The 111,747-nt window shown below is 72.2% G+C and carries 110 protein-coding genes, 2 pseudogenes and 1 riboswitch (1 of these 113 only partly in view); of the genes and pseudogenes, 44 read left to right on the forward strand and 68 right to left on the reverse strand.

What is annotated here, in order from left to right; all coding sequences use genetic code 11:
• Positions 1-333 precede the first annotated feature (333 nt).
• The 3 genes from ACLHRZ_RS41645 to ACLHRZ_RS41655 form a co-directional block, all read right to left on the reverse strand.
• On the reverse strand, positions 334-1,008 hold the full coding sequence (locus tag ACLHRZ_RS41645; RefSeq protein WP_490423840.1) for a DNA-3-methyladenine glycosylase: 675 nt from the start codon (positions 1,006-1,008) through the stop codon (positions 334-336).
• A gap of 95 nt (positions 1,009-1,103) precedes the next feature.
• On the reverse strand, positions 1,104-1,535 hold the full coding sequence (locus tag ACLHRZ_RS41650) for a barstar family protein (protein WP_490423841.1): 432 nt from the start codon (positions 1,533-1,535) through the stop codon (positions 1,104-1,106).
• Entirely contained in the window at positions 1,532-1,969 is a 438-nt protein-coding gene (locus ACLHRZ_RS41655) for a guanyl-specific ribonuclease (RefSeq protein WP_490423842.1), read from the reverse strand. Before ACLHRZ_RS41655 ends, ACLHRZ_RS41650 begins: the two co-directional genes overlap by 4 nt.
• 111 nt (positions 1,970-2,080) lie before the next feature.
• On the opposite strand from ACLHRZ_RS41655, the gene ACLHRZ_RS41660 reads away from it, so the two are divergent.
• Together ACLHRZ_RS41660 and ACLHRZ_RS41665 are read left to right on the forward strand one after the other, a co-directional pair.
• Complete coding sequence (locus tag ACLHRZ_RS41660) at positions 2,081-2,629, forward strand: YbhB/YbcL family Raf kinase inhibitor-like protein (protein ID WP_490423843.1); 549 nt, start codon at positions 2,081-2,083, stop codon at positions 2,627-2,629.
• A 400-nt stretch (positions 2,630-3,029) separates the two neighbouring features.
• On the forward strand, positions 3,030-3,521 hold the full coding sequence (locus ACLHRZ_RS41665) for an HNH endonuclease (protein ID WP_490423844.1): 492 nt from the start codon (positions 3,030-3,032) through the stop codon (positions 3,519-3,521).
• A 76-nt stretch (positions 3,522-3,597) separates the two neighbouring features.
• Here the strand turns inward: ACLHRZ_RS41665 and ACLHRZ_RS41670 are convergent, their stop codons facing one another.
• From ACLHRZ_RS41670 to ACLHRZ_RS41685, 4 genes are all read right to left on the reverse strand, one after another.
• Entirely contained in the window at positions 3,598-4,365 is a 768-nt protein-coding gene (locus tag ACLHRZ_RS41670; RefSeq protein WP_490423845.1) for a sulfite exporter TauE/SafE family protein, read from the reverse strand.
• Between the two features lie 103 nt (positions 4,366-4,468).
• Positions 4,469-5,404: an SPFH domain-containing protein gene (locus tag ACLHRZ_RS41675; protein WP_490423846.1), complete on the reverse strand. Its 936-nt coding sequence runs from the start codon at positions 5,402-5,404 to the stop codon at positions 4,469-4,471.
• A 100-nt stretch (positions 5,405-5,504) separates the two neighbouring features.
• Complete coding sequence (locus ACLHRZ_RS41680) at positions 5,505-5,927, reverse strand: NfeD family protein (protein ID WP_490423847.1); 423 nt, start codon at positions 5,925-5,927, stop codon at positions 5,505-5,507.
• Between the two features lie 67 nt (positions 5,928-5,994).
• Entirely contained in the window at positions 5,995-6,804 is an 810-nt protein-coding gene (locus ACLHRZ_RS41685; RefSeq protein WP_171085808.1) for an ABC transporter ATP-binding protein, read from the reverse strand.
• A gap of 91 nt (positions 6,805-6,895) precedes the next feature.
• On the opposite strand from ACLHRZ_RS41685, the gene ACLHRZ_RS41690 reads away from it, so the two are divergent.
• Entirely contained in the window at positions 6,896-7,702 is an 807-nt protein-coding gene (locus ACLHRZ_RS41690; protein ID WP_490423848.1) for an Rv1486c family protein, read from the forward strand.
• 78 nt (positions 7,703-7,780) lie between these two features.
• Here the strand turns inward: ACLHRZ_RS41690 and ACLHRZ_RS41695 are convergent, their stop codons facing one another.
• The 4 genes from ACLHRZ_RS41695 to ACLHRZ_RS41710 form a co-directional block, all read right to left on the reverse strand.
• Positions 7,781-8,149, reverse strand: coding sequence for a chaplin (locus ACLHRZ_RS41695; RefSeq protein ID WP_490423849.1), 369 nt, complete (start codon positions 8,147-8,149; stop codon positions 7,781-7,783).
• Between the two features lie 196 nt (positions 8,150-8,345).
• A complete protein-coding gene (locus ACLHRZ_RS41700) occupies positions 8,346-8,603 on the reverse strand; it encodes a chaplin (RefSeq protein ID WP_490423850.1) in 258 nt (85 codons plus the stop codon).
• Positions 8,604-8,758: 155 nt separating this feature from the next.
• Positions 8,759-9,448 (reverse strand): response regulator, encoded by a 690-nt coding sequence (locus ACLHRZ_RS41705; protein ID WP_490423851.1) that lies wholly within the window; start codon positions 9,446-9,448, stop codon positions 8,759-8,761.
• Entirely contained in the window at positions 9,441-10,586 is a 1,146-nt protein-coding gene (locus tag ACLHRZ_RS41710; protein ID WP_490423852.1) for a GAF domain-containing sensor histidine kinase, read from the reverse strand. Before ACLHRZ_RS41710 ends, ACLHRZ_RS41705 begins: the two co-directional genes overlap by 8 nt.
• 106 nt (positions 10,587-10,692) lie before the next feature.
• On the opposite strand from ACLHRZ_RS41710, the gene ACLHRZ_RS41715 reads away from it, so the two are divergent.
• Together ACLHRZ_RS41715 and ACLHRZ_RS41720 are read left to right on the forward strand one after the other, a co-directional pair.
• Positions 10,693-11,391, forward strand: a complete 699-nt coding sequence (locus tag ACLHRZ_RS41715; RefSeq protein ID WP_490423853.1) for a nitroreductase family protein — start codon at positions 10,693-10,695, stop codon at positions 11,389-11,391.
• A 341-nt stretch (positions 11,392-11,732) separates the two neighbouring features.
• A complete protein-coding gene (locus ACLHRZ_RS41720; protein WP_490423854.1) occupies positions 11,733-12,434 on the forward strand; it encodes a transglycosylase SLT domain-containing protein in 702 nt (233 codons plus the stop codon).
• 87 nt (positions 12,435-12,521) lie between these two features.
• Here ACLHRZ_RS41720 and ACLHRZ_RS41725 read toward each other — a convergent pair whose 3' ends face one another.
• Entirely contained in the window at positions 12,522-15,077 is a 2,556-nt protein-coding gene (locus ACLHRZ_RS41725) for an ABC transporter ATP-binding protein/permease (protein ID WP_490423855.1), read from the reverse strand.
• A gap of 231 nt (positions 15,078-15,308) precedes the next feature.
• Here ACLHRZ_RS41725 and ACLHRZ_RS41730 point away from each other — a divergent pair, with 231 nt between their 5' ends.
• Positions 15,309-16,865: a streptophobe family protein gene (locus ACLHRZ_RS41730; protein ID WP_490423856.1), complete on the forward strand. Its 1,557-nt coding sequence runs from the start codon at positions 15,309-15,311 to the stop codon at positions 16,863-16,865.
• A 142-nt stretch (positions 16,866-17,007) separates the two neighbouring features.
• Complete coding sequence (serB, locus tag ACLHRZ_RS41735; protein ID WP_490423857.1) at positions 17,008-18,228, forward strand: phosphoserine phosphatase SerB; 1,221 nt, start codon at positions 17,008-17,010, stop codon at positions 18,226-18,228.
• An 18-nt stretch (positions 18,229-18,246) separates the two neighbouring features.
• Here the strand turns inward: serB and ACLHRZ_RS41740 are convergent, their stop codons facing one another.
• The 6 genes from ACLHRZ_RS41740 to fabG all read right to left on the reverse strand — a co-directional run bounded on the left by ACLHRZ_RS41740 (position 18,247) and on the right by fabG (position 21,357).
• Positions 18,247-18,768: a SixA phosphatase family protein gene (locus ACLHRZ_RS41740; protein ID WP_490423858.1), complete on the reverse strand. Its 522-nt coding sequence runs from the start codon at positions 18,766-18,768 to the stop codon at positions 18,247-18,249.
• Between the two features lie 87 nt (positions 18,769-18,855).
• Positions 18,856-19,074, reverse strand: a complete 219-nt coding sequence (locus ACLHRZ_RS41745) for a hypothetical protein (RefSeq protein ID WP_490423859.1) — start codon at positions 19,072-19,074, stop codon at positions 18,856-18,858.
• A 170-nt stretch (positions 19,075-19,244) separates the two neighbouring features.
• Entirely contained in the window at positions 19,245-19,361 is a 117-nt protein-coding gene (locus ACLHRZ_RS41750) for an SGM_5486 family transporter-associated protein (protein WP_490423860.1), read from the reverse strand.
• A gap of 33 nt (positions 19,362-19,394) precedes the next feature.
• Positions 19,395-19,742 carry a hypothetical protein gene (locus ACLHRZ_RS41755; RefSeq protein WP_490423861.1) on the reverse strand — a complete coding sequence of 116 codons (348 nt, stop codon included), beginning with the start codon at positions 19,740-19,742 and terminating at the stop codon, positions 19,395-19,397.
• Positions 19,743-19,861: 119 nt separating this feature from the next.
• Positions 19,862-20,632 (reverse strand): enoyl-ACP reductase FabI, encoded by a 771-nt coding sequence (fabI, locus tag ACLHRZ_RS41760; protein WP_490423862.1) that lies wholly within the window; start codon positions 20,630-20,632, stop codon positions 19,862-19,864.
• 5 nt (positions 20,633-20,637) lie between these two features.
• A complete protein-coding gene (gene fabG / locus ACLHRZ_RS41765; RefSeq protein WP_490423863.1) occupies positions 20,638-21,357 on the reverse strand; it encodes a 3-oxoacyl-[acyl-carrier-protein] reductase in 720 nt (239 codons plus the stop codon).
• A 218-nt stretch (positions 21,358-21,575) separates the two neighbouring features.
• Between fabG and ACLHRZ_RS41770 the strand changes: the two genes are divergently transcribed.
• From ACLHRZ_RS41770 to ACLHRZ_RS41790, 5 genes are all read left to right on the forward strand, one after another.
• Positions 21,576-23,099, forward strand: coding sequence for a TldD/PmbA family protein (locus ACLHRZ_RS41770; RefSeq protein WP_490423864.1), 1,524 nt, complete (start codon positions 21,576-21,578; stop codon positions 23,097-23,099).
• Positions 23,096-24,499, forward strand: a complete 1,404-nt coding sequence (locus ACLHRZ_RS41775) for a metallopeptidase TldD-related protein (RefSeq protein ID WP_490423865.1) — start codon at positions 23,096-23,098, stop codon at positions 24,497-24,499. Before ACLHRZ_RS41770 ends, ACLHRZ_RS41775 begins: the two co-directional genes overlap by 4 nt.
• Before the next feature lie 102 nt (positions 24,500-24,601).
• Positions 24,602-26,002, forward strand: a complete 1,401-nt coding sequence (gene tyrS, locus ACLHRZ_RS41780; RefSeq protein WP_490423866.1) for a tyrosine--tRNA ligase — start codon at positions 24,602-24,604, stop codon at positions 26,000-26,002.
• A gap of 183 nt (positions 26,003-26,185) precedes the next feature.
• A complete protein-coding gene (locus ACLHRZ_RS41785) occupies positions 26,186-26,569 on the forward strand; it encodes a DUF3099 domain-containing protein (protein WP_490423867.1) in 384 nt (127 codons plus the stop codon).
• 216 nt (positions 26,570-26,785) lie between these two features.
• Entirely contained in the window at positions 26,786-27,004 is a 219-nt protein-coding gene (locus ACLHRZ_RS41790) for a hypothetical protein (protein WP_490423868.1), read from the forward strand.
• Positions 27,005-27,034: 30 nt separating this feature from the next.
• Here ACLHRZ_RS41790 and moaA read toward each other — a convergent pair whose 3' ends face one another.
• The 3 genes from moaA to ACLHRZ_RS41805 form a co-directional block, all read right to left on the reverse strand.
• Positions 27,035-28,024, reverse strand: a complete 990-nt coding sequence (gene moaA / locus ACLHRZ_RS41795; RefSeq protein WP_490423869.1) for a GTP 3',8-cyclase MoaA — start codon at positions 28,022-28,024, stop codon at positions 27,035-27,037.
• A gap of 105 nt (positions 28,025-28,129) precedes the next feature.
• The gene (locus tag ACLHRZ_RS41800) at positions 28,130-29,758 is read right to left on the reverse strand and encodes a monocarboxylic acid transporter (RefSeq protein WP_490423870.1); all 1,629 of its coding nucleotides are present in this window, start codon (positions 29,756-29,758) and stop codon (positions 28,130-28,132) included.
• On the reverse strand, positions 29,755-30,111 hold the full coding sequence (locus tag ACLHRZ_RS41805) for a DUF485 domain-containing protein (protein ID WP_490423941.1): 357 nt from the start codon (positions 30,109-30,111) through the stop codon (positions 29,755-29,757). Before ACLHRZ_RS41805 ends, ACLHRZ_RS41800 begins: the two co-directional genes overlap by 4 nt.
• A gap of 253 nt (positions 30,112-30,364) precedes the next feature.
• Here ACLHRZ_RS41805 and ACLHRZ_RS41810 point away from each other — a divergent pair, with 253 nt between their 5' ends.
• The gene (locus tag ACLHRZ_RS41810) at positions 30,365-30,562 is read left to right on the forward strand and encodes a hypothetical protein (RefSeq protein ID WP_490423871.1); all 198 of its coding nucleotides are present in this window, start codon (positions 30,365-30,367) and stop codon (positions 30,560-30,562) included.
• 89 nt (positions 30,563-30,651) lie between these two features.
• The gene (locus ACLHRZ_RS41815; protein ID WP_490423872.1) at positions 30,652-32,187 is read left to right on the forward strand and encodes a S8 family serine peptidase; all 1,536 of its coding nucleotides are present in this window, start codon (positions 30,652-30,654) and stop codon (positions 32,185-32,187) included.
• Between the two features lie 54 nt (positions 32,188-32,241).
• Here ACLHRZ_RS41815 and ACLHRZ_RS41820 read toward each other — a convergent pair whose 3' ends face one another.
• The 5 genes from ACLHRZ_RS41820 to ACLHRZ_RS41840 form a co-directional block, all read right to left on the reverse strand.
• Positions 32,242-32,826: a lysoplasmalogenase gene (locus ACLHRZ_RS41820; RefSeq protein WP_490423873.1), complete on the reverse strand. Its 585-nt coding sequence runs from the start codon at positions 32,824-32,826 to the stop codon at positions 32,242-32,244.
• Positions 32,823-33,689 (reverse strand): sterol desaturase family protein, encoded by an 867-nt coding sequence (locus tag ACLHRZ_RS41825; RefSeq protein ID WP_490423874.1) that lies wholly within the window; start codon positions 33,687-33,689, stop codon positions 32,823-32,825. The genes ACLHRZ_RS41820 and ACLHRZ_RS41825 overlap by 4 nt, the downstream gene beginning before the upstream one ends.
• Before the next feature lie 95 nt (positions 33,690-33,784).
• Entirely contained in the window at positions 33,785-35,011 is a 1,227-nt protein-coding gene (locus ACLHRZ_RS41830; protein WP_490423875.1) for an amidohydrolase family protein, read from the reverse strand.
• Complete coding sequence (locus tag ACLHRZ_RS41835; protein WP_490423876.1) at positions 35,004-36,287, reverse strand: amidohydrolase family protein; 1,284 nt, start codon at positions 36,285-36,287, stop codon at positions 35,004-35,006. The genes ACLHRZ_RS41830 and ACLHRZ_RS41835 overlap by 8 nt, the downstream gene beginning before the upstream one ends.
• A complete protein-coding gene (locus tag ACLHRZ_RS41840) occupies positions 36,284-37,084 on the reverse strand; it encodes an acetoacetate decarboxylase family protein (protein ID WP_490423877.1) in 801 nt (266 codons plus the stop codon). Before ACLHRZ_RS41840 ends, ACLHRZ_RS41835 begins: the two co-directional genes overlap by 4 nt.
• Positions 37,085-37,193: 109 nt before the next feature.
• Between ACLHRZ_RS41840 and ACLHRZ_RS41845 the strand changes: the two genes are divergently transcribed.
• The 4 genes from ACLHRZ_RS41845 (at position 37,194) to ACLHRZ_RS41860 (ending at position 40,584) form a co-directional block, all read left to right on the forward strand.
• Positions 37,194-37,796 carry a TetR/AcrR family transcriptional regulator gene (locus ACLHRZ_RS41845; RefSeq protein ID WP_490423878.1) on the forward strand — a complete coding sequence of 201 codons (603 nt, stop codon included), beginning with the start codon at positions 37,194-37,196 and terminating at the stop codon, positions 37,794-37,796.
• A gap of 184 nt (positions 37,797-37,980) precedes the next feature.
• Positions 37,981-38,988, forward strand: a complete 1,008-nt coding sequence (locus ACLHRZ_RS41850) for a DEDDh family exonuclease (RefSeq protein WP_490423879.1) — start codon at positions 37,981-37,983, stop codon at positions 38,986-38,988.
• A 21-nt stretch (positions 38,989-39,009) separates the two neighbouring features.
• Entirely contained in the window at positions 39,010-39,795 is a 786-nt protein-coding gene (locus tag ACLHRZ_RS41855; protein ID WP_490423880.1) for an SURF1 family cytochrome oxidase biogenesis protein, read from the forward strand.
• 33 nt (positions 39,796-39,828) lie between these two features.
• Positions 39,829-40,584 carry an SDR family oxidoreductase gene (locus ACLHRZ_RS41860; protein WP_490423881.1) on the forward strand — a complete coding sequence of 252 codons (756 nt, stop codon included), beginning with the start codon at positions 39,829-39,831 and terminating at the stop codon, positions 40,582-40,584.
• Positions 40,585-40,667: 83 nt separating this feature from the next.
• Here ACLHRZ_RS41860 and amaP read toward each other — a convergent pair whose 3' ends face one another.
• The 7 genes from amaP to abc-f all read right to left on the reverse strand — a co-directional run bounded on the left by amaP (position 40,668) and on the right by abc-f (position 45,974).
• On the reverse strand, positions 40,668-41,207 hold the full coding sequence (amaP, locus tag ACLHRZ_RS41865; protein WP_490423882.1) for an alkaline shock response membrane anchor protein AmaP: 540 nt from the start codon (positions 41,205-41,207) through the stop codon (positions 40,668-40,670).
• A complete protein-coding gene (locus ACLHRZ_RS41870) occupies positions 41,201-41,875 on the reverse strand; it encodes a DUF6286 domain-containing protein (protein ID WP_490423942.1) in 675 nt (224 codons plus the stop codon). Before ACLHRZ_RS41870 ends, amaP begins: the two co-directional genes overlap by 7 nt.
• Before the next feature lie 202 nt (positions 41,876-42,077).
• Positions 42,078-42,269 (reverse strand): hypothetical protein, encoded by a 192-nt coding sequence (locus ACLHRZ_RS41875; protein ID WP_490423883.1) that lies wholly within the window; start codon positions 42,267-42,269, stop codon positions 42,078-42,080.
• A 10-nt stretch (positions 42,270-42,279) separates the two neighbouring features.
• Positions 42,280-42,717 carry an Asp23/Gls24 family envelope stress response protein gene (locus ACLHRZ_RS41880; RefSeq protein WP_490423884.1) on the reverse strand — a complete coding sequence of 146 codons (438 nt, stop codon included), beginning with the start codon at positions 42,715-42,717 and terminating at the stop codon, positions 42,280-42,282.
• A 161-nt stretch (positions 42,718-42,878) separates the two neighbouring features.
• Entirely contained in the window at positions 42,879-43,676 is a 798-nt protein-coding gene (locus ACLHRZ_RS41885; protein WP_490423885.1) for an enoyl-CoA hydratase/isomerase family protein, read from the reverse strand.
• A gap of 108 nt (positions 43,677-43,784) precedes the next feature.
• A complete protein-coding gene (locus ACLHRZ_RS41890) occupies positions 43,785-44,006 on the reverse strand; it encodes a helix-turn-helix domain-containing protein (protein WP_043263790.1) in 222 nt (73 codons plus the stop codon).
• Positions 44,007-44,375: 369 nt separating this feature from the next.
• Complete coding sequence (abc-f, locus tag ACLHRZ_RS41895) at positions 44,376-45,974, reverse strand: ribosomal protection-like ABC-F family protein (RefSeq protein WP_490423886.1); 1,599 nt, start codon at positions 45,972-45,974, stop codon at positions 44,376-44,378.
• A 186-nt stretch (positions 45,975-46,160) separates the two neighbouring features.
• On the opposite strand from abc-f, the pseudogene ypfJ reads away from it, so the two are divergent.
• A pseudogene (ypfJ, locus tag ACLHRZ_RS41900) lies at positions 46,161-47,057 on the forward strand (KPN_02809 family neutral zinc metallopeptidase).
• 159 nt (positions 47,058-47,216) lie between these two features.
• Here ypfJ and ACLHRZ_RS41905 read toward each other — a convergent pair.
• The 3 genes from ACLHRZ_RS41905 to ACLHRZ_RS41915 form a co-directional block, all read right to left on the reverse strand.
• The gene (locus tag ACLHRZ_RS41905) at positions 47,217-48,599 is read right to left on the reverse strand and encodes a hypothetical protein (RefSeq protein ID WP_490423887.1); all 1,383 of its coding nucleotides are present in this window, start codon (positions 48,597-48,599) and stop codon (positions 47,217-47,219) included.
• Positions 48,600-48,709: 110 nt separating this feature from the next.
• On the reverse strand, positions 48,710-49,831 hold the full coding sequence (locus ACLHRZ_RS41910) for an alpha/beta hydrolase (RefSeq protein WP_490423888.1): 1,122 nt from the start codon (positions 49,829-49,831) through the stop codon (positions 48,710-48,712).
• Positions 49,832-49,889: 58 nt separating this feature from the next.
• Positions 49,890-50,573, reverse strand: a complete 684-nt coding sequence (locus ACLHRZ_RS41915) for a class II aldolase/adducin family protein (protein ID WP_490423889.1) — start codon at positions 50,571-50,573, stop codon at positions 49,890-49,892.
• Positions 50,574-50,686: 113 nt separating this feature from the next.
• Here ACLHRZ_RS41915 and ACLHRZ_RS41920 point away from each other — a divergent pair, with 113 nt between their 5' ends.
• The 8 genes from ACLHRZ_RS41920 to cobC all read left to right on the forward strand — a co-directional run bounded on the left by ACLHRZ_RS41920 (position 50,687) and on the right by cobC (position 60,741).
• The gene (locus tag ACLHRZ_RS41920) at positions 50,687-51,961 is read left to right on the forward strand and encodes an inorganic phosphate transporter (RefSeq protein ID WP_490423890.1); all 1,275 of its coding nucleotides are present in this window, start codon (positions 50,687-50,689) and stop codon (positions 51,959-51,961) included.
• Between the two features lie 14 nt (positions 51,962-51,975).
• On the forward strand, positions 51,976-52,173 hold the full coding sequence (locus ACLHRZ_RS41925) for a hypothetical protein (RefSeq protein WP_490423891.1): 198 nt from the start codon (positions 51,976-51,978) through the stop codon (positions 52,171-52,173).
• 116 nt (positions 52,174-52,289) lie between these two features.
• A riboswitch (cobalamin riboswitch) is annotated at positions 52,290-52,371 on the forward strand.
• Between the two features lie 118 nt (positions 52,372-52,489).
• Positions 52,490-53,461, forward strand: coding sequence for a cobalamin biosynthesis protein (locus ACLHRZ_RS41930; protein WP_490423892.1), 972 nt, complete (start codon positions 52,490-52,492; stop codon positions 53,459-53,461).
• Positions 53,454-54,998 (forward strand): cobyric acid synthase, encoded by a 1,545-nt coding sequence (locus ACLHRZ_RS41935; protein WP_490423893.1) that lies wholly within the window; start codon positions 53,454-53,456, stop codon positions 54,996-54,998. Before ACLHRZ_RS41930 ends, ACLHRZ_RS41935 begins: the two co-directional genes overlap by 8 nt.
• A 121-nt stretch (positions 54,999-55,119) precedes the next feature.
• Entirely contained in the window at positions 55,120-57,207 is a 2,088-nt protein-coding gene (locus ACLHRZ_RS41940) for a putative cobaltochelatase (protein WP_490423894.1), read from the forward strand.
• Complete coding sequence (gene cobO, locus ACLHRZ_RS41945) at positions 57,207-57,803, forward strand: cob(I)yrinic acid a,c-diamide adenosyltransferase (RefSeq protein ID WP_490423895.1); 597 nt, start codon at positions 57,207-57,209, stop codon at positions 57,801-57,803. Before ACLHRZ_RS41940 ends, cobO begins: the two co-directional genes overlap by 1 nt.
• On the forward strand, positions 57,800-59,299 hold the full coding sequence (locus ACLHRZ_RS41950; RefSeq protein WP_490423896.1) for a cobyrinic acid a,c-diamide synthase CobB: 1,500 nt from the start codon (positions 57,800-57,802) through the stop codon (positions 59,297-59,299). The genes cobO and ACLHRZ_RS41950 overlap by 4 nt, the downstream gene beginning before the upstream one ends.
• The gene (gene cobC / locus ACLHRZ_RS41955) at positions 59,296-60,741 is read left to right on the forward strand and encodes an Rv2231c family histidinol phosphate aminotransferase CobC (RefSeq protein ID WP_490423897.1); all 1,446 of its coding nucleotides are present in this window, start codon (positions 59,296-59,298) and stop codon (positions 60,739-60,741) included. Before ACLHRZ_RS41950 ends, cobC begins: the two co-directional genes overlap by 4 nt.
• A gap of 130 nt (positions 60,742-60,871) precedes the next feature.
• Here cobC and ACLHRZ_RS41960 read toward each other — a convergent pair whose 3' ends face one another.
• Together ACLHRZ_RS41960 and ACLHRZ_RS41965 are read right to left on the reverse strand one after the other, a co-directional pair.
• Entirely contained in the window at positions 60,872-61,972 is a 1,101-nt protein-coding gene (locus tag ACLHRZ_RS41960) for an amidohydrolase family protein (protein WP_490423898.1), read from the reverse strand.
• 23 nt (positions 61,973-61,995) lie between these two features.
• On the reverse strand, positions 61,996-63,024 hold the full coding sequence (locus tag ACLHRZ_RS41965) for a methyltransferase (RefSeq protein WP_490423899.1): 1,029 nt from the start codon (positions 63,022-63,024) through the stop codon (positions 61,996-61,998).
• 308 nt (positions 63,025-63,332) lie between these two features.
• Between ACLHRZ_RS41965 and ACLHRZ_RS41970 the strand changes: the two genes are divergently transcribed.
• The 3 genes and pseudogenes from ACLHRZ_RS41970 (at position 63,333) to ACLHRZ_RS41980 (ending at position 66,573) form a co-directional block, all read left to right on the forward strand.
• Positions 63,333-64,559, forward strand: a complete 1,227-nt coding sequence (locus ACLHRZ_RS41970) for a sensor histidine kinase (protein WP_490423900.1) — start codon at positions 63,333-63,335, stop codon at positions 64,557-64,559.
• A gap of 40 nt (positions 64,560-64,599) precedes the next feature.
• Positions 64,600-65,264 (forward strand): annotated as a pseudogene (locus tag ACLHRZ_RS41975) (response regulator transcription factor).
• A 112-nt stretch (positions 65,265-65,376) separates the two neighbouring features.
• Positions 65,377-66,573 (forward strand): TerD family protein, encoded by a 1,197-nt coding sequence (locus tag ACLHRZ_RS41980; protein WP_490423943.1) that lies wholly within the window; start codon positions 65,377-65,379, stop codon positions 66,571-66,573.
• A gap of 84 nt (positions 66,574-66,657) precedes the next feature.
• Here ACLHRZ_RS41980 and ACLHRZ_RS41985 read toward each other — a convergent pair whose 3' ends face one another.
• Positions 66,658-68,145, reverse strand: a complete 1,488-nt coding sequence (locus ACLHRZ_RS41985) for a hypothetical protein (protein ID WP_490423901.1) — start codon at positions 68,143-68,145, stop codon at positions 66,658-66,660.
• Between the two features lie 212 nt (positions 68,146-68,357).
• Between ACLHRZ_RS41985 and dapA the strand changes: the two genes are divergently transcribed.
• The gene (gene dapA / locus ACLHRZ_RS41990) at positions 68,358-69,302 is read left to right on the forward strand and encodes a 4-hydroxy-tetrahydrodipicolinate synthase (RefSeq protein ID WP_490423902.1); all 945 of its coding nucleotides are present in this window, start codon (positions 68,358-68,360) and stop codon (positions 69,300-69,302) included.
• Here dapA and ACLHRZ_RS41995 read toward each other — a convergent pair.
• From ACLHRZ_RS41995 to dapD, 3 genes are all read right to left on the reverse strand, one after another.
• Positions 69,263-69,919, reverse strand: coding sequence for a hypothetical protein (locus ACLHRZ_RS41995; RefSeq protein WP_490423903.1), 657 nt, complete (start codon positions 69,917-69,919; stop codon positions 69,263-69,265). The two genes, dapA and ACLHRZ_RS41995, sit on opposite strands and share 40 nt — an antisense overlap.
• Positions 69,916-70,059 (reverse strand): hypothetical protein, encoded by a 144-nt coding sequence (locus ACLHRZ_RS42000; RefSeq protein WP_490423904.1) that lies wholly within the window; start codon positions 70,057-70,059, stop codon positions 69,916-69,918. Before ACLHRZ_RS42000 ends, ACLHRZ_RS41995 begins: the two co-directional genes overlap by 4 nt.
• A 136-nt stretch (positions 70,060-70,195) precedes the next feature.
• Positions 70,196-71,185 carry a 2,3,4,5-tetrahydropyridine-2,6-dicarboxylate N-succinyltransferase gene (gene dapD / locus ACLHRZ_RS42005; RefSeq protein WP_490423905.1) on the reverse strand — a complete coding sequence of 330 codons (990 nt, stop codon included), beginning with the start codon at positions 71,183-71,185 and terminating at the stop codon, positions 70,196-70,198.
• A gap of 142 nt (positions 71,186-71,327) precedes the next feature.
• Here dapD and ACLHRZ_RS42010 point away from each other — a divergent pair, with 142 nt between their 5' ends.
• Positions 71,328-71,990, forward strand: coding sequence for a DUF6445 family protein (locus ACLHRZ_RS42010; RefSeq protein ID WP_490423906.1), 663 nt, complete (start codon positions 71,328-71,330; stop codon positions 71,988-71,990).
• A 148-nt stretch (positions 71,991-72,138) separates the two neighbouring features.
• On the opposite strand, the gene ACLHRZ_RS42015 is transcribed toward ACLHRZ_RS42010, so the two are convergent.
• The 8 genes from ACLHRZ_RS42015 to ACLHRZ_RS42050 all read right to left on the reverse strand — a co-directional run bounded on the left by ACLHRZ_RS42015 (position 72,139) and on the right by ACLHRZ_RS42050 (position 78,801).
• On the reverse strand, positions 72,139-72,501 hold the full coding sequence (locus tag ACLHRZ_RS42015; RefSeq protein WP_490423907.1) for a metal-sulfur cluster assembly factor: 363 nt from the start codon (positions 72,499-72,501) through the stop codon (positions 72,139-72,141).
• Positions 72,498-72,953, reverse strand: a complete 456-nt coding sequence (sufU, locus tag ACLHRZ_RS42020; RefSeq protein ID WP_490423908.1) for a Fe-S cluster assembly sulfur transfer protein SufU — start codon at positions 72,951-72,953, stop codon at positions 72,498-72,500. Before sufU ends, ACLHRZ_RS42015 begins: the two co-directional genes overlap by 4 nt.
• A 16-nt stretch (positions 72,954-72,969) precedes the next feature.
• A complete protein-coding gene (locus ACLHRZ_RS42025) occupies positions 72,970-74,223 on the reverse strand; it encodes a cysteine desulfurase (RefSeq protein ID WP_490423944.1) in 1,254 nt (417 codons plus the stop codon).
• A gap of 2 nt (positions 74,224-74,225) precedes the next feature.
• A complete protein-coding gene (gene sufC, locus ACLHRZ_RS42030) occupies positions 74,226-74,990 on the reverse strand; it encodes a Fe-S cluster assembly ATPase SufC (RefSeq protein WP_490423909.1) in 765 nt (254 codons plus the stop codon).
• A 7-nt stretch (positions 74,991-74,997) separates the two neighbouring features.
• Positions 74,998-75,318: a non-heme iron oxygenase ferredoxin subunit gene (locus tag ACLHRZ_RS42035; RefSeq protein ID WP_490423910.1), complete on the reverse strand. Its 321-nt coding sequence runs from the start codon at positions 75,316-75,318 to the stop codon at positions 74,998-75,000.
• A complete protein-coding gene (sufD, locus tag ACLHRZ_RS42040; RefSeq protein ID WP_490423911.1) occupies positions 75,315-76,493 on the reverse strand; it encodes a Fe-S cluster assembly protein SufD in 1,179 nt (392 codons plus the stop codon). The genes ACLHRZ_RS42035 and sufD overlap by 4 nt, the downstream gene beginning before the upstream one ends.
• An 86-nt stretch (positions 76,494-76,579) precedes the next feature.
• A complete protein-coding gene (sufB, locus tag ACLHRZ_RS42045; RefSeq protein WP_490423912.1) occupies positions 76,580-78,001 on the reverse strand; it encodes a Fe-S cluster assembly protein SufB in 1,422 nt (473 codons plus the stop codon).
• A complete protein-coding gene (locus ACLHRZ_RS42050) occupies positions 77,998-78,801 on the reverse strand; it encodes a helix-turn-helix transcriptional regulator (protein WP_490423913.1) in 804 nt (267 codons plus the stop codon). Before ACLHRZ_RS42050 ends, sufB begins: the two co-directional genes overlap by 4 nt.
• A gap of 171 nt (positions 78,802-78,972) precedes the next feature.
• On the opposite strand from ACLHRZ_RS42050, the gene ACLHRZ_RS42055 reads away from it, so the two are divergent.
• Genes ACLHRZ_RS42055 through ACLHRZ_RS42065 form a run of 3 tightly spaced genes read left to right on the forward strand, consistent with a single transcriptional unit; the run spans position 78,973 to position 81,727 of the window.
• On the forward strand, positions 78,973-79,908 hold the full coding sequence (locus tag ACLHRZ_RS42055) for an ABC transporter ATP-binding protein (RefSeq protein WP_490423914.1): 936 nt from the start codon (positions 78,973-78,975) through the stop codon (positions 79,906-79,908).
• A 50-nt stretch (positions 79,909-79,958) separates the two neighbouring features.
• Positions 79,959-80,672 carry an ABC transporter permease gene (locus ACLHRZ_RS42060; protein WP_490423945.1) on the forward strand — a complete coding sequence of 238 codons (714 nt, stop codon included), beginning with the start codon at positions 79,959-79,961 and terminating at the stop codon, positions 80,670-80,672.
• Between the two features lie 56 nt (positions 80,673-80,728).
• Positions 80,729-81,727 (forward strand): COX15/CtaA family protein, encoded by a 999-nt coding sequence (locus ACLHRZ_RS42065; protein ID WP_490423915.1) that lies wholly within the window; start codon positions 80,729-80,731, stop codon positions 81,725-81,727.
• Here the strand turns inward: ACLHRZ_RS42065 and ACLHRZ_RS42070 are convergent.
• The 3 genes from ACLHRZ_RS42070 to ACLHRZ_RS42080 form a co-directional block, all read right to left on the reverse strand.
• A complete protein-coding gene (locus ACLHRZ_RS42070) occupies positions 81,700-82,746 on the reverse strand; it encodes an amidohydrolase (protein WP_490423916.1) in 1,047 nt (348 codons plus the stop codon). The two genes, ACLHRZ_RS42065 and ACLHRZ_RS42070, sit on opposite strands and share 28 nt — an antisense overlap.
• 44 nt (positions 82,747-82,790) lie before the next feature.
• Positions 82,791-83,114 (reverse strand): hypothetical protein, encoded by a 324-nt coding sequence (locus tag ACLHRZ_RS42075; RefSeq protein WP_490423917.1) that lies wholly within the window; start codon positions 83,112-83,114, stop codon positions 82,791-82,793.
• A gap of 111 nt (positions 83,115-83,225) precedes the next feature.
• Positions 83,226-84,206, reverse strand: a complete 981-nt coding sequence (locus tag ACLHRZ_RS42080; RefSeq protein ID WP_490423918.1) for a heme o synthase — start codon at positions 84,204-84,206, stop codon at positions 83,226-83,228.
• Positions 84,207-84,585: 379 nt separating this feature from the next.
• Between ACLHRZ_RS42080 and tkt the strand changes: the two genes are divergently transcribed.
• Genes tkt through pgl form a run of 5 tightly spaced genes read left to right on the forward strand, consistent with a single transcriptional unit; the run spans position 84,586 to position 91,147 of the window.
• Complete coding sequence (tkt, locus tag ACLHRZ_RS42085; RefSeq protein WP_490423919.1) at positions 84,586-86,667, forward strand: transketolase; 2,082 nt, start codon at positions 84,586-84,588, stop codon at positions 86,665-86,667.
• Positions 86,668-86,702: 35 nt separating this feature from the next.
• Complete coding sequence (gene tal / locus ACLHRZ_RS42090) at positions 86,703-87,818, forward strand: transaldolase (RefSeq protein WP_490423920.1); 1,116 nt, start codon at positions 86,703-86,705, stop codon at positions 87,816-87,818.
• A gap of 1 nt (position 87,819) precedes the next feature.
• A complete protein-coding gene (gene zwf, locus ACLHRZ_RS42095) occupies positions 87,820-89,346 on the forward strand; it encodes a glucose-6-phosphate dehydrogenase (protein WP_490423921.1) in 1,527 nt (508 codons plus the stop codon).
• Positions 89,343-90,368 carry a glucose-6-phosphate dehydrogenase assembly protein OpcA gene (opcA, locus tag ACLHRZ_RS42100; protein WP_490423922.1) on the forward strand — a complete coding sequence of 342 codons (1,026 nt, stop codon included), beginning with the start codon at positions 89,343-89,345 and terminating at the stop codon, positions 90,366-90,368. The genes zwf and opcA overlap by 4 nt, the downstream gene beginning before the upstream one ends.
• Positions 90,365-91,147, forward strand: coding sequence for a 6-phosphogluconolactonase (pgl, locus tag ACLHRZ_RS42105; RefSeq protein WP_490423923.1), 783 nt, complete (start codon positions 90,365-90,367; stop codon positions 91,145-91,147). Before opcA ends, pgl begins: the two co-directional genes overlap by 4 nt.
• A 61-nt stretch (positions 91,148-91,208) precedes the next feature.
• Here the strand turns inward: pgl and pgi are convergent, their stop codons facing one another.
• The 12 genes from pgi to ACLHRZ_RS42165 form a co-directional block, all read right to left on the reverse strand.
• Entirely contained in the window at positions 91,209-92,843 is a 1,635-nt protein-coding gene (gene pgi, locus ACLHRZ_RS42110) for a glucose-6-phosphate isomerase (protein ID WP_490423924.1), read from the reverse strand.
• Positions 92,844-92,959: 116 nt separating this feature from the next.
• The gene (locus ACLHRZ_RS42115) at positions 92,960-93,295 is read right to left on the reverse strand and encodes an RNA polymerase-binding protein RbpA (protein WP_003957010.1); all 336 of its coding nucleotides are present in this window, start codon (positions 93,293-93,295) and stop codon (positions 92,960-92,962) included.
• A 159-nt stretch (positions 93,296-93,454) separates the two neighbouring features.
• A complete protein-coding gene (gene secG, locus ACLHRZ_RS42120) occupies positions 93,455-93,691 on the reverse strand; it encodes a preprotein translocase subunit SecG (protein ID WP_336412438.1) in 237 nt (78 codons plus the stop codon).
• Between the two features lie 105 nt (positions 93,692-93,796).
• Positions 93,797-94,573, reverse strand: coding sequence for a triose-phosphate isomerase (gene tpiA / locus ACLHRZ_RS42125; protein ID WP_490423925.1), 777 nt, complete (start codon positions 94,571-94,573; stop codon positions 93,797-93,799).
• A gap of 6 nt (positions 94,574-94,579) precedes the next feature.
• Positions 94,580-95,791, reverse strand: coding sequence for a phosphoglycerate kinase (locus ACLHRZ_RS42130; protein ID WP_490423926.1), 1,212 nt, complete (start codon positions 95,789-95,791; stop codon positions 94,580-94,582).
• Positions 95,792-95,889: 98 nt separating this feature from the next.
• Positions 95,890-96,894, reverse strand: a complete 1,005-nt coding sequence (gene gap, locus ACLHRZ_RS42135; RefSeq protein WP_336412441.1) for a type I glyceraldehyde-3-phosphate dehydrogenase — start codon at positions 96,892-96,894, stop codon at positions 95,890-95,892.
• A gap of 346 nt (positions 96,895-97,240) precedes the next feature.
• Positions 97,241-98,239 (reverse strand): DNA-binding protein WhiA, encoded by a 999-nt coding sequence (gene whiA, locus ACLHRZ_RS42140; protein WP_171080226.1) that lies wholly within the window; start codon positions 98,237-98,239, stop codon positions 97,241-97,243.
• On the reverse strand, positions 98,230-99,258 hold the full coding sequence (locus tag ACLHRZ_RS42145) for a gluconeogenesis factor YvcK family protein (RefSeq protein WP_490423927.1): 1,029 nt from the start codon (positions 99,256-99,258) through the stop codon (positions 98,230-98,232). The genes whiA and ACLHRZ_RS42145 overlap by 10 nt, the downstream gene beginning before the upstream one ends.
• Positions 99,255-100,187: an RNase adapter RapZ gene (rapZ, locus tag ACLHRZ_RS42150; RefSeq protein ID WP_490423928.1), complete on the reverse strand. Its 933-nt coding sequence runs from the start codon at positions 100,185-100,187 to the stop codon at positions 99,255-99,257. Before rapZ ends, ACLHRZ_RS42145 begins: the two co-directional genes overlap by 4 nt.
• 102 nt (positions 100,188-100,289) lie before the next feature.
• Positions 100,290-102,296 carry an excinuclease ABC subunit UvrC gene (gene uvrC / locus ACLHRZ_RS42155; RefSeq protein WP_490423929.1) on the reverse strand — a complete coding sequence of 669 codons (2,007 nt, stop codon included), beginning with the start codon at positions 102,294-102,296 and terminating at the stop codon, positions 100,290-100,292.
• A 103-nt stretch (positions 102,297-102,399) separates the two neighbouring features.
• Positions 102,400-103,233: a hypothetical protein gene (locus ACLHRZ_RS42160; protein ID WP_490423930.1), complete on the reverse strand. Its 834-nt coding sequence runs from the start codon at positions 103,231-103,233 to the stop codon at positions 102,400-102,402.
• Positions 103,234-103,238: 5 nt separating this feature from the next.
• Positions 103,239-103,871 (reverse strand): papain-like cysteine protease family protein, encoded by a 633-nt coding sequence (locus ACLHRZ_RS42165; RefSeq protein WP_490423931.1) that lies wholly within the window; start codon positions 103,869-103,871, stop codon positions 103,239-103,241.
• A 227-nt stretch (positions 103,872-104,098) separates the two neighbouring features.
• Here ACLHRZ_RS42165 and ACLHRZ_RS42170 point away from each other — a divergent pair, with 227 nt between their 5' ends.
• Positions 104,099-105,043, forward strand: a complete 945-nt coding sequence (locus ACLHRZ_RS42170; protein WP_490423932.1) for a hypothetical protein — start codon at positions 104,099-104,101, stop codon at positions 105,041-105,043.
• 3 nt (positions 105,044-105,046) lie between these two features.
• Here ACLHRZ_RS42170 and ACLHRZ_RS42175 read toward each other — a convergent pair whose 3' ends face one another.
• A complete protein-coding gene (locus tag ACLHRZ_RS42175; RefSeq protein WP_490423933.1) occupies positions 105,047-105,475 on the reverse strand; it encodes a Rieske (2Fe-2S) protein in 429 nt (142 codons plus the stop codon).
• Between the two features lie 92 nt (positions 105,476-105,567).
• Positions 105,568-108,582, reverse strand: a complete 3,015-nt coding sequence (gene uvrA, locus ACLHRZ_RS42180) for an excinuclease ABC subunit UvrA (RefSeq protein WP_490423934.1) — start codon at positions 108,580-108,582, stop codon at positions 105,568-105,570.
• Positions 108,583-108,782: 200 nt separating this feature from the next.
• Between uvrA and ACLHRZ_RS42185 the strand changes: the two genes are divergently transcribed.
• The 3 genes from ACLHRZ_RS42185 (at position 108,783) to ACLHRZ_RS42195 (ending at position 111,572) form a co-directional block, all read left to right on the forward strand.
• A complete protein-coding gene (locus tag ACLHRZ_RS42185) occupies positions 108,783-109,469 on the forward strand; it encodes a maleylpyruvate isomerase family mycothiol-dependent enzyme (protein ID WP_490423935.1) in 687 nt (228 codons plus the stop codon).
• Positions 109,470-109,479: 10 nt separating this feature from the next.
• Positions 109,480-110,136 carry an MBL fold metallo-hydrolase gene (locus ACLHRZ_RS42190; RefSeq protein WP_490423936.1) on the forward strand — a complete coding sequence of 219 codons (657 nt, stop codon included), beginning with the start codon at positions 109,480-109,482 and terminating at the stop codon, positions 110,134-110,136.
• A gap of 149 nt (positions 110,137-110,285) precedes the next feature.
• Positions 110,286-111,572 (forward strand): MFS transporter, encoded by a 1,287-nt coding sequence (locus ACLHRZ_RS42195; protein ID WP_490423946.1) that lies wholly within the window; start codon positions 110,286-110,288, stop codon positions 111,570-111,572.
• A gap of 29 nt (positions 111,573-111,601) precedes the next feature.
• Here the strand turns inward: ACLHRZ_RS42195 and ACLHRZ_RS42200 are convergent, their stop codons facing one another.
• On the reverse strand, positions 111,602-111,747 hold the end of the coding sequence (locus tag ACLHRZ_RS42200; RefSeq protein ID WP_490423937.1) for a TerC family protein. 856 nt of this gene lie beyond the right edge of the window; 146 of the gene's 1,002 nt are visible here — the last part of the coding sequence; its start codon lies beyond the right edge, outside the window — the gene reads right to left on this strand; its stop codon occupies positions 111,602-111,604.

Genomic DNA, 111,747 nt, shown 5'->3' on the forward strand with positions numbered 1-111,747 from the left:
ACGCTTCCTTCGTACTCACCCTCTCGGGCTTTCCTCCGGGCGCTTCCCTTCGGTGTTTCCGACTCTATCAGATCCTTTTCCGTGCCGTTCCCGGCTCGAATTCGTTTCCGATATCCCCGTCGGAGGGGGTGCTCACTACGTTAGCGGATTTCCCGTCCCGCTCATAATCGAGCCGATCGGATTCGTATTTCGGCACAGCGAAACACGGCCCCGGTCCGGGGAGTTCCTCGTGAGTAGTGATTGTGCCGCTCATCGGACGCGCACGACGGCGCAGCCCGCCTCAAGCGGCTCGGGCTACGTTAGGCCCTCGCAGCCGCCGGAGTCAAGCACCGCTCAAGCGCGGCTCGTCCGCGGCGTCTTCTCCGGCTTCCGGGCGCGGTCGCGCGGCACATGGGCCCGGTAGGGGCTGACCGTCGGGTCGCCGTCGGCCCAGAAGCGCCAGGGGTGTGCCGCTCCCTCGCCGCCGACCCCGGTGCGGGGGCCGTTGCGGATGCGGGAGCGGGCGACCGGGCGGCCGGCGAGGATGCCGAGCGGGGCCCCCGGGCCTGCGCAGACGTCGGTGCCGTTGAGGGAGCGGTCGATGTCGAGTGCCGTGGCGAGGCGGGCCGGGCCCTGGGCGAGTTCGCGGTCGGCCCGGGCCTTGGCGCGGCGCGTGCGGGCGAGGTCGACGCCCCGGATCACCTCGCCCCCGCGCAGCAGGACGCCGCTCGCGGTGCCCTCGGGGCCGCAGACGAGGTTGAGGCTGAACCACATGCCGTAGATGAAGTAGACATACGCATGGCCCGGGGGTCCGAACATCGACGCGTTCCGCTCGGTACGTCCGCGGTAGGCGTGCGACCCCGGGTCGGCCTCCCCCGCGTAGGCCTCGACCTCCGTGATGCGGAGCTCGATCGGCCCCTCGGGGGTCGTACGGACCAGGGTGCGGCCGAGCAGTTCCGGGGCGACCTCCAGGACGGGGCGGTCGAAGAAGTCCCGGTCGAGCGGCGTGCGGTCAGGCGCGGGGATCATGCCGCTCGAGCGTAGTGGACCCGGACGGCCCGGCGGGACGTGCCCGGCACCTGTACGCCTCGGAGGGCCCGCCCCGCCCGGCCGTCCCCGGGCCGTCACGACAGGAGGACGGTGAGGGGCGCCTCCCGGTCCGCCCAGAAGTCCACCGCGTCCGCCAGGATCGACTCCGCCGTGCGTGCGGCCCCGGGGGCGGCCTTGGTGAAGGCGTCCCAGTCCTCGGCGATCAGCAGGTAGCCGCGGAACTTGCCGGTCTCGCGCCACCAGGACAGGTCCGTCAGGCAGTCGGAGAGGGCGTCCCAGTTGCGGCCGAACCACTCGGGGAGGTCGAGTTCGGCTGCGCACCGCTCCAGGAAGGACGTCTTGTCCTGGACGCCTTCGAGGCGCAGGCGGGCCACCCGCCAGTCGGCCTCGGCGGCGGCCGCGGCGACGTGGGCGGGGGAATCGGCGGGCGGGAGCCGGTAGACGCCCGGCCGGGTGGGGCCGTTGAGGAGTGCGGGGAGCCCTGGAGCGGGCAGGGGGCCGGTCATTGCACCACCGCCTCGAAGGTCTTGTAGTGGTCGTCGGTGTAGTAGCGCTCTTCGTGGCTGCCGGTGATGATGCGGCGGGCACCGCGGTTGCCGGCGCCGGGGGTCGGGACCGTGTACTCGTGGTAGTAGCCGCGGTTCTGCTTGGGCAGCCGGTTCTCGTGGTTGCCGAAGACGATGCCGTCCCTGTCGTACGGGTAGGGTCCGCCCTTCTTGATGAGTTCGAGGGTACGGCGTGCCTCGGGGGGCAGCTTGTCCTCGGTGACGGTCTTCATGCCCTTGGCCCACGACGGCGTACCACCGGACGGCTGCTGAGGGGCCGTCGACCGGGAGTGGGACGTGGACGGGGACTTGTCGGTCTTGTGACCGCTGTGGGACGAACAGGCGGGCAGGAGCAGCAGCAGGGCTCCGGCAAGGAGCGCGGTCAATGCGCGCATGACACTTCTATACACACTTCGATGCACACCTCGTATGGTCGCAGCCGTTACTGACATGTCCTCGTTAGGCTGGCCCCCTTCATCTACCCGCGTGTACAGGAGGTGTCCTGCGTGTCAGGCGTATCCGAGCAGAAGCGGCGGCCGCTGCCCCACGATTTCCACCCGTCGGTTCCGTCGTTCACGGTGGTCAGCGATGACGTGAGCCCGGGGGCTGCGCTCAGGAGCGATCAGGTCTTCAGCGGGGGCAACGTCTCGCCGCACCTGCGCTGGGAGGGTTTCCCGGAGGGCACGAAGAGTTTTGCGGTGACGTGCTTCGACCCGGATGCGCCGACCGGGAGCGGCTTCTGGCACTGGGTGCTCTTCGACATCCCGGCGGACGTGACCGAGCTGCCGGCGGGCGCCGGGAGCGGGGAGATGAAGGGGCTGTCGGCGGGCGCCGTGCACGTGCGGAACGACTACGGGACGCGGGACTTCGGCGGTGCCGCGCCGCCGCCCGGGGACGGTTCGCATCGCTATGTCTTCACTGTGTACGCGGTGGACAAGGAGAAGCTGGGGCCGGATGAGGCTGTCTCGCCGGCGGTCGTGGGCTTCAACCTGCGGTTCCATGCGCTGGCCCGGGCGCAGCTGATCGGCGAGTACGAGAACCCCGCGGCCGGCTGACGGCCGCTCGCAGGCCGCGACGACCGGAAATTCCGTTGCGCCCCGCCGCCCCGGATCGCACAGTGGTGCATGGCTGACGGCTTCTTTCAGGGCCGTCGGGCAGTGGACACCGCAGTGGCGGGGGCGGCGGGGCGCGCGTGCGCCGGCCGTCTGCCGGAGGCCGGTCTCTGTGGCCGGGTGGCCGCGTCTGCTGCCGTGCGCTCCGGGCCCGCGTTTCGCACGGGGGAAGGGCCCGGAGCGTTCCCCGTTCGCCTGTGCGCCTCCGTGTCTTCACTCCGGCGTCCCGTGATGATCAACTTCCCTTTGCCGTAACGAAATTGCGTTGTTCCCGTCCCACTGCCCCGGCAGAGTTGAGCCATCTTTGCCGCGGGGGTGAAGAGCGGTCCGGGAGGTGGACGGGGTGCGGGAGACGCTGGTGCTCAATGCGAGCTTCGAGCCGTTGGCGACGGTTTCGCTGCGGCGTGCGGTGGTGCTCGTCCTGCAGGACAAGGCCGTTGTGGAGCGGGCGCATCCCGGGTTGCGGGTGCGGGGGTCGGCGGTGGAGATACCGGTGCCCCAAGTGATCAGACTCTGCCGGTACGTACGGGTGCCGTTCCGACAACGGGCGCCGTGGTCGCGGCGCGGGGTGCTGGTGCGTGACCGGCACCGGTGCGCGTACTGCGGGCAGCGTGCGACCACGGTCGACCATGTGGTGCCGCGGTCGCACGGGGGCCAGGACACGTGGCTGAATACGGTTGCCGCCTGCGCCGCGGACAATCACCGCAAAGCGGACCGTACGCCGGAGCAGGCGGGGATGCGGTTGCTCATCCGGCCGTTCGAGCCGACCCCCGCCGATTCGCTGCTGCTCGCGCTTGGGCTGGAGGACGGGGGTTGGCTTCCGGCCGTCGCCTAGTGCTTCGCCTGCGAGCCGTCTTGGGCTTGTCGCGCAGTTCCCCGCGCCCCTGTCGGGGCGGTTATCGGGGCGCCCCCTACCTGAGCAGCATCTGGGCGATTGCCGCTGCGCCCACCACGACGATGACTCCGCGCAGTGCGGTGGGCGGGAGGCGGCGGCCGATCTTCGCGCCCAGCTGGCCGCCGAGCGTGGAGCCGGCGGCGATGAGCAGGACGGCCTTCCAGTCGAAGTGGGCGACGCAGAGGAAGAACAGTGCGGCCACACCGTTGACGATGAGCGCGAGGACGTTCTTGAGGGCGTTGATGCGCTGCAGTTCGTCGTTGAGCAGCAGGCCCATGAGCGAGAGGTACATGACGCCCTGGGCGGCGCCGAAGTAGCCGCCGTACGCGCCGGCGAGCAGGAGGCCTATGAGCAGGGCGGGCCCGCCGTGGGTGGGGGCGGCGGTCCCGTTGCGCTCGTGACGCCGGGCGAGGGCGCGGGCGAGGCGGGGCTGCAGGACGACGAGCACGAGGGCGAGGCCGATGAGGGCCGGCACGATGGTGTCGAAGGCCTTCGACGGCAGGGCGAGCAGCAGGATCGCGCCGGTGAGGCCGCCGGCGAGGGCGGTGGCACCGAAGAGGGCGATCCGGCGGCCCTGGCCGCGCAGTTCGCGGCGGTAGCCGACGACCCCGCTGATGTTGCCGGTGACGAGGCCGAGGGTGTTGGAGACGTTGGCGGTGACCGGCGGCAGTCCGGTGGCGAGGAGCACCGGGAAGGTGAGGAGGGTGCCCGAGCCGACGATGACGTTGATGGTGCCCGCGCCGATACCGGCGGCGAAGACCGCGAGTGCTTCCCAGATGGACAAGGCCATCTCCTTCTGATCAGTGTGTCGCCTCCCCGCCGTGAGAGGTCGGGGGGCCGCACTGATCATGGATCACGAAGGAAGCGGGGGGAAGCGCCTGCGGTGGTCAGTCGATCGGCGGCTCTTCGCGGCGCGGGGTCTCCTTGGTCAGCTTCGGGCCGCCGCCCATGGGGCCGAAGTTCCCGACGGCTCCGCTGAGGCCCTTGAGGGCGTCGCCGATCTCGCTGGGCACGATCCAGAGCTTGTTGGCGTCGCCTTCGGCGATCTTGGGGAGCATCTGGAGGTACTGGTACGAGAGCAGCTTCTCGTCGGGGTCGCCCGCGTGGATGGACTCGAAGACGGTGCGGATGGCCTGGGCCTCGCCCTCGGCGCGGAGTGCGGCGGCGCGGGCCTCGCCCTCGGCGCGGAGGATGGCGGACTGCTTCTCGCCCTCCGCGGTGAGGATCTGGGACTGGCGGATGCCCTCGGCGGTGAGGATGGCGGCGCGCTTGTCCCGGTCGGCGCGCATCTGCTTCTCCATCGAGTCCTGGATGGAGGTGGGCGGCTCGATGGCCTTGAGCTCGACGCGGTTGACGCGGATGCCCCACTTGCCGGTGGCCTCGTCGAGGACGCCGCGCAGGGCGGCGTTGATCTCCTCGCGGGAGGTGAGGGTGCGCTCCAGGTCCATGCCGCCGATGATGTTCCGCAGGGTGGTGACGGTGAGCTGCTCGATGGCCTGGATGAAGCTGGAGACCTCGTAGGTGGCGGCCCGGGCGTCGGTGACCTGGTAGTAGATGACGGTGTCGATGTTGACGACCAGGTTGTCCTGGGTGATGACCGGCTGCGGGGGGAACGGGACGACCTGCTCGCGGAGGTCGATCCGGTTGCGGATGGAGTCGATGAAGGGGACGACGATGTTCAGGCCGGCGTTGAGGGTGCGCGTGTAGCGGCCGAAGCGTTCGACGATGGCGGCGCTGGCCTGCGGGATGACCTGGACCGTCTTCATGAGGGCGATGAAGACGAGCACCACCAGGATGATCAGGACGATGATGATCGGTTCCATCGAGGCTCCCCACGCCTTGGTCGTTGATCGCGGTCTGTGATCGTGATGTGGAGTCTTTCAGATCGCGTGCCCGTGTGCAGGCGTTGGGCCCACATCCCGGTCACATCACCACGGCTGTCGCACCGTCGATCTCGATGACGTCCACCTGCTGGCCCACCTCGAAGCTCCGCTCGGTGTCGAGGGAGCGGGCGGACCAGATCTCGCCGCCGAGCTTGATGCGGCCTCCGGAGCCGTCGACCCTTTCCAGCACGGTCGCCTGACGGCCCTTCAGGGCCTCGACGCCGGTCGCCAGCTCGGGCCGCCGGTCGCGGTGCCGGTTGGCGATGGGGCGGACGACCGCGATGAGGGCGACGGAGACGACGGCGAAGACCACGAACTGGATCACGGTGCCGCCGCCCAGCCTCGAGGTGACAGCGGCGGCGACGGCCCCGGCGGCCAGCATGCCGAACTCGGGCAGCGCGGTCACGATCAGCGGAATGCCCAGTCCGACGGCGGCCACGAGCCACCACACCCATGTGTCCACGTGGTCATGGTAGGCGTGCGGCCCGCGCCCGGGACAGAGCGCGGGCCGGTGACCCGGCGGACCGGGGTCAGGAGAGCGGCAGACCCCGGGCGGTCCAGCGGTCTCCGTTGCGCTCGACGACCAGGGGGAGGCCGAAGCAGTGGGAGAGGTTGCGGGAGGTGAGCTCGAGCTCGATGGGGCCGGCGGCGAGCACCTTGCCCTGACGGATCATCAGGACGTGGGTGAAGCCGGGGGCGATCTCCTCGACATGGTGGGTGACCATGAGCATCGAGGGCGCGAGCGGGTCGCGGGCGAGGCGGCCGAGGCGGCGGACGAGGTCCTCGCGGCCGCCGAGGTCGAGGCCCGCGGCGGGCTCGTCGAGCATCAGCAGCTCGGGGTCGGTCATCATCGCGCGGGCGATCAGGGTGCGCTTGCGCTCGCCCTCGGAGAGGGTGCCGAACTTCCGGTCCAGGTGGTCCGTCATGCCGAGCACGTCGAGGAAGGCCCGGGCGCGCCGCTCGTCGACCTCCTCGTAGTCCTCCTGCCAGGTGGCGGTCATCCCGTAGGCCGCGGTGAGGACCGTCTGCAGCACGGTCTGGCTGCGCGGCAGCTTGTCGGCGAGGGCGATGCCGGCCACGCCGATGCGCGGGCGCAGCTCGAAGACGTCGACGGCGCCGAGCTTCTCGCCGAGGATCGTCGCGGTGCCCTTGGTCGGGAAGAGGTAGCTGGAGGCGACATTGAGGAGGGTGGTCTTGCCGGCGCCGTTGGGGCCGAGGATGACCCAGCGCTCGCCCTCCTTGACCGACCAGGAGACCTGGTCCACCAGAGCCCGGCCCTCGCGGACCACGGATACGTCCACCAGTTCCAGCACTTCGCTCATGAGCGCGTTGTCTCCCATTGCAGTCTCGATCGTCGCTTGCGCCTGTGGACGCAGCCCCCAAGGAAAACCTACGCCACCGGTCGAGCGTGCCGGTCCTTAGGCTGGGGCCATGCTCGTTGAACATCGCTCAGGACGGCTCGCCGCATGGGGAAATGCCCTCCTTGCCGGGTTTGTCGCGCCGGATGACGCGGCGCACCACATCACCGCGGACGACGCCGTCCACCGCGTCGCCGGACTGCCCGGGGAATCCGGCCCGGTCGGCCTGACCCTCGCGCTCGGCCGGCTGCGGGCGCTCGGCGCCACCGGGCTGCGCCTGGCGCTGCCGGTGCCGGGGCACCCGCTCGGGCTCAGCGGACCGCCGGAGTTCAATGCCCGCGCCATGGAGGCCGAGGAGGCGGTCGTCGTCTCGGGCGTGGCGCTCGGGCTCGTGCCGGAGGTCTCCGAGGCCGGGCCCGCGGGCGATGTGCACGCGGAGGTGGTCTGGCACTGCCTGCCCGTGCGGGAGGCGCCGCCCGCGGACGTGCCCTCGCTCGGGGAGGCCGAGCGCGAACTGGCCGAGGCGCTGCGCGAGGCGACGGAGGTGCTCACCCGGCTCGACGTCGCGGGCTCGGGGCCGGTGACACAGGCCGCCCTGGATGCCTACCGGGCGCGGGCGGAGGCGGGGCGCGAGGTGCTCGCGCCGGGGTATCCGCCGCGGGCGGTGCGGGTGCTGGAGCTGGCGCAGCGGGTGGGCGCGCTGGTGTCCATCGCGTACGAGCCCGGCGACCGCGAGGGCCGGGAGCACGGCGGCGCGGTGAGCGCCTCGGAGATCGCGGCGCGCGCCGCGGCGCTGCGGCCGGTGGAGCGCACGGCCCGGCGGGCCCAGGTGGCCGCGTACAACGCGCCCGTGGAGGAGCGGGAGCGCGGGCGGCACTGACCCGCCCCGGGCAGCGGAAGGCCCCGCGGAACGGATGTCCGCGGGGCCTCGCCTTGTGCCGGCGGAGTGCCGTGGAGGTCAGTCCTCGTCGTGGTGACCCTCGTGGCCGCGGTCCTCGTGGCCACGGTCCTCGTGGTGCCCACCCTCGTGGTGGTGGATGTGGCGTACCTCGCGGTACTCCTCCCGCGGCGAGGCGTTGACGCAGGTGTTGCCGAACGTCGGGTTGAGCAGCCCCACGATGTCGATGCTGTTGCCGCACAGGTTGATCGGGAGCTGGATCGGGACCTGGATGACGTTGCCCGAGATGACACCGGGCGAGCCCTTCGCGACCCCGATGGCGCCCGCACCGTCAGGGCCGCCACCGGTGGCAAAGGCTGCGCCGACGGAAGCTGTGACGGCGGCGCCTGCTGCGGCCAGAACGAGGGCTGCCTTCGTGGCTCTGTTCATAAGGTGTCTTCCTTTTGCTGAGACCTGTCGACCCCAGCCATGGGGGCCGTGCACTGATGAACGCCACTGCGCCGCCGACGGCACGGCCGTCGGCGGTGTTTGCCCTCGTTCGGACGATTGACTGCCCCGGAAATCCGCCGGTCGGCCCCGCCCGGGAGGAGCGGGGACGACCGGCGGACGAGCCGGGCCGGGGGCCTTACTCGTTGACGCAGAGGTTGCCGTGCGTGGGGTTCAGCGCGCCGACCACGGTGACCGTGTTGCCGCAGAGGTTCACCGGAACACTGACGGGGGCCTGGACGACGTTGCCCGCGACGACACCGGGGGAGTTCTGCGCCACGGCACCCGCACCGACGTGCCCGCCGCCGTGCCCGTGGGCGGAGGCGATACCGGCACCCATGAGGGCGAGGCCGCCGGCAGCGATGGTGATGGCAGCGGCCTTCTTCATGTTCTTCACTCTTCCTGAGACCTTCCTGGAGCTTTCGCCACGGCCAGCCGCCGCGGTTACGCCATGGAAAACGGGCCTCTGCCGGACGAGTTGCGCCCCTGGGCGGGTTATCACACGACCGCATGAACCGCCGATCAGAACGTGACGTTCCGCTACGGCCTCCGTCAGGCGCCAAGTCCCTGGCGAACGGCCCAGAGGGCCGCCTGAGTGCGGTCGGCGAGGTCGAGTTTCATGAGGATGTTGGAGACGTGCGTCTTGACGGTCTTCTCCGACAGCACCAGGGCCCGGGCGATCTCCCGGTTGGACCGGCCGTCCGCGATCAGGGCGAGCACCTCGCGCTCCCGTTCGGTGAGCGCGTTGCCTCTCCCCTGCCCGTTGCCGCCCTCGTCCTGCGACAGCAGGGCCCCGGCCGCCTCGGGCTGCAGCAGGACGTGCCCGGCGTGCACGGACCGGATGGCGCCGGCGAGCGCGTCCGGGTCCACGTCCTTGTAGACGTAGCCCGCCGCACCGGCCCGCAGGGCGGGGATCACGGTGCGCTGCTCGGTGAAGCTGGTGACGACCAGCACCCGGGCCGGGTGCGCCAGCTCCCGCAGTCTGCGCAGCGCCTCGATGCCGTCCATGCCCGGCATCTTCACGTCCATGAGGACGACGTCGGGGCACAGCTCCTCGGCGCGCTCCACGCCCTCCGCGCCGTCCGCCGCCTCCCCCACCACCTCGATGTCGTCCTGGACCTCCAGGAACGTCCGCAGCCCCCGGCGGACCACCTGGTGGTCGTCCACCAGCAGTACTCGAATGCTGGTCTTCTCCGGGGGGTGCCCCCCGGACCCCCTGCCGGAACCGCGGGCCTCAGCCACCGGGCACCTCCATTTCGATCGTCGTGCCCTTGCCGGGCTCCGAGACAACGGTCAGCCTGCCGCCGACCCCGTTGGCCCGGTCCCGCATGGAGACCAGGCCCAGGTGCCGTCCGGCCCGGCGGACGGCGGACGGGTCGAACCCCTGCCCGTCGTCGGCCACCCGCAGGGCCGCGCCCTGGCCGCAGCGGGCCAGGGTGACCTCGACGGCGCCGGCGCCGGAATGGCGCAGCGCGTTGTGCAGGGCCTCCTGGGCCACGCGCAGCAGCGCCTCCTCCTGGGCGGCCGGCAGGGCCCGTACGCCGCGGGAGGCGAAGGTGACGCGGGCGGTGTGGGCCCGGTCGAGGACCTTGACCTGGGTGCGCAGGGTGGCGACGAGGCCGTCCTCGTCCAGCCCGGCGGGGCGCAGCTCCACGACGGCGGCACGGAGTTCGTCGGCCGCCTCGGCGGCGAGCCGGGCGACCTCGTGCAGCTCCTCCTTGGCGCGGGCCGGGTCGCGGTCGACGAGGGCGGTGGCGGCCTGGGCGGTCAGCCGCAGGGAGAAGAGCTTCTGGGAGACGGCGTCGTGCAGCTCGTGTGCGAGGCGGGACCGTTCCCCGGCGATGGTCAGCTCGCGGCTGCGCTCGTAGAGGCGGGCGTTGGTGAGGGCTATGGCGGCGTGCTGGGCGAGGACGCGCAGCAGTTCCTCGTCCTCGGCGGTGAAGCCGCAGCCGCCGGCCGGCTTGGGGCAGCGCTTGTTCGCCAGGAAGATCGCGCCCAGGATCTCGTCGCCGTCGGCGACGGGCATGCCGAGGAAGTCGGACATGTCGGGGTGGGCTGCGGGCCAGCCCTCGAAGCGGGGGTCGAGGCGGACGTCCGCCAGGCGCTGCGGGGTGGCCTCCTGGAGCATCGCGGCGAGGATGCCGTGCTGGCGGGGCAGCGGGCCGATGGCCTTCCACTGCTCGTCGCTGATGCCATCCACGACGAACTGGGCGAAGCCGCCGTGGTCGTCGGGGACGCCGAGCGCCGCGTACTCGGCGTCGAGGAGTTCGCGGGCCGAGGCGACGATCGTGTGCAGGACGTCGCGCACCTCCAGATGCCGGCTCATGGCGAGGAGGGCGCTGCTCACGGCGGTCAGTCCGGAGCGTGGGCCAGTGGTCATGGCCTCACCGTACCCACGGGGCACCCGCGGGGGATCGGACCGGCGGCCGTCGGCGGGCGGGACCCGGGGCCTAGGCCGAAAGGCCCGCGCGGGCCAGACTCGGGCCATGACGTCACCGATGCAGTGGACACCCATCCATGGCGAGCCCTACCGGCCGGTGCCCTACCGGCCCGAGCGGATGCCCGCCGCCGAGTCGCTCGTGCGGGCCGCGGAGCTGCGGGAGCGGATGGACCGGCGCAGGACGGTGCGGCGGTTCTCCGCCGACCCCGTGCCCGAGCAGGCCGTGCGGGACGCGATCGCGTGCGCGGCCACGGCGCCGTCCGGGGCGCACCAGCAGCCGTGGACGTTCGTGCTGGTGAAGGACCCGGAGGTGCGGCGGCATATCCGGGCGGCCGCGGAGGAGGAGGAACGCGTCTCCTACGAGGGGCGGCTGGGCGAGGAGTGGCTGGCGGCGCTGCGGCCGCTGGGCACGGACGAGGTCAAGCCGCATCTGACGGACGCCCCGGCGCTGATCGTGGTCTTCCAGCAGCGCTACTGGCTCGGGGCGGACGGCGAGCGGCGCAAGCACTACTACGTGGACGAGTCGGTCGGCATCGCGGTCGGGATGCTGCTCTCGGCGCTGCACCTGTCGGGGCTGGCGGCGCTGGTGCACACGCCGAGCCCGATGCGGTTCCTGGCGGAGGTGCTGGGGCGGCCGGTGAACGAGAAGGCCTTCGCGGTGATCCCCGTCGGCTATCCGGCGGCGGACTGCGAGGTGCCGGACCTGGTGCGCAAGAGCCTGGACCAGGTGCTGGTGGAGATCTGATCCCACCCCGCCACGGAGTGCACTGCGACGCTCACGCCGGGTGAACCCCTAGGGGTCCCAGTGTGAGCCCGCTCATGGGATGCAGATCACTTACGAACCGGCCTAGTGGATGCATAAGCCCGCCATAAGGGGCGGCGCACACAGGGACCGGACAGGTTCGCCGGGCCGCGGGCGGACCCCTCCGCAACGAAGCGGGATAGTACGTCACGCCTTTGCCACAGCATTTTGCGAGCGCTAAGAATTTTCCCGTCGCACGGCGCCGTCGAAAGACGCGGCGCTGTTTTTTTCAGCCCAAAAAACGGCCGCTGCGGCTCACGCGATCGGAAGAGGTTCAGCTCGTCATGCGCTCCCCCATCTCTGGTTATACCCGCCTGACCAAGGTCCACAAGTTCTCCGCCGCCGGTATCGCCGGCGCGGGCGCCGCCGCTCTGGCCTTCGCGCTCGTGCCGACCGCCGACGCCAAGGGCGACGCGCAGTCGATCGGCGTGAAGGAGGTCGCATGGAACTCCACGGCCTTCGGTGAGACCCAGCAGGCCGAGCTGACCAAGCAGGCGGACACCGCTGCCGCGCAGGCCAAGACCGCCGCCGAGGCCAAGAAGAAGGCCGACGACGAGGCGAAGGCCAAGGCCGACAAGGAGCGCGCCGAGCAGCAGGCCGCGAGCCGTTCCGAGGAGCGCAAGCCGGTCGAGGCCGCGCCCGCCGCCCCGGCCCCCAAGGCCTACGCCGACAACCTGGACGGCTGGATCCGCCAGTCCCTGGACATCATGGCCGCCAAGGGCATACCGGGCACCTACGACGGCATCTACCGCAACATCATGCGCGAGTCGACGGGCAACCCCCAGGCCATCAACAACTGGGACTCCAACGCCGCGGCCGGCATTCCCTCGAAGGGCCTGCTGCAGGTGATCGACCCGACCTTCAAGGCGTACCACGTCGACGGCACCTCCTGGGACATCTACGACCCGGTCGCCAACATCACCGCTGCGTGCAATTACGCGGCCAAGGTCTACGGCTCGATGGACAACGTGAACTCGGCTTACTGATCGATTACAGATCGATCATTTGCAGAAAAGGGCGGCTGCTCCCGGAATCCGGGAGCAGCCGCCCTTTTCGTCGTGCGGCAACAGCCGTTACTTGCGCATGACTTCCGGCTCGTGACGGCGCAGCAGGCGCGCGACCACGATTCCGCAGATCACGCCGAGCGCGATGAGCACGGCCACGTCGATGCCCCACTGTGCGGCGCTGTGCGTCCAGAGCGGGTCGAGGTTGTCGCGGTTGCCCTTGTCCATCGGCGCCATGATGTGCGAGAGGTCGAGCGTCGCGGCGGCGGCGCCGATCGCCCAGCGGGAGGGCATCAGCCAGGCGACCTGCTCGACGCCCGGCGAGTCGTAGATCTTGAACATGATGCCGGTGAACACCACCTGGACGATGGCGAACATGACCAGCAGCGGCATGGTCTTCTCGGCGGTCTTCACCAGCGAGGAGATCACGAGACCGATCATCATCGACGTGAAGCCGAGCGCGATGATCACCAGACACAGCTCGACGGCCGGGAGGCTCTTGAGGATCACGCCCTCCTTCGGCATCTTGCGGATCGAGAAGCCGATGACGGAGATGATGACGCCCTGCAGGGCGGTGATCAGTCCGAGGACGACGACCTTGGACATCAGGTACGCGGAGCGGGAGAGGCCGACGGCCCGTTCCCGTTCGTAGATCACCCGCTCCTTGATCAGTTCTCGGACGGAGTTGGCCGCGCCCGAGAAGCACATGCCGACCGCGAGGATCAGCATGATCGTGCCGGCGTCCTGGTTGAAGTGCCCCGGGGCCGGGGCACCGAGGCCGTAGTCGGACGGGATCACACAGCTCACGCCGCCGAGCACCGCGGGCAGGATGAGCATCAGGCCCATGAAGCCGCGGTCGGAGGCGATGACCGAGGCGTAGCGGCGCATCAGCGTCCACAGCTGCGAGCCCCAGCTCTGCGCCTTCGGCGGGCTCTGCGGCTGGACGTGCACGGACTGCGGGGCGACGGCGTCGATGTCAGCGGCGTACATCTGGTAGTGCTGCGAGCCCTTCCAGCGGCCCGCCCAGTCGTAGTCGCGGTAGTTCTCGAAGGCCGAGAAGACGTCGGCCCAGGTCTCGTAGCCGAAGAAGTTGAGCGCCTCCTCCGGCGGGCCGAAGTAGGCGACCGAGCCGCCGGGCGCCATGACCAGCAGCTTGTCGCAGAGCGCCAGCTCGGCCACGGAGTGCGTGACCACCAGGACGGTGCGGCCGTCGTCGGCCAGGCCGCGCAGCAGCTGCATGACGTCGCGGTCCATGCCCGGGTCGAGGCCGGAGGTGGGCTCGTCCAGGAAGATCAGCGACGGCTTGGTCAGCAGCTCCAGGGCGACCGAGACGCGCTTGCGCTGGCCGCCGGAGAGGGCGGTGACCTTCTTGTCCTTGTGGATGTCGAGCTTGAGCTCGCGCAGCACCTCGTCGATGCGGGCCTCGCGCTCGGCGGGCGCGGTGTCGCCGGGGAAGCGGAGCTTGGCCGCGTAGCGCAGCGCCTTCCGGACGGTGAGCTCCTTGTGCAGGATGTCGTCCTGCGGGACCAGACCGATGCGCTGGCGCAGCTCGGCGAACTGCTTGTAGAGGTTCCGGTTGTCGTAGAGGACGTCGCCCTGGTTGGCGGGGCGGTAGCCCGTGAGCGCCTTGAGCAGGGTGGACTTGCCGGAGCCGGACGGGCCGATGACGGCGATCAGCGACTTCTCCGGGACGCCGAAGGAGACGTCCTTGAGGATCTGCTTGCCGCCGTCGACCGTGACGGTCAGGTGGCGCGCGGAGAAGGAGACGTCGCCGGTGTCGACGAACTCCTCCAGCCGGTCGCCGACGAGCCGGAAGGTGGAGTGACCGACACCGACGGTGTCCTGGGGGCCGATGATCTGCCGGCTGACCGGCTGACCGTTGACGTAGGTGCCGTTGTGGCTGCCGAGGTCGACGATCTCGAAGCGGCCGTCGCTGGTGGCCCGGAACTCCGCGTGGTGGCGGGAGACCTGGAGGTCGGAGACGACCAGCTCGTTGTCCAGGGCACGGCCGATGCGCATGACGCGGCCGACGGCCATCTGATGGAAGCTGGTCGGGCTGCGGTCGCCGTGGACGGGCGCCGCGCCCGCGGCACCGCCGCCGGTCGGCTGCTGCGGCTGCGCGGCCGGGGCCGCCTGCTGCTGCGGGACGTAGGCCTGCTGGTGCTGCTGGGCCTGCGGCTGCTGCCAGGCCTGCTGCGGGTGCTGTGCCTGGTGGGGCTGGGCGGCCCAGTCGTGTCCCGGCTGCTGCACCGGCGCCTGGTACGCCTGGTGCTGCTGCGGCGCGGCCATGGCCGTCTGCGCGTTGTACAGGTCCGCGGCCGGGGCCGCGGCCGCCGCTGCGCTCAGGTGCAGCACGGGACCGTCGGTGGCATTGCCGAGGTGCACGGCGGATCCGGGGCCGATCTCCATGTGATGGATGCGCCGGCCCTGCACATAGGTGCCGTTGGTGCTGCCCTGGTCCTCGATGACCCAACTGTGGCCGCCCCAGCGCACGGTGGCGTGCCGCCACGACACCCGGGCGTCCTCGAGCACCATGTCACCCTGCGGATCACGACCCAGGGTGTACGACCTGGACGGATCGAGCGTCCAGGTCTGTCCATTCAATTCCAGTACGAGTTCCGGCACTCCATGCCCCACTACTTGTCCCCCGATGAGCCCCCTGCACAGGGAGTCTAGGGATGGCGAACATCGGGAGGAACTATTTCAGGCACAGTCCCCCGACCGAAAGTCGGGGACTGAAGCAGCCGTGTAACAGGCACCGTTGACCGATCCGAAAGTCGCCCGGAGAGTGGTAACAGCCCATGGATGCGTACGGATCACCAGCATCCGGGCAACTGGTATGGACCGGGGGGCGCAATGACCATCACCAGTGGCAGGCGCGCAGCTTTCGGCGCAGATCTGCTCCTTACTTCCATAGCGGCCGTGAGCTGGGCTTTTCTTGCCATGGCGGGAATTGCGGCACTCGGTCTGCATCTGCTCGGGGCGGATGCCGCGGGACGGCTGGGGCCGATGACGGCCGCCGTGGTCGTACTGGCGGTCGGCGGATCGGTGACTCCGTCGGGCTCGGTCGAGGCCTTCGGGCTGGCCGGTGCCGGGGCGCACACCACCATCGATTTCGCGCCACTGGGGGTGAGCCTGGTGGGGGCGCTGCTGCTCGGCGGCATCTTCGCCCGCTCCCTGCGCCCGGCCGGGGCCGCCCTGCGCGGCACCGAACTGGCCGCGCGGGCAGGCGCGGTGGCCCTGCTGTTCGTCCTGCTGCTGGGCGGGCTCGCGTGGGCCGGGTCGTCCACGGTCACCTTCGACGGCAGCAGCACGGGACTGGGCAGCGGGGGGCTGCAGATCCCCGGGCTGGGGGACATCGGCGGCGGGCTGGCCGACCGCATCTCCGGGCTCGCCAAGGCCAAGGCCTCCGTCGGCTTCTCGGTGCGCACCGGTCCCTCGCTGCTCGGCGGGGCGGTGTGGGTGCTGGCCGTCCTGCTGATCGCCGTGCTGGCCTCGCGCCGGGCCCGGCTCCCGGTGGCCTGGTCCGCGCTGCACCGCAGCGTCCGCCCGGCGGCCTCGGCGGTGTGCGCGGTGCTGGTGCTGGCGGTCGTGGCGGGCCTGGCGGCGGCGGTGGCCGCGGCCGTCGGCGACGGCCACCCCCGGCGGGTGCTGGGGGCCGCGCTGCTGGGGGCGCCGAACGGCGTGTGGATCGGGGTGCCCCTGGGCCTGTTCGTGCCCTGGCACGGCACGGCGAGCGGATCGCTGCTGCAACTGCTGCCCGACCCGCTGGACAAGCTGCTGAAGGGGCAGACCGACGCGGCGGTCTCGGTGAGCCGGCTCGCGGACCTGGAGCCGCTGGTGTGGCTGCTGAGCGTGGGGAGCGTACTGCTGATGCTGACGGCCGGGGTGCTCACGGCCGTCCGCACCCCGCGTGACGGGGCACGGGCCGTCGCCTTCGCGGGGCGGTGCGCGCTGTCGCTCGGGGCGGCCACGGCCGTGGCCCTGCCGCTGCTGGTACTGGCGACCCGGCTGAAGGTGGACGCCAGTCTGTCGGTGCTGGGCATCGACGCCGCCGGGGCCGGTCTGGACCTGGCCGGAAGTGTGCCGTTCGCGCTGCTGCTGGGGGCGCTCTGGGGGGCCGTCGCGGGGGCGGCCGGGGCGCTGTCGGCCTGTGCGACGGGCACGGCGGGCCGCAGGGCCGTACGCTCCCGGACGTACCCCGATCCAGCGCATCTGCCGGGCCCGTACACCCCGTCCTCGTCGTACCGCCCGTCGAGCGGCGACACCAATCCGTACCTGCACCTGCCGGGGGAGGCACCGTCCGAACTCCCGACCCGTACGGGACAGCCCATGCCACCGCCGCGCAGGCCGCGCAGGCCACCGGACACGACCCCGCCTCCCCCACCGCCGCCGGGGCCTCGCACCCCGTAGAGGCCTCGCGCCCCGTCAGGGGCGGGGCTGCATTCGCCATGCGGCTCCGCCGCGTGGGCGCGAGCGACCACAACCGGCCCGCAGCCGAAGAACCCGCACCGCTTCGCGGAGGCGGCACGGCGCCGGATACCGTAGACCCACCATGAGCGCATCCGAGAACGTCGTCCCCGCCGACGACGACCCCACACTGCTCGTCAAGATCTTCGGCAAGGACCGCCCCGGCATCACCGCCGGCCTCTTCGACACCCTCGCCGCCTTCGCCGTGGACGTCGTCGACATCGAGCAGGTCGTGACCCGGGGCCGGATCACCCTGTGCGCCCTGGTCACCGCGCCGAAGGGGGACGGGGTGACGGAGGGCGAACTCCGTTCCACCGTGCACAGTTGGGCGGACTCGATGCGGCTGCAGACCGAGATCATCTCGGGCCGGGGCGACAACCGGCCGCGTGGCGTGGGCCGTTCCCACGTCACCGTGCTCGGGCACCCGCTCACCGCCGAGTCCACGGCCTCCATCGCGGCCTGCATCACCGGCACCGGCGGCAACATCGACCGCATCTTCCGGCTCGCCAAGTACCCCGTGACGGCCGTGGAGTTCGCGGTGTCCGGCACCGAGACGGAGGCCCTGCGCACCGCCCTGGCCCTGGAGGCGGCCAAGCTGGGCGTGGACGTGGCGGTCGTCGCGGCCGGGCTGCAGCGGCGCGCGCAGCGGCTGGTGGTGATGGACGTCGACTCCACGCTCATCCAGGACGAGGTCATCGAGCTGTTCGCGGCGCACGCCGGCTGCGAGGCCGAGGTCGCGGAGGTCACCGCGCGGGCGATGCGCGGCGAGCTGGACTTCGAGGAGTCGCTGCACGCCCGGGTGGCGCTGCTGGCCGGGCTGGACGAGTCGGTCGTGGACAAGGTGCGCGCCGAGGTGCGGCTCACCCCCGGCGCCCGGACGCTGATCCGCACGCTGAAGAAGCTCGGCTTCCAGGTGGGCGTGGTCTCGGGCGGCTTCACCCAGGTCACCGACGACCTGCGGGAGCGGCTGGGGCTGGACTTCGCGTCCGCCAACACCCTGGAGATAGTGGACGGGAAGCTGACCGGCCGGGTCACCGGGGAGATCGTGGACCGGGCCGGCAAGGCCCGGCTGCTGCGCCGGTTCGCGGCGGAGGCCGGGGTGCCGCTCGCCCAGACCGTGGCCGTCGGTGACGGTGCGAACGACCTGGACATGCTCAACGCGGCAGGCCTGGGGGTGGCGTTCAACGCCAAGCCCGTGGTGCGGGAGGCGGCGCACACCGCGGTGAACGTGCCCTTCCTGGACACGGTGCTCTATCTGCTCGGCGTCACGCGCGAAGAGGTCGAGGCGGCCAACACCCACGAGTGAGGCCGCACTCGGATGCGGTTACTTGGGGTGCGGCGTCCAGAAGGAGACCAGGCGGGCGCCGCTGTGCTCCACGGACTTCCAGGAGCCGGTGACCGCGAGCACCGCGACGGCGGACGTGGGGAAGCCCGAACGGTTCATCCGGGTCAGGGCGTCGCCCTCCGCGCTGCCGGCCAGGGCGTCGGCCACCGCGTGCATACCCGGGTTGTGCCCGATGAGCAGGACGTCCTTGGCCTCGTCGGAAATCTCGTTGATCAGGGCGATGAGCTCGCCCGCCGAGGCCTCGTAGATGCGCTCCTCGTAGACCGTGCGGGGGCGCCGGTCCAGCTCGTGGGCGGCGAGCTTCCAGGTCTCGCGGGTGCGGGCGGCGGTGGAGCAGAGGGCCAGGTCGAGGGGGATACCGGAACCGGCGAGCCAGCGTCCGGCGGCCGGGGCGTCCTTGCGGCCGCGCTCCGCGAGGGGGCGGTCGTGGTCGTCGACATCCGGCCAGTCGGCCTTGGCATGCCGGAGAAGGACGATCCTGCGGGTCGGTTCGGCGCTCATGGCGTCCAGCTTCGCATGAAACGGGCGGCGAGGCGCGGGGTGTTGGGAGGCTTGCCCCCACAGGGTGGCGGAGCGCCGCGCCGGAGCTCACGGCGCACGGTGTTCGACCGCGCGCTGGAGGAGCTGGACGACGTGGACGAGCGAGCCGCCGCCCGGCCGGCCCGCTCCCTCCCCGGTGTTCGCCGAGGCGCTCGGGGCGAGCAGGGAGAACAGCGCCAGGAAGGCGACCGCGGGCAGCACCAGGGCCCACCACGGCAGTCTGGCCTGCGTCGTGCCGGGGGTGTGCGCCTGCCGTCCGGCAGCCATGGGATCGCCTCCGCGTAGTCCGGTGCACCATCGCGTCGCGGTGCACTACGAACCTACGGAGCGCGGGCTCCGTCTCCCATCCGGTAACCCACCCACGCGACCCTGGGGCTGCCCCCACCATCCCCTAGGGGATCAGGACGGCCGCGTCGGGGTCGGGGCCCGGCGCCGGGTCAGGGAGAGGCGATCGTCGCGACGATGGCGATGACCACGGTGATGCCGAGCATCACGCCGAGGATGGTCAGCAGGGCCTTCTGGCCGTTCTGGGGGTTGGGCTCGAGGACGGGCATGCGCACAGTGTCCCATCCCCGCGGGCGGGGTCCTCACCCGGGCAGGTGGCTCACCCAGACCTGGCGTATCTCCAGCCAGCAGCGCTGCGCGAGGGATACGTGCCGGGCGGGCTCCACGGTGACGGTGGCGGTGTCCATGCCGGGGTCCCACCACCGGGCGCACTGGACGTGCAGCTGGACGCGGTCGGGGGTGGCGTTGGCGTTGAAGCAGTCGGCGACGGCGCGGGAGCCGTCGACGCGTGCGCTGCACTCCGCCTCCAAGGGGTGCCGCGCCGTCCCCGCGGAGCCGCGCGGCACGGCGGCCGGGGCCGCCGTGGACGTGGACGCGGACAAGGCGACGGCCACGAGCAGCAGGGCCGTTCGGCGGAACGGGAAGCGCATGCCGGTACACCTCCTCCCGTCCCCAGTGTGCGGGCTCACGGCCGGGTGCACGACCGGAGGAACGCGCGATGCCCGCCCCGGCGCACCGGGGCGGGCATCGGACAGGTCACCCGACGGGCTCAGGCGCCCATCATGTGCACGCCGCCGTCGACGTGCACGATCTCGCCCGTCGTGCGCGGGAAGAAGTCGGACAGCATGCCGACCACGCCGCGGCCCGCCGGCTCCGGGTCGGTCAGGTCCCAGCCGATCGGGGCGCGGTGGTTCCACACGTCCGCGAGCTCCTCGAAGCCCGGGATGGACTTGGCGGCCATCGACTTGAGCGGGCCGGCCGAGACCAGGTTGCAGCGGATGCCCTTGGGGCCCAGGTCGCGGGCCAGGTAGCGGTTGGTGGACTCCAGGGCCGCCTTGGCCACGCCCATCCAGTCGTACTTCGGCCAGGCGATCTGCGCGTCGAAGGTCAGGCCCACGATCGAGGCGCCCTCGCCCATCAGCGGCAGCAGGGCCATGGCCAGCGACTTGTAGGAGTACGCCGAGACCTGGACGGCCGTGGAGACGTCCTCCCAGCTGCCCTCGAGGAAGTTGAAGGCGCCCTGCGGGCCGAAGGCGATCGAGTGCACGATGCCGTCGAGGCGGGCGTCCTCGCCCAGGTGCTCGCGGACCTTGTCCGCCAGCCCGTCGAGGTGCTCCTGGTTGGTGACGTCCAGCTCGATCACCGGCGCGGGCTTCGGCAGCCGCTTGGCGATGCGCTCCACCAGGGAGAGCCGGCCGAAGCCGGTGAGGATGACCTCGGCGCCCTCGTTCTGGGCCACCTTGGCGGCCTGGAAGGCGATCGAGGCCTCGGTGAGGACACCCGTGACGAGGATGCGCTTGCCTGCGAGGATTCCACTCATGTCGATCAGTGACCCATGCCCAATCCGCCGTCGACGGGAACGACGGCTCCGGTGATGTATGCGGCGTCCTCGGAGGCGAGGAAGCGGACCGAGGCGGCGATCTCCTCGGGCTGCGCGTAGCGCGCGAGCGGCACCTTGCTCGTGATGGCCTCCCGCTGCTCGTCGGTGAGCACACGGGTCATGTCCGTGTCGACGAAACCGGGGGCGACCACGTTGACGGTGATGTTGCGGGAGCCCAGCTCACGCGCGAGCGAGCGGGCGAAGCCGACCAGGCCCGCCTTGGAGGCGGCGTAGTTGGCCTGGCCCGCGGAGCCCAGCAGGCCCACCACGGACGAGATCAGCACCACGCGCCCCTTGCGGGCCCGCAGCATGCCCTTCGACGCACGCTTGACGACCCGGAAGGTGCCGGTCAGGTTGGTCTCCAGCACCGAGGTGAAGTCCTCCTCGGACATCCGCAGCAGCAGCTGGTCGCGGGTGACGCCGGCGTTGGCCACCAGCACCTCGACCGCGCCCTGCTTCTCCTCGATCTCCTTGTAGGCCTGCTCGACCTGCTCGGGGTCGGTGATGTCGCACTTCACGGCGAGGCAGCCCAGCTCCGTCAGGGCGGCCGGCGGCTCTCCGGAGCGGTACGTGAAGGCCACCTTGTCGCCGGCCTCGGCGAAGGCGCGGGCGATGGCGAGGCCGATGCCCCGGTTTCCTCCGGTGACGAGAACCGAGCGGCTCAAGGGATCACCCTTCCGTTTCGTTCGATCGGTAGTGCTGGATACAACGAATACAACGAAACGTATCGGCTGAGATCGCCGGAGTGACAATCGAGCAGCGACAGGGGCGCGCCGGGGATGCTGTTGGATCTCTACAGAAGCGGGCGGGCCCAGGAGTATCCCCCCTGCACAGCACGGCCGCCGGACGGCATGATGCACAGCGACGACCACCGGGAGGACCTGTGCCCCACGCCATCGATGCCTCGTTCCTGGCGCTGCCGCTGCGCCCACTGGCCGATGCCGCCCTCGCCCGCGCCCGGGCGCTGGGCGCCGAACACGCCGATTTCCGCCTCGAACGGGTGCGCAGCGCCTCGTGGCGGCTGCGCGACGCCCGTCCCGCGGGCTCGGCGGACTCCACCGAGCTGGGTTATGCGGTCCGGGTGGTGCACGGCGGGACGTGGGGCTTCGCCTCGGGCGTCGACCTGACGATGGACGCCGCCGCGCGGGTGGCCTCGCAGGCCGTCGCGATGGCGAAGCTCTCGGCCAAGGTGATCGCGGCCGCCGGCTCCGACGAGAGGGTGGAGCTGGCGGACGAGCCCGTGCACGCGGAGCGCACCTGGGTGTCCGCCTACGACGTCAACCCCTTCGACGTGCCCGACGCCGACAAGACCGCCCTCCTGACGGACTGGAGCGAACGGCTGCTGCGCGCGGAGGGTGTGGCACACGTCGACGCCGCGCTGATGACCGTGCAGGAGAACAAGTTCTACGCGGACTCCGCGGGCACCACGACCACCCAGCAGCGGGTGCGCGTGTACCCGCAGCTGACGGCCGTCGCGGTGGACGAGGCCACCGGCGCCTTCGACTCGATGCGCACGCTCGCGCCCCCCGCCGGCCGCGGCTGGGAGTACCTGACGGGCACCGGCTGGGACTGGGACGCCGAACTGGCGGAGATCCCCGGCCTGCTGGCGGAGAAGATGCGCGCGCCGAGCGTGCGGGCGGGCGCGTACGACCTGGTGGTCGATCCCTCCAACCTCTGGCTGACGATCCACGAGTCGATCGGCCACGCCACCGAGCTGGACCGGGCGCTGGGCTACGAGGCCGCGTACGCGGGCACGTCCTTCGCCACCCCCGATCTGCTGGGCACCCTGAAGTACGGCTCGGAGATCATGAACGTGACCGGCGACCGCACGGCCGAGCACGGCCTGGCGACCGTGGGCTACGACGACGAGGGCGTGGCCGCGCAGTCCTGGGACCTGGTCCGCGACGGCGTGCTCGTCGGCTACCAACTGGACCGGCGCATGGCCCGGTTGACGGGCCGGGACCGCTCCAACGGCTGCGCCTTCGCGGACTCCCCCGACCACGTGCCGGTGCAGCGCATGGCGAACGTCTCGCTGCAGCCGGCCCCGGACGGGCCGTCCACCGAGGAGCTCATCTCGGGTGTGGAACGCGGGATTTACGTGGTCGGCGACCGGTCGTGGTCGATCGACATGCAGCGTTACAACTTCCAGTTCACGGGACAGCGCTTCCACCGCATCGAGAACGGCAGGTTGGCCGGGCAGTTGCGCGATGTCGCCTACCAGGCGACCACGACGGACTTCTGGGGCTCGATGAGGGCCGTGGGCGGCCCTCGGACGTACGTGCTGGGCGGGGCGTTCAACTGCGGCAAGGCGCAGCCGGGGCAGATCGCGGCCGTCTCGCACGGGTGCCCGTCCGCGCTCTTCGAAGGGGTCAACATTCTCAACACGACGCAGGAGGCCGGACGATGAGCTCTCGCACCACCAAGCCGCACGAGATCGTCGAGCGCGCCCTGGAGCTGTCCCGGGCCGACGGGTGTGTGGTGATCGCGGGTGAGCGGTCGACCGCCAATCTGCGCTGGGCCGGCAATGCGCTCACCACCAACGGCGTCACGCGGGGGCGCAGCGTCACCGTCGTCGCGACGGTGGACGGGGCCGAGGGGACGGCGTCCGGGGTCGTGTCGCGTTCGGCCGTCACGGCCGACGAGCTGGAGCCGCTGGTGCGGGCCGCCGAGGCCGCGGCGCGGGAGGCTGGTCCCGCCGAGGACGCGCAGCCGCTGGTGACGGGGGTGCCGCACTCCCCCGGGTTCGACGGCGCCCCGGCCGAGACCTCGTCCGCGGTCTTCGACGCGTTCGCCCCCGCGCTGGGCGAGTCCTTCGCGCGGGCCCGTGCCGCGGGCCGGGAGCTGTACGGGTTCGCGCAGCACGAGGTGCTGTCGAGCTATCTGGGGACCTCCGCCGGGCTGCGGCTGCGGCACGACCAGCCCACCGGCACGCTGGAGATGAACGCCAAGTCCCCGGACCGCACGCGCTCCGCCTGGGCGGGGCGCGCCACCCGGGACTTCACCGACGTGGACCCGGGGGCGCTGGACGCGGAGCTTGCCGAGCGGCTCGGCTGGGCGGAGCGGCGGATCGAGCTGCCGGCCGGCCGGTACGAGACGCTGCTGCCGCCGACCGCGGTGGCGGACCTGCTCATCTACCAGCAGTGGTCGGCCACGGCGCGGGACGCGGCGGAGGGCCGTACGGTCTTCTCCCGGACGGGCGGCGGCACACGGCTCGGCGAGAAGCTCTCGCGGCTGCCGCTGACGCTGCGCAGCGACCCGCACGCGCCGGGCCTGGAGTGCGCGCCGTTCGTGCTGGCGGGCAGCTCCGGCGACGACGCGTCGGTCTTCGACAACGGCCTGCCGCTGACGGCCACGGACTGGATCCGCGAGGGCGTGCTGGAGCACCTGCTCACCACGCGGCACACCGCGGAACTGGCGGGCCTGCCGGTCACCCCGTTCACGGACAACCTGATCCTGGAGGGCGGCGGCACCCGGTCGCTCGCGGAGATGGTGGCCGCGAGCGGGCACGACGGCCCCGCCCTGCTGCTGACGTGTCTCTGGTACATCCGCGAGGTGGACCCGGCGTCGCTGCTGCTGACCGGGCTGACCCGGGACGGCGTCTACCTGGTGGAGAAGGGCGAGGTCGTGGGAGAGGTCAACAACTTCCGCTTCAACGAGTCCCCGGTGGACCTGCTCTCCCGGGCCACCGAGGCGGGGCGCACCGAGCGGACCCTGCCGCGGGAGTGGAACGAGTACTTCACCCGCACCGCGATGCCCGCCCTGCGCATCCCGGACTTCAACATGAGCTCCGTGAGCCAGGGGGTCTGACCGTCCGGCCGGGCGGGCGGACCGGGGACGGCATGGGCGCGGAGCGGGCCGAATAGACTGGTCGCGTCCATGTTGTCCGCTCTCTCTTCCGTCAGGAACGCCATGACACGCCTCGGCGAATCCGTCGCCCGCGCCAGCGAGCTCCTCGCACAGGATCTCTCCTCCGACTCGACCGTGCAGCAGTTGCTCACCGAGACCAAGGCGCGTCGCTATCTGGACCTGTCGGACCTGTCGGCGAAGGAGCAGGCGGAGCTGATCGCCTCGCGCACGGTCGAGGTGCTGCCGGGCGTCGCCAAGCTGGCCGAGCGGATCGAGGCGCGGGCCGCCGAGGGCAAGGGCCTGCACATCAAGCTGGGCATCGACCCGACGGCCACGGACGTGCACCTCGGGCACGCCGTGCCGCTGATCATTCTGAGCCGGTTCCAGCGGCTGGGCCACGACGTCACGCTGATCATCGGCGACTTCACGGCCAAGATCGGCGACCCGTCGGGCCGCACGGCCGAGCGCCCGCCGCTGACCGACGACGACATCGCGCGGAACCTGGCCACCTACCGCGAGCAGGTGCGCCCGTTCTTCGACTTCGAGAAGGTCAGCTTCCGGCAGAACAGCGAGTGGCTGGCGCCGTACACCTTCCCCGAGCTGCTGGGGCTGCTGTCGCAGGTGCCGGTCTCGCAGCTGCTGCAGCGCGAGGACTTCCGCAACCGCCTCGCGGCCGGCTCGGGTCTGACCATGACGGAGCTGCTCTACCCGATCGCGCAGGGCCTGGACTCCGTGGCCCTGGAGTGCGACGTGGAGCTCGGCGGCGCGGACCAGCTGCTCAACCTGCAGATGGGCCGCAAGCTGATGGAGGTCCACCGGCAGAAGCCGCAGCTCGTGGTCACCATGCCGCTGATCGAGGGCACGGACGGCACGGGCGCGAAGATGTCCAAGTCCAAGGGCAACTACGTCGGTCTGTCGGCCCCGGCCGACGACGTCTTCGGCAAGATCATGTCGGTTCCGGACCGGCTGATGGAGCCGTACCTCAAGGCGTGGACGGAGTGGACGGACGCGGAGATCGCGCTCGTCGCCTCCCGCATCGAGGACCGTTCGCTGCACCCGATGGACCTGAAGAAGGTGCTGGCGGGCGAGGTCGTGGCCGCGCTGTACGGCATGGAGGCCGCGATGGCGGCGCGGGCCGGGTTCGTCGCCCAGTTCTCCAGGAAGAGCTTCACCGACGTCGAGACGCCGGTGGTGGAGCTGTCCGAGCACGGTGCGGAGCCGGCCACGGCCGTGCTGAGCAAGGTGCTGGGCTTCCAGCCGAGCGCCTCGGCGGCGCGCCGGGTCGCGAAGCAGAACGGGCTGCGGCTGGTCATCGAGGCCGATGGCGGGCAGGAGGCGGTTGTCCTGCCGGAGGCCGAGGCGATTCGGCCGTTGGGCGAGGTTGTCGCGGAAGCGGTCGCCAAGGTCGACGGTGCGGCTCGTGTGTACCTGAAGGCCGGGCGCAAGCTCGCCGAGTTGCGCTGAGTCGCGCCCACGCGGCGGAGCCGCATATTGACACGGCCCCGCGCCCCTGAGGGGGCGCGGGGTACCGCGCACTACGCAGGTTTGCCTACGTGCCCCGGTCTCGTGCGGGTCTGAGCAGCGGCGTAACGTGGAATACGTCCCGGGGTACGGGGTTTCGGCTCGGCTGTCGGGTGGTGGAACGTGATGCGGAAGCACGGCGGTACGGAGACTTTCCGGATCACGGGGGCCCGTCACGGGCTGACCGAGGACGTCCGGGGGCGGCAGCGCCGGTACGTCATCTCGATGGGCATCCGCACGATCTCCGTGGTGCTGACCGTGGTGCTGTGGAACGTCGAGCGCTACGTGGCGATCGGCACGCTGATCCTGGGTGCGCTGCTGCCGTACGTGGCCGTCGTGATCGCCAACGCGGGCCGGGAGAACGCCCCTTCACTGCCGGGGACCATCATTCCGCGGCCGATGCGGCCGATGCTGACAGAGGGTCACGATCCGCAAGGTCCGGGGATGGCGGAATCCGTCCCGGAAGCCGAGTCGTCCGAATCCGGCGATCAGCGCCGTGACCACGGCTGATGCTCCACATCCGGCCAACTGCGGGCGTCGGCAATCCGACAAGCTCAAGAAAACCTCAGATCAATCATGTGGTTCGGTGCCGCGCGCCGGGCGCCCCGTGACATACTTCGTAGGCGCTCCGCATCCCCCGTCGGAGCGACAGACCGACGCCGGGCGGCTCCCCCCGTGGCTGCCCGGCGTCGCCGTGTCTGCGTGCGGCTCCCGTAGGGTTCGGGTGTGAACTCCCCCGAAAATGCCGTGATCTGTTCCGCGAAGGGCTGCCGTGCGGCGGCCGTGTGGGTACTCGCCTGGAACAACCCGAAGTTGCACACGCCCGACCGCCGCAAGACGTGGCTCGCCTGCGACGAGCATCGGGAGCATCTTTCCAACTTCCTTGCGTTGCGGGGGTTTCTGAAGGAAGTGGTGACGCTGGAGGAGTGGGAGGGCCGGAACTAGGGCCTGTCCGATGGGTCAGGCCCTAGGCGCTCAGCCGCCGATCGCCGACATCGGGCGGGCCGGCTGCAGGAATTCGGGGTCCTCGATCCCGCCCCCCGCCTTCTTGCCCCGCATCGCCACGCGCCACAGGCGGGCCAGTTCCTCGTCGGACGCCCCGTCCCGCAGTGCGCCGCGCAGGTCCGTCTCCTCCGTCGCGAACAGGCACGTGCGCACCTGGCCGTCCGCCGTGAGGCGGGTGCGGTCGCAGGTGCGGCAGAAGGGGCGGGTGACGGAGGCGATGACGCCCACCCGGGCCGGGCCGCCGTCGACGAGCCAGCGTTCGGCGGGGGCCGAGCCCCGTTCCGCCGCCCCCTCCGGGGTGAGCGTGAAGCGGGTGCGCAGGCTCGTCAGGATCTGCCCGGCGGTGATCATGCCGTCCCGGCGCCAGCCGTGCTGCGCGTCCAGCGGCATCTGCTCGATGAAACGCAGCTCGTAGCCGTTCGCCACGGCCCAGGCCAGCAGGTCGGGTGCCTCGTCCGCGTTGTGCCCGGGCATCAGCACGGAGTTGACCTTGACGGGCGTGAGCCCTGCGGCCCGGGCCGCGGCCAGGCCGTCGAGGACGTCCTGGTGGCGGCGGCGCCGGGTGAGGGCCGCGAAGACCTCGGGGCGCAGGGTGTCCAGGGAGACGTTGACCCGGTCCAGGCCGGCGTCCCGCAGCGCCTGTGCCGTGCGGGCCAGGCCGATGCCGTTGGTGGTCAGCGAGAGGCGCGGGCGCGGCTCCAGGGCCGCGCAGCGCTCGACGACGGAGACGAGGCCGGGCCGCAGCAGCGGCTCCCCGCCCGTGAAGCGGACCTCGGTGACGCCGAGCAGGGTGACCGCGACCCGGACGAGGCGGACGATCTCGTCGTCCGTCAGCAACTCCGGCTTGGCGAGCCACTGCAGGCCCTGTTCGGGCATGCAGTAGGTGCAGCGGAGGTTGCAGCGGTCGGTGAGGGAGACGCGGAGGTCCGTGGCAGCCCGGCCGTAGGTGTCCATGAGCACGGTGGGGCCCCCTCGCGGAACTGGAACGCTCGTTCGTTCACTCCTTCCGCAGCGTACGCGATGCCCGGAGGGCCGACGAAGCGCCGGCCCTCCGGGCACCCGCGATCAGTGGGCCCCGTATCCGGTGAGCGCGCGGACCTCCAGCTCCGCGTACTTCTTGGCCACCGCCTCCTCGGAGGACAGCGCCGAGCCGAGCCAGCCGAGGGCGAAGCCCAGCGGGATGGAGACCAGCCCGGGGTTGGCCAGCGGGAAGTAGTCGAAGCTCATGCCGGGGAAGAGCGCCTTGGGGTTGCCGGAGACCACCGGCGAGAGGATCACCAGGGCGACGGACGAGACCAGGCCGCCGTAGATCGACCACAGCGCGCCGCGGGTGGTGAAGCGCTTCCAGAAGAGGCTGTAGAGGATCGTCGGGAGGTTGGCCGAGGCGGCCACGGCGAAGGCGAGGGCCACCAGCGCGGCCGCGTTGAGGCGGTGGGCGAAGATGCCCAGCGCGATGGAGACCGCGCCGATGACGACGGCCGCGATCTTGGCGGTGAGGACCTCCTCCTTCTCGGTCGTGCTCCCCCTCTTGATCACGTTGGCCCACAGGTCGTGGGCGAAGGACGCGGAGGAGGCGAGGGTGAGGCCGGCGACCACGGCGAGGATCGTCGCGAAGGCCACGGCCGAGATCACCGCGAGGAGCACGGCCCCGCCCGTGGAGCCCGCTCCGCCGCCGACCTCCTGGGCGAGCAGCGGGGCCGCGGTGTTGCCGGACTCGTTGGACGCGATGATCGCCTTGGGGCCGACCAGGGCCGCGGCGCCGAAGCCCAGCGCGATGGTCATCAGGTAGAAGGCGCCGATGATGCCGATGGCCCAGTTGACGGACGTCCGGGCGGCCTTGGCGGTCGGCACGGTGTAGAAGCGGATCAGGATGTGCGGCAGGCCGGCCGTGCCGAGGACGAGCGCAAGGCCGAGCGAGACGAAGTTGAGCTTGGAGGTGCCGTCCTTGCCGTACTGCAGCCCGGGTTCCAGGAAGGCCCTGCCCTTGCCGCTCTTCTCGGCGGCGTGGCCGAGCAGGCTGGAGAGGCTCCAGCCGAACTTGTTCAGCACCAGGAAGGTGATCAGCAGGGTGCCGGCGATGAGCATCACGGCCTTGACGATCTGCACCCAGGTGGTGCCCTTCATCCCGCCGATGGTCACGTACAGCACCATCACCAGGCCGACCAGGACGATGATCCAGCGCCGGGAGTCCTCGCCGCTCGCGCCGAGCAGCAGGGCCACGAGCGCGCCCGCGCCGACCATCTGCGCCAGCAGGTAGAAGATCGAGACGACGATGGTGGAGGTGCCGGCCGCGGTCCGCACCGGCCGCTGCTGCAGGCGGTGGGCGAGGACGTCCGCCATGGTGAAGCGGCCGGAGTTGCGCAGGGGTTCGGCGACGAGCAGCAGGGCGACCAGCCAGGCGACGAGGAAGCCGATGGAGTAGAGGAAGCCGTCGTAGCCGAAGAGCGCGATGGCGCCCGCGATGCCCAGGAAGGACGCGGCGGACATGTAGTCGCCGGAGATGGCCAGGCCGTTCTGGAAGCCGGAGAAGGAACGGCCTCCGGCGTAGAAGTCGGTGGCATCCTTGGTCTGCCGCCCGGCCCAGACGGTGATGCCGAGGGTGATGGCGACGAACACCGAGAACAAGGTGATGATCAGGGTACGGTGTTCGCCCGCGCCGCCGGCGGCCAGGAAGGTGCGTGCTGCGAGGTTCATTCCCCGGCCTCCAACTGTGCCTTGAGGGCCTCGGCCCGTGGGTCGAGCTGTGCGGCGGCGTGCCGCGAGTACCACCAGGCGATCAGGAAGGTGGTCAGGAACTGGGCCAGGCCGAGGACGAGGGCGACGTTGATGTTGCCCGCGACGCGGGTGGCCATGAAGCCGGCCGCGTAGTTGGACAGCAGGACGTACAACAGGTACCAGGCGACGAAGGCCAGGGTGAGCGGGAAGGCGAAGGAACGGTGGGCCCGGCGCAGTTCGCCGAACTCGGGGCTCTCCTGCACCTGGGTGAAGCGTTCCGGCTGGGCGGGGATGACGGGGCGGGCGGCCTCGCCCTTCGCCTCGTCCTTCACCTCGCCCCGGGTCTTCTCCTCGGCCTTCTTCCCGGCCTTCGGCGGCCCCTTGGGTGTGGTCGATGCGGCGTCGACGGCCTCTTCTGAGTCCACTGCCTCTCCTGGAGGGTGCGTGCGGTGACGTGATCCGCGCCTGTGACGCAGATCACGCGCGTAGAGGGACACCGCAGTATGCGACAGAATGCGGTTCTCCGAATGACGCAGCTCAGGCCCGAGGTGCAATACCGGCTGCCCGTGGCCTCGTTGACCTGGTGTGAGCACCGAGCCGCCGCCTTCACCGCCGTCCCCCGACCGACGACCGTTCGGGGTCGTCAGGTTGACGGCGCCCGTCGTCCCCGAACAGCCGGGGCGCCCGGCGGCCCTGCTCGCCGCGGGCCGCTGGTACGGGCCCAGGGTGCCGCTGCAGCCGCTGAGCATCGACACTTTGCGCAGGCCCGAAGTACCCTCCTGAGAAGGTTTCTTGGGGAATTCATTGCCCGATTCCGGTGAACGGCGCTAGTTTCACTCGCCCGTGCGTTTTCCGGATGATGTGGAGACCCCATGGACCGTCTGCGTTCCAGACGTCGGCACGCCCTGCTGGCGGTGCCCGTCGGACTTGCCCTCACCGCCTCCCTCGGCCTGCTGCCCGCCGCCGCCTCGGCCGCACCGCAGGGCCCCGGCACCGCGAAGGCCGCCGCGGAGGACGGCCCCCTGCTGTCGTACGTGGTCAACACCGACCGGGCGCGAGGCACGCTCGCCCGGGTGAAGCAGACGATCGCCCAGGCCCGTGGCACCGTCGTGGTCGCCTACGAGCAGATAGGCGTCGTCGTCGCCCACTCGGCGAACCCGGGCTTCGGCGCGGCCCTGCGCGCGGTGCCCGGGGTGCAGTCGGCGGGCGCCACCCGCACCGCCCCGATCACGCCCGCGGCCACCACGGACGTCGGCAAGCCGGAGAAGCTCAAGCTGTCCGGTCCCGCCGCGCTGGCCGCCGCCCGCTCGGCCGAGCCCGGCCAGGAGCCGCTGGAGGGCCTGCAGTGGGACCTCCGCGCCATCAAGGCCGACCGGGCCGCGAAGGTGGACCCGGGCAGCAGGGACGTCACGGTCGGCGTCATCGACACCGGCGTGGACGACACCCACCCGAACATCCGCCCCAACTTCTCCCGCAGCCAGTCCGCGAGCTGCGTCACCGGCAAGGCCGACACCAGCCCCGGCGCCTGGCGCCCGTTCGATCCCGCGCAGGACTACCACGGCACGCACGTGGCCGGCACGATCGCGGCCGCCCGCAACGGCACCGGCATCGCCGGCGTGGCCCCGGAGGCGAAGGTCTCGGCCATCAAGGTCTCCACCGCCAAGGGCGCCTTCTTCTACGCCGAGAGCGTCGTCTGCGCGTTCGTCTTCGCCGCGGACCACCACATAGCCGTGACGAACAACAGCTATTACGTCGACCCGTGGCTGTTCAACTGCTCCGACGACCCCGACCAGAAGGCGATAGCCGACGCGGTCGGCCGGGCCGCCTCGTACGCCCAGCGCAGGGGCACGCTCAACATCGCCGCGGCCGGCAACTCCAGCCTCGACCTGGCGGCCAAGCAGCTTCCCGACGCCTCCAGCCCCAACGACTCCACGCCGAAGAACCGCACGGTCGACTCGGCCACGTGCCTGGACATCCCGGCCGAGCTGCCCGGCGTGGTGTCCGTCTCCGCGACCGGCGTGAAGTCGCTCAAGTCGTTCTACTCCAACTACGGCCTCAACCGCATCGACGTGGCGGCCCCCGGCGGCGACAGCCGCCAGGTCCCGGAGCTGCCCGCCAAGGACGGCCGCATCCTCTCCACGCTGCCCGGCGGCGACTACGGGTATCTGCAGGGCACGTCGATGGCGAGTCCGCATGTGGCGGGGGTGGCGGCGCTGTTGAAGAGCGCGCATCCGGACGCGAGTCCGCAAGAGCTGCGCTGGCTCTTGCGGGCGGAGGCGGACAATCCGGGGTGCCCGGCGGCTCCGGCGGACGCCGCCTGCACCGGTACGCAGCACGTCAACAGCTTCTACGGGTACGGCATCGTCGATGCGTTGGCTGCGGTGCAGGACGAGGACGACGAGAGCTGAGCGGCTCTTTCGGCTGCGGGCCGGTCGTGGTTGATCGCGCAGTTCCCCGCGCCCCTACGGGGCACGGGTCTGCAACAAGCCCTCCGCCAGGAGATATTGGGCTGCCACGTACGTCAGCATGATCCAGAACTGGGGTTGCGGCCGGCCTGACAGGTTGGCCGCGATCAAGGTGTCCGACAACAGGAACAGCGCGCCGCCCACCGCCGTCCGTGTCCCGGCGCGTGTCGCGCCGAGTGCCATCGTCGTCAGCAGCAGGCTGTACAGCGCGACCGGGACCCGCAGTTCGGCGTCCAGGCCCGGCCACAGCAGGGCCAGCGTGCCCGCCCAGGCCGTGCCGTAGGCGGCGGTCAGGCGACGGCCCGGTCTGCCGTGTTTCGCGAACAGGGTCAGGTAGCACAGGTGTCCGGCGGCGAACGAGCCCATGCCGAGCAGGAACGGCACGTCCCCGCCGGTCTGCAGCAAGGTGTCCCCCGCGCACCCGAACAGCAGCGCCAGCGCGAGCGGGCGGGGGCCGCCGCGCTGCAGGACGTACTCGGCGAGCAGCGGCATCAGCACCGGCTTGGTGGCCCGTTCGACGCGCGTCCGGCCGGTCAGCAGTGCGCCGAGGTGGACGCCTGCGGCCGCGGCGAACGCCCTCATGCGACCCGCTCCGGCACCGGCTGCGCGGCCGTGGGTTCCGGCTGCCAGCCCGGCCCGCGGAACACCCGGCCGGCCCGCTCGCGCCAGCCGTGCGCGGCGCGGAGGTCGCGGGCGATGGCCGCGTACTCGTGGGTGGCCACGCGCAGCGGGTTGTAGGTGTCGATGTTCTTCGTCAGCCCGTAGACCGGGCGTTCGCCCTCCGGGACGAACGAGCCGAACATGCGGTCCCAGATGATGAGAATGCCGCCGAAGTTGCGGTCCAGGTAGCCGCCTTGGGACGCGTGGTGCACCCGGTGGTGGGAGGGCGTGTTGAGGACGTACTCCAGCGGCCGGGGCAGCCGGCCGATGCGCTCGGTGTGCACCCAGAACTGGTAGACGAGGTTCGTCCCCGAGCAGAAGGCGACCGCCGCCGGGTGCACGCCGGCCAGGATCATCGGGACGTAGAACGGCCAGACGGTCCACGTGGTCCACGGCTGGCGGAGCGCGGTGGTGAAGTTGAACTTACGGCTGGAGTGGTGCACCACGTGGCAGGCCCACAGGATCCGGACGACGTGGTGGCCGCGGTGGGACCAGTAGTAGAAGAAGTCCTGGGCGAGCAGCATCAGCGGCAGCGTCCACCACAGCACGGGCACGCGCAGGGGCGTGAGTTCGTAGAGCGCGGCGTAGACCGCCACGATGGGTATCTTCCACAGCGCGTCGAAGACCAGGCTGCCCAGCCCCATGCCGATGCTGGTCGCCGCGTCCCTGGCGGTGTACCCCTCGGCATCCTCGTCGGGGTGCAGCCGGTAGCTCACCAGTTCCAGCACGGTGAGCACGGCGAAGGCCGGTACGGACCACAACACGACATCCGGAAGGTGCGGCATGGCGGCACCATAAACGCGGCAACCGGGCCGCGGCTAGGGGTTGTTACTGTCGGGTACCGCAGGAGGTTACCTGGAGTTCGAAGGCCACCAGAGAGTCACCACGCCCGCACCGGTGCGTCGCGGACGAAGACGGGGCTGGTGGCGCCCGGCGGTACGGTCTCCAGCGGCTCGGCGATCTCGGTGACCGGCGGGCCCACACGGGCGGCGATCGTGGCGAGGAAGGCGAGGTCGAAGCCGTACACGCGGGCCGCGTTGGCGCCGAGCATGGCAGCGGTCTCGTCGGCGGGCAGGCCCGCGTAGGCCAGGCGCAGGGCCTCGCGGGAGTGGGGGTGGGTGCCCTCGTCGTGCGGGTAGTCGCTGCCCCACATGATCTTGTCGATGCCGATGCGGTGGCGCAGCGGCACCTCGTGCGGGCGCATGAAGCTGGCGCCCGCCGCGCAGTTGGCGTGCCAGTACGTGCTCGGAGGGCGGCGCACCGAAGCGGCCAGCCCGGCGCCGAACTTGGCCTCGGCGGTGTCGGTGCGGTCGCTGCCGGCGACCAGGCGCGCGTAGTAGTAGTCGAGGGTGTCCAGGACGCCGGGGATCCAGGCCGTGCCCTGTTCGGTGAGGACGAGCCGCAGGTCGGGGTGGCGGTCGAAGGCGCCGCCGAGGATCAGGTGCCACAGGGCGCGGTGGGAGAACCAGGTGGTCTCCACCATGAACACCGCACGGGCGGCGGGGTCGTCGCCGAGCGGCGGCGAGGCGGAGCCGGCGTGGTGGTTGACGGGGACGCCGAGTTCGGCGCAGACGGCCCAGAGCGGGTCGTAGCAGGCGGAGTGGAGTTCGGGCAGGCCCGAGCCGGGCGGGGTGCCGGGCAGCAGGACGCCGCCGGTGAGTCCGGCCTCCTTGGTGCGGCGCACTTCGCGCACGGCCTCGTCCACGTCGTTCAGGAGGATCTGCGCGACGCCCGCGCGGCGGCCGGGGGCCGCGGCGCAGAAGTCGGCGAGCCAGCGGTTGTGGGCGCGCAGGCCGGCCCAGCGGAGCTCGAAGTCCTCGCGGGTGGGGGCGGGGGCGACGAGGGAGGCGCTGGGGAAGAAGGGCGGGACGGTGTTGGGGAAGACGACTTCGGCGACGATGCCGTCGGCCTCCAGCTCGGCGAGCCGGAGACCGGAGTTCCAGTTGCGTTCGGCGGCGTCGGCGAGCAGGTCCTCGTACGGGTTGACGTAGCCGGCCGCCCAGGCGTCGAAGGCCTCGTGGTGGCGGCGCTCCAAGTAGGGCCGGTAGTCGAGGAGATCGGCGCCGGCGTGGCAGTCGGCGGAGACGACGGTGTGGCGGTCAGGCATCGTTCACCCCGGTGCGCGGGAAGTCCTCGCCGGTCAGCCAGTGCCGGCCGGTCTCGCGGGAGCGGGCCCAGGACGCCTCGACGGCCTGCTGGTCGGCGGGCTGGCCCAGGTCGTCCGGGGTGGGGCCGATGCGGGCGGCGAGCGGGGCGAGGGCGCGGGTGTCGAAGCCGAACGCCTCGGCGGCGGACAGGCCGAGCATCCGGCGGGTCTCGGAGACGGGGATGTCGTGGAAGGTGGTGCGCAGCCAGGTGCGGGTGTCGGGCCAGGTGCCCTCGGGGTGGGGGAAGTCGGAGCCCCAGAGGATGTTGCCGACGCCGATCTCGTAGCGCTGGGCGAGCTCGCGGCGCTTGGTGTTGGTGGCGCAGACGAAGACGTTGCGGTCGAGGTACTCGTGGGGCGGGCGGTGCAGCCCGGCGAAGGGCGAGAGCTTCTTGCCGCCGTGGGCGCCGAGGTAGAGGCGGTCCATGAACCACAGCAGGTTGGGCAGCCACCAGCAGCCGGACTCGGCGATGCCGAAGCGGAGTTGCGGGTGGCGCTCGAAGACGCCGGACCACAGCAGGAACCACAGCGGGCGCGCGGGCCACCAGGTCACCTCGGTGACGAAGATCCCCAGGTGGTCGCCGTACTCGTGGCGGGGCGTGGCCCCGGAGTGGGTGAGCACGGGCATCCCGGCCGCGGCGGCGGCCGCCCAGACGGGGTCGTAACTCCGGTCGTGGTACGGCTTCTTCTGCCCCCACATCGCCGGGATCATCAGCGCGCCCAGCCCCGACTCCTCGGCCCGGCCGATCTCCTCGACGACGTGTTCCACGGGGGCGGTGACCGGCAGCAGGGCGACGCCGCAGTGCCGTTCGGGGTGCGCGGAGCAGAATTCGGCGAGCCAGCGGTTGTGGGCGCGGGCGCCCGCCATGCCCAGTTCCGGGTCGTGATCGCCGGACAGGCCGAGGCCGACGCCGAAGGGCGCGGCGGTGCGGCTGTCCACGGCGTCCGCGTCGGGGAAGACGACCTCGGCCGCCACCCCGTCGCCGTCGAGCTCCTTGATCCGCTGCGCCGCGTCCCAGCCGCCGCGCAGTCCCTCCTCGTGCTCCTCGAACCACCGGGTGGCGAAGGCCTCGTTGCGCACGCCCAGGCGCGTCATCTCCGCCTGGCGCGCGGTGCGCTGCGCGAGGAAGTCGTCGAAGGCGCGGTGGAAGCGCCGTTCCAGGTACGGGCGGTACTCCTCGGTGGGGAGCCCGGCGTGGCAGTCGGAGGAGATGATCAGGTAGGGGTCGCGGCTCATTGCGCACTCCCTTCCGGAGGGCCGTCGAGAATCTGGGCCGCGTCGTCGTAGCGCTGGTGGACGTAGGGCAGCAGGGCCTCCGCGGGGACGCGGGCGACGACGCGGCCGTGCTGGGTGGTGGCCCGCTCCCCGAGCGTGATCCCGGCCGGGCGCAGGACGGGCAGGTCGGCGACCGGGTCGTACGCCGACTCGCGCAGCACCACCTCGCCGGCGACCTGCTCCAGCCTGCGCACCCGCTCCCTGCGGGTGCAGTGCACGAGGACGGGATCGCCGTCGAAACCCGTGCCGTCCACGCCCGGCAGGAACTTGAAGTAGAAGTCGAGCCGCTCGCTCTCCGGCGGCAGCGGCAGGGCGCCGGTGACCGTGCCGCGCACGTCGAGGAAGTCGATGCCGTGCCGGGAGAGGCGGGCGCGGAGCGCCGCGCCCTCGCGTTCGAGCACGACCTCGCCCAGCTTCTTCGGCTCGCCGAACACCTCGCGCCCGCCGGTCAGGGCGCGCTCGTGCGTCATCGGCATCACCAGCGGGTACCAGCCGGCGCGCCCCTCGTGCCGCGCGGCGACCGCCACCGAGCCGGCGCCCAGGGGGTAGCCGCGCAGGGCGACGGTGCTGACGGAGGCCCGGACGAGCGGGCGGGCCGGCGGTTCGAGCGGGGGCGGCAGGACGGCCGCGACGGCGTCCGGGTCGGTCTCCCACAGGGCGGTGACCCCCGTGGACCAGATGTCGGGCAGCCGGGCCGCCGCCTCGCGGGCCGCCTTGATCTCCAGGTCGGTGCGGGGGCCGTAGCGGATGCGTGCCATGCCGTATCACCTCTCGGTGGGAGCAAGCAGGTCCGTCTGTTCTGTAACAGGGTTACAGCGCGGGCGCCTTCGGGTAAAGACCCGTGCACCTACGGGAGTCGGGGGGCGCATGGCGGAGAACCTCACCCGCGAGCAGGTGCTGGAGACCGCGGCACGGCTGGTGCGGGAGCGCGGCCCGCGGGCGCTGACGATGCGCGCCCTGGCCGCCGAGCTGGGCACGGCCGTCACGTCGATCTACTGGCACGTCGGCAGGCGCGAGGCGCTCGTGGACGCGCTCGTCGAGCGGACGCTGCACGAGTTCGCCGCGATCCGGCCAGCCGGGCGGACCCCGCGGACGCGCATCGTCTCCGTCGCGCGGGCGCTGCGCCGGGAGCTGCTCGCCCGGCCGCACCTGATCGCGATGGTGCACGAACGCGGGCTGTCCGAGCGGATGTTCCTGCCCGCGCAGCGGGCCCTGGTGCACGAGGTGCAGGCGGCCGGGCTGCACGGGGCGCGGGCGGCGGAGGCGGTGCAGGCCGTGCAGTTCCAGGTGGTGGGGCACGTGCTCGTGGAGCGGAGCCGGGCTCGGGCGCCCGAACAGGCGGCGCCCGAGCGGTCTCCGGGGTCCGGCGGGGACCGGGCCCTTGAGCGGGCCCTGGGCCGGGCACCGGATGCGGAGCGGGTGTTCGAGGTGGCGGTTCGGGCGCTGGTGGAGGGGTTGCTGTCGGGGTAGCCGATCGGGTGCGGGTCGTCCTGGGCCGGTCGCGCCCACGCGGCGGAGCCGTATGTTCGGCAGAGCCCCGCGCCCCTTCGGGGCGCGTCTTTTCGGGGCGCGTCCCACTTCCGGGTGGCCGGATCGCTTCCCCCCTGACGACCGGATCCCTCGTTGTCAGTGCGGGCCCGTATCCTCTGTGACCATGCTCGAAGACCACCCCGCCGCCGCACCGCACAGCCCGTGGCCGGCCGCGTATCCGCAGGGATACGCGGTCGTCGACGTGGAGACCACGGGGCTCGCCCGCGACGACCGGATAGTGTCGGCTGCCGTCTACCAGCTGAACGCCCGGGGCGAGGTGGAGGACCAGTGGTACACGCTGGTCAACCCGCAGCGCGATCCCGGCCCGGTGTGGATCCACGGGCTCACCTCCGAAGTCCTCTCGGACGCACCGCTGTTCAAGGACATCGCCGAGCCCTTCGCCGAGCGGCTGGCCGGGCGGGTCCTCGTCGCGCACAACGCCGCCTTCGACTGGTCGATGATCTCCCGCGAGTACGCCCGCGCCCGGGCGGACGTCCCCGTGCGGCAGCGGCTGTGCACGATCGCGCTCTCCAAGGAGCTGCAGCTGCCGCTGCCCAACCACAAGCTGGAGTCGCTCGCCGCGCACTACGGCGTCGTGCAGCAGCGCGCCCACCACGCGCTCGACGACGCCCGGGTGCTCGCCGAGGCGTTCCGGCCCAGCCTGCACCTGGCGGCCGAGGCGGGGCTGCGGCTGCCGCTGCTGGCCTGCCAGCCGCTGACGGAGTGGTCGGACGGCCCGGCGGCGGGCACACGGTCCGCGACCATCGGATATCAGCCGTCCTCCTCCTACGGGTACCGGCCGCAGTCCTGGCGGCCCAGCCGCAAGCGCCCGGCCTGCCCGTACCCCAACCCGGGGCGTTACGAACCGGGCGAACAGCTCATTCAGGGCATGCGGGTGGCGTTCTCCGGCGACACCTCCGTCGACCGCGAGCTCCTGGAGGACCGCGCCATGGAGGCCGGGCTGCACGTGGCCACCAGCGTCTCCCGGCTCACCAGCCTGCTGGTCACCAACGATCCCGGCTCCCCCACCTCCAAGACGGCCAAGGCCCGCTCCTTCGGCACCCCCGTCGTCGACGAGGCCGCCTTCATGCAGCTCCTGCTGCACGTGACCCCGGCGCGGAGCGGGGCGTAGCCACCCGGTACCGTCGAGGACGTGTACCGCTTCCTTCTGTCCCGGCAGTGGGTGATCCTCACCCTCGTGGGGATCGTCCTCATCCCGGTGATGGTGCGGCTGGGGTTCTGGCAGCTGCATCGCCACGAGCACAAGGTCGCGCAGAACAACCAGATCGCGCGCAGCCTCGCCGCCGACCCCGTGCCCGTGACCGGGCTCACGGCGCCCGGCCGCGAGGTGGCCGGCTCCGACGTGTGGCGCCAGGTCACCGCGAGCGGTACGTACGACGCCAAGGACGAGGTCGTGGTCCGGCGCCGGACCGACGACAACGGCCACCAGGGCTATTTCGTCCTCACCCCGCTGCTGCTCGACGACGGCCGGGCCGTCCTCGTCAACCGCGGCTGGGTCCCGGCCGGCGACGACCCGATGCGCTACCCGGACGTCCCCGCCGCCCCCTCCGGCAAGATCACCGTCACCGGCCGGCTCAAGCAGGACGAGACGACGGCCGCCAGCGGCATCAAGGACACCGCGGGGCTGCCGCCCCGCCAGGTGATGCTGATCAACAGCGAGCAGCGGTCCAAGGCCATGAACCGCCCGGTGCTGGGCGGCTACATCGAGCTCGTCGACCCGGCCCCCAAGGACGGGCCCAAGGCGGTGGCCGCCCCCGACCACAGCGACATCGGCCCGCACCTGGCGTACGCCATCCAGTGGTGGCTGTTCGCCGGGGGCGTGCCCGTGGGCTGGTTCATCCTGGCCCGCCGCGAACGCCGCGAGCGCCTGGCGGCGACCGCCGCCCCGGAAACCGCCGCGGTGCCGAGCGCCCCGTAGGGACGAGCACCCCGCAAGGGGCAGACTGAGCCCATGGATCTGGGACTCAAGGACAAGGTGTACGTGCTGACCGGCGCGAGCCGTGGGCTGGGGTTCGCCGCCGCCCGCGAACTGGCCGCCGACGGCGCCCGGCTGGTCGTCTCCGGCCGGGACGGGGACGCCGCGGCGCGGGCGGCCGCCTCGCTGGGCACGGACGCGGTCGGGGTCGCCGCCGACAACGCCGACCCCGCGGCGGCGGAGCGGCTCGTCGCCACCGCCCGCGAGCGCTTCGGCCGCCTCGACGGCGTCCTCGTCAGCGTCGGCGGGCCGCCGCCGGGCCCGGCGGACGGCAACGACGACGACCAGTGGCGGGCGGCCTTCGAATCGGTCTTCCTCGGCGCGGTGCGGCTGGCGCGGACGGCGGCGGAGGCGCTGGCCGAGGGCGGGGTGATCGGCTTCGTGCTGTCCTCGTCGGTGTACGAGCCGATCCCCGGGCTGACGATCTCCAACGGCCTGCGGCCCGGCCTCGCCGGGTTCGCCAAGTCCCTGTCCGCGGAACTGGGACCGCGCGGCATCCGCGTGGTCGGACTGCTGCCGGCGCGGATCGAGACCGACCGGGTGCGCGAACTCGACGCGCTCTCCGGGGACTCCGAGGCGGCCCGGGCCCGGCACTCGGCGCGGATTCCGCTGGGGCGGTACGGGACGCCGGAGGAGTTCGGCAAGGTGGCCGCGTTTCTGCTGTCGCCTGCGGCGTCGTATCTCAGCGGTGTGATGGTGCCGATCGATGGTGGGGCGCGGCACGGATTTTGAGGCCGGTGCAGGCCGTCCTGGACTGGTCGCGCCCACGCGCCGGAGCCGCGTGTTCGGCAGAGCCCCGCGCCCCTTGCGGGGCGCTACTCCACCCGCTCCGCCCTGTGTCTTACCGCGCGGAGTCTGACCTCCGCCGGTAGCCGCGCCACGCCCGTCGACGTGCGTGCCGGGGTCAGCACCCGCTCCTGCAGCCGCTGCAGGGTCGTGACGGGTGTCGCCCCCGGGGCCAGGGTCAGCGTGATCCCGGCCCCGGGGGCGGTGCGGCGGCCGGTGAGGGTCGCCCGGGCCCGGTCCACCCCGTCCAGGGCCTCCGCCTCGGCCTCCAGCACCGCCTCCAGCGCCCGGCCCCGCACCACCGCCGTCCCGCCGTCGCCGCAGTCCACGACCACCTCGCGCAGCCGGCGCCGGTGCAGCTGTGCGAGCAGCCACCACAGCGCGAGCAGGACCAGCACGGACAGCACGGCGATGACCACCGGCCACCACCAGCCGTGCGCACGCCACTTGTGGCGGACGGCGGTGCTCAGCAGGACGCCGTGCGGGCGGGCGGCCAGGACGGCGGTGCCGAGCGCCAGCAGCACGAGGCCGGCCAGCCCGAGCAGTACCCGGTTGACGGTCCTCAGCACGGCGCCCTCACCACCCGCACCGACAGTGCGGGCTGCCGGGCCAGGCCCAACTCCCGCACGGTGTCGGCCAGTACGGCGGCCACGTCCGCGCGCACGTCGTCCAGGTCCCGGAAGTGCGCGCGGGCCCGGGCCCGTACCCTGCGGCGGCCCACGTCGACCCGTGCCCACCGCACCCCCGGGACCGCCATCACCCGGTCGCGCAGCACCAGTTCGGCGGCCGTGCGGTCCAGCCCGGCCCGCACGTCCGGGGTGTCGCGGCGCAGGGGCAGCAGCCCGCGCAGCCCGGGGGCGACGGCCAGGGCGATCAGCCAGCAGCCCGCCAGGACGGCGGCCGCCGCGCAGCCGGTGGCCCAGGCGCCGTCGAGGGGGCGGGTGGCCAGCTCGTGCGCGAGCCGGCGGCGCCAGGGCATCGCGGGACGGGACGCGCGGACGGCGACGACGTCGTGGAGCAGGATCCCCGAGGCCCCCAGCACGACGGCCGCGACGAGGGCGGCGGGCACCCGGCGGGCGGACCGGAAGCGCCGGATCCGCGGCGTCACCGCACCCGCTCCCGGCCCTCGTCCAGGTGCGGCGAGCGCAGCCGCTCCACGGTGACCGCCACCTCCGGGACCTCCAGGCCGGCCAGCTCCGCGACCCGTTCGACGATCCGGGACCGCACGGCACGGCAGCGGGCGCCGATGTCCGTGGGGTACTCCAGCTCGACGGCCACCCGGACGCGGGCCGACTTCTCGTGCACCGTCACCGAGGCGTGCGGGAGTTCGCCGTCGACGGCCTCGCGGGCCGCCTGTGCGGCGATCTTCGCGATGACGTGGTCGTCGATGCGGGTCGCACCGCGCTCGCCGGGTGCCACCGGCTGCCGGTCCCGCATGCCTACCGCCGCCGCCTGTCGCGCTCCCGGGTGCGGAAGAGGTCGCCCGGCTCCAGGTCGCCGTCCAGGAACCGGCCCGCCACGAAGCCGATGGCGCCCAGGGCCGCCACCAGCAGAAAGGCCCCGAATCCACCGAAGTACCCGGCGAATCCGAGTGCCATGCCGGCAATCAGGCCGGCCACGGCCATGTTCATCGTCCGCTCCCTACTGGATCCTGGGCTCCGGCTCTTCCTCGTCCTCGCCCTCGTCCGGCAGCTTGACGTCGGTCACGGCGATGTTGACCTCGACGACCTCCAGGCCCGTCATCCGCTCCACCGCCGCGATGACGTTCTCCCGCACCGCGCGGGCCACCTCCGCGATGGCGACCCCGTAATCGACCACGATCTCCAGATCCAGCGCGGTCTGGACCTCGCCGACCTCGGCCTTCACCCCGCGGGTGAGGGCCCGGCCGCTCCCGGGCACCCTGTCCCGCACCGCACCGAAGGTGCGGGACAGCCCGCTGCCCATGGCGTGCACGCCGAGCACGTCACGGGCGGCGAGCCCGGCGATCTTCTCGACGACGCCGTCCGCGATGGTGGTCCGCCCGCGCTCGGCGGGCTCGACCGGCACCTTGGCCTTGGCTTGCGGTGGTGTGTCGGCCATCGTCGACCGCCTCTCGTCCGGGGGACAAGTCCACCTGCCAGCCTAGGCCGGGACGCTGCGCTGCGCCCGTGCGGTTTCTTCGGCTGCGGGTCGTTCGCAGTTGCTCGCGCCCACGCGGCGGAGCCGCACAATCTAACAGCCCCGCGCCCCTACGGGGCGCCCTACTCCCCCATCCCCGCCAGGTCCCGCAAGCGGCGCGCCTGGGCCGCGCGCTCGGCCGCGCGCTGCTGGTCGTACGTACGGCCGGCAGCCCCGCGCAGCAGCGCCTTGGTCTCGATGACCGCGTCCCGCGGTGCGGCCAGCAGTGCGGCCGCCAAGTCGGCCGCGGCGGCGTCGAGTTCCGCGCCCGGGACGACGAGATTGGCCAGGCCGGTGCGCTCCGCCTCCTCCGCGTGGACGAAGCGGCCCGTGGCGCAGATCTCCAGCGCCCGGGCGTAGCCGACCAGTTCGACGAGCGGCTGTGTGCCGCCCAGGTCGGGGACCAGGCCCAGGCTGGTCTCGCGCATGGCGAACTGCACGTCGTCCGCGCAGACTCGCAGGTCGCAGGCGAGGGCGAGCTGGAAGCCCGCGCCGATCGCATGGCCCTGCACGGCCGCTATGGAGACGAGGTCGGTGCGCCGCCACCAGGTGAACGCCTCCTGGTAGGAGGCGATTTCGGTGTCGAGCGCCTCGTCGGTGCCGCGTGCGAGATCCAGGAAGGACGGCTCGCCGTCGAAGCCTTCGGGCGTGAACGCCTGCCGGTCGAGTCCCGCGGAGAAGGACTTGCCCTCGCCGCGGAGCAGCACGACGCGCACGCTGCCGGGCAGCTGCCGGCCCGCCGCGGTCAGCGCCCGCCACAGGGCGGGCGACTGGGCATTGCGCTTGGCGGGACGGTCGAGCGTGACCGTGGCAACGGCACCCGTGCCGTCGACGGTGAGCCGGACGCCGTCCTGGTCGAGCAGGGTGTTGCGGGCAGTCATGGGGGCCTCCGAGTGGCCGCAGTCGCATGGAAACGTACTGCACAGTAACCACCCGGCCGACGGGTCGGCCGACCGGGTGGGCTGTCCACAACTGTCTTTTGCGCGGCGTCAGACCGAGGCGGCCTTCTTGCCGCGCGTCGCTCCGCCGCGGCCTCGCAGGACCACGCCGGATTCGCTGAGCATCCGGTGCACGAAGCCGTAGGAGCGACCGGTCTCTTCGGCCAGCGCCCTGATACTCGCACCAGCGTCGTACTTCTTCTTCAGGTCTGCCGCGAGCTTTTCGCGCGCGGCGCCGGTCACCCGGCTGCCCTTCTTCAGAGTCTCGGCCACCCGTGCCTCCTCAGGGGGAGATGCGCCTCTTGTCTCTCATGATCACCCCTAGGCGGCGTCCTGGCCACCCATTCGGCAAGGTCCATGGGAAGTCCGCGGGAAACGGAACCCGTGTTTTCCGGCCGTACCAGGGCCTGGAGCAGGCGATTCCGTCCGGATCAGGTCGTACGGCCGTCCGGGTGGCGGAGTGAAGCGGCAGGTCAGAGGGGGCACTGGAAGCACTCCCGGGGCGGGGGTCCGGCAGCCGGGGCGGCGCGTGCGCCGGAGCGCACCGCCACGCCCCGGTACGAGCCGCCCTCACTCAGATGATGGATCACGCATCGGCCGAATGATCGGGACGGCCCCGATCACGGCCGGTGGGCCCCCGCGTCAGGCCAGGGCGACCAGGTCGGCGTAGTCCGGGCCCCAGAGGTCCTCGACGCCGTCGGGCAGGAGAATGATGCGCTCCGGCTGGAGGGCGTCGACGGCGCCCTCGTCGTGCGTGACCAGGACGACCGCGCCCTTGTAGGTGCGCAGGGCACCGAGGATCTCCTCGCGGCTGGCGGGGTCGAGGTTGTTGGTGGGCTCGTCCAGCAGCAGCACGTTCGCCGAGGACACCACCAGGGTGGCCAGGGCGAGGCGGGTCTTCTCGCCGCCGGAGAGGACACCCGCGGGCTTGTCCACGTCGTCGCCGGAGAACAGGAACGAGCCCAGCACCTTGCGGACCTCGACCAGGTCGAGGTCGGGCGCGGACGAGCGCATGTTCTCCAGGACCGTGCGGTCCGGGTCGAGCGTCTCGTGCTCCTGGGCGTAGTAGCCCAGCTTCAGGCCGTGGCCCTCGACGACCTGGCCCGTGTCGGCCTTCTCGACACCGCCGAGCAGGCGCAGCAGGGTCGTCTTGCCGGCGCCGTTGAGGCCGAGGATGACGACGCGGGAGCCCTTGTCGATAGCCAGGTCGACGTCGGTGAAGATCTCCAGCGAGCCGTACGACTTCGACAGACCCTCCGCCGTCAGCGGCGTCCTGCCGCAGGGCGCGGGCTCGGGGAAGCGCAGCTTGGCGACCTTGTCGGAGACCCGCTCGGCCTCCAGGCCGGCCAGCAGCCTCTCGGCGCGGCGGGCCATGTTCTGCGCGGCGACGGTCTTGGTGGCCTTGGCGCGCATCTTGTCGGCCTGGGAGTTGAGGGCCGCGGCCTTCTTCTCGGCGTTCTGTCGCTCGCGCTTGCGGCGCTTCTCGTCGGCCTCGCGCTGCTGCTGGTAGAGCTTCCAGCCCATGTTGTAGACGTCGATGACCGAGCGGTTGGCGTCGAGGTAGAAGACCTTGTTGACGACGGTCTCGACGAGGTCGACGTCGTGGGAGATGACGACGAAGCCGCCGCGGTAGGTCTTGAGGTAGTCGCGCAGCCAGGCGATCGAGTCGGCGTCGAGGTGGTTCGTGGGCTCGTCGAGCAGCAGGGTGTCGGCGTCGGAGAAGAGGATCCGGGCGAGCTCGACGCGGCGGCGCTGACCACCGGAGAGGGTGTGCAGCGGCTGGCCGAGCACCCGGTCGGGCAGGCTGAGCGCGGCGGCGATGGTGGAGGCCTCGGACTCGGCGGCGTACCCGCCCTTGGTGAGGAACTCCGTCTCCAGGCGCTCGTACTTCTTCATCGCCTTCTCGCGGGTGGCGCCCTTGCCGTTCGCCATCCGGTCCTCGTTCTCCCGCATCTTGCGCAGCACGGCATCGAGGCCGCGGGCGGAGAGGATGCGGTCGCGGGCCAGCACGTCGAGGTCGCCGGTGCGGGGGTCCTGCGGGAGGTAGCCGACCTCTCCGGAGCGGCTGATGGTGCCGGCCGCCGGGATGCCCTCGCCTGCGAGGCACTTGGTGAGGGTGGTCTTGCCGGCGCCGTTGCGGCCGACGAGGCCGATGCGGTCGCCCTTGGCGATACGGAACGAGGCGGACTCGATGAGGATGCGCGCGCCGGCGCGCAGCTCGATACCGGAGGCGGTGATCACGAAAAAACTGCTCCTGGGCAGGACGGACGGCGGACGAGACGGACTGCGGTCGTGCGACGCCGTCTAATGCACAGGGAGGAATGCCATAGGGAAAAGTCTAGCGGGGGTGCGCAAGTCGAATTCCGGGCCGGTCGCCGTCGCGTCACGGATACTCGGTGTGACGAACCTGGTACGGAAGGCGGCGGCATGCAGTTCGACGACGACGCGGATCTGGACACCTCTCAGGTGCAGGACCGGCGGGGCGGCGGAATCCCCGGCGGCGGGCTCACCGTCGGCGGCGGGATCGTAGGCCTGCTGGTCCTCCTGGCGGGGCTGTTCTTCGGCATCGGCCCGGAGGAGCTGGGGCTGTCCTCGGGGGGCCGGTCCCCGGCGCCCACGGCCGCGGCCAGTACGGACGCGCAGGTCGCGCAGCACTGCCGCACGGGCAAGGACGCCAACACCCGCCAGGACTGCCGGATCGTCGCCGTCGTCAACAGCGCCCAGTCCTTCTGGAGCTAGGAGCTGGCGCGGCGGGGGAAGACCTACACGCCGGCGTCGACGGTCTTCTTCACGGGGCGGGTCCAGACCGCCTGCGGGGCCGCGACCTCGGCGGTCGGCCCGTTCTACTGCCCCGGCGACCGGAAGGTCTACCTGGACCTGGGCTTCTTCGACGAGCTCAAGACCAAGTTCGGCGCGAGCGGCGGCCCGTTCGCCCAGGCCTACGTCGTGGCGCACGAGTACGGGCACCACATCCAGAACCTGCAGGGCACGCTGGCCCGCAGCCAGGGCGGGCAGACGGGCGCCGACAGCGCGTCCGTGAAGGTCGAGCTGCAGGCGGACTGCTACGCGGGGGTGTGGGCGAAGCACGCGACGACGACGCCGGAGAAGTCCACCGGCAAGCCGCTCGTCACGCAGCTGACGCAGGCCGACATCAAGGACGGGCTGTCGGCGGCGGCCGCGGTCGGTGACGACCGCATTCAGGAGAAGTTCCAGGGCCGGGTGACACCGGAGAGCTGGACGCACGGGTCCGCTGCGCAGCGGCAGCAGTGGTTCACGACCGGGTACTCGACCGGGGACATGGGGCGGTGCGACACGTTCCGGTAAGGAGGCCGCGCCCCGTAAGCCCCGCCCCGTAAGGGGCGCGGGGCTGTTCACATATGCGGCTCCGCCGCGTGGGCGCGGCCAGGCGCCCCGTAAGGGGCGCGGGAAACTGCGCGCTCAGCCCCCCACCGGGCCGCAGACAACGCACCGCCCTTACGGGGCCTACGCCCCTCCCCGGTGCACCTGGAACGCCGCCCGGCGCACCGCCTTCGCCAGGGCGGGGTCCGGGTGCGCCGCGGCCAGGGCCACCAGGACCTGGACGGTGCGCGGGTGCCCAACAGCCCGCACCTCCTCCAGCAGCCCCGGCACGGTCCCCTGCACCGCCGAGTCCAGGTGCCGGACCAGCAGGCGGCTCTCGCCGTGGTCGGCGACGGCCGCCGCCGTGTCCACCCACAGCCAGGTGGCCTCCTCGCGGGTGAGCACCCCGGCCGCCTCCTCGGGGTCGCTGCCCTCGTGCTCGGCGATCCACAGCAGCGCGTACGGGCGCAGGCACGGCTCCTCCGCCGCGGCCCGCACCGCGCTCTCCGCGGGGGCGCCGACGGCGCGCAGGGCCTCGAAGGCGAGGCCCCGGACCATGGCGTCGTCGCCGCGGGCGGTGTCGAGGAGCTCGGCGACCGCGCTGCGCACCGGCCGGGCGGCGAGCCAGGCGCGGTACTCGGCGCGGGCGGGGCCGGGGGTGAGGTCGGCGCAGCCGCGCAGCATGGCCTCGGCGCCCAGCTCGATGTTGCCCGCGGGGCTCTGCGCGGCCACGCAGATCTGTTCGAGCTTGACCCACACCGCCCAGTTGCCGAGCGGGGTGAGCACGGCGGCGCCGTCGCGCACGACGAGCGCGCCGACCGAGGCGAGGGCCTCCAGGGCCCAGCCGAGCAGCCCGGGCAGCAGGTCGGGCCCGCCCTGGGCGGGAACGGCGGGCTGCCGGCCGTCGTAGGGGATCTCGCAGCGCTCGGCGCGGATCTCGGCGACGCGCTGCTGGAGCAGGTCGAGCAGCATCGCCTCGGCGACCGGCCCGGCCGACAGGTGCATGACGGACAGCAGCTGCGGCACCGCCTCGACGACCTCGGCGGCCACCGCGAGGTCGGTGCCGGCGGGCTCGGGGTGGGCCAGGGACCAGGCGTCGAAGAGCGCGACCCAGCCGCGCAGCACGGCGCTGTCGTCGCGGTCCCAGGCGGTCAGCCGCCAGCCGGGGCGGGCGGTGCCGCCGTGCAGCTCCAGGAGTCCGGCGAGCCGGGCCCGGTCCCAGTCGGAGCGCACCTGCCCCGCCGTCAGCCCCAGGGCGTCCGCGGCCCGTCCGGCGGCCTCGGCGAGGCCCCCGGGGCCCGCCACCGAGACGCCGCCCAGGCACTCCCCGGCGGCCCAGCGGGCCAGCCGGACCGCGCCGGTGAGCCCGGTTCTGGCCTGCTGGGCGAGTTCCGCCCGGGCCGGGGTGCCCGCGGGCGGGCGGGGCGCCGGTCGGGAGCCTCGGTTCGCCACTGCCCGGCGGGCGGCGGCGATCGGCTGTCGGGGAACGAGTCTGAGCCGGGAGTCGCGCGGAGTACGGGACGTCACAGGAGCAGTCTTGCCGTTCACGCTCCGAAAACCCAATCGGAATCAACTATCCGGCCGCGCCCGCCCGCTGACGGGAGGCTCCGGGCGCACGCGCGGGAGTGGAAGCGGAGCTACATCAGGGGCGTCAGGAAGCGCCGCAGGGCCTCCTCGCAGGCCTGCGGGTCGGCGTTCCACACCCCGGCGTGCCCGGCTCCTCGGGCGATGTGCAAGTGCATCAGATCGGGTCGGCGCGCGACGAGTTCGCGGGAGTGCTCCGGGGGTGCGACGGTGTCGTCGGTGCCGTGCAGGACGAGCGCCGGCACGGCGAGCCGGGTGGTGTCGGCGGCGGCGAAGAGTCCGTCGGCGGTCAGGCCCGTCCTGCCCTCGGCGGCGCGCACGGCGAGGCCGAGCAGGGCGCCGCGGGCGCGGTGCCGGGCCAGGGAGCGCAGGGCGGCCTGCCAGTCCAGGACCGGGGAGTCCAGGACGAGGCCGCTGACGCGGTCGGCCACGGCGGAGTCGAGGGCGGTGAGCAGGGCCATGGTGGCGCCGGTCGACCAGCCGTAGAGCACCGTGCGCCGGGCGCCGCTGCGCACGGCGTGCCGGACGGCGGCGTCGAGATCCCGCCATTCGACGGCGCCGAAGTGGCCGATTCCGTGCGGCGGCCGCGGGGCTCCGGGGTCGCCGCGGTAGGAGACGGAGAGCACGGGGAACCGCAGGCGCTGCAGGAACGGCAGCACGTTCAGGGGGTGTGCGCGGGTCGTGCCCAGGCCGTGCACGGCGATCACCCAGGTGTCGCGGACGCCGGGGACGAACCAGGCGGGCAGCGGCCCGAGCTCGCCCGCCACGTCCAGGTCGGTGTGGTGCATGCCGAGCGCCTCCCCCGGCCCGCCGGTGTAGAGCTGCGGGGTGAGCCAGACGCGGTCGCCGGGCTCCGGGGCGCCGTGCGTGACGCTCTCCAGGTGCCGTACGACGCAGTCGTGCGGGTGGGAGACGTCGGCGACGACGGGGCCGACGACGGCGTGCAGTCCGGGCCCGGCGAGCCCGTAGGTGCCGGGGCGGAGCGTGGCGGGGGTGCGGGTGAGGGTGACCGTGACGGCGTCGGCGGTGTGCACGGTCACGCGCTGCTCGCCGGGCAGGGGGCCCGCGGAGACCTTGAGGGCAGCGTCGCCCGCGTACCGTCCGGCCGCCACCGCGGCCGCTCCGGCACTGATCAGGGTCGTGGCGGCCGTGGCCGCCGCTCTGCGCAGGAGCATCGCTTCCAGTGTGGGCGGGGGCGGCCGCCGCGGCCAGTGGACCGGAGGACAGCCGGACTCAGCCGGGCTGCCCGTACCCGGCGATCCGGCCGGTGACGGCGGCGAGCTGGTCCGGGTCCAGCAGCGCGGGGGTGCGTCCGGGGACGGAGGCGGCGGCGAGCCAGACCCGGCACATCCACTCCAGCTGGGCGGTGCGGTCGTAGGCCTGGTCGAGGGTGGCGCCGCAGGTGAGCGTGCCGTGGTTGCGCAGCAGGCAGCCGGTGCGGCCGTCGAGCGCCTGCAGTACGCCGCGGGCGAGTTCCTCGCTGCCGTAGAGGGCGTAGGGGGCGACCCGGGGCGGTCCGCCGAGGGCCGCGGCCATGTAGTGGACCGGGGGCAGTTCGTCGACGAGCGTGGAGACGGCCGTGGCGTGGACGGCGTGGGTGTGCACGATCGCGGCGGCGTCGGTGGCGCGGTAGACGGCGAGGTGCATGGGCAGTTCGCTGGTGGGTCTCAACTCACCCAGTACCCGGCGGCCGTCGAGGTCCACGCCGACGGCATCTTCGGGACGAAGCCGGTCGTAGGGGACGCCCGTCGGCGTGACGAGCACCACATTTCCCACCCGTGCGGAGACGTTTCCGGACGTGCCCACAACGAGCCCGTCAGCAACGGTGCGCCGGGCCGTGGCCACCACGGCGGCCCAGGCCTGGGGGATTCCTGCGGGGATCCGTGCGGAGCGGGTGCGCTCCTCGCGGTCCGTCATCGACATCACCCTCCGGTTGTGGCCGACACCCGTCCCTGTCCAGTTCACCTTCCGTTCACCCAGGATCCCTACGGTCCACCGCGTACTGACCATCGAGCTGATTGCCTGGGTGAATGGAACACATCACGCTTCTCATCGGGATCGTGATCGTCACGGCCTTGGTGTTCGACTTTACGAACGGTTTCCACGACACGGCCAACGCCATGGCCACCACCATCTCCACCGGGGCGCTCAAGCCCAAGGTCGCAGTGGCGATGTCGGCGGTTCTGAACCTTGTCGGTGCGTTCCTGTCCGTGGAGGTCGCCAAGACCATCTCCGGCGGGATCATCGACGAGAAGGCCGGAGTCAGACCCGAGATCATCTTCGCCGGCCTCGTCGGCGCGATCGTCTGGAACCTCCTGACCTGGCTGGCGGGCCTGCCCTCCAGCTCCTCGCACGCCCTCTTCGGCGGCCTGATCGGCGCCACGCTGGTCTCGGTCGGCTCCCACGGCGTCCACGCGGACGCCGTCGTCATGAAGGTCATCATCCCGGCGGTCGCCGCACCGGTCGTGGCGGGCGTCGCCGCGATGGCCGCGACCCGGCTCACCTACCGCCTCTCGCGCGGCCGCGACGAGCAGGAGACCGCCAAGGGCTACCGCGCCGGGCAGATCGCCTCGGCCGCGCTGGTCTCCCTCGCCCACGGCACCAACGACGCCCAGAAGACCATGGGCGTGATCACCCTCGCACTGGTCACCGGCGGCGTCGTCGCCCCGCACTCCGACCCGCCGCTGTGGGTCATCGTCTCCGCGGGCGTGGCCATCGCACTCGGTACGTACCTGGGCGGCTGGCGCATCATCCAGACGCTCGGCAAGGGCCTCACCGACATCAAGCCCGCCCAGGGCTTCGCCGCCCAGACCGGCGCCGCGACGGTGATCCTCGCCTCCTCGCACATCGGCTTCGCGCTCTCCACCACCCAGGTCTGCTCCGGCTCGATCATGGGCGCGGGCCTCGGCCGCAAGGGCGGCGTGGTGCGCTGGTCGACCGCCGGCCGCATGGTCGCCGCCTGGTGCCTGACGCTGCCCGCCGCGGGCATCGTCGCCGGCGGTGCCGCGTTCCTCGCGGACCAGGGCGACTGGGGCATCACCGCCGTCGCGGTGCTGGCGATCGCCGCCTGCGGCGCCATCTGGCTGGCCTCCCGCCGCAAGCCGGTCACCAGCGACAACGTGAACGAGACCGCCGCCGCGCCGCACGTCGGCCCCGCGGCGCCCGCCGCCTCCGAGCCGGTCGGTGTCGTCACCGCCGCCCTCCAGGCCGTCGCCCCGCCGCCGGCCGGGCCGATCGCCCCGGCCGCCTCCCCGACCAGCGAAGCCGGGCGGACCCCCGCCGCCCCGGCCGCTGCCGCGAGCTGAAGGACGTACACACCATGCACATCGACTGGGCAGCTCTCGGCCAGGTCTTCGGCGTCAGCCTCGTGGTGACGGTGGCTCTGGTGGGCGTCTTCACCCTGGGCATCGTCGGCACGACGTCCCGCGCGACGGCGGCCGCCCGCAGCGGCGCCTACGCGTGCTACGCGCTGTGCGCGGCGGCCGTGGGGTACGGCATCTACCTGATCGTCGCCTAGCGCCTCTCCGCAAACGGCGGACGGACTGACAACGTCAGTCCGTCCGCCGTTTGTTCGAATTGACGCCCCTTCCCCGGGCGTGGTGGACTGCCCAACGCCAAACGGCGACAGCACAGAGGAAGCCGGTGCGAATCCGGCGCGGTCCCGCCACTGTCACCGGAGAGCGCGCCGCGCAGCGCGCGCCGGGAGCCAGGAACTCTGGTCGCCGGTCACGTCGAGCCAGGGCGCGGACCCTGAGTGAGGACACATCGCCATGCCCGGCTGCCGCCCACCCTGTCGTCCCGGACTCAGGTACCGCACCACGGCGGTCTGACCGGTGCCCGTCGAAAGCCTCGGACTCGCGCTCGGCTATCTCGGTGACCTCCTGACCGGCGACCCGCAACACGGCCACCCCGTGGCCGCGTTCGGCCGTGCCGCGCACACCGTCGAACAGCGCCTGTGGCGCGACCACCGCGGGCGCGGAGCCCTGCACACCCTGCTCTGCGCGGGCGGCGCCGCAGCCGGTGCCGGGCTGCTCGCCCGTACCGCCCGCCGCTCCCGCCACCGCGGCCCGGCCGGCGTCGCCCTGACCGCCGCCGCCACCTGGGCCGTCCTCGGCGGCACCTCGCTCGGCCGCGAGGCGCGGGCCGTCGGCGCCGCGCTCGACGCGGGCGACCTGGCCGCTGCCCGGGAGCGGCTGCCGCACCTGTGCGGGCGCGACCCGCAGGCGCTGGACGAGCAGCAGATCGCGCGGGCGGTCGTGGAGTCCGTCGCCGAGAACACCTCCGACGCGGTCGTCGGCGCCCTGGTGTGGGGCGCCCTCGCCGGGGTGCCCGGACTGGTGGGCTTCCGCGCCGTGAACACCCTGGACGCCATGGTCGGCCACAAGTCCCCGCGCTACCGCCGCTTCGGCTGGGCCGCGGCCCGGCTCGACGACGTCGCCGGCTGGCCGGGCGCCCGGCTGACCGCCGCGCTCGCCGTCCTCGCCGGCCCCGACCCGCGCGGCGCCTGGCGGGTGGCCCGGCGCGACGCGTCCCGGCACCCGAGCCCCAACGCGGGCCCGGTGGAGGCCTCGTTCGCCGGCGCCCTCGGGGTGCGCCTCGGCGGCACCCTCGCCTACGCGGGGCGCGTCGAGCACCGGCCGGTGCTGGGCGCGGAGAACCGCCCGGTGGAGACCGCCGACATCGAACGGGCCGTCCGGCTCTCGCGCCGGGTGTCGCTGCTGGCCCTCGCGGTGGCTGTCGCCGGGCGCCGAGTGGGCAGTGTGTTCGTGAACAGGACCGTCAAGAGGAGCAGCACGGGTGGGTAAGCGGGGTGGGGGCCTGCTGGTCGCGGGGACGACCTCCGACGCGGGCAAGAGCGTGGTGACCGCCGGGATCTGCCGCTGGCTGGTCCGCAAGGGCGTCAAGGTCGCGCCGTTCAAGGCGCAGAACATGTCGCTCAATTCGTATGTGACGCGCGAGGGCGCCGAGATAGGCCGGGCGCAGGCCATGCAGGCGGCCGCGGCGCGCGTCGAGCCGAGCGCACTGATGAATCCGGTGCTGCTCAAGCCCGGTGGCGACCGCAGCAGCCAAGTGGTGCTGATGGGCAGGCCGGTGGGCGAGCTCAGCGCTCGTGGGTACTTCGGGGGGTCGTCCCCCGGGAAAACACAGCACCAGGGCCGCCAGGAGCAGCTGTTCGGCACCGTGACGGAGTGTCTGGAGGAGCTGCGGCGCACGCACGACGCCGTGATCTGCGAGGGCGCCGGCAGCCCCGCCGAGATCAACCTGCGCCGCACGGACATCGTCAACATGGGCATCGCGCGGGCCGCGCGGCTGCCCGTCGTCATCGTCGGCGACATCGACCGGGGCGGGGTGTTCGCCTCGTTCTTCGGCACGACGGCCCTGCTGTCCCCGGAGGACCAGGAGCTCGTGGCGGGCTACCTGGTCAACAAGTTCCGCGGTGACGTGTCGCTGCTGGAGCCCGGACTGGAGATGCTGCGCGGTCTGACGGGCCGGGCCACGGTGGGCGTGCTGCCGTTCGCACACGGCCTGGGCATCGACGAGGAGGACGGCCTGAGGGTCTCCCTGCGGGGGACGGTGCGGGAGTCGGTGGTGGCCCCGCCGCACGGGTGCGACGTGCTGCGGGTCGCGGTGTGCGCGGTCCCGCTGATGTCCAACTTCACGGACGTGGACGCGCTGGCGGCCGAACCGGGCGTGGTCGTGCGCTTCGTCGACCGCCCGGAGGAACTCGCCGACGCCGACCTGGCCGTGGTGCCCGGCACGCGCGGCACGGTGCGCGCGCTGGCCTGGCTGCGCGAGCGCGGCCTGGCCGGGGCGCTCGCGCGGCGGGCGGCGGAGGGCCGCCCGGTGCTGGGCGTCTGCGGCGGCTTCCAGGCGCTGGGCGAACGCATCGAGGACGACGTCGAGTCGAAGGCCGGCACGGTCGAGGGCCTGGGCCTGCTGCCGGTGCGGGTGCGGTTCGCCGTCGAGAAGACCCTGGCGCGCCCGGCGGGCGAGGCACTGGGCGAGCGGGTGGAGGGCTACGAGATCCACCACGGCGTCGCCGAAGTCCTGGGCGGCGAGGCGTTCCTGGACGGGTGCCGGGTCGGCTCGGTGTGGGGCACGCACTGGCACGGCTCGCTGGAGAGCGACGGCTTCCGCCGCGCGTTCCTCCGCGAGGTCGCCCGCGCGGCCGGCCGGGACTTCGTCCCGGCACCGGACACGAGTTTCGCTGCGCTGCGCGAGGAACAGCTGGACCGGCTGGGCGACTTGATCGAGCAGCATGCGGACACGGATGCGCTGCTGCGGCTGATCGAGGAGGGGGCGCCGAAGGGCGCCCCGTTCATACCGCCGGGGGCACCGTGAGCGCCCCGACAGGGGCGCGGGGCCGCGACATCTGCGACTCCGCCGCGTGGGCGCGACCGGCCACCGACAGCCCGCAGCCGCAAGACCGCCCGATGCACGTCCCCGAAAGGAGCGCCAGCTAATGGCCACCTACCCGTTCACCGCCATCGTCGGCATGGACGACATGCGCCTCGGCCTCCTCCTCAACGCCATCTCACCGTCCATCGGCGGCGTGCTCGTCCGCGGCGAGAAGGGCTCCGCCAAGTCCACGGCCGTGCGCGGCGTCGCGGCCCTGATGCCGGCGATCGACGTCGTCGCCGGCTGCCGCTTCTCGTGCGACCCGGCGGCGCCCGACACCGAGTGCCCGGACGGCCCGCACGGCTCCGGCTCCGCGGAGACCCGCCCCGCCCGGGTGGTCGAACTGCCCGTCGGCGCCTCCGAGGACCGCCTCGTCGGCGCACTCGACATCGAGCGCGCGCTGTCCGACGGCGTGAAGTCCTTCGAGCCCGGCCTGCTGGCCGACGCGCACCGCGGCGTGCTGTACGTGGACGAGGTCAACCTCCTCCACGACCACCTGGTCGACCTCCTCCTCGACGCCGCCGCCATGGGCGCCTCCTACGTCGAACGCGAGGGCGTCTCCGTACGCCACGCGTCCCGCTTCCTCCTCGTCGGCACCATGAACCCCGAAGAGGGCGAACTGCGCCCGCAGTTGCTCGACCGCTTCGGGCTGACGGTCGAGGTCGCGGCCTCCCGGGAGACCGACGAGCGCGTCGAGGTCGTGCGCCGCCGCCTCGCGTACGACGAGGACCCTGCGGGCTTCGCCGCCAAGTGGGCCGCGGAGGAGGACGCCCTGCGCGAACGCATCGCCGCCGCGCGGGCGCTGCTGCCGGACGTGCGGCTCGGGGACGGCGCGCTGCGCCGGATCGCGGCCGTGTGCTCCGGCTTCGAGGTGGACGGCATGCGCGCGGACATCGTGACCGCGCGGACCTCGACGGCGCTGGCCGCCTGGGCGGGGCGCACGGACGTGACGACGGAGGACGTGCGCCGGGCTGCGCTGCTGTCGCTGCCGCACCGCAGGCGGCGCAACCCGTTCGACGCGCCGGGCCTGGACGAGGACAAACTCGACGAGATCCTGCGCCAGTTCGAGGACGAGGACCCGGACCCGGACCCCGAGCCGGAGGGTCCGGAGGACGGCCCCGAGGACGATCCGAACGATGGCGGCCCGGACGGCGGCGGCCCGGACAACGGCCCCGACGGCGGCGGACAGCCCCCGCAGGACGACGTGCCGCCCCAGCGCCAGGAGGAGTCCGCTCCGCAGAACTCCCCCGCACAGCAGGAGGCTTCGGCACCGGAGCCGGCCCCCGCCGAGGGCACCGGCGACGCGGCCGAGGCCCCCGCCGTCGCCGCGGCGGAGCCGTTCCGCACCCGCCGGTTCGACGTGCCCGGCCTCGGCGAGGGCGCCGACGGGCGCCGTTCGCGCGCGCTCACCGCGCACGGCAGGACGACGGGAGCGCGCCGCCCGCGCGGTGCGCTGTCCCGGCTGCACCTGGCGGCGACCGTGCAGGCGGCCGCCCCGCACCAGCGGGCGCGCGGGCGCAGCGGCCCGGGTCTGGTGGTCCGCCGCGACGACCTGCGGGAGGCGGTGCGCGAGGGGCGCGAGGGCAACCTGGTGCTGTTCGTGGTGGACGCCTCCGGGTCGATGGCGGCCCGGAAGCGGATGGGCGCGGTCAAGGGCGCGGTGCTGTCGCTGCTGATGGACGCCTACCAGCGCCGCGACAAGATCGGCATGATCACCTTCCGGGGCACGGAGGCCGCGGTGGCGCTGCCCCCGACGTCGTCGGTGGAGGCGGGCGCCGCCCGGCTGGAGAAGCTGCCCACCGGCGGCCGCACCCCGCTGGCGGCGGGCCTGCTGCAGGCCCACGAGGTGCTGCGCGTGGAGCGGATGCGCGACCCGTCGCGGCGCCCGCTGCTGGTCGTGGTGACCGACGGCCGGGCGACGGGCGGCCCGGAGCCGCTGCCGCGGGCGCAGCGGGCGGCCGGCCTGCTGGCGGCCGGGGGGACCGCCTCGGTGGTCGTGGACTGCGAGTCCGGGCCCGTACGGCTCGGCCTGGCGGGTGAGTTGGGCCGGGCCCTGGGCGGCCCCGTGGTCACCCTCGACGAACTGCGCGCGGACAATGTCTCCGCGCTCGTGAAGACCGTACGCACCAGCAACAGCAGGAGGGCCGCGTAATGCCCCAGGGACAGCCGACCGTCGTGCCCGACGACGGGCTCACCACGCGCCAGCGCCGCAACCGGCCGCTGGTCTTCGTCCATACCGGCGTCGGCAAGGGCAAGTCGACCGCCGCCTTCGGCCTGGCGCTGCGTGCGTGGAACCAGGGCTGGCCGATCGGGGTGTTCCAGTTCGTGAAGTCCGCGAAGTGGCGCGTCGGCGAGGAGCGGGCGCTGCGCGTGCTCGGCGACTCGGGCGAGGGCGGCACCGTGGCCTGGCACAAGATGGGCGAGGGCTGGTCCTGGGTGCAGCGCGACCTCGCCTCCAGCGAGGAGGCGGCGCGCGAGGGCTGGGAGCAGGTCAAGCGGGACCTGGCGGCGGAGACGTACAAGCTCTACGTGCTCGACGAGTTCGCCTACCCCATGCACTGGGGCTGGGTCGACACCGACGAGGTGGTCTCCGTGCTGCGCGACCGTCCCGGCACCCAGCACGTGGTGATCACGGGCCGCAACGCCCCGGAGAAACTGGTCGACTTCGCCGACCTGGTCACCGACATGTCCAAGATCAAGCACCCGATGGACGCGGGGCAGAAGGGCCAGCGGGGTATCGAGTGGTGAGTGTGAACGTCCCCCGGCTCGTCATCGCCGCCCCGGCGTCCGGCAGCGGCAAGACGACCGTGGCCACCGGCCTGATGCGGGCCTTCGCGGACGCCGGGCTCGCGGTGTCCCCGCACAAGGTGGGGCCGGACTACATCGACCCCGGCTACCACGCCCTGGCCACGGGCCGGCCGGGCCGCAACCTGGACGCGTACATGTGCGGCCCGGGGCTGGTGGCCCCGCTGTTCCTGCACGGGGCGGCGGGCTGCGATCTCGCCGTCGTCGAAGGCGTGATGGGCCTGTACGACGGGGCGAGCGGGCAGGGCGAACTGGCGTCGACGGCGCACGTGGCGAAGCTGCTGAAGGCGCCGGTGGTGCTGGTGGTGGACGCGTCCTCGCAGTCGCGGTCGGTGGCGGCGCTGGTGCACGGCTTCGCGTCCTGGGACCCGGAGGTCCGGGTGGCCGGCGTGATCCTCAACAAGGTCGGCTCGGACCGCCACGAGGCGTTGTTGCGCGAGGCGCTGGCGGAGTCCGGGGTTCCGGTTCTCGGCGCCTTGCGTCGGGTTGCCGGGGTGGACACCCCGAGCCGGCATCTGGGGTTGATCCCGGTGGCGGAGCGGCGCGCGGAGGCGGTTGCCGCGGTGGCGGCACAGGCGGCGCAGGTGCGGGAGGGGTGCGACCTCGACGCGCTGCGCGCGCTGGCGCGGTCGGCGCCGCCGCTGACGGACGAGGCGTGGTCGGCTGCGGGCCGTCTTGGGCTGGTCGCGCAGTTCCCCGCGCCCCTTACGGGGCGCGCCCCCGGGTTGTGGGCAGGCGTTCCGCAGGGCGATGGGGGTACCTCCCATGCCGTTCAGGCTATGGGGGAGGGTGGGCACAACCCGGACCACGGCGAGCAACCCAACGCCCCTCGCCCCGTGATCGCGGTCGCCGGTGGTGCGGCGTTCACGTTCTCGTACGCCGAGCACGCGGAGCTGCTCAGCGCGGCCGGTGCCGAAGTCGTCACCTTCGACCCGCTGCGGGACGAGTCCCTGCCCGAGAACACCAGGGCCCTGGTGATCGGCGGCGGCTTCCCCGAGATGCACGCCGCGGACCTGTCCGCAAACGCCCCCCTCCGCAAGGAGGTTGCCGCCCTCGCGGCGACGGGCGCACCCGTCGTCGCCGAGTGCGCCGGCCTCCTCTACCTCTGCCGCGCCCTCGACGGCAAGGAGATGTGCGGCGTCCTGCCCGCCGACGCCGGGATGTCCGAGCGCCTCACCCTCGGCTACCGCGAGGCCGTGGCCATCGCGGACAACTCCCTTGCGGCCGCGGGCACCCGCGTCCGCGGACACGAGTTCCACCGCACGGTGGTCGAACCGGCAGCCGCATCCGACACCCCCGCGTGGGGGTTCACCCACCCCACCCGCCGCACCGAGGGCTTCGCCCTCGCCGGCGTCCACGCCTCGTACCTGCACACCCACTGGGCAGGCGCCCCGGCCATGGCCCACCGCCTCGTCGCACAGGCGGCGGCCCGCGCATGACCGCCCTCTACCTCGGCGTCGGCGCCCGCCGCGGCACGACGGCCGACGAGATCCTCGCGCTCGCCGGGCGCACCCTGGCCGAGGCCGGCGACGGCACCGTCGCGGCCCTGGCCACCGTCGAGGCCAAGGCGGACGAGCCCGCCGTGCTCACCGCCGCCGAGCGGCTCGGCGTGCCGCTCCGCGTCTACTCCCCCGACGAGCTCGCCGCGCAGCCGGCCCCGCACCCCTCGCAGACCGTCCTCTCCGCCGCCGGGACTCCGGCCGTGGCCGAGGCCGCCGCGCTGCTGGCCGCAGGGCCCGGCGGCGTCCTGCTGGTCGGCAAGCGCAAGTCGGCGCGGGCGACCTGCGCCGTGGCCGTCGCCGCCCCCCGTACCGTCTCACCGAAGGCCCCCATGCACGAACCCGACCTGCGGCACCACGGTGACGCGGAAGTACGCGGCGCGGGCGCCGAGTTGACCGACCTCGCGGTCAACGTGCGCTCCGGCACGCCCCCGCAGTGGCTGCGCGAGCGCATAGCCGACTCCCTCACGGGCCTGGCCGCCTACCCCGACGGACGTGCCGCACGGCGCGCCGTGGCCGCACGGCACGGGCTGCCGGAGGAACGGGTGCTGCTCACGGCGGGCGCCGCCGAGGCGTTCGTCCTGCTGGCCCGGGCGCTCGGCGTGCGCCGGGCCGCCGTCGTGCACCCGCAGTTCACCGAGCCGGAGGCGGCCCTGCGGGACGCCGGGCACACGGTGGAGCGGGTGGTGCTCGACGCGGCGGACGGCTTCCGCCTGGACCCGCGGGCGGTGCCGGGGGACGCGGACCTGGTGGTCGTGGGCAACCCCACCAACCCCACGTCCGTGCTCCACCCCGCCGCGACCCTGGCCCGGCTGGCCCGCCCGGGCCGGACCCTGGTCGTGGACGAGGCGTTCATGGACGCGGTGCCGGGCGAGCGCGAGTCGCTGGCGGCGCGGACGGATCTGCCCGGGCTCGTCGTGCTGCGCAGCCTCACGAAGACGTGGGGGCTGGCGGGTCTGCGCATCGGCTACGTGCTGGCCGCGCCGGACACGGTGGCCGCGCTGGAGCGGGCACAGCCGCTGTGGCCGGTGTCGTCGCCGGCGCTGGTGGCGGCCGAGGCGTGTTGCCTGCCGCAGGCCGTGGCGGAATCGGAACGCGCGGCGTGCGAGGTCGCGGCGGACCGGGCCTATCTGGAGGCCCGGTTGACCGCGTTCCCGACGATCACAGTGTGCGGCCCGGCGGCCGGCCCGTTCCTGCTGCTGCGCCTGCGGGACGCTTCGCTGATACGTAATCGTCTGCGTGGGCTGGGGTTTGCGGTACGGCGCGGCGATACCTTTCCGGGCCTGGGCCCGGAGTACCTGCGGATCGCGGTCCGCGACCGCGAGACGACGGACCGCTTCGCGGAAGCACTGGCACTGGCAACGGGGGGCGGCGCCCCGTAAGGGGCGCGGGGCCGTGTCTCCCCCAGCCACCTCCCCCAGCTACCTCCCCCAGCTACCGCTGGGGGTGCCCCCAGGAGGTGCCCCCAGTGGCTCCGCCGCGTGGGCGCGAGCAACCACCGACGGCCCGCAGCTACCCCACCACCCGCCCCCGCAACACCACCCGGCGCGGAGCGCCCAACACCCGTACATCCGCCCGCGGATCCTCCCCGTACACGACGAAGTCCGCCGACGCCCCCTCCTCCAGCCCCGCCCGCCCCAGCCACTCCCGCGCCCCCCACGACGCCGCCGACAGCGCGGCCCCCGCGGGGATCCCGGCCCTGACCAGCTCCGCGACCTCCTGCGCCACCAGCCCGTGCGGCAGCGAACCGCCCGCGTCCGTGCCCACGTACACCGGGATCCCCGCGTCGTACGCCGCACCCACCGTCGCGTAGCGGCGCGCGTGCAGGGCCCGCATGTGCTCCGCCCAGCGCGGGAACTTCTTCTCCCCGCCCTCCGCCAGCGACGGGAACGTCGCGATGTTCACCAGCGTCGGAACGATCGCCACGCCCCGCTCCGCGAACAGCGGAATCGTCTCCTCCGTCAGCCCGGTGGCATGCTCGACGCAGTCGATCCCGGCCTCCACCAGCGGCGCGAGCGTCTCCTCCGCGAAGCAGTGCGCGGTGACGCGCGCGCCCAGCCGGTGCGCCTCGGCGATCGCGGCCTCGACCGCCCCGCGCGGCCAGCAGGCGCCCAGGTCGCCGGTCTCGCGGTCGATCCAGTCGCCGACGAGCTTGACCCAGCCGTCCCCGCGCCGCGCCTCGTGCCGCACGTAGGCCACGAGGTCCTCCGGCTCGATCTCGTGGGCGTAGTTGCGGATGTAGCGGCGGGTGCGGGCGATGTGGCGGCCGGCGCGGATGATGCGCGGCAGGTCCTCGCGGTCGTCGATCCAGCGGGTGTCGGAGGGCGAGCCGGCGTCGCGCAGCAGCAGTGCCCCGGCGTGCCGTTCGGTCAACGCCTGCTTCTCGGTGGTCGATTCGTCGACCGCGCCGTGTGCGTCGAGCCCCACGTGACAGTGTGCGTCCACGAGTCCGGGCAGCACCCAGCCGTCGATCGTGGTGACGTCCGTCGCCGATACCGGCCGGTCGAAGGTGATCCGTCCGCCGACCACCCACATCTCGTCGCGCACCCCGCTCAGGGGGTCCGGGCCGACCAGTATCCGTCCCTTGATGTGCAGCACTGCACTCGCGTCCATGCATGCACTGTACGAGGCCCGCGTCACTTGCAGGCGATCACCATCGACTCGGCCCCGGCCAGCGGCTCGACGCGGCTGTCGCGGAACCCCGCCTCCGCCAGCCAGCCCCGGCAGTCCGCCCCGGTGTAGTCGAAGCCGCCGCGGGTCTCGATCAGCATGTTGAGGCTCATCAGCAGTCCGGCGAGGTTCTCCCGGCGGTCGTCGTCGATGAGCATCTCGTAGACGATCACCTGGCCGCCCTCCGGCAGCGCCTCGTGGGCCTTGCGCAGCAGCATCCGCTTCGTGGGCAGGTCCCAGTCGTGCAGGATGTGCCCGAAGACCAGCACGTCGGCCCGGGGCAGCGGGTCGGTGAAGAAGTCGCCGTCCACGAAGGCGAGTCGCCCGGTGAGGCCGGATGCCTTCACCTGTTCCTCGAAGGCGTCCCGGCAGGCGGGCAGGTCGAAGCCGGTGCCCCGCAGGTGCGGGTGACGCTGCAGGAGCTGCCGGAGCACGCCGCCCTCCGCGCAGCCGATGTCGGCGACGGTGCGGTGGCCGGACCAGTCGACGGTCTCGGCGAGGGCGTGGGCTGAGCGCAGGGACAAGCTGGTCATCGCCCGCTGGAAGAGGGCCAGGCGTCCGGGGTCGCCGTAGAGGGCGGCGAAGAAGTCGCCGCCGTGCTTGATCTCGTTCTGCGGCTCCCCGGTGCGCAGGCCGTCGCCGAGGGTGCCCCAGTAGCCGTAGAGCCTGGCGTCGAGCAGCTCGACGAATCCGCCGAGGTAGCCGTCCTCGCCGCGGACCAGGTGGCGGGCGGTGGCCGGGGTGTTGGCGTAGCCGTCGTCGTGGCGCTCCAGCAGGCCGAGGGCCACGAGGGCGTCGAAGAAGTCCCGGGCGGAGCGCGGGTGCAGCCCCAGCCGGGTGCGCAGTTCCTCGCCGGACAGGGGGCGCTCGGCAAGGGCGGTGAAGAGCCCGAAGCGGACGGCGCTGAACAGGACCTGCGAGGCCTGGAAGCCCAGACTGATATCGAGGATGCGGTCGAGCTCCGGGGCGAGGCCGGCTTCGGGGTGCGGTGTCATGGCAGTCCAGTCCTCGGGCGCGTAAGTTTCGTTGAACGGTGGACGGTTCAGTCCTACCCGACTTCGCCCGTGCCGATGCGGCAGGTGGGAGCGCCGGCGCCGAACGGTTGCGCGCCGGAGGGCGGATTCGGTGCTCCGCCCTGAGGACGGGGCACGGCACGGCCGTCTCCGCCTTGCGGCCGAGAGGCTCCGCCGTTCAGGCCGACGCGCCAGAACCTTGGCCAGAGCAATTCTGTACGTATGAACTCGATTCAGGACGACCACGGCACCAAATGACGTACCGAGCACGGCGGTTCTACGCTGTGATCATGAACCCACTGACCGGCAGGCGGGCCCGGCTGCGCTGGGCCCATCTGCTGCTCGGCGGCGCGCTGCTGATGCCGTACTACCTGCTGGCCAATGTCCTGGTGTCGTTCTTCGTCACCGGGCGGGGGCTCTTCACCTCGACCGGCACCACGTTCCTGGCCTTCGCCGTGGCGCTGCCCCTGGCGGCCGTGTCGACGGTGGTCTTCACCCAGCTCCGCCCGCTGGAGTGCGCGGCGGCGCGCACCCTGCTGCGGGTGCCGGAGGAGGGGCTGGCCACCGGCGCGGCCGGGTCCTGGGGATCCCGCGGGCGCATGGCCGCCTACTACGGGCTGCACCTCGCGGCCGGGGGCGTCGTCAGCGGCATGTCGCTGGCCACCCCGCCGTTCGCCCTGTACCTCGTCACCATGCCGCTCACCGGCGTGCACGCACCCTGGACCTGGCTCGGCCCGCTCGGGCACACGCCGTGGGCCTGGCCGGCACCCCTGGCCGGAGCGGCGCTGCTCCTGCTGGTCCTCGTCACCTCCTGGGCCGCGGGCGCCCTGCTGACGCGCTGCGCGCCCGCGCTGCTGGGCCCGTCGGCGGCCGAGCGGATCGCGGCGGCCGAGGAGCGCGCCCTGCGCCTCGCCCTGCGCAACCGGCTCGCCCGCGAACTGCACGACTCGGTCGGTCACGCGCTGAGCGCGGTGACCCTCCAGGCGGGCGCCGCCCGCAGGCTCTTCGACGCCGACCCCGCGTTCGCCCGGCAGGCGCTCGTCGCGATCGAGGAGACGGCACGGGATGCGGTCGGCGAACTGGACGCCGTCCTGGGCCTGTTGCGCGAGGACGGCCCCACGCCCACGGCACCTGCGCCCACCCTCGCCGGCCTCGGCGCACTCGTGGAACGCACCCGCGCGGCGGGCGGCACGGTCACGCTCACCGCACCGGATCCACCGTCCCTGGAAGCGGTGCCGGCGACGGTCTCGCGCGAGGCGTACCGCATGGTGCAGGAGGGACTGACGAATGCGCTGCGGCACGCGGGGCGCGTGCCGGTGAAGCTGCACCTCGGGCTGGAGGGTGGGGTGTTGCGGGTCGCCATGGAGAACCCGATGCCGCAGCCGGCGTCCCGCCGCGCGGGCGGGGGCCGGGGGCTGGCGGGCGTCGCCGAACGGGCCCGCCTGCTCCGGGGCAGCGCGGAGTGGGGCGAACGGGACGGCGTGTGGCGGCTGTCGGCGCAGTTGCCGCTGGGATGAGGAGTGAAGTCCGGTGCACCGCACCCCCTACCCTGACCCCATGACCACCCCCATACGGATCGTCATCGCCGACGACGAACGCCTGGTCCGCACCGCCCTCCGCGCCGTGCTCGGCGCGGAACCCGGGATGGAGGTCGTCGGAGAGGCCGCCACGGGGGCCGAGGCCGTGTCGCTGGTGGGCGAAGTGCGGCCCGACCTCGTCCTCATGGACGTCCGTATGCCCGAGGTCGACGGGCTCCGCGCCACCGAGCGCATCCTGGCCGGCATGGACGAGCCGCCCCGCATCGTCGTCCTCACCACCTTCGAGAACGACAGCTACGTCTACGACGCGCTCCGCGTCGGCGCCTCCGGCTTCCTCCTCAAGCGCTCGGGTGCCGACGAACTCGTCCAGGCCGTGCGGATGGTGGCGCGCAGCGACTCGCTGCTCTTCCCCGCGGCCGTCCGCGCCCTGCCGCGGCCCATGTGGACGGCCGGGCCGGGCGCGCGGCGGAGGAGCGGCTGCGCGAGCAGTTGTCCGAGCGCGAGGCCGAGGTGCTGCGGCTGATGGCGGCCGGTCTGTCGAACGCCGAGATCGCCGAGCGGCTGACCGTCGGCGCGGCGACGGTCAAGTCGCATGTGGCGTCGGTTCTCGCCAAGTTGGGGGTGCGGGACCGCACCCAGGCCGTCATCGCCGCCTACGAGTGCGGTTTCGTCAGCCCGCGCTGACGGCGGCTTCCGGCGCGTTCGTCCCATTGAGTTCGAATACTCTCCGGCCGCCTTCGGATTTGAGGTCATGGAACCGTAAAGCGCCACGGCTCGTTAGCGGTGTATGACCGCTATGACACCCGGCTCGAACATCCCGCTCTCCGTCCCGCGCGTGACGGTGGACGTCACCGCCCCGGTACGGCTGGACGTTTCGGGCCTGCTGCTCACCGCCGACGGCAAGGTGCGCTCGGACGCCGACTTCGTCTTCTACAACCAGCCCGCAGGACCGGGCGTCACCCACCGCGCCGCGGCCGCCGGCACGCCCGACGCCATCACCGTCGAGACCGCGGCCGTCCCGGCGGACATCGACAAGGTCGTCGTCACCGCGAGCCTCGACGCACCGGGCGCCGCCTTCGCCGGCACCGAGCCGACCGCGACGGTGCGCAGCGCGGACGACGGTTCCGTGCTGGCCGTGTTCACGCCGCCGCAGCTGGGCGCGGAGACGGCGCTGATCGTCGTGGAGGTCTACCGGCGCAACGGCGCCTGGAAGGTCCGGGCGGTGGGCCAGGGGTATGCGGACGGGCTGGCGGGCATCGCCACGGACTTCGGGGTGAGCGTGGAGGAGCCGACGCAGCCGACGCAGCCTGCGGCGCCGGCACCCGTGGCCCCGCCCGCGACCGTCATGGCCCCGCCGCCGGTGCCGCCCGTTCCGGCGATGCCGCCGGTGGCGCCGGCGGCGCCGCCCGCGTCCGGCAAGGTCAGCCTGGACAAGGGCCGGGTGAGCCTGCAGAAGAACCAGACGGTGTCCCTCGTCAAGGGCGGGCAGCCACTGCAGCATTCGGTGGTCATGGGCCTCGGCTGGGAGCCCGCCTTCCACCGCCGGGCGATCGACCTGGACGCCTCGGTCATCGCCTACGGCCCCGACCGCAACATGATCGACGCCTGCTACTTCGGCCGTCTGATGATCCTGAACGGCGCCGTCCAGCACTCCGGCGACAACCTCACCGGCGAGGGCTCCGGCGACGACGAGAGCATCACCGTCCACCTGGGCGGACTGCCGCCGGAGGTCACCGGCCTCGTCTTCACCGTGAGTTCGTACAACGGCCAGAAGTTCACCGACGTCGCAAAGGCCTACTGCCGCCTGCTCGACGCGCAGACCGGCGAGGAGCTGGTCCGCTTCGACCTGACCGGGTCGGAGCCGAAGACCGGTGTCCTGATGTGCAAGTTCGTCCGGCAGTACTCGGGCGAGTGGGAGATGACTGCCGTCGGCGAGTATGTGAAGGCCAAGACTGTGCGGGACATGGTGAAACCGGCGGCCATGGCGCTGTAGCGCTTTGCGGTGCTTCGGGTGCGGGCCGGCTGTGGTTGATCGCGCAGGTCCCCGCGCCCCTTTCGGGGCGCGGGGACCTCGACATCAGTGCCGCGAACGGGCCTTGAAAGCCGCCTTGCGGGCCTCCTTTGCCGCCTTCTTGTCCGGGTGCAGGCGGCCCATCGCCTCCAGGACGTCCGCCGTCGCCGGGTGTTCCACCCGCCACGCCGCGTCGAAGAAGCCGCTGTGCCCGCCGACCAGGCCCTCCACGAGAGCGCGCAGCTCCTCGGAGTCGCCTTCGGCGGCCAGCTGGGCCGCGATCGTGTCGATCGTCAGCCAGAAGACCATCTCCTCGCCCGGCTCGGGCACGTTCGTCGCCCCGTGCTCGGCCAGCCAGACGCGGGCCAGGCCGCCCAGCTGCGGGTCGTCGAGGACCTCGCGCAGTGCGGGCTCCGCCTCGGTGCCCAGCAGGGCGAGGGTCTGCTGGCAGGCCAGCCGGCGGGACGGTGCGTCCTCGTCCTCGCCGTGGGCGGCGGCGAGCAGTTCACGGGCCGCGCCGAGCGGTTCCCGGCGGGCGAGCCAGAGTTCGGCCTCCGTGCGGGTGGCGTGCGCGGGGTGGCCGGGAAGGGCGGCGAGCAGCGCGGCCGCGTCCTCCTCCGCGAGGTCGCCGACGGCCGGGGCGTCGACGCCCGCGTCCAGCATCCGGGCCCGCACCCCGAAGAGGCCGAGCGGGGTGAGGGCGACCATGCCGTAGCGCGTGACGTCCTCCTCCTCGGGCAGCTCGGAGGCGATGCCGTCGACGGACTCGCGGATGTGGCCCTCGCCGTCGACCTCCTCGATCAGCGCCTCGTCGACGGGCGTGTATGCGACGAGCCCGGTCGGCGCGAGCATCCGGAACTGGTCGTCGAGCCGCATCATCGCGTCGGAGACCTCTTCGAGGACGTCGTCCGTGGGCTCGTCCATGTCGTCCGGGACGATCATCGAGGCGGCGAGCGCCGGCAGCGGCACGGGCCGGTCGGCCGCGCCCTCGCCGAGCGCGGTCAGCAGGTAGAGGTTGCCGAGGACCCCGTCGAGGAAGTCGGCCTCCTCCTCGGGGTTCCAGTCGAGCGCGTCCAGGTCGAGCTCGCCGTCCTCGGAGAGCTGGTCCACGATGTCGGCCAGGTCGGGCGCGGCGGCGTCGGCCAGGACGGTCTCCAGACCGCCGAGCCACAGGTCGAGGACGTCCTGCGGGCTGCCGGAGGTGACCGTGTCGAGCTCCTCGCCCGCGACGGCGGTGCCGGAGGGCTCGTCGGAGCCGGCCTCCTCGGCGTCCTCGTTCTCGGTGAACTCCACCAGGCCCGTGTCCAGCGCCAGCTGCCAGGCCTCGGCGGCGTACGCGGGCCCGTCCTCCTCGTCCGCCATCCCCAGCAGCCCGGCGGCGTCGGCGAGTTGGCCGGACAGCAGCTCCCCGCCCGCACCGACCGGCGTGCCCTCCCCCGCCCAGCGTGCGAGCTGCACGGCGCGGGAGAACAGCGGCGCGGACAGCGCGTCCCGCGCGAGCTCCGCGTCGGAGGGGAGCCGCACCGGCGGCATGGTCGGGCGGTCTCCGGACATCAGGGGGCTGTCTCCTCGCTCGTGCGGAACAGCGTCACGGGCCGTCGTGGACCGGACGCACGGTGCCCCAGCCTAGACGGGTTTCGCCCTGCTCCGCCCGCTGTAGCGTCGCTAAGCAATCGGTGGAGAACATTTCAATGGACCTGCACGGCCGGGGTACCCAGAATCGAGGCACCGCCCCCCGTTTCCTTCCGCGTCAGGAGTGTGCCGCGATGACCGCACCCACCGCCCTTCCCTTCGGCCGCACCGTCTGTGCCATGGTCACCCCCTTCACCGCGGACGGAGCCCTCGACCTCGACGGGGCACAGCGTCTCGCCGACCACCTCGTCGGGCAGGGCGGCTGCGACGGGCTCGTCCTGAGCGGCACCACCGGCGAGTCCCCGACCACCACCGACGCGGAGAAGAGCGCACTGATCCGCGCCGTGGCCGAGGCCGTCGGCGACCGGGCGCGCATCACGGCCGGGGTCGGCTCGCCCGACACCCGGCACACGGTGGAGCTCGCGCGGGCGGCCGAAGCGGCGGGCGCGCACGGGGTGCTGGTGGTGACGCCGTACTACAGCCGCCCGCCGCAGGAGGACGTCGCGGAGCACTTCCTGACGGTGGCCGACGCGGTCGGCGTGCCGGTGATGCTCTACGACATCCCGGGACGCACGGGCACCCGCATCGAGCCCGCGACGATGCTGCGGCTGGCGGAGCACCCGCGGATCGCGGGCGTGAAGGACTGCGCGTACGACCTGCTGGGCAGCTCGAAGGTGATCGCGCAGACCGGACTCGCGTACTACTCGGGCTGCGAGGAACTGAACCTCCCGCTGCGGTCGGTGGGCGGCTCCGGCTATGTGAGCACGGTCGCCAACGTGGCGGGCCCGCTGCTGGCGGCGGCGCTCGACGCGTACGACCGCGGGGCGCACGAGGAGGCGCTGCGCTGCCACCAGCGGGGGCTCCCGCTGGTGGAGGCGATGATGGCGGCGGGCCTGCCGGGCACGGTGACGGCGAAGGCCCTCCTGGCCACGCTGGGCCTGCCGGCGGGCCCGGTGCGGGCGCCGCTGCGGGAGGCGGGGCGGGAGCGGGGGGAGGCGCTGGTGAGGGCGTACGAGGCCGCCGCCTCCGGCCCGGAGTCTCAGTCCCCCCAGCCCTCGGCCCGCGCCAACCGCCCCTGAAACCAGTCCAGTCGCGCCTGCAGCATGGCGGCCTCCGCCATCAGCTCGGTGGCAGTGGCGGGCGCCGCGTCCCGGCCTCCCGGTTCGGTGACCACCGTCACCGAGCCGGCCCGTGCCGCGAACTCCGCGAACGTCACGCTCGTCCGCCCGAGCCCGGCCCCGCACCCGCCGCAGTCGGCGGCCACCGTCCACCAGCCGGGCCGCCCCCACCCCGCGTCGGAGAGGCGCGCGGCGGTCCGGCCGCAGCCGCAGGGGCCCACACGCACGGTGCGCACGCGCTGGCGCGCGTAGCGCATCCCGCGCTCGTAGCGGATGTAGGCGCCCAGCACGGTGACTTCGAGCAGCACGGCCCGGCGGTGCGCCCCGGTGCACGTCAGGCCGAGCGCCTCGGCCTGCGAGTGCAGACAGTGGAAGCCGCAGTCGCAGAAGCGCGCCGGGCTGCGGTGCCGCCGCCCGTAGGCACAACTGGCGTCGTCCAGCACGCCGTACGGGGAGCCGCCGCCGAGGGAGACCCCCGTGAAGCCGGCCCGGGTGCCGTCGTGCGAGAGCACCGGGTAGGCGATCTTGAAGCCGGTGGGCGGCGCGGCGGGATGTTCTTTCGGGAGCCGCAGCCTCATCGCCCGGCGAGCACCGCGGGAACCGGGACCTCGGCCGCCTCGGGCTCCGCCGGGGCCTCTTCCACGGCCGGGGCCGTGACCGCATCCTCCTTCGCGGTCTCCTCCGCGAACCCGACGGCGAGTGCCTTGCCGAGCCTCATGACGCCTCCCGTTTGTCCGGTTACGGCACCCGCTTCCGGTGGATGCCGGACCCGTCCATGGTGGCGCAGTACGCCCGGTAAACGCCAGAGTGGCCGTACAGCGGAAACACCGCCGTACGGCCACTCGCCGGGTCGCTCAGTTGTGGCTGTGCAGAACCTCGTTGAGGCCGCCCCAGGTGGACTTGTAGGGGCGCGCCTCGACGGCGCCGCTGGTGGAGTTGCGGCGGAAGAGGATGTTGTCGGCGCCGGAGAGCTCCAGCGCCTTGACGACCTCGCCGTCGGGCATGGTCACGCGGGTGCCGGCGGTGACGTAGAGGCCCGCCTCGACGACGCACTCGTCGCCGAGGACGATGCCGATGCCGGACTCGGCGCCGAGCAGGCAGCGCTCGCCGATGGAGATGATCTGCTTGCCGCCGCCGGAGAGGGTGCCCATGGTGGAGGCGCCACCGCCGATGTCGGAGCCGTCGCCGACGACGACGCCCGCGCTGATGCGGCCCTCGACCATGGAGGTGCCCAGGGTGCCGGCGTTGAAGTTGACGAAGCCCTCGTGCATGACGGTGGTGCCCGGGGCGAGGTGGGCGCCGAGGCGGACGCGGTCGGCGTCGGCGATGCGGACGCCGGACGGGGCCACGTAGTCCGTCATGCGCGGGAACTTGTCGATGCTGGTGACCTGCAGGTGCTGCCCCGCGGCGCGGGCCTTCAGGCGGACGGCCTCGACCTGGTCGACGGCGACGGGGCCGAGCGAGGTCCAGGCGACGTTGGCGAGCAGGCCGAAGAGGCCGTCGAGGCTCTGGCCGTGCGGCTTGACCAGGCGGTGCGAGAGCAGGTGCAGCCGCAGGTAGGCGTCGTGCGCGTCCAGGGGCTTGTCGTCGAGCGAGGCGATGACCGTCCTGACGGCCACGACCTTGACACCGCGGCGCGGGTCCGGACCGACGGCGGCGAGGGCCTCCTCGCCCAGCAGCTCCGCGGCGAGGTCGGCGGTCAGCACGGCGGTGCCGGCCGGGCCGGGGGCGTCGAGCAGCTCGGGGGCCGGGAACCAGGTGTCGAGGACGGTCCCGTCGTCGGTGATCGTGGCGAGGCCGGCGGCGGCGGCGCCGGTGGTGCGGGAAGCAACAGCATCGGTCATGTCCGAAAACCTAACCGGACGGGGCGGCTCAAGGCGAACCGGCCACACACACCGGGCATGTCATGATCATGGCTTTCCGTTGACGGAAGGTTGACCAATTCACCGGACAACGCTGGCAGATCCCGAATGTATGGTCGGCCGCATGGCACCCGCGCTCCCCGTCCTCCCCTACCGGAAGCCCACCCGCGGCCGGGACTACTGGATCCTGGACGGCATCCTGCCCGACCCGGACGCCGTGCGGGCCCGCTGCCTGGCCAAGGGCGACTGGGTCGAGGGCTACCCGCACAAGCCCGAGAGCTGGCCCGGCCTGCGGACCATGCCGGGACTGGAGCCGGACGAACTGGCCCACGTCGAACGGCAGGTGAGGAAGGCGACCGGGGCGCGGAAGCTGTGGGTGGAGAGCACGCCCGGCGGCGGCACCCTCAACCACAACTGCATCCAGGTCGTCGGCGAGGGCGAGTCCGAGCTGCGTCCCCACACCGACTCGCGGGCGCTGTGCCGCTACGCCGCCGTGCTCTACCTCAACCCGCACGTGCCCAAGGACTGCGGCACCAGCTTCTACCGCCAGAGCCTCCCCGGCGGCCGGCTCGGCGGCAACATGGTCACGGCGCCCCACAACAACCTGGTCGACGCCCTGGGCACCCGCTTCGTCCCGCCGGACTCCTTCACCGAGGACGTACGCGTACCGCACCGCTACAACCGGCTGCTCCTCTACACCGCCAACATGATGCACAGCGCGACGGGTTACTGGGGCAGCACGCTGGAGGAGAAGCGGATGACGGCGGTCTTTTTCTGGATGGCGTGAACCTCGCGCTTCGGTGAGGACGGACGGATGCGCATGACGCCGCCGCCGTCGCCCGCAGCACTGCCCGCCCCGAGGCCTGGGGCCCCACACCGGCAGCAGCCCGCCCCCTGACGGACAGGGGACGGGCTGCGTACGAAGCCGATCGTTCTCAGACGTTGAACCCGAGCGCCCGCAGCTGCTCGCGGCCGTCGTCGGTGATCTTGTCGGGGCCCCACGGCGGCATCCACACCCAGTTGATGCGGAGCTCGTTGACGATGCCCTCGGTGGCCGACTTCGCCTGGTCCTCGATGACATCGGTCAGCGGGCAGGCCGCGGACGTCAGGGTCATGTCGAGGGTGGCGATGTTGGCGTCGTCGATGTGGACGCCGTAGATCAGGCCGAGGTTGACGACGTCGATGCCCAACTCGGGGTCGACCACGTCGTAGAGGGCCTCGCGGACCTCCTCCTCGGTGGCCGGCTTGGTCGTCGCCGGGACGGACTCCGCCGCGGCGTCGGTCACGTTCTCGCTCATGCGGTCTTCCCTTCGGACAGCGCCTTCGCCGTCGCGTCCTTCCACGCCATCCAGCTCAGCAGAGCACACTTCACCCGCGCGGGGTACTTGGAGACGCCCGCGAACGCGACCGCATCCTCCAGGACCTCCTCCATCGCGTCGTCCGGCTCGATGCGGCCCTTGGACTGCATCAGCTCCAGGAAGGTCTCCTGGATCCGCCGGGCCTCGGCGAGCTCCTTGCCCACGAGCAGCTCGTTGAGCACGGAGGCGCTGGCCTGGCTGATGGAGCAGCCCTGGCCCTCGTACGAGACGTCCTCGATCTTCTCGCCCGCCAGCCGGACCCGCAGCGTGATCTCGTCGCCGCAGGTCGGGTTGACGTGGTGCACCTCGGCGTCGCCATCCCGCAAGCCCCGGCCGTGCGGGTTCTTGTAGTGGTCCAGGATGACGTCCTGGTACATCGAATCAAGCTTCACAGTGAGCGCCTATTCGTCAGCCGAAGAAGTTCCGGACGTGCTCCAGGCCCTCGACCAGCGCGTCGACCTCGGCGGGCGTGGAGTACAGGTAGAAAGACGCCCGCGTGGTGGCAGGAATTCCGTAGCGCAGGCAGACCGGGCGGGCGCAGTGGTGGCCGACCCGGACCGCGATGCCCTGCTCGTCGAGGACCTGGCCCACGTCGTGGGGGTGGATGTCCCCGAGCGTGAAGGAGATCGCGGCTCCGCGGTCCTCGGCCGTGACAGGGCCGATGATCCGCAGGTCGGGGACCTCCTGCAGGCGCTGGATGGCGTACTCGGTGATCGCGTGCTCATGGCGCGCGATGCGCTCCATGCCGATCGAGGTGAGGTAGTCCACCGCGGCGCCGAGGCCGACGGCCTGGGCGATCGGGGGCGTACCCGCCTCGAACTTGTGCGGCGCGGGGGCGTAGGTGGAGGAGTGCATCGAGACGGTCTCGATCATCTCGCCGCCGCCGAGGAACGGCGGGAGGTCCTCCAGCAGCTCCTGGCGGCCCCACAGCACGCCGATGCCGTCCGGGCCGCACATCTTGTGGCCGGTGAAGGCCACGAAGTCGGCCTGGAGCGCCTGGACGTCCAGCGGCATGTGCGGAGCGGCCTGCGAGGCGTCGATCACGACGAGCGCGCCGACCTGCTGGGCGCGGCGCACGATCGCCTCGACCGGGTTGAGGGTGCCCAGGATGTTGGAGACCAGCACGAAGGAGACGACCTTGGTCTTCTCCGTGATGATCTCGTCGATGTTGGACAGGTCGAGGCGGCCGTCGTCGGTCAGACCGAACCACTTCAGCTTCGCGCCCGTGCGCTGCGAGAGCAGCTGCCAGGGAACGATGTTGGAGTGGTGCTCCATCTCGGTGATGACGATCTCGGTGTCGTGGTCGACCCGGTAGGGCTCGTCGGCCCAGCCGAGCATGTTGGCCACGAGGTTGAGGGACTCCGAGGCGTTCTTGGTGAAGATCACCTCGTCGCGGCTGGGCGCGTTGATGAAGGTGGCGACCTTGTCGCGCGCGCCCTCGTACAGCGCCGTGGCCTCCTCGGCCAGGACGTGCACGCCGCGGTGGACGTTGGCGTTGTGCTGCTCGTAGTGCTCGTTGAGCACGTCGAGCACCTGGCGCGGCTTCTGGGAGGTGGCCGCGTTGTCCAGGTAGACGAGCTTCTTCCCGCCGTGGACCGTGCGGTCCAGGATGGGGAAGTCCTTGCGGATCGCGTCGGTGTCGAGCAGGCCCGGCAGCAGTATGGTCACGCCGTTACGCCACCCTTCACGTAGGCCTCGTAGCCCTCGTTCTCCAGCTTGTCGGCGAGCTCGGCGCCGCCGGACTCGACGATCTTGCCGCCCGCGAAGACGTGCACGAAGTCGGGCTTGATGTAGCGCAGGATGCGCGTGTAGTGGGTGATCAGCAGGGTGCCGACGTCGCCCGTCTCGCGGACGCGGTTGACGCCCTCGGAGACGACGCGCAGGGCGTCGACGTCCAGGCCGGAGTCGGTCTCGTCGAGGATCGCGATCTTCGGCTTGAGGAGCTCCAGCTGCAGGATCTCGTGGCGCTTCTTCTCACCGCCGGAGAAGCCCTCGTTGACGTTGCGCTCGGCGAAGGACGGGTCCATCTGGAGCTGCTCCATGGCGGACTTGACCTCCTTCACCCAGGTGCGCAGCTTGGGGGCCTCGCCGCGCACGGCGGTGGCCGAGGTGCGCAGGAAGTTGGAGACCGAGACGCCGGGGACCTCGACCGGGTACTGCATGGCGAGGAAGACGCCGGCGCGGGCGCGCTCGTCGACGGACATCTCCAGGACGTCCTCGCCGTCGAGGGTGACGGTGCCGCCCGTGATCGTGTACTTGGGGTGACCGGCCAGCGAGTAGGCCAGGGTGGACTTGCCGGAGCCGTTGGGGCCCATGATGGCGTGGGTCTCGCCCTGCTTCACGGTCAGGTCGACGCCACGCAGGATCTCCCGGGGGCCGTTTTCGGCGTCGACGGAGACGTGCAGGTCGTGAATCTCAAGCGTTGCCATGGGGAACTCAGGACTCCTGGGTGACGGAGACGAGCACGTCGTCCCCTTGGATCTTGACGGGGTATACGGGGATGGGCTGCGTCGCGGGGAGGCAATCGGGCTTGCCGGTGCGCAGGTCGAAGCTGGAGCCGTGCAGCCAGCACTCGATGTGGCAGTTCTCCACCTCGCCCTCGGAGAGGGAGACGTTCGCGTGCGAGCAGATGTCGTTGACCGCGAACACCTCGCCCTCGGTACGGACGACGGCGACCGGGGTGCCGTCGAGCTCGACACGCTTGGGGGTGTCCTCCTCGAGCTCGCTCAGGCCGCAGGCGCGGACGAAGTCACTCATGCGACCGCCGCCTCCAGCTCCGCCTCGATCTTGGCGATGAGGCGCGCCTCCAGGTCGGGGATGCCGATCTGCTGGACGAGCTCGGCGAAGAAGCCGCGGACCACCAGGCGACGGGCCTCCTCGGCGGGGATGCCGCGGGCCATCAGGTAGAACAGCTGCTCGTCGTCGAAGCGGCCGGTGGCCGAGGCGTGGCCGGCGCCGACGATCTCGCCGGTCTCGATCTCCAGGTTGGGCACGGAGTCGACTCGCGCGCCGTCGGTGAGGACCAGGTTCCGGTTGAGCTCGTAGGTGTCGGTGCCCTCGGCCTCGGCGCGGATCAGCACGTCGCCGATCCAGACCGCGTGGGCGTCCTTGCCCTGCAGCGCGCCCTTGTAGGCGACGTTGCTGCGGCAGTGCGGGGTGTCGTGGTCGACGAAGAGGCGGTGCTCCTGGTGCTGGCCCTGGTCGGTGAAGTACAGGCCGTAGAGCTCGGCCTCGCCGCCCGGGGCGCCGTAGACGACGCGGGGGTGCAGCCGGACCAGGTCGCCGCCGAAGGTGACGATCACGGACTTGAAGGAGGCGTCGCGGCCGACGAGCGCGGTGTGCTGGCCGGCGTGCACCGCGGTGCCGTCCCAGTCCTGGACGGAGACGACGGTGAGCTTGGCGCCGTCGCCGACGAGGAACTCGACGTTGGCGGCGAGGGTGGTGTCACCGGTGTGGTCGATGACGACGACGGCCTCCGCGAACGCGCCGACCTCGACGACCTGGTGGCCGAAGGCGACCCCGCCCACGCCGTGCACGGAGATGCGGACGGGCTCGGTGAGCACCGTCTCCTTCGGGATGGAGACGACCGAGGCCTTCTCGAAGGAGCTGTAGGCCTGGGCGGCGACCCGGTCGACCGGCTTGCCGGCCCTGCCCAGGCGGGCGTCGTCCCGGCCGACGGTCTCGACGGTGACGCCCTCGGGGGCCTCCACCTCGACCTTGACGCCGCCGTCGGCCACGGCAGTGCCGTCGTGCAGACCGCGCAGGCGCTCCAGCGGGGTGAACCGCCACTCCTCCTCGCGGCCGTGCGGCACGGGGAAGTCCGCGACGTCGTACGAGGCGGGGGCGCTGACCCGGGCGTCGATGGGCTGGCGGGGGCCGCCCACCTGGATGGCGCCGTCGGTCGTGCTGCCGGCGGGAGTGTTGTCAGCCATGGCTGTCGTCGTGCTCTCTTCCTGTCACAAAGGGTTCGCTGCGGTCCGGGAGGTGGGGGCACCCCCAGCGTTAGCTGGGGGAGGGGCTAGCCGACGGAGCCTTCCATCTGCAGCTCGATCAGCCGGTTGAGCTCCAGCGCGTACTCCATGGGCAGCTCGCGGGCGATCGGCTCGACGAAGCCGCGCACGATCATCGCCATGGCCTCGTCCTCGGACAGACCGCGGCTCATCAGGTAGAAGAGCTGGTCCTCGCTGACCTTGGAGACGGTCGCCTCGTGGCCCATGGAGACGTCGTCCTCGCGGACGTCGACGTAGGGGTAGGTGTCCGAGCGGGAGATGGTGTCCACCAGCAGGGCGTCGCACAGGACGTTGGACTTGGCGCCCTTGGCGCCCTCGCCGATCTCGATCAGACCGCGGTAGGAGGTCCGGCCGCCGCCTCGCGCCACCGACTTGGAGACGATGTTGGAGGAGGTGTTGGGCGCCATGTGGACCATCTTGGCGCCGGCGTCCTGGTGCTGGCCCTCGCCGGAGAAGGCGATGGACAGGGTCTCGCCCTTGGCGTGCTCGCCCATCAGGTAGACCGCGGGGTACTTCATCGTCACCTTGGAGCCGATGTTGCCGTCGACCCACTCCATGGTCGCGCCCTCGTAGGCCACGGCCCGCTTGGTGACCAGGTTGTAGACGTTGTTCGACCAGTTCTGGATGGTCGTGTAGCGGCAGCGGCCGCCCTTCTTCACGATGATCTCCACGACCGCGGAGTGCAGCGAGTCGGAGGAGTAGATCGGGGCGGTGCAGCCCTCGACGTAGTGCACGTAGGCGTTCTCGTCGACGATGATCAGGGTCCGCTCGAACTGGCCCATGTTCTCCGTGTTGATACGGAAGTAGGCCTGCAGCGGAATGTCGACGTGGACGCCCGGCGGGACGTAGATGAAGGAGCCGCCGGACCACACGGCGGTGTTCAGCGAGGCGAACTTGTTGTCACCGGCCGGGATCACCGTGCCGAAGTACTCCTGGAAGAGCTCCGGGTGCTCCTTCAGGGCGGTGTCGGTGTCCAGGAAGATGACGCCCTGCTCCTCCAGGTCCTCGCGGATCTGGTGGTAGACGACCTCGGACTCGTACTGCGCGGCGACACCGGCGACCAGGCGCTGCTTCTCCGCCTCGGGGATGCCCAGCTTGTCGTAGGTGTTCTTGATGTCCTCCGGCAGGTCCTCCCAGGTGGCGGCCTGCTTCTCGGTGGAGCGCACGAAGTACTTGATGTTGTCGAAGTCGATGCCGGTCAGGTCGGAGCCCCAGGTCGGCATGGGCTTCTTGCCGAACAGCTTCAGGCCCTTGAGACGCAGCTTGAGCATCCACTCGGGCTCGGACTTCTTCGCCGAGATGTCGCGGACGACCTCCTCGGAAAGGCCGCGCTTCGCCGCGGCACCGGCCTCGTCGGAGTCGGCCCAGCCGTATTCGTACGTGCCCAGACCCTCGAGTTCGGGGTGGGCAGTCTCCGTGGGGAGAGTCATGCGGGGTTCCTCCCGGCCGTGCTGGTGGATGCTTCGGTGGTCTTGGGGGTGCTGCTCTTGGGGATGAACGTCGTGCACACTCCGTCGCCGTGGGCGATGGTGGCCAGACGCTGCACGTGAGTCCCGAGCAGGCGGGAGAAGACCTCGGTCTCCGCCTCGCACAGCTGCGGGTACTGCTCGGCGACGTGGGCGACCGGGCAGTGGTGCTGGCAGAGCTGTTCGCCGACCGGTGCGCTGCGCGCCGTAGCAGCGTACCCGTCCGTGGTCAATGCCCCGGCCAGTACCTGTGCGCGGTCTTCGGGGGCGGCCGCCTGCAGGGCGGCCTGCCATTTCTCGGCCTGCGCGGCCAGCCGCGCGCGGGCGAAGGCGGCCACGGCGGCCTCGCCCTTCGCCCCGCCGCCCGCGGACTGGGCGATCCAGCGCAGGGCGTCCTGCGCGAGCTTGTCGTAGGCCTGGTCGAAGGCGTCGCGGCCGCAGTCGGTGAGGGCGAAGGCCTTGGCGGGGCGGCCTCGGCCGCGCGCTCCGTAGACCCGCTTCTCCCGGGCTTCGACGACGCCCTCGGCGACGAGGGTGTCGAGGTGGCGGCGGACCGCCGCGGAGGTGAGCTCCAGGCGCACGGCCAGCTCGGCCGCGGTGGACGGGCCGTGGTCGAGGATGGAGCGGGCGACGCGGTTGCGCGTGCCGCGCTGCTCGTCGTGGGCGCGGTGCTCCTCGCGTGCGGGTACGGCCGCACTGCGCCCGGCGGCCTGGCCTGCCGGCCTGGCCACGGGGCCCTGTGGAGCCTCGCCCGCGTATTTCACAACACCATTGTTGCGTAATTGCCCGGACGGCGACAAGCGTCGTCCGGGGGACCCGACGGTGGTCTCGATCACTAAGGGTCACCTAACCGCCACCGATGTGGATCACTGCGGAGGGGGTTCCGCACACCCCGGCGGGGCCGGCGGCGGCTCCGGGTTCGTAGACTTCCCGCCATGCGCAGCGCCAGTTCAGAGCCCGCGGTCGAGGTCCGCGGCCTCGTCAAGCGGTACGGGACGAAGACCGCGGTGGACGGGCTCGACCTGACCGTCGCGACCGGCGGCCTGACCGCCGTCCTCGGTCCCAACGGGGCCGGGAAGACCACCACCATCGAGACCTGCGAGGGCTACCGCCGCCCCGATGCCGGCACCGTCCGCGTCCTGGGTCTCGACCCCGTCGCCGACGCGGCCGCCCTGCGCCCGCGCGTGGGCGTGATGCTGCAGAGCGGCGGGATCTACGCGAGCGCCCGTGCGGAGGAGATGCTGCGGCACATGGCGTCGCTGCACGCCCACCCGCTGGACGTGGACGCCCTGGCCGACCGCCTGGGCCTCGGCTCCTGCGGCCGCACCCCCTACCGGCGGCTGTCCGGCGGACAGCAGCAGCGCCTCTCCCTCGCCATGGCCGTCGTCGGCCGGCCCGAGCTGGTCTTCCTCGACGAGCCGACCGCGGGCCTGGACCCGCAGGCCCGGCACGCCACCTGGGACCTGGTGCGCGACCTGTGCGCGGACGGCGTGACGGTCGTGCTGACCACGCACCACATGGACGAGGCCGAGGCACTGGCCCGCGACGTCGCGATCATCGACGGCGGCCGGGTCGTCGCCCAGGGCAGCCCCGAGGAGCTGTGCCGCGGCGGCGCCGAGAACACCCTGCGCTTCGACGGCCGCCCCGGCCTGGACCTCGTCGGCCTCCTCAAGGCCCTGCCCGCCGAGTCCGCCGCCGTGGAACTGACCCCCGGCAGCTACCGCGTCAGCGGCGAGGTGGGTCCCCAGCTCCTGGCCACCGTGACCACGTGGTGCGCCCAGCACGGCGTCATGCCGGACCGCATAACGGTGGAACGGCACACGCTGGAAGACGTCTTCCTTGAACTGACCGGCAAGGAGCTGCGCGCGTGACCGCCACCGGAACCTTCACCCCCGAGCCCGGCGCCGCCCCGCTCCCCCGGATGATCCGGGCGCAGGCCGCGCTGGAGACGCGGATGCTGCTGCGCAACGGCGAGCAGCTGCTGCTCACCGTCGTCATCCCCACCCTCCTGCTGGTGCTCTTCAGCAGCGTCGACGTCATCGACACGGGCAAGGGCAAGTCCGTCGACTTCCTCGCCCCCGGCATCCTGGCGCTGGCCGTGATGTCCACAGCCTTCACCGGCCAGGCCATCGCGACCGGCTTCGAGCGGCGGTACGGCGTGCTCAAGCGGCTCGGCGCGTCGCCGCTGCCGCGCTGGGCGCTGATGACGGCGAAGACCTGCTCGGTGCTGGTCACCGAGGTCCTGCAGATCGTCCTGCTGACCGCGATCGCCTTCGCGCTCGGCTGGTCGCCGCACGGCAACCCGCTGGCCGTCCTGCTGCTGCTCGTCCTCGGCACGGCCGCGTTCTCCGGGCTCGGGCTGCTGATGGCCGGCACGCTCAAGGCCGAGGCGACGCTGGCCGCGGCGAACCTGGTCTTCCTGCTGCTGCTCGTCGGCGGCGGCGTGATCGTGCCGCTGGAGAAGTTCGGCGCCGCCCAGTCCGTACTCCAGTTCCTGCCCGTCTCGGCCCTGTCGGGCGGGCTGCGGGACGTCCTGCGCGACGGCGCCGGCATGCCGTGGGCCGACCTCGGGATCCTCACGGGCTGGGCGGTCCTGGGCCTGGGCGCGGCGGGACGGTTCTTCCGCTGGGAGTGACGGCACAACCGGGGGCCTCGTGAATCCGTGCACAAGCGGGCCTCTACGATGAGCCCGTGCCGAACATGCCGAATCCCCTCCAGATCATCGCCGACCGCTGGCAGCCCTCCGCGCGCTTCGTCCGGCGGGCCGCTCTGGCCTCCGTCGTCATGGCCGTGATCATCGTCGTGACGGGCGGCGCGGTCCGGCTCACCCAGTCCGGGCTCGGCTGCCCGACCTGGCCGACGTGCACGGACCAGAGCCTCACGCCGACCCCGGCGATGGGCGTCAACGGCATGATCGAGTTCGGCAACCGCATGCTGACGTACGTGCTGTGCGCGGTCGTCGGCCTGGTGATCGTCGCGGCACGCGCGCGTGCCCCGTGGCGCCGCTCCCTCACCCGGCTCGGCTGGGCGCAGTTCTGGGTCGTCATGGGCAACGCCGTGGTCGGCGGCATCACCGTGCTGACGGGTCTGAACCCGTACATCGTCAGCGCGCACTTCCTGCTGTCGACCGCCCTGCTGACGGTGGCCGTGGTGACCTGGCAGCGCTCCTGCGAGGGCGACGACGAGCCGCGCGACCTGGTGAGCCGTCCGGTGCGGGAGCTCAGCCGGGTGCTGACCGCCGCCAGCCTGCTGCTGATCGTCGTCGGCACCGTCGTCACCGGTGCGGGCAAGCACGCGGGCGACGCCTCCGCCGGCGTGCGCCGCATCCCGCTGGACTGGCACGAAATCACCCAGCTGCACGTGGACTTCGTCTACATCGTGATCGGCCTGACGGTCGCCCTGTGGTTCACCCTGCGCGCCGTGCAGGCTCCCGAGGGCCCGCGCCGCCGCGTGGTGGAGCTGTTCGCGGTGCTGATGCTGCAGGGCCTCGTGGGCTACGTGCAGTACTTCAACGACTCGCCCGAAGTCGTCGTCGGCGTCCACATGTTCGGCTCCTGCCTGGTCTGGATCGCCGTGCTGCGCGTCGCCCTGTCGCTGCGCGAGCGCGGCGAGACGGCCGCGGTGCCGGCGCCGTCCGGGCCCGTGGCGGACACGGACGCCGGTCAGCCCGCGGCCGCGTCCAGCCGGTAGATCCGGCGCGCGGTGCCGGCCGCGACGAGCGAGACGATCCGCCCCGCCTCGGCCGGCCGGCACCAGCCGTCCGCGACCCAGTCGCCCATCAGCTTCTCCATGGCCCGCACGAACAGCCGCGCGGCCACCACGTACAGCTCCGCCAGCGCGCGGGCCCCGGTCGAGAACAGCAGCTTGCCGAACGGCGCTTCGCGCAGGGTCTCCTCGGGGCGCGCGCCCACGTCCGCGTAGACGTGCGGGAAGACGGCGGCCAGTCGGGCCGCCTGGCGGTGCCGCCAGGGGTCGGGCAGCAGCACCAGATCCGTGCCCGTCCCCGCGGTCGCCCGCAGGAAGCCGGTCAGCCGCTGCGGATCGGCGCAGTGCAGCTGGACGGGCAGGCCGGTGGCCACCGCACTCCACAGCAGATGCCGGGCCAGGACCGGGCCGGTCGGCGGCGCGCCCCTGCGCCGCGTCCGCAGCCAGTTCCCCGCCGCCTCGCGCACCTCTGCGGCGCCGGGCGGGCTCCCGTCGCAGCCGGCGGCGCCGGAGGCGAACGCGGTGGCGGTGCGGGCGGCCGTGCAGAGCGCCTCGGCCGTGCGTGCGAGGAAGGCGTCGGCGCCCTCGCAGGAGTCCGCGATCCGCGCGGCCAGCTGTTCGAGCCGGACGACCTCGTGGGCGCGGCCCTCGGCCGCGCAGGCGAGTTCGGCGGGCGAGGTGAGTTCACCCGGACGGCCGGACTCCAGCAGGAACGTACCGATCCCGGCACCGCGCAGCAGCAGCTGCCCGGCCCGGTACGCGCCCAGTTCCCGGCGCCGGGCCAGATAGTGGACGGGCGGGCAGTTGGGCTCCAGGCCCAGCAGCGGCGGGCACCAGCGGCGCACGGCGAGGCCGGCGCGGCTGTCGAAGAAGCTGGTGCCGGGCGGGGCCGGGCCCGTGGACCCGGCGGCCTCCGCCAGGTGCCGCTCGAACACCCCGATCCCCAGTTCGCCGTGGACGGCGCCACGGCTGTACTGGTCCACGAGCAGCGGTATGCCGTCCATCCGCGCCCTCCCCTCCCGTCGGTTCTAACGGGTGAGGGGCGGCGTCAGTTATTGGCGGGACCGCCGAGCTGGATGCCGGCCATCCGGGACCACTCGTACGGGCCGGTGCGGACCTTGGCGGCGAGCTCGCCGTCGAAGGTGTCCTGCAGCGTCAGCCCGGCGGTCTCGGCGGCCTGCTGCGCGGTGCTGTAGGAGCGGGCGACGAGGGTGCCCCAGGCGCCGTCGGCCCCGACGAGCGCGATCCGGGTGGTCCCCCGCCCTATGTGCGCCAGCTGCCCCTCGGCACTCCCGCCGTGGGCCTTGGCGAACGCCGTGATCTGCTTCGCGAGCCGGGACGCTTGGCGCTGTGCCTGCTTGGTGTCTGCCATGAACAGGATGCTACCGGCGAGTAGATGCGCCCCGTAAGGGGCGCGGGGCCGCTGCATATGCGGCTCCGCCGCGTGGGCGCGACCAGCCACAACCGGCCCGCAGCCGAATCGTCAGCGCAAGAACGGATCGATCGCCACGGCAGTGAACAGCAGCGACACATAGGTGATCGACCAGTGGAACAGCCGCATCTCCTTCAGCTTCGCCCCGGTGATCCCGGCCTTGGCGCGAGCCTGCAGCGCGTGCGCCTCCTTCAGCCAGAACCCGCCGCACAGCACCGCCACGGCCGTGTAGAACCAGCCCGTGTAGCCCAGCGGCTGGAGCAGCAGGGACACGCCCACCATCACCCAGCTGTACAGGACGATCTGCCGGGCGACGGCCTTGTTGCCGGCGACCACGGGCAGCATCGGCACGTTCGCCCGCTCGTAGTCGTCCTTCACCTTCATCGACAGCGGCCAGTAGTGCGGCGGCGTCCAGAAGAAGATGACCAGGAAGAGGATCAGGGAGGCCCAGGAGACCTCGTTCCGCACCGCGGACCAGCCGATGATGACCGGCAGGCAGCCCGCGATGCCGCCCCACACGATGTTCTGCGCGGTACGGCGCTTGAGGATCATCGTGTAGACGACGGTGTAGAAGAGGGACGCTCCGAGCGAGAGCATCGCCGACAGCGGGTTGACCAGGTACCAGAACCACACGGTCGACCCGACGGTGAGCACCGTGGCGAAGACCAGGCACTCGCGGGGCGAGATCAGGCCGGTGACGAGCGGACGCTGGGACGTCCGGTCCATCATGGCGTCGATGTCCCGGTCGTAGTACATGTTGAACGCGCCCGCGCCGCCGGCCGAGAGGTAACCGCCGATGCACGTGGCCAGGACCAGACCGAGGTCCGGAACGCCCTGTGCGGCGAGGAACATCACCGGCACCGTCGTCATCAGCAGCAGCTCGATGACGCGCGGCTTCGTCAGTGCCACGAAGCCCTTGACGCGAGCCCCGAAGGGCCTGCGCACCGGGCTCTCACTGAGCTCCCCCACTGCCTTAAGGGCGTGGGAGGTGCCCCCATCCGCAGGACGGGATTCGACGGCCGTCACGCACACCCCTGACAGAGATAAGGCCAGCAAGCACATCCGGGCAGGAAACCCCGGTAAAGACTTGCGCGTACCACGCCACTTTAGACGCAGGCGATACCGCGGCCTCCTCCGGGGTGGGGTCGTGTTGGCGCGGCGGCGGAACATGACAGAACGGTCTCGTTCGAGAGGCGGGCCGCTCATGCACCCGGCAGGCTGGAAACAGTGGACGGTCTCGCCGTGACGGGAATGTCCGCCCGCGTCATCCGGTTGCCGGGAGCGAGTGCCGGGCAGCCGACTGCACGTCGAAAAGATGCGCGTCCCGACGGGGGTAGGCTCGACAGCGCCGCGTCGTGGCGGAATACCGCCCCCGGCAAACAGAACATGTGGAGAGGAGCCCTGACCGAGGGTGAGCAACAAGCCGACCACCACAGACCTCGAATGGACCGAACTGGACCAGCGGGCCGTCGATACCGCCCGCGTCCTGGCCATGGACTCCGTGCAGAAGGTCGGCAACGGCCATCCGGGCACGGCCATGAGCCTCGCTCCGGCCGCCTACCTGCTGTTCCAGAAGATGATGCGGCACGACCCGAACGACGCCGGCTGGGTCGGCCGTGACCGGTTCGTGCTCTCGCCCGGCCACACCAGCCTGACGCTGTACATCCAGCTGTTCATGGCGGGCTACGGCCTGGAGCTGGCGGACCTCAAGGCGTTCCGCACCTGGGACAGCAAGACCCCCGGCCACCCCGAGCACGGTCACACCCGCGGCGTGGAGACCACCACGGGCCCGCTGGGCCAGGGCATCGCCAACGCGGTGGGCATGGCCATGGCCGCCCGCTACGAGCGCGGCCTGTTCGACCCGGAGGCCCCGCAGGGCGAGTCCCCGTTCGACCACACCATCTGGGCGATCGTCTCCGACGGCGACCTGGAGGAGGGCATCTCCGCCGAGGCGTCCTCGCTGGCCGGGCACCAGAAGCTGGGCAACATCGTCGCGCTGTACGACGACAACCACATCTCGATCGAGGGCGACACCGAGACGGCGTTCTCCGAGGACGTCCTCAAGCGTTACGAGGCCTACGGCTGGCACGTCCAGCGCATCGAGCAGGCTGCCAACGGCGACTTCGACATCCACGCCCTGCACGCGGCGCTGAAGGCCGCGCAGGAGGAGACCGGGCGTCCGTCGATCATCGCGGCCCGCACAATCATCGCCTGGCCCGCCCCGAACGCCCAGAACACCGAGGCCTCGCACGGCTCGGCGCTGGGTGCGGAGGAGGTCGCCGCGACCAAGAAGGTCATGGGCTTCGACCCCGAGCAGCACTTCCAGGTCGAGGACGAGGTCTTCGCGCACGTCCGCGAGGTCGTCGACCGCGGCCGCGCGGCCCACGCGAACTGGGACAAGCGCCTCCTGCAGTGGCGCGAGGCCAACGCGGAGCGCGCCGCCGACTTCGACCGCATCGTCGCGGGCGAGCTGCCCGACGGCTGGGAGAAGGCCGTCCCGGTCTTCCCCGCGGGCAAGGACGTCGCGACCCGCAAGGCCTCCGGTGAGGTCCTCAAGGCGCTGGGCGGCGTGATCCCCGAGCTGTGGGGCGGCTCCGCCGACCTGGCCGGCTCGAACAACACCACGATCGACGCGTCGTCGTCCTTCCTGCCGAAGGGCAACCCGCTGCCGGAGGCGAACCCCTACGGCCGCACCATCCACTTCGGCATCCGCGAGCACGCCATGGGCTCGACCATGAACGGCATCGCGCTGCACGGCAACACCCGTGTCTACGGCGGCACCTTCCTGGTGTTCTCCGACTACATGCGCCCGGCCGTGCGCCTGGCCGCGCTGATGAAGCTGCCGGTCACCTACGTGTGGACGCACGACTCCATCGGCCTCGGCGAGGACGGCCCGACGCACCAGCCGGTCGAGCACATGGCCGCGCTGCGCGCCATCCCGGGCCTGAACATGGTCCGCCCGGCCGACGCCAACGAGACCGCCATCGCCTGGCGCGAGATCGCCAAGCGCCACACCACCAAGCCCGCGCCGCACGGCCTGGCCCTCACCCGCCAGAACGTCCCGACGTACGAGGCCAACGAGGGCACGGCCAAGGGCGGTTACGTCCTGTTCGAGGCCGAGGGCGGCCGTCCGCAGGTGATCCTGATCGGCACCGGCTCCGAGGTCCAGCTGGCCGTCGAGGCCCGCGAGGCGCTGCAGGCCGAGGGCATCCCGACCCGCGTGGTCTCCATGCCCTCCGTCGAGTGGTTCGAGGAGCAGGACCAGGCCTACCGCGACGGCGTGCTGCTGCCCGACGTCAAGGCCCGTGTCGCGGTCGAGGCCGGCATCGGCCTGACCTGGCACCGTTACGTCGGCGAGGCCGGCCGCATCGTCTCGCTGGAGCACTTCGGCGCCTCCGCCGACTACAAGGTGCTCTACCGCGAGTTCGGTCTGACCACCGACGCCGTGGTCGAGGCCGCCCGCGAGTCGATCGCCGACGCCGCCCGCCGCTGACGCCCCCTCATCTATCTGTAGGAGATGCAAGACCCATGACAGACGCACTCAAGCGCCTCTCCGACGAAGGCGTCGCGATCTGGCTGGACGACCTGTCCCGCAAGCGCATCACGTCCGGCAACCTGGCCGAGCTGATCGACCAGAGCCACGTCGTGGGCGTCACGACGAACCCGTCGATCTTCCAGAAGGCGATCTCCGGCGGCGAGGGCTACCAGCAGCAGCTCGCCGACCTCGCGGCCCGCAAGGTCACCGTCGACGAGGCCATCCGCATGATCACCACGGCGGACGTCCGTGACGCGGCCGACATCCTGCGCCCGGTCTTCGACGCCACCGACGGCCAGGACGGCCGGGTCTCCATCGAGGTCGACCCGCGGCTGGCCCACGAGACCGTGGCGACGGTCGCCGAGGCCAAGCAGCTGGCGTGGCTGGTGGACCGCCCCAACACGCTGATCAAGATCCCGGCGACCGAGGCGGGCCTGCCGGCCATCGCCGAGGTGATCGGCAAGGGCATCAGCGTCAACGTCACGCTGATCTTCTCCCTCGAGCGCTACCGCGCCGTGATGGACGCCTACCTGACCGGTCTGGAGAAGGCCAAGGCCGCGGGCCTGGACCTGTCCCTGATCCACTCGGTCGCGTCCTTCTTCGTGTCCCGCGTGGACACCGAGATCGACAAGCGGCTGGACGCCCTGGGCACCGACGAGGCCAAGGCGCTGCGCGGCAAGGCCGCCCTCGCCAACGCCCGCCTGGCGTACCAGGCGTACGAGGAGGTCTTCTCCTCGGACCGCTGGCTGGCCCTGGAGAAGGCCGGCGCCAACAAGCAGCGTCCGCTGTGGGCGTCGACCGGCGTCAAGGACCCGGCCTACAAGGACACCCTGTACGTGGACGACCTGGTCGCCCCGAACACGGTGAACACCATGCCGGAGGCCACCCTGGAGGCCACCGCGGACCACGGCCGGATCACCGGCGACACGGTGCGCGGCACCTACGAGCAGGCCAAGGCCGAGCTCGACGCGCTCGCCAAGCTGGGGATCTCCTACGACGAGGTCGTCCAGCTGCTCGAGGACGAGGGCGTCGACAAGTTCGAGCAGTCGTGGAACGACCTGCTCAAGTCCACGGAGGCGGAGCTCAAGCGCCTCGCACCGGAGGCGTGAGTTGAGCACCAGCAGCAATCCGCTGCGTGACGCTTCGGACCGACGGCTCCCGCGCATCGCGGGGCCGTCGGGCCTGGTCATCTTCGGCGTCACGGGCGATTTGTCCCGAAAGAAGCTGATGCCGGCGGTCTACGACCTCGCCAACCGGGGTCTGCTGCCGCCGGGCTTCTCGCTCATCGGCTTCGCCCGCCGCGACTGGGAGAACGAGGACTTCGCGCAGATAGTGCACGACGCGGTCAAGGAGCACGCGCGCACGCCGTTCCGCGAGGAGGTCTGGCAGCAGCTGGTGCAGGGCTGCCGGTTCGTCCAGGGCGACTTCGGCGACGACGAGGCCTTCGAGACCCTCCGCGACACCATCGAGGAGCTCGACAAGGCCCAGGGCACGGGCGGCAACTTCGCCTTCTACCTGTCGGTTCCGCCGAAGTTCTTCCCCACCGTCGTCCAGCAGCTGAAGAAGCACGGCCTGGCCGACCAGAAGGACGGCTCCTGGCGGCGTGCCGTCATCGAGAAGCCCTTCGGCCACAACCTGAAGAGCGCGCAGGAGCTCAACGGGATCGTCCACGAGGTCTTCCCGGCCGAAGAGGTCTTCCGGATCGACCACTACCTGGGCAAGGAGACGGTCCAGAACATCCTGGCGCTGCGCTTCGCCAACCAGATGTTCGAGCCGCTCTGGAACCGGTCGTACGTCGATCACGTGCAGATCACGATGGCCGAGGACATCGGCATCGGCGGCCGGGCCGGCTACTACGACGGCATCGGCGCCGCGCGCGACGTCATCCAGAACCACCTGCTGCAGCTGCTCGCGCTGACCGCCATGGAGGAGCCCGCCTCCTTCGACGCGGACGCGGTGGCGGCCGAGAAGACCAAGGTGCTGGGCGCCGTCCGGCTGCCCAAGGACCTCGGCAAGGAGACCGTGCGCGCCCAGTACGCACACGGCTGGCAGGGCGGCGAGCAGGTCGTCGGCTACCTCGAGGAAGACGGCATCGACCCCAAGTCGAAGACCGACACCTACGCCGCGGTCAAGCTGGAGATCGACAACCGCCGCTGGGCGGGCGTCCCCTTCTACCTGCGGACCGGCAAGCGGCTCGGCCGCCGCGTCACCGAGATCGCGGTCGTCTTCCAGCGCGCCCCGCACTCGCCCTTCGACCACACGGCCACCGAGGAGCTGGGGCAGAACGCCCTGGTCATCCGGGTACAGCCGGACGAGGGCGTCACCGTGCGGTTCGGCTCCAAGGTGCCTGGCACCCAGATGGAGGTCCGGGACGTGTCGATGGACTTCGCCTACGGCGAGTCCTTCACCGAGTCGAGCCCCGAGGCGTACGAGCGGCTCATCCTCGACGTGCTGCTCGGCGAGTCGAACCTCTTCCCCCGCCTCAAGGAGGTCGAGCTCTCCTGGGAGATCCTCGACCCGATCGAGGAGTACTGGGACAAGCACGGCAAGCCCGCGCAGTACCCGGCCGGCACCTGGGGTCCGGCCGAGGCTGACGCGATGCTGGCACGAGACGGACGGAGCTGGCGCCGGCCATGAAGATCGATCTCACGGACACCACGGCGAGCAAGATCAACAACGCCCTGGTCCAGGGGCGCCGGGCCCTCGGCGCCCCCGCCGTCGGCATGGTCCTCACCCTCGTCATCGTCACCGACGAGGAGCACGCCTACGACGCGCTCAAGGCGGCGGACGACGCCTCCCGCGAGCACCCCTCGCGCAAGCTCGTCGTCATCAAGCGGGTCAGCCGCTCGCCCCGCGACCGCGCCAAGGCCCGCCTGGACGCCGAGGTCCGCGTCGGCGGCGACGCGGGCACCGGCGAGACGGTGGTCCTGCGGCTGCACGGCGAGGTCATAGACCACGCCCAGTCGGTCGTGCTGCCGCTGCTGCTGCCGGACGCCCCCGTGGTCGCCTGGTGGCCGGTGGGCGCCCCGGCCGACCCGGCCAAGGACCCGCTGGGCGCCCTCGCGCAGCGCCGCGTCACCGACGCCTACGCCTGCGAGGACCCGGTCGCCGAGCTCGAGCGGCGCGCGGCCACCTACGCCCCCGGCGACACCGACATGGCCTGGACCCGCATCACCCCCTGGCGCTCGATGCTGGCGGCGGCGCTGGACCAGCAGCCGGGCGTCGGCATCACCGCGGCCGAGGTCGCGGGCGAGGCCTACAACCCGAGCGCGGAGCTGCTCGCCATGTGGCTCGCCGACCGCCTCGGCGTGCCGGTGACGCGCTCGGTCTCGAACGGCCCCGGCCTCACGGCCGTCCGCCTGGAGACCGAGAACGGGCCCATCACGCTCGACCGCGTCGACGGCTCGCTGGCCACGCTCACCATGCAGGGCCAGCCGGACCGTGCGGTCGCGCTCAAGCGCCGCGACACCTCGGAGCTGATGGCCGAGGAGCTGCGCCGGCTCGACCCGGACGACACGTACGCGTCCGCGCTGAAGTACGGGGTGACCAAGCTCGGCACGCCGGCTGCGGCCGCTCCCGCCGCCGGGGAGAAGACCGGGGAGAAGCCGGCTCCGGCGAAGAAGGCCGCCGCCCCCGCCAAGAAGGCAGCGGCCAAGTGAGCACTCCTCAGGTCGTCGTCCACCGGGACAAGGAGCTGATGGCCCAGGCCGCGGCCGCCCGGCTGATCACCCGCATCGTGGACGCGCAGGCCGCCCGCGGCTCGGCCTCGGTGGTGCTCACCGGCGGGCGCAACGGCAACGGCCTGCTCGCGGCCCTGGCCACGGCTCCCGCACGGGACGCCGTCGACTGGTCGCGGCTCGACCTGTGGTGGGGCGACGAGCGGTTCCTGCCGGAGGGCCACCCCGACCGCAACGAGACGCAGGCCCGCGAGGCCCTGCTGGACGCGGTGGACCTGGACCCGGCGCGGGTCCACGCGATGCCGCCCTCGGGCGGGGCGTTCGGCAACGACGCGGATGCGGCGGCCGAGGCGTACGCGGCCGAACTGGCCGCCGCGGCCCGCCCGGAGGACCATGGCCCCGTGCCGTCCTTCGACGTCCTGCTGCTGGGCGTCGGCCCCGACACGCACGTGGCCTCGCTCTTCCCCGAGCTGCCGGGCGTGCGGGAGACCGAGCGCACGGTCGTCGGCGTGCACGGCGCGCCGAAGCCGCCGCCGACCAGGGTCTCGCTGACCCTGCCGGCGATCCGGGCGGCCCAGGAGGTCTGGCTCCTCGCCGCGGGCGAGGACAAGGCGGGGGCCGTTGCCCTCGCGCTGGGCGGTGCCGGGGAGATCCAGGCACCGGCGGCCGGCGCGTACGGCCGCCGCCGCACGCTGTGGCTCCTGGACCAGAGCGCTGCCGCGCAACTGCCGCGGGAGCTGTACCCGCCGGCATCCGCCTGATCCGCGACGGCAAGGCAATGGCCCGGTTCCCCGAGGGGAGCCGGGCCATTGCCGTCACGGCCTACCGCCCCCGCAGCTCCCGGTACTTGCGCACCAGCGCCGCGGTGGACGCGTCCAGACCCGGCACGTCGGTGCCCTCGGTGAGCGCCGGCTCGACCCGCTTGGCGAGGACCTTGCCCAGTTCGACGCCCCACTGGTCGAACGAGTCGATGTTCCACACCGCCCCCTGCACGAACACCTTGTGCTCGTACAGCGCGATCAGCTGGCCCAGCACGGACGGCGAGAGCTCGTCCGCCAGGATCGTCGTCGTCGGGTGGTTGCCGCGGAACGTCTTGTGCGGGATCAGCTCCTGCGGGACGCCCTCCGCCGCGACCTCCTCCGGGGTCTTGCCGAAGGCCAGCGCCTGGCCCTGGGCGAACAGGTTGGCCATCAGCAGGTCGTGCTGGGCCACCAGCCCCGGCTGCAGGTCGTCCACCGGCCTGGCGAAGCCGAGCAGGTCCGCGGGGATCAGCTTCGTGCCCTGGTGGATCAACTGGTAGTACGCGTGCTGCCCGTTCGTGCCGGGCGTGCCCCAGACCACCGGGCCCGTCTGCCACTCGACGCGGTTGCCTTCGCGGTCGACCGACTTGCCGTTGGACTCCATGTCCAGCTGCTGCAGGTACGCCGCGAACTTCGACAGGTAGTGGCTGTAGGGCAGCACCGCGTGCGACTGCGCGTCGTGGAAGTTGCCGTACCAGATGCCCAGCAGGCCCAGCAGCAGCGGTGCGTTCTGCTCCGGCGGGGCCGTGCGGAAGTGCTCGTCGACCAGGTGGAAGCCGGCCAGCATCTCGCGGAAGCGGTCCGGGCCGATGGCGACCATCAGGGAGAGGCCGATGGCGGAGTCGTAGGAGTAGCGGCCGCCGACCCAGTCCCAGAACTCGAACATGTTGGCCGTGTCGATGCCGAACTCGGCGACCTTCTCCTCGTTCGTCGACAGGGCGACGAAGTGCCGCGCGACGGCCTCCTCGCCGGCCCCCAGGCCGGCCAGCAGCCAGTTCCGCGCCGAGGTGGCGTTGGTGATGGTCTCGATCGTCGTGAAGGTCTTCGAGGCGACGATGAACAGCGTCTCGGCCGGGTCCAGGTCGCGCACGGCCTCGTGCAGGTCCGCGCCGTCGACGTTGGAGACGAAACGGAACGTCAGTTCGCGGTGGGTGAAGGCGCGCAGCGCCTCGTACGCCATCGCCGGTCCGAGGTCGGAGCCCCCGATACCGATGTTGACGATGTTGCGGATGCGCTTGCCGGTGTGGCCCTTCCAATCACCCGAACGGACGCGGTCGGCGAAGACCTGCATCTTCCGCAGCACGGCGTGCACGGCGGGGACGACGTTCTCCCCGTCGACCTCGACGACGGCCGACTCGGGGGCGCGCAGCGCGGTGTGCAGCACGGCGCGGCCCTCGGTGGTGTTGATCTTCTCGCCGCGGAACATGGCGTCGCGCAGCTCCGCCACGCCCCGGGCCGTCGCGAGCTCGCGCAGCAGGCGCAGGGTCTCGTCGGTCACGAGGTGCTTGGAGTAGTCGAGATGCAGGTCCCCGACGGAGAGCGTGTACCTCTCGGCCCGGCGTGGGTCGTCGGCGAAGAGCTTGCGCAGCTGCACCTCCCCCAGCTCGTCCCGGTGCTTGGCCAGCGCATTCCACTCAGGCATCTGATCGACGTTCATCTCAGCCCATTTCTCCTTGTCGCTGCGGTATGCACCAACCTAGCCGACCCATGCCGACGGCCCGGCCGCACACCCCCGCAGGGGGTACGGCCGGGCCGTTCATCGAGAGCTTCGGCTCAGATCTCGCCGCGCAGCTTGGCGAGCGCCTCGGCGAGGATCGCCTCGCCGTCCGCATCGCTGCGCCGCTCGCGGACGTACGCCAGGTGCGTCTTGTACGGCTCGGTGCGCGGCGGGTCCGGCGGATTGTCCCGGTCCTGGCCTGCCGGGAAACCACAGCGCGGGCAGTCCCAGGTGTCCGGGACCTGTGCGTCGCTGGCGAAGCTCGGCTGTGTTTCGTGCCCGTTCGAGCACCAGAAGGAGATGCGGAGACGCGGCGCGGACTCGCCCCGCTCGGCCTCCCCCATCGGCCCCGCCCCGACCCGGCTTCCCCGGATCGCGTTGCCACTTGCCACGGTCGTAACTCCCTGCGTGATGGTGCCGCGGAGCGTGACAGTCCGCTCCGCTGCGGGCGCCCCAGTCTACGTAAGGCCCAACGCGCGTCCAGTGGCAGGAGTTACAGCCCGGCCGCGAAGACGCGAGTCTCCATCATAGGCTGCTGATACGACGGTACGTCAGCTCTTGAGCTTCATCAGGATGCCCAGCGCGACGATGCACGCGAACCACAGCAGACCGATCACGATGGTGATCCGGTCGAGGTTGCGCTCGGCGACCGAGGAGCCGCCGACGGACGACTGCATGCCGCCGCCGAACATGTCGGACAGGCCGCCGCCCTTCCCCTTGTGCATGAGCACCAGCATCATCAGCAGCAGGCTGAAGACGATGAGGGCGATCGAGAACCCGATGACCACGGCTGGACCAACTCTCTCGGACTGAATAGACACGGGGCCGGGGGCGCAGACGCGCCGGTCCCGGCCCCGACAGGGTACGACGAGGGCCGCCCCTCGTCCTAGTCGCTACTGATCGCGGAAGCGGACGATCTTGACGAACTCGTCCGCGTCCAGCGAGGCACCGCCGACCAGCGCGCCGTCCACGTCGGGCTGCGCCATGATCGCCGCGATGTTGCCGGCCTTGACGGAGCCGCCGTACTGGATGCGGACCTTGTCGGCCGTCTCCGGCCCGTACAGCTCGGCCAGGCGGCGGCGGACGGCCCCGCAGACCTCCTGGGCGTCCTCGGGGGTGGCGACCTCGCCGGTGCCGATGGCCCAGACGGGCTCGTAGGCGATGACGACCGTCTCGGCCTGCTCGGCCGGGACGTCCTTCAGGCCGCCGTCGACCTGGGCCAGGGTGTGCGCGACCTGGTTGCCCGCCTTGCGGACGTCCAGGCCCTCGCCGACGCACAGGATCGGCGTGATGCCGTGCTGGAAGGCGGCCTTGACCTTGGCGTTGCAGAGCTCGTCCGACTCGCCGTGGTACTGGCGGCGCTCGGAGTGGCCGACGGCCACGTAGCTGCACTTGAGCTTGGCCAGCATCGAGCCGGAGATCTCACCGGTGTAGGCGCCGGAGTCGTGCGCCGAGATGTCCTGGGCACCGTACTTGATCTTCAGCTTGTCGCCGTCGACCAGCGTCTGCACCGACCGCAGGTCGGTGAACGGGGGCAGGACCGCGACCTCGACGGCTTCGAAGTCCTTGTCGGCGAGCGCGAAGGCGAGCTTCTGGACGTGTGCGATGGCCTCGAGGTGGTTGAGGTTCATCTTCCAGTTGCCCGCCATCAGCGGGGTACGTGCAGTCACGGTGGTTCAGTCCTCCAGTGCGGCGAGGCCGGGGAGCGTCTTGCCCTCGAGGTACTCGAGGCTCGCGCCGCCGCCGGTCGAAATGTGGCCGAAGGCGTTCTCGTCGAAGCCCAGGATGCGCACGGCGGCGGCCGAGTCGCCACCACCCACGACGGTGAAGCCGGGCGAGTCCAGCAGGCCCTGGGCCACGGCCTTGGTGCCGTTGGCGTAGTCGGGGTGCTCGAAGACGCCCATCGGACCGTTCCAGAAGACGGTGCCCGCGTCGGCCAGCCTCGAGGCGTACAGCTCCCGCGTCTTCGGGCCGATGTCCAGGCCCTCCTTGTCCGCCGGGATGGCGTCCGAGGCGACGAGCTCGGGGTTGGCCGGAGCCTTGGTCTTCAGGTCCGGGAAGTCGGCCGAGACCAGCACGTCGAGGGGGAGCAGGAACTCCACGCCGCGCGCCTCGGCCCGGGCCAGGTACTCCTGGCAGACGGAGATCTGGTCCTTCTGCAGCAGCGAGATGCCGACCTCGTGGCCCTTGGCGGCCAGGAAGGTGTAGGACATGCCGCCGCCGATGAGGATGCGGTCGGCCTTCTCCAGCAGGTTGTCGATGACGCCCAGCTTGTCGGAGACCTTGGCACCGCCCAGGACGACCACGTACGGGCGCGCGACGTCCTCGGTCAGCTTCTTCAGCACGCCGACCTCGGTGGCGATCAGGTCGCCCGCGGCGTGCGGGAGCCGTGCCGGGAGGTCGAAGACCGAGGCGTGCTTGCGGTGCACCGCACCGAAGCCGTCGCCCACGTACAGGTCGGCCAGCGACGCGAGCGCATCGGCGAACGCACCGCGCTCCGCGTCGTCCTTGCTGGTCTCGCCCGCGTTGAAACGGAGGTTCTCCAGCAGCGTGACCTCGCCGTTCGCCAGTGCGGCGACGGTGGCCTTCGCGCTGTCGCCGACCGTGTCGGCGGCGAACGAGACGTTCCTGCCCAGGATCTCGCCGAGCCGCTTCGCGACCGGCGCCAGGGAGAACTGCGGGTCCGGGGCGCCCTTGGGACGGCCCAGGTGGGAGGCGACGACCACCTTGGCGCCCGCCGCGGCGAGCTTGGCGATCGTCGGCGCGACGGCGCGGATGCGGCCGTCGTCCGTGATGGTGGTGCCCTCGAGCGGCACGTTCAGGTCGGCGCGGACGAAGACCCGCCGGCCTTCCACGCCGCCCTCGATGAGTTCGTCGATCGTCTTCATACGGTGACTCCGGTGAATTCCGTGAGGAACAGCCATGCGACGGGGCCCGTACCGCGCGCCAGTGCGCTGTACGAGCCCCGTCCTTTACATCGCTCGGATCAGAGCTGGCCGCCGACGAAGACGGTCAGGTCCACCAGGCGGTTCGAGTAGCCCCACTCGTTGTCGTACCAGCCGACGACCTTGACCTGCTTGCCCTGGACCATCGTCAGCTGCGAGTCGAAGGTGCAGGAGGCCGGCCAGTTGACGATGTCGGAGGAGACGATCGGGTCCTCGGTGTACTCGAGGATGCCCTTGAGCTGGCCCTCGGCGGCCTTCTGGAAGGCGCCGTTGATCTCGTCCTTGGTGACCTCGCGGTCGAGCTCGAGGACCAGGTCGGTGACCGAGCCGGTCGGGACCGGGACGCGCATGGCGATGCCGTCCAGCTTGCCCTTGAGCTGCGGGAGGACCAGGGCGGTGGCCTTGGCGGCACCGGTCGAGGTCGGGATGATGTTCTCCGCGGCGGCGCGGGCGCGGCGCAGGTCGGAGTGCGGGAAGTCCAGGATGCGCTGGTCGTTGGTGTACGCGTGGACCGTGGTCATCATGCCCTTGACGATGCCGAAGTTCTCGTCGAGAACCTTGGCCATCGGCGCCACGCAGTTGGTGGTGCAGGAGGCGTTGGAGATGACGTGGTGGTTGGCCGCGTCGTACTTGTCCTGGTTGACGCCCATCACGATGGTGATGTCCTCGCCCTTGGCGGGCGCGGAGATCAGGACCTTCTTGGCGCCGGCGGCGATGTGCTTGGCCGCGTCCTCGCGCTTGGTGAAGATGCCGGTGGACTCGATGACGATGTCGGCACCGAGCTCGCCCCACGGGAGGGCGGCCGGGTCGCGCTCGGCCATCGTCTTGAAGGTCATGTCACCGACGGTGATCGTGTCGTCGGTGTGGCTGACCTCCTGCTGCAGACGGCCCAGGATCGAGTCGTACTTCAGCAGGTGCACCAGGGTGGCGTTGTCGGTCAGGTCGTTGACACCGACGATCTCGATGTCCGCACCCTGCTCCAGGAGCGCGCGGAAGTAGTTACGACCGATACGGCCAAAGCCGTTGATGCCTACGCGGATCGTCACGAACCGATCTCCTCGTTGGTGTGCCGGGTTGTCCGCCGGCGGTGTATTGGGATGTCCCCGACCACCACCGACCCTACCTCCAACAGGGCAGTGACGTGACATTGGCATCGCTCGCCCCGTAACCCTTGACAAAGCGCATTCGAGCCCGTTTGTGCACGGTTCCGCTCACTCGCGCGGAGCGTACATGACAGCACTTCGTCACATACGGTGACGGCCTCGGTGTACCGCCATCCGTGTCGCAGGGCAGTACGGCCCCCGTCCGCCCCAACACCCTTGCCCGCGGCCGACATTGAAGCGCCCCCGCCCGGACGGACCGGTGCGGGGGCGAGTCGGAAACAGAGGCCGGTCAGCCGACCATGCCCTCGGCCATCTCCTCGGTCAGCTCGGCCAGATTCGACTCGGTGCCCGGAATGCCCAGGTCCTGGGCGCGCTTGTCCGCCATGGCGAGCAGACGGCGGATCCGGCCGGCCACCGCGTCCTTGGTCAGCGGCGGGTCGGCGAGGGCGCCCAGCTCCTCCAGGGAGGCCTGCTTGTGCTCCATGCGCAGCCGTCCGGCGGCCGCGAGGTGCTCGGGGACCTCCTCGCCGAGGATCTCCAGCGCGCGCTGCACGCGGGCGCCCGCGGCGACCGCGGCCCGCGCGGAGCGGCGCAGGTTGGCGTCGTCGAAGTTGGCCAGGCGGTTGGCGGTGGCCCGCACCTCGCGGCGCATCCGCCGCTCCTCCCAGGCCAGCACGGACTCGTGCGCGCCGAGCCGGGTCAGCAGGGCGCCGATCGCATCGCCGTCGCGGACGACCACCCGGTCCACCCCGCGCACCTCGCGCGCCTTGGCCGCGATCTGCAGCCTGCGGGCCGCGCCGACCAGGGCGAGGGCCGCCTCCGGGCCCGGGCAGGTCACCTCCAGGGAGGAGGAGCGGCCGGGCTCGGTGAGGGAGCCGTGGGCCAGGAAGGCGCCTCTCCAGGCGGCCTCCGCATCGCAGGTGGCGCCGGAGACGACCTGCGGGGGCAGCCCGCGGATCGGCCGGCCGCGGCCGTCGACCAGGCCGGTCTGGCGCGCCAGCTGGTCACCGCCCGCCACCACCCGCACCACGTACCGGCTGCCGCGGCGCAGCCCGCCGGGGGCCATCACCACCAGGTCGGAGGCGTGTCCGAAGATCTCCAGGATGTCCTTGCGCAGCCGCCGGGCCGCGATCCCGGTGTCCAGCTCGGCCTCGATCACGATGCGGCCGCTGACCAGGTGCAGCCCGCCGGCGAACCGCAGGATGGCCGAGACCTCCGCTTTCCGGCAGCAGGTCCGGGTGACGGGGAGCCGGGAGATTTCGTCCTTCACCGCTGCCGTCATCGCCATGGGCCGATCCTTCCATGCATCCGAAAAATACGGTCGTACGCGGCGGCCAGCAGCTCGGGGTCGTGCACCGCCGAGCTGCCGGGCGCGGCGACCGCCGCCAGCTCCACCGCGGCGCCGAGCCGCTTCGCGGCATCGGTCAGGCTCTCGCGGTCGGGCACGGCGGCCTCGTCGGCCAGCACCACGTCGAAGGCGAGTTTAGGGGCGTGTCGGGCCAAAACCTCCAAATGACGCTGCGGTGAGAAGCCATCGGTTTCCCCGGGTTGCGGCGCGAGGTTCAGCGACAGCACGCGCCGGGCCTTGGTCTCCTGCAGGGCCTGCAGCAACTCGGGCACGAGCAGGTGCGGGATGACCGAGGAGAACCAGGAGCCGGGGCCGAGCACCACCCAGTCGGCGTCCAGCACGGCCTCGACGACCTCGGGCACGGCGGGCGGGTCCTCGGGGACGACGTGCACGGACTGCACCTCGCCGGGGGTGAGCGCCACGGTGGCCTGGCCGCACACGGTGCTGACGGTGTCGGGCTCCGCCGGGTCGTGGCCCTTGACGAGGGCCTGGAGCTCCAGCGGGACCGCGGACATGGGCAGCACCCGGCCGTGCGCGCCGAGCAGCTTGCCGACCAGGTCCAGGGCCTGGACGTGGTCGCCGAGCTGCTCCCAGAGGGCGACGATCAGCAGATTGCCGACGGCGTGGCCGTGCAGGTCGCCGCGGCTCTCGAAGCGGTGCTGGATGACCCGGGCCCAGGTCTGGCCCCAGTCGTCGTCGCCGCAGAGGGCGGCGAGGGCCTTGCGCAGGTCGCCGGGGGGCAGCACGCCCAGCTCGTCGCGCAGCCGGCCGCTGGAGCCGCCGTCGTCGGCGACGGTCACCACGGCCGTCAGGTCGCCGGTGATCCGGCGGAGGGCGGCCAGGGAGGCGGACAGCCCGTGGCCGCCGCCGAGGGCGACGACCTTGGGCTGTGCGCCGGAGCCGCCGCGGGGCCGGCCGGGGACCCGTACGCGGCGGAGCCGGAAGGTGCGGCCGGTCACTCGCGCCCCATGTCGCGGTGCACGACGACGGTCTCGACGCCCTCGGAGACCAGGCGGTGGGCGAGCTTCTCGGACATCGCGACGGAGCGGTGCTTGCCGCCGGTGCAGCCGACCGCGATGGTCACGTAGCGCTTGCCCTCGCGGCGGTAGCCCGCGGCGATGAGCTGGAGCAGCTCGGTGTAGCGGTCGAGGAACTCCTTGGCGCCCGGCTGGTTGAAGACGTAGCCGGAGACCTCCTCGTTGAGCCCGGTGAAGGGGCGCAGTTCGGGGACCCAGTGCGGGTTCGGCAGGAAGCGGCAGTCGACGACGAGGTCGGCGTCGACGGGCAGGCCGTACTTGAACCCGAAGGACATGACGGTGGCGCGCAGCTCCGGCTCCTCCTCGCCGGCGAACTGGGCGTCCAGCTTGGCGCGCAGCTCGTGGACGTTGAGGCTGGAGGTGTCGATGACCAGGTCGGCGTCGCCGCGCAGCTCGCGCAGCAGGTCGCGCTCGGCGGCGATGCCGTCGACGATGCGGCCCGAGCCCTGCAGGGGGTGCGGGCGGCGCACGGACTCGAAGCGGCGCACCAGGGCGTCGTCGGAGGCCTCCAGGAAGATCACCCGCCGCTTGACCTTCTTCGCCTCCAGGTCCGCGAGGGACTCGCGGAGGTTGTCGAAGAAGCGCCGGCCGCGGACGTCCACGACGACGGCGATGCGGGCGACGTTGCCCTGCGAGCGGGCGCCCAGGTCCACCATGGTGGGGATCAGGGCGGGCGGCAGGTTGTCGACGACGAACCAGCCGAGGTCCTCCAGGCACTTGGCGGCGGTGCTGCGGCCCGCCCCCGACATACCGGAGATGATCACCAGCTCGGGGATGCCCGCCGCCTCAGCGGTCGCATCCGCCGTCGTGCCCGTACTCACCTGTGCTTCGTCCCTTTCGGTGTCGTTCATGGCGTCTTCCCCCGTTTCCCTGACGTACCGCAGGTGCGGTCGCGTCTTCCATACTGCGGTCTCACGGCGTGCGCGGCATGGACCGCGGGCGCCGCGCCCCCATCATTCCTCTGTGTCATCCATGATCTCGCCAGTTGCCGTGTTGACCGCGGGGGCGGGGGCCGGCGCCGCCGCGAGGGCCGCGGCGATCGTCTCGGCGGTCTTGCGGCCGATGCCGGGCGCGGCGCACAGCTCCTCGACCGTCGCGGCCCGCAGCCGCTTCACCGAGCCGAAGTGCTTGAGCAGCGCCTTCCTGCGGGTCTCCCCCAGGCCGGGGACCGCGTCCAGCGGGCCGGCCTTCATCGTCTTCGAGCGCTTGCTGCGCTGGTAGGAGATGGCGAAGCGGTGGGCCTCGTCACGGACGCGCTGCAGGAGGTAGAGGCCCTCGCTGGTGCGGGGCAGGACGACCGGGTCGTCCTCGCCGGGCAGCCAGACCTCCTCCAGGCGCTTGGCGAGGCCGCACACGGCCACATCGTCCACCCCGAGCTCGTCCAGCGCCCGCCGGGCGGCCGCCACCTGCGGCTGCCCGCCGTCGACGACGACGAGCTGCGGGGGGTAGGCGAAGCGCTTGGGGCGGCCGTCGTCGTCGAGGCGGCTCTCCTCGGCCTCCACCGCGTTCTCCTCGGACCACTCCCCCTCCTTCTGCTTCTCCTGCAGATAGCGGCGGAAGCGGCGGCCGATGACCTCGTGCATCGAGCGGACGTCGTCCTGTCCTTCGCCGTGCCAGACTTGCGTGTCTCCGACACGACCCTTGATCTGGAAGCGCCGGTACTCGCTCTTGCGGGCCAGGCCGTCCTCGAAGACGACCATCGACGCCACCACGTCCTGCCCCTGGAGGTGGGAGATGTCGAAGCACTCGATGCGCAGCGGTGCCGAGTCCAGGCCGAGGGCCTCGGCGATCTCCTCCAGGGCGCGCGAACGGGTCGTCAGGTCGGAGGCGCGCTTGGTCTTGTGGAGCGCGAGCGCCTGCTGGGCGTTGCGCTGGACCGTGGCCATCAGGTCCTTCTTGTCGCCGCGCTGCGGGATGCGCAGGCTGACGGCCGCGCCGCGGCGCTCAGTGAGCCACTGCTGGACGGGCTCGACGGGCTCGGGCAGGGCGGGGACGAGGACCTCCTTGGGCACCGCGTCGCCCCGCTCCTCGCCGTAGAGCTGCTGCAGGGCGTGCTCGACGAGGCCCGCGGTGTCGACGGCCTCGACCTTGTCCGTGACCCAGCCGCGCTGGCCGCGCACCCGGCCGCCGCGGACGTGGAAGATCTGCACGGCCGCCTCGAGTTCGTCCTCGGCGACCGCGATCAGGTCGGCGTCGGTGGCGTCGGCGAGGACGACGGCGTTCTTCTCCATGGCGCGCTTGAGCGCCTCTATGTCGTCGCGCAGCCGGGCGGCCTTCTCGTACTCCATCTCCTCGGCCGCATCGTGCATCTGCCGTTCCAGACGGCGGATGTACGCACCGGTGCGGCCGGCCATGAAGTCGCAGAAGTCCTCGGCGAGTTCGCGGTGCTCCTCGGGGCTGACGCGGCCGACGCAGGGGGCTGAGCACTTGCCGATGTAGCCGAGGAGGCAGGGGCGGCCGATCTGGTGCGAGCGCTTGAACACCCCTGCGGAGCAGGTGCGGACGGGGAAGACCCGGAGCATCAGGTCGACGGTCTCGCGGATCGCCCAGGCGTGGGCGTAGGGGCCGAAGTAGCGCACGCCCTTCTTCTTGGGGCCGCGCATGACCTGCACGCGCGGGAACTCCTCGTTGAGCGTGACCGCCAGGGACGGGTAGCTCTTGTCGTCGCGGTACTTGACGTTGAACCGGGGGTCGTACTCCTTGATCCAGGAGTACTCCAGCTGCAGGGCCTCGACCTCGGTGGAGACCACGGTCCACTCGACGGAGGCGGCCGTGGTGACCATGGTGCGGGTGCGCGGGTGCAGGCCCGCGAGGTCCTGGAAGTACGAGGAGAGCCGCTGGCGCAGGCTCTTCGCCTTCCCGACGTAGATCACGCGGCCGTGCTCGTCCCGGAATCTGTAGACCCCCGGCGAGTCGGGGATCTGTCCCGGCTTGGGTCGGTAGCTGCTGGGGTCGGCCATGCCACAACCCTACTTGCGACCACCGACAATCGGAGTGCCCGATCCCCGCGCCCCGTAAGGGGCGCGGGGCTGTTACACGTGCGGCTCCGCCGCGTGGGCGCGATCAGCCACGAACCGCCCGCAGCCGACGACGAACCCTGCAAACGGTCACCGCACCGAGCCCGAGCACCAGGGCCGCGCCGCCGGCCGTCGCGGCGGGAGCGAGGACGGACGACGAGGAACCGCGCTCCGGGGCCGGGGCGGACGCCGCCGGTTCGCCGTACCCACCGGCGAACCCCTTCTCCGCGTAAGCGGAACCCGGCAGCTTGTCCCCGTACGCCGTGTGCACCCGCTCCCGGTACGCGGTCACCGTGGTCCCGCCCGCGCCCACGGCGCGAGCGGCGTCCTGGTCGAGCGGCAGCACCCGGTCGCCGCGCTGGACGTACCAGGCGTTGATCTGGGGCTCGCGGAAGACCGTGCCGCCGTTGAGCTTCTCCGCCCCCTCGGCCGCGTAGCGCGTCTCGTCGTCACCGGTCGCGATGTTGACGACCTTCCAGCTGTCACCGACGTGCGCCGTCCACACCGAGGCCTTCTGCCCTTCGGACGACACGGCCGTGCTGGCAAGGAAGTCAAGTTTGGCCACCGGCGCATCCGCCTTGCCGGCCACGAACTCCGGGGAGAGCGAGTACACCGGCACGGTGGCGCCCTCGATCCTCGGCTGCGCGGTGGCCTTGGCGATGGCACCGTCGCGGCTGAAGAAGCGGGAGAGCGTGTCGAGGGTCGAGGGTGCCGCGGCGGCGTTGTGCGCGGCAACGATCCCGGAGGCCGGCGGCGGGGCCGGGACGGCCGGGTTCGGGGCGGCCTGGGCGAGGGGCGCCAGGCAGAGCAGCCCGGCGGTGAGGGCGCCGGCGGCCGCTGCGCGGGTGACGTTCCTGCGGGTGTACGTGCGGTCGGTCATCGCCCTCACGCTCCGATCCGGTAGAGCGAGTGGGTCCAGGAGAACTGGTCGTTGTTGACGTACCAGTCGTGCGAGGCCCAGTTGTAGCGGTCGTTGGACGGCCACGGGTCGCCCCAGTAGACCAGGCTGTTGCCGTCGTCGTAGCCGTAGAGGACGTGCATGTGCCCGCCGCCCGACGACCACTGGATGCGCGTCTCGACCGGACGGTTGTTGTCGATCTCCGACTGAACGGTCGAGTAGCGCAGCCAGCCGCTCACGTACGAACCGGAGTTGATGCCGGCCCAGCCGAGGGCGTTCTGCACATTGCCCAGCGTGGCCTGGTTGTTGGGGCACGTGGTGCCTTGCTGGCGGTTGAAGGCGGCGTTGCAGAACTGGTTCTGGCTGTAGGTGCGCCCGAACCAGGTCGCGATGGTGTTGCCGGAGCCTGCCCAGCACCAGTTGCTCTTCTCCTGGGCCTGCATGGTGATGTTGAGCTGCTTGGACGCGCGCAGAGCGGGGTGGCCGGCGCTCGCGGCACTCGCCGTGGTGGGGACGGCGAGCAGCGCGGAGGCGAGCAGAGCCGCGACGGACAGCCTTCTGCCGCGTATCCGTGATCTGGAGTGCTGTGCTGATGGTGCCGATGCCGAGGCACGGGTCATGGCGTTCCTCCCGTGGCGGGGGGTTGTGGTGGAGGAGCGCGTCCGGACGCTGCTGAGGAGCATCAAGTGTTGTCGGGGGCTGGTCAACAGGCTTCAATGCTCTGTGAAACCGCGGTGTGAACAGACGGCATTGCCTGTGAACAGCCTGTGCCCGCCCAGGAGGAATGCGGCGCTCCTGTCCGCCGGCCCCTCTGCCACCGTTGTGAATATTCACAGAGGAGCGGCGGATGGCACGTACACCCACCGGCACCGGGTCCGCCGAGGCCGAACTGGCCCAGGCCCTGCGGACGGGACCGTTCCACCTCGCGCTGCGCACCGCCCTGTCGGCACGCGGACTGGCCCTGCACCGGGTCCAGCACCGGCTGGCCCAGCGGGGCGTCAAGGTCGGGGTGACGAGCCTGAGTTACTGGCAGCAGGGCGCCCGGCGGCCGCGGCGGCCCGAGTCGCTCAGGGCGGTGCGGATGCTGGAGGAGGTCCTGGAGCTGCCCGCGCAGGCGCTCACCCGGCTGCTCGAACCCGTGCCGCGGACGGACACGGCCCGGCCCGCCGGGCGTTCGTTCCGCTCGCTGGTGGAGGAGTCGCGCGCCCTCGAACGACTGCTGGCCGAACTGGAGTCGCCGGCCGACGGCGGGCTGCACACCGTCTGCCATCTGGAGCACGTCCGCATCGGCGCGGGCCGTGAGCTGCGCGGGCGCGCCTCGCACCACGTGGTGCGGGCGCACCGCGACGGGGTGGACCGCTATCTGGCCATCCACCACGGCGACCCGGGCTGCGAACCGGGGCGGGTGACCGTCCGGGCGAACGAGAACTGCCGGGTGGGGCGCGTCCGTTGGCACACCGCGGCCGGGGTGCTCGTCGCCGAGCTGCTCTTCGACGTGCGGCTGCGCGCCGGGGAGACCCACGTCTTCGGCTACGGCTTCGAGGACGGCACCGCGGGGCCGAGCACCGAGTACGTGCGCGGCTTCAGCTTCGCGGCCGGGCAGTACGTGCTGCAGGTCCGCTTCGACGAGGCCGCGCTGCCGGTGCGCTGCCGCCGCTTCGCCCAGGCGTCGGCGGCCGCGCCGCGCACCGGGCAGCAGGAGCTGACGCTCTCCGGGCGGCACCACGGGGTGCATCTGGCCGAACAGGCGGTGCGGCCGGGGATCCTGGGGATCGCCTGGGACTGGTCCTGACGGTCAGGACTCCGGGCCGGCGACGAGCTTGCCGCCGGACTCCTTGACCGGGACCGCGGGCAGCGGCGCACCCGCCGGGCCCTGGAGGACCTTGCCGGTCTGCGCGTCGAACTTGCTGCCGTGGCACGGGCAGCTGACCTTGCCGTCCTCGACCTTGTCGACCACGCAGCCCGCGTGCGTGCACACCGCGCTGAAGGCCTTGTACTCCCCCTTGGCGGGCTGTGCCACGACCAGCTTCTGCTCGCGGTAGAGCTTGGCCCCGCCGACCGGCACGTCGCCCGCCGCGCCGAGGTCCACCGGCGCGGTCGGCGTGGCCGGGCCCTTGGCCGCCGAGCCGGCGGGGTCGCAGCCGGTGACGCCGAGCCCAGCGGCCCCGGCCAGTGCCGCTCCGCTCAGGAGCACGGTGCGACGGGATGCGGACTGGCTGGTCATGCGGGCTCCAGGGGGTACGGCGGCGCTGTCGGACCGACGATACTGGGGGCTCCCCCGGAGGCAAGGACGACCCCCGGGCGAGCCCCCCGACATCAGCCCCGGCGCTCCCGCGCCGTCTTCTTGGCGGCAGCCGGCTTCGCAGCGCTCTTCTTGGCGGCAGCCGTCTTCTTGGCGGCACCCGTCTTCGCGGAGACGGTGCGCTTGGCCGGCGCCGCCTTGGCGGCGACCGTCTTCTTCCTGGTCCGCGCCGGAGGCGCATCGCTGACGCGGTTCCCCAGCATCTCCCGCAGGAACTTGCCCGTGTGGCTCGCGGGGATGGCGGCGACGTCCTCCGGGGTGCCCTCGGCGATGACCAGGCCGCCGCCGCTGCCGCCCTCGGGGCCCATGTCGATGACCCAGTCGGCCGTCTTGATCACATCGAGGTTGTGCTCGATGACGATCACACTGTTGCCCTTGTCGACCAGGCCGGACAGCACCGAGATCAGCTTGCTGATGTCCTCGAAGTGCAGGCCCGTCGTCGGCTCGTCGAGGACGTACACCGTGCGGCCCGTCGAGCGCTTCTGCAGCTCGCTCGCGAGCTTGACGCGCTGCGCCTCGCCGCCGGACAGCGTGGGCGCGGACTGGCCGAGCCGCACGTAGCCCAGGCCCACTTCGTGGAGCGTGCGCAGGTGGCGCGCGATCGTCGGCACGGCCTCGAAGAACTCGAGCGCCTCCTCGATCGGCATGTCCAGCACCTCGGCGATGGACTTGCCCTTGTAATGGACTTCCAGCGTCTCGCGGTTGTAGCGCGCGCCGTGGCAGACCTCGCACGGGACGTACACGTCCGGCAGGAAGTTCATCTCGATCTTGATGGTGCCGTCGCCGGAGCAGTTCTCGCAGCGGCCGCCCTTGACGTTGAAGGAGAAGCGGCCGGGCAGATAGCCGCGGACCTTCGCCTCCATCGTCTCCGCGAAGAGCTTGCGGACGTGGTCGAAGACACCGGTGTACGTGGCCGGGTTGGAGCGCGGCGTGCGGCCGATGGGCGACTGGTCGACGTGGACGACCTTGTCGACCAGGTCGTCGCCGTCGACGCGGGTGTGCCGGCCGGGGACGGCGCGGGCGCCGTTCAGCTCGCGGGCCAGGTGCGTGTAGAGGATGTCGTTGACCAGGGTCGACTTGCCGGAGCCCGAGACGCCCGTGACGGCCGTGAGCACGCCGAGCGGGAAGGACACGTCGATGTCCTGCAGGTTGTTCTCCCGGGCACCGCGCACGGTCAGGCGGCGCTTCGGGTCCGCGGAGCGGCGCTGCTCCGGGATGGCGATGGACTTCTTGCCGGAGAGGTACTGGCCGGTCATCGAGCCCTCGGTGCTCAGCAGCTCCGCGAGGGGACCGCTGTGCACGACCTTGCCGCCGTGCTCGCCGGCGCCGGGGCCGATGTCGACGACCCAGTCGGCGACCTTGATCGTGTCCTCGTCGTGCTCGACGACGATCAAGGTGTTGCCCATGTCGCGCAGGCGGACGAGGGTCTCGATCAGGCGGTGGTTGTCGCGCTGGTGCAGGCCGATGGAGGGCTCGTCGAGCACGTAGAGCACGCCGACCAGGCCGGAGCCGATCTGGGTGGCGAGCCGGATGCGCTGGGCCTCACCGCCGGAGAGAGTGCCGGCCGCGCGGTTGAGCGAGAGGTAGTCCAGGCCGACGTCGACCAGGAACTTCAGGCGCTCGTTGACCTCCTTGAGCACCCGCTCGGCGATCTTCTTCTCGCGGCCGGTGAGCTTCATGCCGCGCAGGAAGTCGGCGCACTCGCTGATCGACATCGCGGAGACCTCCGCGATGGAGCGGCCCTGCACGGTGACGGCGAGGACGATCGGCTTGAGGCGCGTGCCCTCGCAGGTCGGGCACGGGACCTCGCGCATGTAGCCCTCGAAGCGCTCCCGGCTGGAGTCGCTCTCCGCCTCGGAGTGGCGCCGCTTGACGAACGGCACCGCACCCTCGAAAGCGGTGGTGTAGGCGCGCTCGCGGCCGTAGCGGTTGCGGTAGCGCACCTCGATCTGCGTCTTGTGGCCGTTCAGCAGGGCCTTTCTGGCGCGCTGCGGGAGGCCGGCCCAGGGGATGTCCGTACGGAAGCCGAGCTCGCCGGCCAGCGCGCCGACGAGGCGGCCGAAGTAGTCCTTGGTGTGGCCGTGCGACCAGGGGCTGATCGCACCCTCCTCCAGCGACTTGTCCGGATCGGGGACGATCAGCTCGGGGTCGACCTCCATGCGCGTGCCGATGCCGGTGCAGTCCGGGCAGGCGCCGAAGGGCGAGTTGAAGGAGAAGGAGCGCGGCTCCAGCTCCTCGAAGGACAGGTCGTCGTACGGGCAGTAGAGGTGCTCGGAGAACATCCGCTCGCGCTCGGGGTCGTCCTCGGCGAGGTCGACGAAGTCGAGGATCACCATGCCGCCGGAGAGGCCCAGGGCCGTCTCGACGGAGTCGGTGAGCCGGCGCTTGGCGCTGTCCTTGACGGTGAGACGGTCGACGACCACCTCGATGGTGTGCTTCTCCTGCTTCTTCAGCTTGGGCGGGTCGCTGAGCTGGATCGTCGCGCCGTCGACCCGGGCCCGGCTGTAGCCCTTGGTCTGCAGGTCGGAGAAGAGGTCGACGAACTCGCCCTTGCGCTCGCGCACCAGCGGGGAGAGCACCTGGAAGCGGCTGCCCTCGGGGAGCTCCAGCACCCGGTCCACGATGGCCTGCGGCGACTGCCGGGAGATCGGGCGGGCGCACTCGGGGCAGTGCGGCTTGCCGATGCGGGCGAAGAGGAGGCGGAGGTAGTCGTAGACCTCGGTGATGGTGCCCACGGTCGAGCGGGGGTTGCGCGAGGTGGACTTCTGGTCGATCGAGACGGCCGGGGAGAGGCCCTCGATGAAGTCCACGTCGGGCTTGTCCATCTGGCCCAGGAACTGCCGTGCGTAGGAGGAGAGCGACTCCACGTAACGGCGCTGCCCCTCCGCGAAGATCGTGTCGAACGCGAGGGACGACTTGCCCGATCCGGAGAGCCCGGTGAAGACGATGAGGGAGTCACGCGGGAGGTCGAGCGAGACGTTCTTGAGGTTGTGCTCGCGTGCGCCACGGACGATGAGACGGTCTGCCACGCCGGTCGGCACCTTTCTTGAGAGTCGGCTCCGGAGGGAGCTGCGGGGGTGGGCCGCGCCCCACCGATCCAGAGTACGGGGAGCGTCCGACACACGGACGTCGTCGGCGATGCCACCTCCGACGATATAGCACGCACATTCGATTTAGGGCGTGAGTCCACCACCTTCACCCGAAGGAGTGGCGGCGCTATGGTCGGGCCATGATCGATCATGCGCACGACCTGGCCGCTGTGCGTGACGCGACGGAGCGCCTCCTCGCCGCGGCCGCCCGACTGGACAACGCCGCCGTGGCCGCACCGTCACGGCTCCCCGGCTGGAGCCGCGGCCACGTCCTGGCCCATGTCTCCCGCAACGCGGACGCCCTGGTGAACGTCCTGAGCGGCCGCCCCATGTACGCGAGCGCCGAGCTCCGCGACACGGACATCGAGCGCGACGCGCCCCGGCCCCTGGACGCCCAGCTCAGGGACCTGGAGGAGAGCACGGCCCGGTTCCTGGAGCAGGCCGCCGTCCCCGCCGACTGGTCCCGCACGGTCACCATGCGCAACGGCGTGACCGACAGCGCGTCCCGCGTCCCCTTCCGGCGGCTCGCCGAGGTCGAGCTGCACCACGTCGACCTCGGCATCGGCTACGAACTCGAGGACCTCCCGGCCGAGTTCACCGCCCGCTACACCGCCTTCCTCGCCCAGCGCTTCACCGGCAACCCCGGCGTCCCCGCATTCGCCCTGGCCGCGACCGGAGGCGGCCGGTGGACCACCGGCCGCGCCGAGGGCACCCCGATCACGGTCACCGGCCCCGCCCCGGCCCTCCTCGGCTGGCTCGCCGGCCGCCGCGACGGCGCCGGGCTCCGGGCCGACGCCCACCCGCTGCCCGCCCTGCCCCCGCTATAGGGTTGACGGCATGACATACAGCGGAGTGGTCGAGGTCGGCGGACCTGCAGACGTACACGAGTTGACCGATCTGATGATCTCGAAGGTCGCCGTCGGCCCGATGAACAACAACGCCTACCTGCTGCGGTGCCGGGCGACCGACGAGCAGCTGCTGATCGACGCCGCCGCCGAGCCGAGGACGCTGCTCACCCTGATCGGCGACAGCGGGATCGCCTCCGTGGTGACCACCCACCGGCACGCCGACCACTGGGGCGCGCTGAGCGAGGTCGTGGACGTCACCGGCGCCCGCACCTACGCGGGGCGCTACGACGCCGAGGGCATCCCCGTCTCGACGGACGTGCCCGTCGAGGACGGTGACGTCATCCGCGTCGGCCGCGTCGGGCTGACCGCTCGTCACCTGGTCGGCCACACCCCGGGCAGCATCGCCCTGGTCTACGACGACCCGCACGGGCACCCCCACGTGTTCACCGGCGACTGCCTCTTCCCCGGCGGCGTGGGCAACACCCACCAGGACCCGAAGGCCTTCGCCAGCCTGATCGACGACGTCGAGACCAAGATCTTCGGGCAGCTGCCCGACGAGACCTGGGTCTACCCCGGCCACGGCAACGACACCACCCTCGGCGCCGAGCGGCCGCACGTCGCGGAGTGGCGCGAGCGCGGCTGGTGACGCCCCGGAGGTAGCGCGCCGTCCGCACACCGGGCGGACGGCGCGGTCCCGCCACGCCCCCGGCCACACCCCCGTACGCCCCGGAACTCCCGTTGCCCGGGCCGCCGCGGGAAGTTGGGCACTGCATGAACCGTGCCCGTCCTCCGGCCATGTTCCGTCTGGCGGCTGCCTCCATGGCCGGCACCGCCATCGAGTTCTACGACTTCTTCAGCTACGGCACCGCGGCGGCGCTCGTCCTCGGCCCGCTCTTCTTCCCCACCGTCTCCCCTCTCGTCGGCACCCTCGCGGCCTTCGGCACCTTCGGCGTCGGCTTCATCGCCCGCCCCGTGGGCTCCGTGCTGTTCGGGCACATCGGCGACCGGCACGGGCGCAAGCCCGTCCTCATCGCCTCGCTGCTGCTGACCGGCGTCGCCACCGTGGGCGTCGGCCTCGCGCCCACCTACGCCGACATCGGCCTCGCCGCCCCGTTGCTCCTCCTCGTCCTGCGCTTCCTGCAGGGCCTGGGGCTCGGCGGGGAGTGGGGAGGCGCCGTCCTGCTCACCGCCGAGCACGCCCCCGCCCACCGCCGCGTCCTGTGGACGAGTCTCCCGCAGACCGGCCCCTCGGTCGGCTTTCTCCTCGCCAACGGCATCACCCTGGCCCTGTCGGCCACCCTCTCCGACGAGGAGTTCCTCGCCTGGGGCTGGCGGGTGCCGTTCTGGGCGGCCGGGGTCCTGGCCGTGGCCGGGCTGCTGCTGCGCGCCCAGGTCGCCGAGACCCCGGAGTTCCTCGCCCTGGCCGAGCGCGAGCAGCGGGCCTCCCTGCCGCTGGCCGAGGTCATGCGCGGCGGCCACTGGCGCCTCGTGCTGCTCACCGCCGGCGGGCTGTCCGTCGGCTACTCCGTCTTCTACGCGGTCACCACCTGGTCCCTGGCCTACGGCACCGAGCAGCTGGGCGTGGACCGCACCGTCATGCTCGGCTGCATCATGACGGCCGTCGCGGCCTCCGGGGCGGCCACCCCGCTGATCGCCCTCATCGCCGACCGCCGGGGACGCCGCCTCTTGTGCCTGATCGGCTGCACGGCCGTGGCGCTGTGGATGTTTCCGATGATCGCCCTGCTGCGCACCGGGCGCCCGGCTCTGATGCTGCTGGGCTTCGTCGTCGCGATGCTGGCCTTCGGGCTCGCCTTCGCCGTCATCGGCGCGTACCTGCCCGAGCTCTACGAGCCCGAGGTGCGCTGCACCGGCGCCACCGTCGGCTACAACCTGGGAGGCGTCCTGGGCGGTGCCGTCACCCCGCTGGTGGCGACGGCCCTGGCCCGGGGCGACCGGCCGCCGTGGGCGGTCGCCGTCTATCTGACCGGGGTCGCCGTGCTCAGCCTGGTCTGCTTCTTCCTGCTGCCCGAAACCCGCCCCACGGCAGCGGCCCGCGCCGCCGCCGATCCGACGCCCGCCTGAGGCCGCTCACAACCCCGACGGCGACGGCGTCAGGCGCGGGCGCCGTCGCGCTCCTCCGCCGAAGCGGCCTCCGCCGCTTCGGCCTGCTCCTGCTTCCGGGACGCCCGCAGGCTGGTGACCGTGGTGACGGCCAGCACGGCGCAGATGACGCCGAGGGAGACCGGGATGCTGATCT

The sequence above is a fragment of the Streptomyces sp. AM25 genome, assembly GCF_058146165.1.

Coding starts and splice junctions, on each gene's coding strand:
- ACLHRZ_RS41815 (WP_490423872.1), top strand. CDS start 30,652: ATGGACCGTCTGCGTTCCAGACGTCGGCACGCCCTGCTGGCGGTGCCC.
- ACLHRZ_RS41830 (WP_490423875.1), bottom strand. CDS start 35,011: ATGCCTGACCGCCACACCGTCGTCTCCGCCGACTGCCACGCCGGCGCC.
- ACLHRZ_RS41915 (WP_490423889.1), bottom strand. CDS start 50,573: ATGACGGACCGCGAGGAGCGCACCCGCTCCGCACGGATCCCCGCAGGA.
- ACLHRZ_RS42130 (WP_490423926.1), bottom strand. CDS start 95,791: ATGAAGACGATCGACGAACTCATCGAGGGCGGCGTGGAAGGCCGGCGG.
- ACLHRZ_RS41835 (WP_490423876.1), bottom strand. CDS start 36,287: ATGAGCCGCGACCCCTACCTGATCATCTCCTCCGACTGCCACGCCGGG.
- ACLHRZ_RS42190 (WP_490423936.1), top strand. CDS start 109,480: ATGACATACAGCGGAGTGGTCGAGGTCGGCGGACCTGCAGACGTACAC.
- ACLHRZ_RS41655 (WP_490423842.1), bottom strand. CDS start 1,969: ATGCGCGCATTGACCGCGCTCCTTGCCGGAGCCCTGCTGCTGCTCCTG.
- ACLHRZ_RS41750 (WP_490423860.1), bottom strand. CDS start 19,361: ATGCCCGTCCTCGAGCCCAACCCCCAGAACGGCCAGAAGGCCCTGCTG.
- fabI (WP_490423862.1), bottom strand. CDS start 20,632: ATGAGTGGAATCCTCGCAGGCAAGCGCATCCTCGTCACGGGTGTCCTC.
- ACLHRZ_RS41740 (WP_490423858.1), bottom strand. CDS start 18,768: ATGAGCGCCGAACCGACCCGCAGGATCGTCCTTCTCCGGCATGCCAAG.
- sufC (WP_490423909.1), bottom strand. CDS start 74,990: ATGGCAACGCTTGAGATTCACGACCTGCACGTCTCCGTCGACGCCGAA.
- ACLHRZ_RS41910 (WP_490423888.1), bottom strand. CDS start 49,831: ATGCTCCTGCGCAGAGCGGCGGCCACGGCCGCCACGACCCTGATCAGT.
- ACLHRZ_RS41755 (WP_490423861.1), bottom strand. CDS start 19,742: ATGCGCTTCCCGTTCCGCCGAACGGCCCTGCTGCTCGTGGCCGTCGCC.
- ACLHRZ_RS41695 (WP_490423849.1), bottom strand. CDS start 8,149: ATGAACAGAGCCACGAAGGCAGCCCTCGTTCTGGCCGCAGCAGGCGCC.
- ACLHRZ_RS41850 (WP_490423879.1), top strand. CDS start 37,981: ATGCTCGAAGACCACCCCGCCGCCGCACCGCACAGCCCGTGGCCGGCC.
- ACLHRZ_RS42010 (WP_490423906.1), top strand. CDS start 71,328: ATGGCACCCGCGCTCCCCGTCCTCCCCTACCGGAAGCCCACCCGCGGC.
- ACLHRZ_RS41730 (WP_490423856.1), top strand. CDS start 15,309: ATGACCATCACCAGTGGCAGGCGCGCAGCTTTCGGCGCAGATCTGCTC.
- ACLHRZ_RS41920 (WP_490423890.1), top strand. CDS start 50,687: ATGGAACACATCACGCTTCTCATCGGGATCGTGATCGTCACGGCCTTG.
- ACLHRZ_RS42075 (WP_490423917.1), bottom strand. CDS start 83,114: ATGGCAGACACCAAGCAGGCACAGCGCCAAGCGTCCCGGCTCGCGAAG.
- ACLHRZ_RS42195 (WP_490423946.1), top strand. CDS start 110,286: ATGTTCCGTCTGGCGGCTGCCTCCATGGCCGGCACCGCCATCGAGTTC.
- whiA (WP_171080226.1), bottom strand. CDS start 98,239: ATGGCGATGACGGCAGCGGTGAAGGACGAAATCTCCCGGCTCCCCGTC.
- ACLHRZ_RS41825 (WP_490423874.1), bottom strand. CDS start 33,689: ATGCCGCACCTTCCGGATGTCGTGTTGTGGTCCGTACCGGCCTTCGCC.
- uvrC (WP_490423929.1), bottom strand. CDS start 102,296: ATGGCCGACCCCAGCAGCTACCGACCCAAGCCGGGACAGATCCCCGAC.
- ACLHRZ_RS41985 (WP_490423901.1), bottom strand. CDS start 68,145: ATGTCCGGAGACCGCCCGACCATGCCGCCGGTGCGGCTCCCCTCCGAC.
- ACLHRZ_RS42055 (WP_490423914.1), top strand. CDS start 78,973: ATGCGCAGCGCCAGTTCAGAGCCCGCGGTCGAGGTCCGCGGCCTCGTC.
- ACLHRZ_RS42165 (WP_490423931.1), bottom strand. CDS start 103,871: ATGACCCGTGCCTCGGCATCGGCACCATCAGCACAGCACTCCAGATCA.
- serB (WP_490423857.1), top strand. CDS start 17,008: ATGAGCGCATCCGAGAACGTCGTCCCCGCCGACGACGACCCCACACTG.
- ACLHRZ_RS41875 (WP_490423883.1), bottom strand. CDS start 42,269: ATGAACATGGCCGTGGCCGGCCTGATTGCCGGCATGGCACTCGGATTC.
- ACLHRZ_RS42035 (WP_490423910.1), bottom strand. CDS start 75,318: ATGAGTGACTTCGTCCGCGCCTGCGGCCTGAGCGAGCTCGAGGAGGAC.
- ACLHRZ_RS42000 (WP_490423904.1), bottom strand. CDS start 70,059: ATGAGGCTCGGCAAGGCACTCGCCGTCGGGTTCGCGGAGGAGACCGCG.
- ACLHRZ_RS41960 (WP_490423898.1), bottom strand. CDS start 61,972: ATGGACGCGAGTGCAGTGCTGCACATCAAGGGACGGATACTGGTCGGC.
- tyrS (WP_490423866.1), top strand. CDS start 24,602: ATGACACGCCTCGGCGAATCCGTCGCCCGCGCCAGCGAGCTCCTCGCA.
- ACLHRZ_RS41690 (WP_490423848.1), top strand. CDS start 6,896: ATGCTCGTTGAACATCGCTCAGGACGGCTCGCCGCATGGGGAAATGCC.
- ACLHRZ_RS41710 (WP_490423852.1), bottom strand. CDS start 10,586: ATGACCACTGGCCCACGCTCCGGACTGACCGCCGTGAGCAGCGCCCTC.
- ACLHRZ_RS42160 (WP_490423930.1), bottom strand. CDS start 103,233: ATGACCGACCGCACGTACACCCGCAGGAACGTCACCCGCGCAGCGGCC.
- ACLHRZ_RS41785 (WP_490423867.1), top strand. CDS start 26,186: ATGCGGAAGCACGGCGGTACGGAGACTTTCCGGATCACGGGGGCCCGT.
- ACLHRZ_RS42070 (WP_490423916.1), bottom strand. CDS start 82,746: ATGGACGGCATACCGCTGCTCGTGGACCAGTACAGCCGTGGCGCCGTC.
- ACLHRZ_RS41880 (WP_490423884.1), bottom strand. CDS start 42,717: ATGGCCGACACACCACCGCAAGCCAAGGCCAAGGTGCCGGTCGAGCCC.
- dapA (WP_490423902.1), top strand. CDS start 68,358: ATGACCGCACCCACCGCCCTTCCCTTCGGCCGCACCGTCTGTGCCATG.
- ACLHRZ_RS41775 (WP_490423865.1), top strand. CDS start 23,096: ATGAGCTCTCGCACCACCAAGCCGCACGAGATCGTCGAGCGCGCCCTG.
- ACLHRZ_RS42015 (WP_490423907.1), bottom strand. CDS start 72,501: ATGAGCGAGAACGTGACCGACGCCGCGGCGGAGTCCGTCCCGGCGACG.
- ACLHRZ_RS42175 (WP_490423933.1), bottom strand. CDS start 105,475: ATGACCAGCCAGTCCGCATCCCGTCGCACCGTGCTCCTGAGCGGAGCG.
- ACLHRZ_RS41715 (WP_490423853.1), top strand. CDS start 10,693: ATGACGTCACCGATGCAGTGGACACCCATCCATGGCGAGCCCTACCGG.
- ACLHRZ_RS41940 (WP_490423894.1), top strand. CDS start 55,120: ATGGCCACCTACCCGTTCACCGCCATCGTCGGCATGGACGACATGCGC.
- ACLHRZ_RS41645 (WP_490423840.1), bottom strand. CDS start 1,008: ATGATCCCCGCGCCTGACCGCACGCCGCTCGACCGGGACTTCTTCGAC.
- sufB (WP_490423912.1), bottom strand. CDS start 78,001: ATGACTCTCCCCACGGAGACTGCCCACCCCGAACTCGAGGGTCTGGGC.
- ACLHRZ_RS42060 (WP_490423945.1), top strand. CDS start 79,959: ATGATCCGGGCGCAGGCCGCGCTGGAGACGCGGATGCTGCTGCGCAAC.
- tal (WP_490423920.1), top strand. CDS start 86,703: ATGACAGACGCACTCAAGCGCCTCTCCGACGAAGGCGTCGCGATCTGG.
- ACLHRZ_RS41965 (WP_490423899.1), bottom strand. CDS start 63,024: ATGACACCGCACCCCGAAGCCGGCCTCGCCCCGGAGCTCGACCGCATC.
- ACLHRZ_RS41720 (WP_490423854.1), top strand. CDS start 11,733: ATGCGCTCCCCCATCTCTGGTTATACCCGCCTGACCAAGGTCCACAAG.
- rapZ (WP_490423928.1), bottom strand. CDS start 100,187: ATGAACGACACCGAAAGGGACGAAGCACAGGTGAGTACGGGCACGACG.
- ACLHRZ_RS41885 (WP_490423885.1), bottom strand. CDS start 43,676: ATGACTGCCCGCAACACCCTGCTCGACCAGGACGGCGTCCGGCTCACC.
- cobC (WP_490423897.1), top strand. CDS start 59,296: ATGACCGCCCTCTACCTCGGCGTCGGCGCCCGCCGCGGCACGACGGCC.
- ACLHRZ_RS41995 (WP_490423903.1), bottom strand. CDS start 69,919: ATGAGGCTGCGGCTCCCGAAAGAACATCCCGCCGCGCCGCCCACCGGC.
- ACLHRZ_RS42170 (WP_490423932.1), top strand. CDS start 104,099: ATGGCACGTACACCCACCGGCACCGGGTCCGCCGAGGCCGAACTGGCC.
- ACLHRZ_RS41840 (WP_490423877.1), bottom strand. CDS start 37,084: ATGGCACGCATCCGCTACGGCCCCCGCACCGACCTGGAGATCAAGGCG.
- dapD (WP_490423905.1), bottom strand. CDS start 71,185: ATGACCGATGCTGTTGCTTCCCGCACCACCGGCGCCGCCGCCGCCGGC.
- opcA (WP_490423922.1), top strand. CDS start 89,343: ATGAAGATCGATCTCACGGACACCACGGCGAGCAAGATCAACAACGCC.
- ACLHRZ_RS41675 (WP_490423846.1), bottom strand. CDS start 5,404: ATGGAACCGATCATCATCGTCCTGATCATCCTGGTGGTGCTCGTCTTC.
- ACLHRZ_RS41925 (WP_490423891.1), top strand. CDS start 51,976: ATGCACATCGACTGGGCAGCTCTCGGCCAGGTCTTCGGCGTCAGCCTC.
- ACLHRZ_RS41800 (WP_490423870.1), bottom strand. CDS start 29,758: ATGAACCTCGCAGCACGCACCTTCCTGGCCGCCGGCGGCGCGGGCGAA.
- ACLHRZ_RS41970 (WP_490423900.1), top strand. CDS start 63,333: ATGAACCCACTGACCGGCAGGCGGGCCCGGCTGCGCTGGGCCCATCTG.
- cobO (WP_490423895.1), top strand. CDS start 57,207: ATGCCCCAGGGACAGCCGACCGTCGTGCCCGACGACGGGCTCACCACG.
- pgi (WP_490423924.1), bottom strand. CDS start 92,843: ATGAACGTCGATCAGATGCCTGAGTGGAATGCGCTGGCCAAGCACCGG.
- ACLHRZ_RS42185 (WP_490423935.1), top strand. CDS start 108,783: ATGATCGATCATGCGCACGACCTGGCCGCTGTGCGTGACGCGACGGAG.
- ACLHRZ_RS41820 (WP_490423873.1), bottom strand. CDS start 32,826: ATGAGGGCGTTCGCCGCGGCCGCAGGCGTCCACCTCGGCGCACTGCTG.
- ACLHRZ_RS41745 (WP_490423859.1), bottom strand. CDS start 19,074: ATGGCTGCCGGACGGCAGGCGCACACCCCCGGCACGACGCAGGCCAGA.
- ACLHRZ_RS41685 (WP_171085808.1), bottom strand. CDS start 6,804: ATGGGAGACAACGCGCTCATGAGCGAAGTGCTGGAACTGGTGGACGTA.
- ACLHRZ_RS41650 (WP_490423841.1), bottom strand. CDS start 1,535: ATGACCGGCCCCCTGCCCGCTCCAGGGCTCCCCGCACTCCTCAACGGC.
- ACLHRZ_RS41845 (WP_490423878.1), top strand. CDS start 37,194: ATGGCGGAGAACCTCACCCGCGAGCAGGTGCTGGAGACCGCGGCACGG.
- ACLHRZ_RS41980 (WP_490423943.1), top strand. CDS start 65,377: ATGACACCCGGCTCGAACATCCCGCTCTCCGTCCCGCGCGTGACGGTG.
- sufD (WP_490423911.1), bottom strand. CDS start 76,493: ATGGCTGACAACACTCCCGCCGGCAGCACGACCGACGGCGCCATCCAG.
- ACLHRZ_RS41860 (WP_490423881.1), top strand. CDS start 39,829: ATGGATCTGGGACTCAAGGACAAGGTGTACGTGCTGACCGGCGCGAGC.